Raw genomic sequence first — 109609 nt, 5'->3', positions numbered from 1 at the left:
CGAGCCCGCTCGTACTCGCCGTGACGAGTGCTGCGTTGTCGTCGAGTTCGAGATCCATAGCGGCTCGACACGCGCCCGGCCTATAGCTCCTGTTCTCGGGTCGTCCCGTCGTGGCGCACTCGCACCTCGCCCTCGCGGGTGACGCTCACCAGCAACGGTTCCCGGATCTCGCGACCACGCACCGCTCCACCGGCCCGCTCGCCGATGGCATTCAGCAGCTCCGGCGCGGTGTAGTTCACCTTCACGCCAGCCTCGTCACAGGCGTCGTAGATCTGCTGAGGAACGTCGTAGAGATCGGTCTCGGCGGCTACCGGAACACGAACCGGCGCTTCGAGCGCGTCGACGAACGCCACGGTCTCGCGGGCACGCGCGACGTTTTCCCGTGCACTCGACTCGATACCGGCGACGTTCGCCCGTGAGGTATCGAGACACTCGGCGATCGTTCGCTGTTTCAGCCCGCGCTCACGCAGCGCCAACACCGTCGTCTGGCGGCGCGTGAGTACGCTGGTCGCCGGATCGAACCCGATCCGCGATAAGACGTCGTCCGCCTCGTCGGCCATCGGACTGTCCAGTCCGGCCTACCCGCCCCAGAAGTTCTCGCGGCTGCCGAGCCGCTGGCGATGCTTCGGCCGCCCGCCCGTCTCCTCGTCCGCATCACTTTCGTCATCGACCTCGCCGTCGTCCTCGTCTGCCCCGTCTTCGGCTTCGCCCTCGTCGTCCATCGGCAGCCGTTCGAGTTCGTCCGCCCGCGCGTGGTTCGAGCGCACCTTCGTGATCTTCACCCGCGAGCGCGCGTCGGGCAGGACGCCGTCGACGAAGACGATGAACCCGTCCTCGGTGCGGCCGACACCCGCACCGCTCTCGTGCATGTCCTCGACGGTGACGACGAGCTCCTCGCCGACGGTGACGGGCTGGGATTTCAGTTCGCGGATGGGCTGGCTGTAGTGGTTACACCACTCCGCACCGCCTCGGTTGCCGTAGTGTTGACATCCCATTCCCGCGACCCGCTCGGAAAAACTGGGGCATTCGTCGGCGAGTGGACAGTCCGCCATGCGGCGCGTAGCGTGCCACCGGGCTAAACATTTACGGGACCACCTTTTGCTACGGTCGCTCACTTCGTTCGCTCCCTCGCAAAAGCTGGACCAAAAGCCAGCGTCACCCCCTCGCTTCGCTCGGGGGTTCCTCGGCCCGCTCACTCGCCTACGGCTCGTTCGCGGTCGGGCGACTGATGCGTTCCGCAACCACCCCGCAACCCGCACAACACCGCCTTCCGCCGAAGCCCTCACTCGCTCCCACCGGAAGAGCGCAGCTCTTCCGTGCTCTCGTTCGCTGCGCTCACGAGAACTCCAGTCGCTCGTTCGCCCTTCATCCTCCAGGACCGCCACCACATCCGCACAACAGCGGTCGCTGCACCGCTCCGTCCGCCTCAACCGAACAGTTCGGTGTAGATGAGCCAGATGTTGAGCACGACGATCAGCGCGATGATCACGCCGAGCACCGTCGTCGTGCTCGTCCAGTTCTTGAACGACCGCATCAGTCCCTCCTCGCGCGTGAACCACAGCAGCGGGATCAACACGAACGGGAGTTCGAAGCTCAGCGCGACCTGCGAGGCGACGAGCACGCTCGTGGGATCGAAGCCGGCGATGACGACCGCGAGACTCGGGAGCAGCGTCACCGAGCGCCGGAGCCAGACGTTGATCTGGAGGTCGAGAAAGCCGTCCATCACGGTCTGACCGGCCATCGTCGCCACGAGCGACGAGGAGAGCCCGGCGGCGATGAGCGCGATGCCGAAGACCGTGCTCGAACTCGCGCCGAAGACGTTCTGCAGCGTGATATAGGCGTCCTGAAGCGTGCTGATCCCCGTCCCCTGCAGGGCGGCGGCCGCGACGATCAACATCGCGGCGTTGACGAACATCGCCCCCGAGAGCGCGAACACCGTATCGACCGACTCGAACAGGAAGTGTCGCCGGTGGACCCCCTCGGTATCGCCCTCGGTTGCCATCAGTTCCGTCCGCCGATCCTGAACGATGTAGGGGTGGAGATAGATCGAGTGGGGCATCACCGTCGCGCCGAGGATGCCGATGGCGACGTATAGCGCGTCGGGCCCGGGAATCGACGGCACCAGCCCGCGCCCGATCTCAGCGGCCGTCGGCCGAGCGAGCAGCATCTCGAAGACGAATCCGAGCGCGATGATTCCCACGAGAGCCATGATGACGAACTCGACCCAGCGGTAGCCACGGTCGTGGACCGTCCGTACGCCGAGCAGCGCGAACGAGGCCGCACCCGCGAGCACCGCGCCCGCAGGCAGCGGGATCGAGAAGACGAGGCTGAACCCGATCGCCGCGCCGATGATCTCGGCCATGTCCGTCGCGATCATCGCCAGTTCGGCGGCGGCCCAGAGCAGCCAGACGACCCGAGAGGGCAGTCGCTCGCGACAGAGCTGGGCGATGCCTTTCCCGGTCGCGATGCCGAGTTTCGCCGCGATGATCTGGATGCCCATCGCCATCAGGCTGGCGAGCACGATGACCCACAGCAGCGCCGGCCCGTACTTCGCACCGCCGGAGATGTTCGTCGCCCAGTTGCCGGGATCCATGTACGCGACGCTGATCAGGAATCCCGGCCCGAGATAGGTGAGCAGTTCGCGGAACGAGACGCTCCGCAGCGAATCGACGACGCCGCTCACAGCCGACGCACCCGCTCGGAGTGAGAGATCCGATCGTGTTCGTTCCGGCCACGCCGGTCGCCGCCGATCCACCGATCACGCGCCGTCGATCCGCCTCCCCCGAACCGTACCCGCTGTGATCGTGGAGTCGTCACTGTGTTAGCCATATCTAACTAACTGTTTAGTACGAATTGGCATATACGCTTCGCCTCGTGACACCGGAGATATATGCGAGCCGCGGAAGTAGCGACCCACATGACACGGACCGACGTTCCCGATTGGGTGACGCTCACCGAGGGCGAAGACGTCCTCTGGCAGGGTCATCCGAGCCTCCGACTCGTCACCCCGTCGGCTGTCGTCGCCCTCGCGCTCGCGATCGCCGGGATCGCCCTCACGACCGTTCTCACCGACCCGTCGATCCGCTGGTTTCCCCTGCTTGGCATCCCGCTGGGGATCGTCATCGTCGCGTGGGCCTACGTCTCGCTCGTGAGCACGCAGTACGTCCTCACGAGTGAGGAGATCTACCGCAAGACCGGTGTTCTCAACCAGAGCGTCGCCCAGATACGCCTCGATCGCGTCCAGAACACGACGTTCAGCCAGTCGGTGACCGAACGACTGTTCTCCTATGGCGACATCACGATCTACACCGCCGGCTCGGACACGATGGACATCACTCTCTCGAACGTTCCAGAACCCGAGCGGGTGAATCAGCAACTCACGGAGGCGCTCGACGCCGCCAGCGGAGTGACGAGAACTCGTCCCTAGTGCAGAGTCGCGCCCTGGCCGACCCGTGAGCGATAGACGCGTGCCTCGATGCCAGCCTCGGCGAACGCGTCGAGCATCGCGCTGCCGACCGCCCGCCGATCGTTCGCCCGACAGGTCGCGAGTACCGCCGGACCGGCACCACTCACTGTGACGCCCGTGGCACCCGCCGCGAACGCGTCCTCGCGCACCGCCGCGTAGCCGTCGATCAGCGCCGCACGCGCGGGCGTCACGACCGAATCGTCCATCCCGCGCCCGACGAGCTCGGGATCGCCGCGACACATCCCGACCGCGAGGGTCGCGGCCTTCCCGACGGTCTCTACCTGCTCGTCCATCGTCACCTCCTCGGGCACCACCCGGCGCGCGTCGCGCGTCGAGACGACGGTCTCGGGCAGGCAGACCACGAGCGGGAGCGAGGTGCCGACGCGCGTGACACCCTCGTCGGTGGCGACGGTGAACCCACCCAGAATGGAGGGGGCGACGTTGTCGGCGTGGGCCGTCCCCGAGACGACTGCCTCGCCCTCCGCGGCGATCGGGACGAGCTCCTCGCGCGTGTGGCCACGATCGTAGAGTTCGTCGAGCGCGACCGCGGCGGCCGCGGCGCTTGCCGCCGACGAGCCGAGTCCCGAAGCCGGCCGGATGCCCTTGTCGATCTCGATGCGGGCCGGTGCGTCGAGCGCCGCCGCGACCGCCCCGACCGTGTTCTTCTCCGGGTCCTCCGGGATGTATTCGCTGCCGGTTCCCGTGACCTCGATCGTCGTCTCGTCGGCCTTCGCGACGCGGACGATATCGGCCGGGCGCGAGAGTGCGACGCCGAAGACGTCGAAGCCACTCCCGAGATTGGCGCTCGTCGCCGGGGCCCGGACGGTGAGCATGGCCCCGCTTGCGAGAGTGAAGGTAAAAGGCTAGCGACGACCGCGTTCCATCGCCCGATTCAGAGATAGCCGAGTCCATCGAGCTGTTCCTCGACGTCCGCAGCCGTGCGAACATGCACACGCTCGTCCGTCCGGTGAGCCGCTTTGAGCTCCGGCTCGGCCACGTCGCCGCCGGTCGGCGTCACCTGATCGATGGCCGCACGGACGTCGAGCACGGACTCGGTTGTCTCGGGGATTTCCTCCTCGGTCGAGCCGACGAACGCGTCGGGGGTGTGGTGGCCCTCGCGGATGCCGTGATCGGAGACACAGAGCAGTCGGTCGTCCCCGCCGAGCACCGCGCGCAGTTCGCGCGTCCAGTCGGCAGCCAGCCGGTACGTGCGCTCCTGCCAGCCCGGATCCACCGCACCGGCGATCGGCGCGAGATGGCCCACGGTGTCGACGAAGCCGAGCCAGACGAACAGCAGGTCGTACTCGCGCTGGAGCGCCGCCCGGACGATCCCCAGTTTGCGGGCCGCCTCGCCGGCCAGTCGCTCTTCGAGCCGCGGCACCGACGCCGCGAGCGCCGGACTCTCCGTTCCCCGCTCGCCCGCCGCGAGGAAACGCCCGAACTGCTCACCCCTGTCGAAGACGATGTCCAGGTCGTAGTCGCGCGGCACGCGGTAGTTCGGGATCGCGATCGGGCGGGCCGCACGACCGTCGAACACCGTCGGGATCCCGCGCTTTCGGTAGTGCTCCGCCGAGAGCAAGCCGAGCTCCGCGCCGCGACTGCCGAACCGCCGGTCGAACGCTGCACCGAGCCGCCGCGGGGCGAGATCGCGCACCCGTCGCCGGGCCGTTTCGAGCGCGGGGTGGGAGGGATCGTCGTCGGTGGCGGCGTGGACGCCGTGCTCGTCCGGTCGCCGACCGGTGATGATCGAGGGCCAGAGCTCGTAGGTGTGTGGTTTGCCGAGAACCGGGTTCTCGAACGTTTCGAGCGCCGAGTAGTGCGGTCCGAACGCCTCGGCGAGGTCGTACTCCTCGACCAGAGTGCGGTCGAGCCCGTCCCAGCCCAACACGACGGTCGTGCCATTCATGCACACGAATTCGTGCATCGGAATATCACTATTGTGCCTGCAGTGAGCGATTTCCGCAATGAGGGAGTGATCAGCGAGCGTGGTGCTTGACGAAACGAATTTAGAGAAGTGCGCTGGCCGAGATTTGAACTCGGGTTGTGACCATGGCAAGGTCACGTGATACCACTACACTACCAGCGCCCTGCACTCCATGGTCGGAGGGTCGAGTGTAAAAACGTTCCGAAGCGGTCGCGGCTGTAGTTCCTGTGAACTGTCGACACGGTTGCATGGAAACGCTATCCTTTTACCACCGAGTACGATAGGAGCGCTACAGTCTAGTGGCACGGCGCGAAAGCGTCGGCATGACACGTAGCGTACTCGTGCCGTCATCGCTCTGCCGGGAGGCCGCCGACAAACGCGAGGCGACCCACAAGGTCGGTCTCGTCGCTCGTGCGGCCACCGTCTTCCGGGTCGACCGCGTAACGGTCTTTCCGGACCTCGACGGCGACCGGCGATGGGGTGGCGGGTTCGTTTCCACGGTACTGGCGTACGCCGCAACGGCCCCCTACCTCCGAAAGGAGGCGTGGGGCACGCGGGACGAACTGGAGTACGCGGGTGTTCTGCCGCCGCTTCGCGCGGCCGCTCGGACCGGCTCCGAATCGAACGGTTCGGGGTCGTCAAGACAGGGAATCGTGACCGAGGTCGGCCCTGATGGGCGCGTTCGGGTCAATTGCGGACTGCAACACCCGATCTCGCTCGTCGCACCGCCGGAGATGGCGGTCGACGAGGGGGAGCGCGTGACCGTCAGGATCTCTTCGCGAGAGCCGGTCCGCGCGCGAATCACGGACGAATCCCCACCGGGGTTCGCCGTCGAGCGCGCGGACCTCTCGGCAGCGCTCGGCCGTGAGGACGCCGGGTTCCGGGTCGCAACGTCACGCCACGGTGAGGTGCTGACGACGGAGCGACTCGGAACGCTGGCCGGTCGTGCCGACGACGGGCTGACCGTCGCCTTCGGCGCGCCCGAGCGAGGGCTGCCGGCGATGCTCGACATCGACGCGGCGTCGGTGGCGAGCGATACACCCCACGCGGGGTTCGACTGCTGGCTCAACACGGTTCCGAAGCAGGGCAGCGAGGTCGTTCGCACCGAAGAAGCGGTGTTCGCGACGCTCGCGCCCCTGACGCTTCCACAGTGAGGTAGCACACACATGGTACAACCAACCAGACCACGCAAAGGCTCGCTCGGCTACGGGCCGCGAACGCGCGCACACAGCGAAGTGCCGCGCTTCGGCTCGTGGCCGGACGACGACGGACAGCCCGGGCTGCAGGGGTTCGCCGGCTACAAGGCCGGCATGAGCCACGTCGTGATGATCGACGACGCGGCCAACTCGCCACGTGAAGGGATGGAACAGACCGTCCCCGTCACGGTGGTCGAGACGCCCCCGATGCGCGCGGTCGCGCTCAGAGCCTACGAACAGACACCCTACGGACTCCGCCCGCTCACCGAGACGTGGACCGACGAGTTCCACGACGATCTCGACCGGGCGCTCGACGTTCCCGACGGCGAATCGGATCCCGGTGCCTTCGAGGAGGCAGTCGAGAACAACGAGATCGGCGAGATCCGTGCGATCACCCACACCGTGCCGGGCGAGATGGCGAACGTGCCGAAGAAGCGCCCGGACGTGATGGAGACGCGCGTCGGCGGCAGTGATCTCGACGAGCGCGTCGAGTTCGGCCTCGACCTCATCGCAGGCGGGGGCGAACACGAGCTGACCGAGGTGTTCCGGCCCGGCGAATACATGGACGCAGCGGGCGTCACGAAGGGCAAAGGGACGCAGGGCCCCGTCAAGCGCTGGGGCGTCCAGAAGCGCAAGGGCAAACACTTCCGGCAGGGGTACAAGCGGCGTATCGGCAACCTCGGCCCGTGGAACCCATCGCGCGTGCGCTCAACGGTCCCCCAGCAGGGACAGACGGGCTACCACCAGCGGACGGAGCTCAACAAGCGCCTCGTGAGCGTCGGCGACGGCGACGACGCCAGCGCCGAGGGCGGCTTCGTCGGCTACGGCGAGGTCGACGGCCCCTATTCGCTCGTCAAAGGCTCGCTTCCCGGTCCGGACCAGCGGCTTCTCAGGTTCCGACCGGCGATCCGACCCGGAGACCAGCCGCGCCTCGATCCCGAGGTGCGCTACGTCTCGACGGCATCGAACCAAGGACAATGACGACAGTATACGACACGGACGGTACGGAGGCCGGCGACGTGGAGCTCCCGGACGTCTTCGAGACGCCCCATCGCCCGGAGCTCATCGGTCAGGCGGTGCGCACCGCACAGGCCAACCGGGCACAGCCCTACGGTTCCGACGACTACGCGGGCATGCGAACGCCCGCCGAGTCGTTCGGTAGCGGTCGCGGCATGGCCCACGTCCCCCGATCGAACGGCCAGGGACGACGCGTCCCCCAGACCGTGGGCGGGCGACCGGCCCACCCACCGAAGGAGGAGAACGATCGCTCGCTGAAACTCAACGACAACGAGCGCAAGCTCGCGACCCGCAGCGCCATCGCGGCCACCAGCGATCGCGAGCGCGTGAGCGAACGCGGCCACGAGGTCGCGGCGTTCGACGGCGAGTTCCCGATCGTCGTGGACGACGAGTTCGAGGAGTTCGTGAAGACCCAGGACGTGGTCTCGCTGCTCGAAGCGCTCGGCGTCGACGAGGACATCGAGCGCGCCGAGGACAAGACCGTACGCGCCGGACGCGGGACGACCCGTGGCCGGAAGTACAAACGGCCGACCTCGATCCTGTTCGTCACGAGCGACGAACCGTCGCGAGCGGCCCGCAATCTCGCGGGTGCCGACGTCGCCACCGCGCGTGAGGTGAACACCGAGGATCTCGCGCCAGGGACGCAGTCGGGTCGACTGACGATCTGGACCGAGAGCGCCATCGAGGAGGTCGAAGACAGATGAGCGATGTGAAATATCCCTACGTGACCGAGAAGGCGATGAACGACATGGACTACCGCAACACGCTCCAGTTCATCGTCGCGAGCGACGCGGCGAAGCCGGGCATCCGCGAGGAGGTCGAGGAGCGCTTCGACGTCGCGATCACGAACGTGCGCACGCAGGTCACGCCACAGGGCGAGAAGAAAGCCACAGTGACATTGAGCGAGGACGACGACGCACAGGACGTCGCCTCGCGGATCGGGGTGTTCTGAGATGGGACGACGAATCCAGGGTCAACGACGCGGTCGCGGGACGCCGACGTTCCGCGCGCCCTCCCATCGGTACAAGGCGGAGCTCTCGCATCCCACCACCGAGGACGACGACGTGGTCGCGGGCACCGTGGTCGGGATCGAACACGATCCGGCCCGGAGTGCCCCGGTCGCAGCCGTCGAGTTCGAGGATGACGATCAGCGCCTCGTGCTCGCACCGGAGGGCATCGGCGTCGGTGAGGAGATCCAGGTCGGCGTTTCGGCCGAGATCAAGTCCGGCAACACGCTGCCGCTGGCGGAGATCCCGGAGGGCGTGCCGGTCTGCAACATCGAGAGCCAGCCGGGTGACGGTGGGAAGTTCGCCCGTTCGTCGGGCGTCAACGCCCAGCTGATCACTCACGATCGGCAGGCGGCGATCGTCGAGCTGCCAAGCGGCGAGACGAAGCGACTCAGCCCGCAGTGTCGGGCCACGATTGGTGTGGTCGCCGGTGGCGGTCGCACCGAGAAGCCGTTCGTGAAGGCGGGCAACAAACACCACAAGATGCGCGCACGGGGTTCGAAATACCCGCGCGTGCGTGGCGTGGCGATGAACGCCGTCGATCACCCGTTCGGCGGTGGCGGTCGTCAGCATCCCGGCCAGCCAAAGAGTGTCTCGCGGGACGCCCCGCCGGGACGGAAGGTCGGCGACATCGCCAGCAAGCGGACGGGGAGGAAATGAGATGAGTTCGGACTACAGAACCGGTCGCGAGGGCGAGTTCACCTACCGCGGCCATACGATCGAGGAGCTACAGGCAATGGACCTCGACGAGGTCGCCGAGCTGCTGCCGGCGCGCAAACGCCGCAGCATCGAGCGCGGCCTCTCGGTCGAGAAGGAGAAACTGCTCGCCAAAGCGCGCGAGAAGGGCAACGAGGAGACGGCGAACGACCCGATCCGGACGCATCTGCGCGACATGCCGGTGCTGCCGGAGTTCGTCGGGAAGACCTTCGCCGTCCACACCGGTCAGGAGTTCGAGCGCGTCAGGATCGAGCCGGAGATGCTCGGCCACTATCTGGGCGAGTTCCAGCTCACCCGGACGTCGGTCGAACACGGACAGGCGGGCATCGGCGCGACGCGCTCGTCGAAGTTCGTCCCGCTCAAATAATGGAGGCATAACGCAATGGGAATCAGTTACAGCGTGGACGCGGACCCGGAGAAAACGGCGAAAGCCATGCTCCGCGAGCGCCACATGAGCCACAAGCACAGCAAGGAAATCGCCCGAGAGATCAAGGAGATGAGCGTCGCCAACGCGCGCGACTATCTCGAAGCGGTCATCGCGGGCGATCAGTCGGTGCCCTTTCGCTCGCACAACACGGGCGTCGGTCACCGCAACGACATCGACGGCTGGGACGCCGGTCGCTATCCCGAGAAGGCCTCCAAGGCCTTCCTCGATCTGCTCGAAAACGTCGGCGCGAACGCCGAACATCAGGGCTTCGAGCCCGAATCGATGACGATCGATCACGTCGCCGCCCACAAGGTCGGCGAGGTGCAGGGTCGCAAACCCCGTGCGATGGGGCGGGCGACGGCGTGGAACACGCCCGAGGTCGACGTCGAGATGGTCGTCGCCGAACCCGAGGAGGGTGAGAGCTGATGGCGACCGAACAGCAGTTCATCGAGGACGGGATGCAGCGCACCCAGATCGACGAGTTCTTCGCCGACGAGCTGGCCCGCGCGGGCTACGGCGGGATGGATCTGGCCAAGACCCCGATGGGCACGCAGATCGTGCTCCGGGCGGAGAAACCGGGGATGGTGATCGGCAAGGGTGGGAAGAACATCCGGAAGATCACGAGCGAGCTCGAGGAGCGCTTCGATCTCGACGATCCCCAGATCGACGTCCAGGAGGTCGACGAGCCCGACCTCAACGCACAGATCGTCGCCGACCGGCTCGGCAACGCCCTCGAACGCGGCTGGTACTTCCGAAAGGCCGGCCACACGACGATCGACCGCATCATGGACGCGGGCGCACGTGGTGCCGAAATTACACTTAATGGTAAAGTGACCGGCGCACGCTCGCGCAACGAGAAGTTCAACCGGGGCTACATCAAGCACAACGGCGAGCCGTCCCAGGAGATCGTCGACCGTGGCGACGGCGTCGCGGTGATGAAACTCGGAACGATCGGCGTCACGGTGAAGATCATCCCGCCGAACGCCGACCTGCCCGACGACTTCCGCATCCACGAGGACGTCGACACGGAGTCGCTCGTCCCCGACGAGATCGAGGGCGACGAGGTCGAGGCGCTGCTCGGCGAGGCCGAGGAGCCGGCCGACGGCTCCGAGGAGTCGGACGCCGACGAGGAGTTCGAACTCACCGAGGACGAAGCGGGAGCCGAGGCCGCCGAGATCGAAGAAGAGGAGATCGTCGAAGAGGACGTCGAGGCCGAGACCGGTGCGGCCGAGACCGCGCCCGACGACGCCGAGATCGACGAGGAGCTCTCCGAGGAGACCGAGGCCGACGCCGAGGCGATCCTCGACGAGATGGAATCGACCGAGGCCGACGCCGGTGCGGGGCTGACGGCGATCGACGGCGTCGGCGACGCCAAAGCAGGAGCACTCGTCGAGGCCGGCTTCGAATCCGTCGCCGACATCCAGGACGCGAGCGAGGACGATCTCGCCGAGGCCGAGGGCGTCGGCGATGCCTTCGCCGAGCGCATCAAAGAGGGTGCGAGCGAGGTCGATCCCGCGGACGTGGAGGGTGAGAACTGATGGCAATCCTGCACAGCGCGGAGATCCGCGACATGACGCCGGCCGAACGCGAGGTCGAACAGGAGGAGCTCGAAACCGAGCTGCTCAACTCGCGAGCCGTTCAGGCCGCCGGCGGTGCGCCCGACAACCCGGGTCGGATCAAGGAGCTGCGGCGAACGATCGCCCGGCTGAAGACGATCCGGCGAGAGGAGGGCGACCTCGACGAGGAAGACGAGGAGGCGTCGTGATGGCGCTGACGGCCGAGACGGTCGCGCGACACGAGCTTCGCGGGCTGCAGACCCGGGTTGCCGCGGCGAGCAACGGCTCGCTGGTCGGCATCGAGGGGTCGGTCGTCTCCGAGAGCGAGAACACGCTCGTGGTCGAACAGGGCGAACGAACGAAACGAGTACCGAAAGCCGGGGCGACCTTCGAGTTCGCGTTCGAGGGCGAGTACGCGACGGTCGCGGGCGAGCGACTGGTCGCGCCGCCGGCCCGGCGGACGGAAACGACAGGTGATTCGAAATGGCGTTAGGACTCAACGTAACGGAACCGGAGACGACCTGCGACGACCCGAACTGTCCGTTCCACGGGACGCTGTCCGTGCGCGGCGGGACGGTCGACGGCATGGTCGCCTCCACGGAGATGGATCGATCGGTCGTCGTCGAGCGCGAGTACGACGTCGCAGTACCGAAATACGACCGACAGATGAAGCGACGGTCGCGCACGCCGGCACACGCGCCGGACTGCCTCGATCTCGAGGTCGGCGACGCGGTGCGCATCGCCGAGACGCGCCCGCTGTCGAAGACGAAAGCACACGTCGTCGTCTCGACGCTCGACACGACGCGTGATCTGGGGGCGAGCAGTCTCTCGGGGCCCTCGGATTCCGAAAGCGAGGTCGACCTGAGCGAGATCGGGGCCGACGAAGAGGAGGGCGAGAGCTGATGGAAGCGCTCTCGGCCGACGTCACGCAGGGGCTCGAAAAGGGCTCGCTCGTGACGTGTGCGGACAACACGGGCGCACGCGAACTGAAAGTCATCAGTGTCGCGGGCTACTCGGGCGTCAAGAGCCGGCATCCGAAGGCCGGCCTCGGCGACAAGATCACCGTATCGGTGACGAAGGGCACGCCGGAAATGCGCCGACAGGTGCTCGAAGCGGTCGTCATCCGTCAGCGCAAGCCGATCCGCCGCCCCGACGGCACGCGCGTCACGTTCGAGGACAACGCCGCCGTCGTGGTCGACGACAACGAGGATCCCCGTGGCACCGAGCTGCGGGGGCCGGTCGCCCGCGAGGTCGCCGAACGGTTCGGCTCGATCGCGAGCGCGGCGACGATGATCGTCTAGAACAACCATGAGCAAACAACCACACAAACAACGGACACGCGAGGAGCGCGCGCCGCTCCACGAGAAGCACAGACAGGTCCGTGCGACGCTCGCGGGCGATCTCCGCGAGGAGTACGGCCGCCGTAGCGCGCGAGTAAACGCGGGCGACACCGTCGAGGTCATGCGCGGCGACTTCGCCGGCGAAGAGGGTGAGGTCGTCACCGTCGATCTCCAGGACGCGGTCATCCACGTCGAGGACGTTACCCTCGAAACCGCCGACGGCGAGGACGTCCCACGGGCGCTCGACGCGAGCAACCTCCGGATCACGGAGCTCACGCTCGACGACGATCGCCGCGAGGCACGGCTGGAGGGCGACGATGAGTAAGCACCAGAAGCGGCTCTCGGTGCCGGATTCGTGGCCCGTCGAGCGCAAGACGGCGACGTTCACGGTGAAGGCCGCCGCCGGTCCGCACGGCGAGCAGGGCGTGCCGCTGCTGATCGTGCTCCGCGACGTGCTCGGCTACGTCGACAACCGAAAGGAGGCGCGCTACGCGCTGAACCAGGGCACCATCCTGATCAACGGCGACTCCCTCGACGACGAGGAGCGCCCGATCGGCATGTTCGACATCGTCGAGTTCACCGAGCGCGACGAGCACTACCGTGTGTTCCCCGACGAGGGCGGCCGGCTCGCGCTCTCGCCGATCGACGCCGCCGACGCCGACTCGAAGCTCGGCAAGATCGTCGGCAAGGGGCAGGTCCCCGGCGGCAACACTCAGCTCGCGCTGCACGACGGCCACACCCTCGAAATCGAGGACGGCGAGTACGCCGGCAGCGATTCGATCGTCATCGACCACGACGACGAGATCCTCGCGCACTTCCCCTACGAGGAGGGTGCGCTCGTGACGGCCGTGCGCGGCCAGCACGCCGGCGAGATCGGCGAGATCGAGGAGATCCAGGTCACGCCCGGCAGCTCGGCGAACAACGTCATCGTCATCCAGGAGGAGGGTGACGGCTTCGAGACGATCGCCGACTACGTCGTCGTCATCGACGAGAACTTCGTCGAAGAGGACGAGGACGAGACCGTCACGACGGCCGGCGAGGGCGCTGAAGCGGCCGAGGACCCGACCGACGGAGGTGACGACGAATGAGCGACGCCGCCGGCTTCCACGAGATGCGCGAGCCCGTCGTCGAGAAGATCGTCGTCCACATGGGCGTCGGCCAGGGCGGGCGCGAGCTCGCCGACGCCGAGGAGATCCTCGAAGCGGTGACGGGCCAGGAGAGCGTCCGGACGCGCGCGAAGGCGACCCGGCCGGAGTTCGGCATCCGCGAGGGTGATCCGATCGGCACGAAGGTGACGCTCCGCGGCGACGACGCCGAGGAGTTCCTGGCAACGGCGCTCGAACTCGCGACGATCGAACGGACGCAGTTCGACGAGACGGGGAACTTCAGCTTCGGCATCGCCGAGCATACGGAGTTCCCGAACCAGGAGTACGATCCGAACACCGGGATCTACGGGATGGACGTGACGGCGAACCTCGCCCGCCCGGGCGCACGCATCAAACGCCGCACCAAGGCCACCCGGTCGATCCCGGGTCGCCACCGCCTCGACATCGAGGACGCGATCAGCTATCTCGAAGAGAGCTACGACATGGAGGTACAATGAGCGAAAGCGACGTGGAGACTGGCGAACACGCGAGCAAACGCACGGGCCAGCTCGAAGCCTGCCAGCGCTGCGGGCGCAAGCAGGGGCTCGTCGGGAAGTACGACATCTGGCTCTGCCGACAGTGTTTCCGCGAGATCGCCCGCGGCATGGGGTTCGAGAAATACCAATGACCGACAACGATCCGCTCGCCGACGCGCTCTCCGGCATCGACAACGCCGAAGGCGTCGGCAAGCTCGACTTCACCGTGCAGCCCGCCTCGAACACGATCGGCTCCGTCCTGGAGGTCATCTACGACCGCGGCTACATCGACGGCTTCGAGTTCGTCGACGACGGCCGTGCCGGGACGTTCGAGGTCGAACTCAGAGGGAAGATCAACCGCTGTGGCGTCGTCAAGCCCCGGTATTCGGCCGGGGCCGACGAGTTCGAGAAATGGGAGAAGCGGTTCCTCCCGGCCCGCGACTACGGGACGCTCATCGTCACGACGAGCCACGGCGTGATGAGCCACTACGAGGCCAGGGAGGAAGGTCTCGGCGGGCAGGTGCTCGCATACGTATACTGATAATGACAGAACAACGACTCACGATTCCGGAGGGAACGAGCGCGGAGGCAGAGCGCTTCGACCTCACGATCTCCGGCGAGAACGGCAGCGTCACGCGACGGCTCTGGTATCCGAACGTCTCCGTCACCGTCGAGGACGACGCGGTGGTCCTCGCGAGCGACGCCGAGGACGCGAAGACGACGGCGACGATGAGCACGTTCGTCAGCCACATCCAGAACGCCTTTTACGGCGTCGACGAGGGCTGGACCTACGAGATGGACGTCTTCTACTCGCACTTCCCGATGCAGGTGCGCGTCGAGGACGGCGACGTCGTGATCCAGAACTTCCTCGGCGAGAAGGCACCGCGCCGGACGCCGATCCGCGGCGACACGGACGTCGAGGTCGACGACGAGCACGTCACGCTCTCGGGGCCGAACAAGGAGGACGTCGGCCAGACCGCCGCGGACATCGAACAGCTCACCCGCGTCAGCGGGAAGGACACACGGGTGTTCCAGGACGGCGTCTACATCAGCGGCAAACCGACCCGGGAGGTGAGCGCCGGTGGCCAGTAACGAACGCGAACTCACGGCCATCGACGGCGTCGGCGAGGAAACCGCTGACGAGCTGCGCGAGGCCGGCTACGAGACGATCGACGATCTCCGCGACGCCGACCAAGACGAACTGGGCGAGGTCGAGGGGATCGGTACCGCCCTCGCCGCGCGCATCGCGGCCGACGTCGGCGAGATCGACGTCGAGCAGTCGGACGAGGAGACGCCCGAAGAACTGACCGAGGTCAGCGGCGTCGGCGAGGAGAAGGCCGACGCGCTGCGCGAGGCCGACTTCGAATCGGTCGCCGACCTCGAACGCGCCGAGCAGTCCGCTCTCGCGGACGTCGAGGGGATCGGCAACGCGCTCGCTGCGCGGATCAAGGCCGACGTCGGCGGGCTCGAAGTCGACGAGGAGACCGACACCGAGGTCGAGGACGAGACGCCCGAGGAAGAGGCCGAGGACGTCGAGACCGAACTCCGTCCGCGGGGGCTGACCGAGAAGACACCCAACCTCGACGACGAGGAGCAGCGACTGCTCGGCGAGCGCCGGCGGCGGTCCCAGCCGCAGTTCAACCGGCAGGACCACCACAAGAAAAAGCGCGTGGCGACCTCGTGGCGACGCCCGCGCGGCCAGCTCTCGAAGCAGCGCCGCGGCGTCAAGGGCAAGGGCGCGAAAGTCGGGGCGGGCTACCGGACCGCGACGGACGTGCGCGGACGGCATCCGAGCGGGTTCGAAGAGGTCCGCGTCGAGAACACCGACGATCTGGAGGGTGTCGACGGCGACACCCACGCCGTGCGGATCGGCTCCACGGTCGGCGGTCGCAAGCGCGAACGCATCGAGGAACAGGCCGAAGACGACGGGATCCGGGTGCTCAACCCGACCTACGTCGAAGTGGAGGTGAACGAGAATGAGTGATCTGACCGCACAACGACGGCTCGCGGCGGACGTCCTCGACGTCGGGAAGAACCGCGTCTGGTTCGATCCCGAACAGCAAGAGGAGATCGCCGAGGCGATCACCCGCGAGGACATCCGTGAGCTCGTCACGGAGGGAACGGTCGACGCGAAGGCGGCGAAATCGAACTCGCGCGGCCGCGCACGCAAGCGCAACAGCCAGCGCGCCGCCGGTCATCGGAAGGGTCCCGGGAGTCGGAAGGGGACCGCCGGCGCGCGCGAGAACAGCAAGGACGCATGGGTCTCGCGGATCCGTGCGCAGCGCCGTCGGTTGAAGGAGCTGCGCGCGGAGGGCACCATCGACCGGACGCAGTACCGCACGCTGTACGACAAGGCGGGCGGCGGCGAGTTCGACAGCGTCGACAGGCTGGAGAGCTTCGCCGTGGACGAATTCGACATCGAACTGGAGGACGAATAATGGCAACAGGACCACGATACAACGTACCGATGCGCCGCCGGCGCGAGGTCCGGACGGACTACCATCAGCGGTTGCGCCTGTTGAAATCAGGCAAACCCCGACTGGTTGCCAGAAAGAGCAACCGCCACGTCAGGGCGCAGCTGGTGACCCCCAGTCCCGACGGTGACGAAACGCACGCGAGCGCGAGCTCGGCCGATCTCGACGAGTACGGCTGGGAGGCTCCCACGGGGAACCTGCCCAGTGCGTATCTCACGGGACTGCTGGCCGGGCTGCGCGCGCGAGATACCGAGATCGACGAGGCAGTGCTCGACATCGGGCTCAACGCCGCGACGCCGGGCAGCAAGCTGTTCGCGATCCAGGAAGGTGCCATCGACGCGGGGCTCGACGTCCCGCACAACGAATCGGTGTTCGCCGACTGGGAGCGCACGAGCGGCGAGCATATCGCCGACTACGCGGAGAGTCGCGACGAGCCGCTGTATTCGGATTCGTTCGACGCGACCGAGCTGCCCGACCACTTCGAGGAAGTCAGAACGACAATCATGGACGAATTCGATCACGAACTGGGAGGCGGCGATGAGTAATCGAGGCTGGGAGCCGCGCACGCGGCTCGGCAAACTGGTCGCCGAGGAGGAGATCACCTCGATGGACGAGGCGCTCAACTCGGGCCTCCCGCTGAAGGAGCCGGAGATCACCGATCAGCTGCTCTCGCTCGAGGACGACGTGCTCGACATCAACATGGTCCAGCGGATGACCGACTCCGGTCGGCGGGTGAAGTTCCGCTGTGTCGTCGCCATCGGCGACCGCAACGGCTACGTCGGCTACGCCGAGGGCCGCGACGACCAGGTCGGGTCGGCGATCCAGAAGGCCATCGAGATCGCGAAGCTCAACATGGTGCGCGTCTCGCGTGGCTGTGGCTCGTGGGAGTGTGGCTGCGGCCGGCCGCACACCGTTGCGCTGCGGACGGACGGAAAGGCCGGCAGCGTCGAGGTCGAGCTCCGACCGGCCCCCCGAGGGCTGGGTCTCGCGGCGGGAGCGACCGCCCGCTCGGTGCTCGAACTCGCCGGCATCGAGGACATCTGGACGAACTCCTCGGGCAAGACCCGGACGACGGTCAACTTCGCGAAGGCGACGTTCAACGCGCTCAAGGCAACCAGCGAGGCACGGGTGCCAGAGCGCGCCATCGAGCAGCGCGAGGTGATCGAGTGATGCAAGCGCTCGTCCAGCTGCGCGGCGAGGTGAACATGGAGAGCGGCGTTCGCGATACGCTCTCGATGCTCAACGTCCACAGCACGAACCACTGCGCGCTCGTCCCCGAGACCGACACCTACGAGGGGATGATAACGAAGGTCAACGACTACGTTGCCTTCGGCGAGCCGAGCCCCGGTGTGATCGCGACGCTGCTGCAGACGCGTGGCGAGCCCGCCGAGGGAACGGCCGAGATCGACGACGAGTGGGTGAGCGAGAACACCGACTACGACGACGTCTCGGCGCTCGCGGAGGGGCTGCTCGCCGAGGAGACGACGCTTCGCGAGGCGGGACTGACGCCCGCACTGCGACTCCNCTGCGACTCCCCCCGCCGCGGGGCGGTCACGACGGCGTGAAACACCCCGTGCCGGAGGACGGCGAGCTCGGCAGGCACAGTACGGAGGAAATCGACGCGCTGTTGACGGCGATGCGGTAATCGCCGTCGAGGACTACCAACGATGACAAGCAAAAAACGACGCCAGCGCGGTTCGCGCACCCACAGCGGCGGCTCGCACAAGAACCGCCGCGGGGCCGGCCATCGAGGCGGGCGCGGGCGCGCGGGGCGCGACGATCACGAGTTCCACAACTACGGACCGCTCGGCAAACACGGGTTCAGCCGCCCGGAAAAGGCGAAGGAGGAGATCCTCACCGTCGAGGTGCGCGAGCTCGACGAGGATGCCGCCCTCTACGCGGCCGACGGGGTCGCCGAGGAGACCGATGACGGCTACGAGCTCGACGCGCGCGACATCGTCGAGGACGGCCACGACGCCGACGCCGTGAAGGTGCTCGGCGGCGGCCAGGTCCGTCAGAGCCTCACGGTGACCGCCGATGCGTTCTCCGAGAGCGCACACGAGCTCATCGACGAGGCTGGCGGCGAGGCGAGCCTGAGCGAGCGCGGCGAGGAGCGACTGGCCGAACGCGAGGACGACGAGGACGAGGAAGCCGAAGAGGCTACAAACGCGGAGTCGGAATAGACCGAAAATGGGCTGGAAGGAGACCGCAGAACCCGTTCTGACGCGGATGCCCTCGGTCAGACAGCCCGAGGGCCACATCCCGTTCAGGCGGAAACTCGGCTGGACGCTCGGCGTACTCGTGCTGTATTTCTTCCTGACGAACGTCACCCTCTACGGGTTGGGCGGGCAGGGAGGCGACCTCTTCGGGCGCTTTCGCTCGATCCTCGCCGGGCAGGCCGGTTCGGTCCTCCAGCTCGGTATCGGTCCGATCGTCACCGCGAGCATCGTGTTACAGCTACTCGGCGGGGCGAACTTACTGGGACTGGATACGAACGATCCACGCGATCAGGTGCTCTATCAGGGGCTCCAGAAGTTCCTGGTGCTCGTGATGATCTGCATCACGGGACTGCCGATGGTGTTCGCCGGCAACTACCTGCCGGCGAGCCAGCAGGTAGCGGCGTCGCTCGGCATCGGTATCGGCGGCGTGAAGTGGCTGCTGTTCGCCCAGATCTTCGTCGGGGCGATCCTCGTGCTCTTCATGGACGAGGTCATCTCGAAATGGGGCGTCGGTTCAGGGATCGGCCTGTTCATCATCGCCGGCGTGAGCCAGAGCCTCATCGGTGGCTTCTTCGGCGGTGACGGGTTCTTCAGCAGCTGGCTCGACATCATCACCGGAGCGATCGAGGTCTCGCCGCTGACGAGCGAGGGCATCCAGACGCTGCTGTTCGGTCAGGGGGATCTCATCGCGCTGTTCACCACGCTCCTGATCTTCGTGGTGGTGGTCTACGCCGAGTCGGTGCGCGTCGAAATCCCGCTCTCTCATGCCAGAGTCAAGGGTGCACGCGGACGCTTCCCGGTGAAACTCATCTACGCGAGCGTCCTGCCGATGATCCTCGTGCGGGCGCTCCAGGCGAACATCCAGTTCCTCGGCCGGATCCTCAACTCACAGGTCGGGCTGCCCGCGTGGCTCGGCGTCTATTCGAGCGGGCAACCCGTCGGCGGGCTGTTCTACTATCTCGCACCGATCAACTCGCCGGAACAGTGGCTCGGCGCGAGTCAGGCCGCCTGGCAGGTCGCGCTGCGCATCGGCGTCGACCTCACCTTCATGGTCATCGGCGGTGCGATCTTCGCGATCTTCTGGGTCGAGACCGCCGACATGGGGCCGGAGGCGACCGCGAAGCAGATCCAGAACTCCGGCATGCAGATTCCAGGCTTCCGGCAGAACCCCGGCGTCATCGAGAAGGTGATGGAGCGGTATATCCCGCAGGTGACGGTCATCGGCGGGGCGCTGGTCGGCGTGCTCGCCGTCGGGGCGAACATGATGGGCACCATCGGCGCGGTCTCGGGGACGGGATTGCTGCTCACGGTGTCGATCACCTACAAGCTCTACGAGGAGATCGCCGAGGAGCAGCTGATGGAGATGCATCCGATGATGCGCCAGATGTTCGGCTGAGAGCGACTGCGGGGGGGATGCGATCGCGAGCGCCCGCCGTGGCTCCGTCGAACCGGCGGGTGACGATCGAGCGGCGAACTGTTGTACGCGAACTATCGGAATCACCACAGGCGGACGGTGAATCGAGACGCGAACGAACAGGCATATCACCGTCGTTCCCGCCGTTCCGACGGGACGACCTGCTCCAATGCTCCTGTCAAACATCGTCGTCGTCGCACTCGTCGCCATCGCCTTCGGCTCCGGGATCGGCATCGCGGCCATCGGTCCCGGCGGTGTCTTTCTGACGATCGCGCTCTATGCGCTGACGCCGCTGCCCTCGACGACGGTCGCCGGGACGGCCCAGCTGCTGTTCGTCGTGACCGGCCTCGTCGCCACGCTGGCGTACGCTCGCTCCGGCGAACTCGGGCGGGAGAACGCGTGGACGGCCGGATTGCTCTCGGGCGGGAGTGTCGTCGGGGCGCTGTTCGGCGCGTGGCTCAACGGCTTCGTTTCGCGGGGGTTGTTCGGCCTGCTGCTCGGCGTGCTCGCCGGCGGGACGGGGCTCCTCATTCTCTATCGCGAGCGACGCGCGCTCGATGTGATCGTTACCATCGACCCCACGACGCGGTCGGGTGCTGCCGGCTACGCCGTGCTCGGGGTCGTGCTCGGTGCGTGTAGCGGCCTGCTCGGCGTCGGCGGACCGGTCATCGCGGTGCCGGCGCTGATCGTCGTCGGCACGCCGATGTTGGCCGCCATCGCCGTCGCACAGGTGCAGTCGGTGTTCATCGGCTCGTTCGCGGCGCTTGGCTATCTCCTCCAGGACGCGGTCTCGCCCTCGCTCGCCGCGCTCGTCGGACTGCCGCTGCTGCTCGGCGTCGTCGCCGGGTGGCTGGTCGCACACCGCATCGAGCCCGACCGACTGAAAGCACTACTCGGGGTCGTTCTTCTGGTCGTGGCTCCCTCGCTCGCCCTGTAGATCGGTGCAGAGTCGGTGAACACGAACGTTCGGATTCCGTCGGTTTCGGCGAAGGACGCCCCGTGGTGTGGTATACAATGAAATACATACGGATATCGATTCGCAAGCAACGAACTTAGGGGATTGGCACGGCTAGTGTCGGTCGTCGTAGTGCTCCGCGGTTCGCGTTATCGACGTCGACAGTAACGAGTCGGTCGCGGGGCGAAACCGGGTTCCAGTATATACATGTCAGGCACTACATCATCGTATCGAGAACGACTTCGTGACACGGCATCGGGATTCTTCCAGCAGTACGGGCTCGCGTTCGTGATGGTCGCCAGCTACTTCGGCTCCGGATCGATCTTCATCGCCAGCTCTGCGGGCGTCCGCTTCGGCTATGCGCTGCTGTGGGCGGTCGTCGGCGCGGCGCTGCTCGGCTTCATGGCCCAGGACATGAGCGCACGGCTCGGCATCTTCGGCGAACCGCTGATGGTGTTCATCAGACGGAAAGTCGGCGGACGGCTGGCGACCGCGCTCGCACTTGTCCTGTCGAGCGGCTGTCTGCTGTGGGCGTTCGAGCTGACCGCTGCCGTCGGCAAGGGGCTCTCCCTGCTGCTCGGCGGCGCGATCGGCTGGATGCCGCTGGCCTTCCTCGCCGGGCTGGCCGCCGTCGGCGTCGGCGTGCTCAACTACGAGGGCATCGAGCAACTGATGACCGCCATGATGATCGGTCTCCTCGTCGTCTACCTCGCCGTTACCGGCACGACCGCGCCACCGCTGTCGACGGTCGTCGGCGGGTTCGTCCCGAGCGTCCCGAACGTCGGTGCGCTCACGCTCGTGGCGTCGATCCTCGGAACGACCGCACTCTGGCCGAACTTCTTCCTCGAATCGAATCTCGTCGACGAGAAGGGCTGGACCGGGATTTCGGATATCACACCGATGCGCCGCGATCTCTCCATCGGCTACGCCGTCGGCGGCGTGACGACGATCGCCATCCTCGTGCTCGCGGCGGCCGTGCTCCGACCGGCGGGCTACACCGAGCTCGAAACGTTCCTCACGCCGGGACTCGCGCTCGGCGAGGTGCTTGGCGAGTGGGCGCGTACCGTCTTCCTCGTCGGCGCGGTCGCGGCGGCGTTCAACAGCATCATCCCGATCATGTGGACGCCCTCGTATCTCATCCAGCACGCCCGCGGAAAGGAGACCGATTCGTCGAACCGGAGCTTCAAGCTCATCTACGGCGTGCTGGTCACGATCAGCGGTCTCTCGCCGCTGATCACGATGTTCTTCGGCCTCGGCATCATCGACATGATCCTGCTCTTTCCGGCCTACAACGCCATCGTCGGATTGCCGATCACGGCCGTCTTCCTCTTCTGGGCGGTCAACGATTCCGACATCATGGGCGAGCACCGCAACTCGCGGCTGCTCTCGGTGGTGAACGCGGCGCTGGTGTTGCTGGCGATCGTCTCCGCGGCGACGTCGCTGCCCGGTGTCGTCGATGCGCTCGTTTCCGGCGGACTCTGAGCAACTGTGTCCGATCGATGTCTGTCGGTCGAACACGGTGAAGTTCGTCACAAAGTGTGAACGCTCGACGCGAGCGGTGATGGGAGTGCGCTATTGCGCCCGTCTGGCGTCGAGTCGTGCGGCGAGCTGATCGGAGATATCCGTGAGATGGGCGGTGGCGAAGACCGCGACGAGGACGCCGCCGATGATGTCGTAGAACAGATCGAGCGCGGTGTCCTCGATCCCGTACTGGGTGAGCACCTGTGCGGTGCCGAAGGCGGCCGCGACCTCGGCGATCAGGAACTCCAGGAGCTCCCAGACGACGCCGAAAGCGACGATGAACAGGAGCAGATAGACGAACGTGAACGCCGGCGGCATGACGATATATTCGGTGTGTTCGTCGATCGCGCGCGTCGTCGCGTAGGCGACGCCCGCGACCAGCGAGGACGACAGCGCGTGCGTGACGTGATCGTACCACCAGATCGAGCTGTATGCGCTCGCGAAGTCGAGAAACGGGAGCGGGAGCGTGCCGACCGCGTGGAGGAACATCGCGGTCGTGATCCAGAGCACGATGCCGACGTCCATCGTGAGCGTGTAGCGCCGTTCGAGCACCGCCGGCAAGAATGTGACCGCGAGGGCGATGCCGGCGTTCGTGACCGTACCGACCGCCCCCGTGAGCGCGCCCGCGAGCACGACGGCCGCGAGAATCGCCTGCATCGCCCGCACGAGCCACGCCTGTTGGGTCGGCGAGATGCCGATACGACGGCGGATTTTCATACTGTCTCACCCGCCGGACGGCGTGCGGCGTTCGCGCGCAGCCGCCGCCGGAAATACCAGACGAACACGCCGGCGGCGATCAGCCCGGCGACGAGCGTCGTCAGGAAGAACACCATCAGCTCCGTGTTCGTCTCGAAGAAGGCCGTGCCGAGATACTCCGCCGACAGCCACGAGCCGAACGCCCAGATGCCGGCGACGCCGAGTGTGGCGATCGTCGCGAACCAGACCGCGAAGCCGGGCATCATTCGAACGGTGGTCGTCAACTGGAGGGTGACGACGACGAGCAACGCGAGCGTCGCGACCGCGATGCTGCGCACGAAACCGGCGACGAACGGCAACTCGGCGGCGCTCAGACCGAACGGAAGCACGGTGAGTGCCAGCAGCGGCCACGGGATCGTCCGCCGCCACGAACGCCCGACCCAGGCCGGCACGACGGTGACGACGACCGCGACGCCCGCGGCGGTGGCGGTCACCAGCTCGCCGGCGAGAACGTTCCCGACGGCCGACAGCGCCAGCACCGCCGCGAACAGCCACGCGATGGCGGCGTTCGTCCGCTCGTCCTCGATGAACCACTCCTCCGGCAGTCGCTGGCTCATCGCCCGTGCTCCGTCGCCACGGACGATCGCGGTCGGGGTCGGCCCCGTCGTCGACGCAGTGCGGGCGTCATCGCATCACTGTTCGTTTCGAAACGAGCGGGAAGGATAGATGTTGCGGGGCGATATCGCGTCCGAGCTACTCGGTCTGGGTCTTCTCGATGTTGGTCTTCTCGCCACGGTAGATGGCCGCACCGTCCTGGGCGACCATCTCGGCGAGCACGGCGCACTTGACGCGCATCGGGCTGATATCCACACCGAGAAGGTCGATAACGTCGTCACGGTCGAGCTCGTCGAGTTCGTCGAGAGTCATCCCCTGGAGTTCGCCGGTGAGCATGCTCGCGCTCGCCTGGCTGATCGCACAGCCGTCGCCGTGGAAGGACGCGTACTCGATCGTTTCGCCGTCGTCGGCGAGTTCGATATCGACGGTGATCTCGTCGCCACACATCGGGTTCTCGCCGACGTGGCTGAAGGTGGGATCGTCGAGTTCGCCGTAGTTGCGGGGGTTCTTGTAGTGGTCGAGGATCTGCTGGCGGTACATGTCCGAGCCCATGCTCATGATGGACGAAGTAGACGTGTGCGACCCAAAAGGATTCCGGGCAGCCGTCTCAGGCGCTGCGGCGCTCGCGAGCCTTCCGACGAAGGTTCTTGTAGCCGCACTTCCGACAGCTGTCCGCTCCGGCAGGGTTGCGGGCGTTACAGCGCATGCAGATCATCTTCTCGAGAATGCGCGCTTCCGCCTGGTCGAATCTGGCCATACCGCTCGCAACGGGTCGGCGGGGTTAAGCGTTTCCGAAACGGGCTACTCGGCGGCGAGATACTCCTCTTGGACGGCAATCACATCGCCCGAATCCGCACAGTCGGCGTAGCGCCGCAGCGGCTCGTCGTTGAGTTCGAGGAAGGTATGGCCCCAGCGGAACTTCGCGAGGAGTTCCTCGGCGTGGGAGCGCTCGCCGAGAACACAAAGCGCGCCCGCGAGCGCTTCGACGGTCGTCAGCTGAAACGGCGTGCCGTAGTTCACCGGGTTGGCCGCGACCAGGAAGGGGAGTGCCCGGTGTGGCCCGCCGAGCGAGAACTGCTCGGCCTCGGCTGTCTCCCACGAGCAATCGAGCGCGACGAGGCGTTCCGGGGCGATGTCACGGCGATCGGCCGGCGACAGCGCCTGCTCGGCGTGCGGGTTCAACACCACACCCGGGGGCGTTTCGCGGGCCGAACGATGGAGGGTAGCGAGATCGAAGCGGGCGAGCTTGCGGGCGGTGCATTTGTCCGGATCGTCGTCACCCTCGTAGCGGACGTGCAGCTCCACGACGGCGCTACGTAGTGAGAGAGGAAAGCTCGCTCGGCTCAGCGGATCGCGTCGTACTGCTCTTCGAGCCTGTCGGCGGCCTGGCCGAGCTGTTCGCGCTCGTACTCCGAGAGCGTCCAGTCGACGACTGCCGCGCCGTCGCTCGTGAGTTTGACGGGAACGCCGAGGCTCACGCCCTCGTGACCGTACTCGCCGTCGAGCGGGACCGAGGCCGGGAGCACCGTGCCCGTATCGCGGACGATCGACTCGACGATGTGGCCGACACCGGTCGCCGGTCCCCACTGAGTCGCGCCCTTGCGCTCGATGACGTTCATCGCGCTCTCCTGGAGGCCTTCCAGGATGTCCGCGCGCTCGTCGTCGCCGAACGAGCGGTCCTCGCCGTCGATGCGCACCTTGGAGAAGACGGGCACCTGTGCGTCGCCGTGCTCGCCGAGGATCGTCGCGTCCACGTTGTTGACCTGTGTGTCGAAACGGTCGGCGAGCACGTAGCGAAAGCGTGCCGAGTCGAGTCGGCCGCCGAAGCCGATGACGTGGCCCCTGGGTCTATCGCCCATCTCGTAGAGATGGCGGTTCAGCAGGTCCATCGGGTTCGAGGTCGTGACCGAGACGAACTCGTCGTTGTGCTCAGCCAGCGAGTCGCCGATCTCCTCCATGATCGGTGCGTTGTCCTCGCCGAGATCGAGCCGGCTCTGGCCGGGCTCGCGCGGGATGCCAGCGGTGATGACGACCACGTCCGAGCCGGCGGTGTCCTCGTAGGTTCCCTGCCGGACCGTCGTGTTCGTGTCGTAGGCCACGCCGTGGTTGACGTCGGCGGCCTGACCCACGGTCGTGTCCTCCTGATCGGGAATGTCCACGAAAACGATCTCGTCGGCGATGCCGCGCAACGCGATGTTGTAGCCCGCGGCCGCCCCCACCGTGCCCGCCGCACCAACCACGCTCACTTTGACCATGATACCTGAATGACTCGCGGAGCGGGCTAAAGCGCTTCGGAACCCCACTATTTTCCACGCAAGTTTACCCGGTTCGACGGTGTGACGATTCCGAACGGGAACCGTCCACCGCTGCCGATGCACCACAGAAGCCCCAGCACGAGGGTCGTCACCCGCAGTCACGGCGCTGCGAGCACACCCACAGTCCTTTTTGAAGCGCGATGCCTTGATCGGGTATGAGCGAGTTCGACAAGGAAGCCGAACGCGAGAAACTCCGCAAGCGCTTCGCCGAGGAGGACGAAAAACGCGAGACGACCGAGCAGATGAGCGAACTGCTCCTTCAGGGTGCGACGATGACCGACACTCACTGTGATCGCTGTGGGAGTCCGCTCTTTCGCTACGACGACCAGACGTTCTGTCCGACCTGTCAACAGTCCGCTGACGATGGCGGGGCGGACGACCGAGCAGCCACCACGGACGCGGCCGACGAGTCCACAGCCGCGAACGCGAGTAGCGGGCAACCCGCCAGCGAACAGCCGCGCACGCAGCCGAACCCGAGCGGGGATCAGGCCACACGAACCCCGGCCCAACAGCCGCAGAGTCCGGCACAACCGACGCAGAACCAGCAGACAGCGGCTCGAACGGATGGCACGAGTCGGGCGAGCGGACAGCAGTCAGAAACGACCGCTCGGCCCGCAAGCGGGGCAAGCGACCTCGGGGCGGCCGAGGCGTCGCTGTCGCGCACGCTCCGCGAACTGACGACCACGGCCGAGGAAACCGATGATCTCGGGCGGAGGCGCGAGCATCTCGCCGCCGCCCGCGAGGCCGCCGAGGCGCTCAACGCGGTGCGGACCGCTCGGAAGTAGTCAGACCGTCTCGTCCGGATCGATATCGAAATGCGGGCCATCGCGTGCGATGTCGAAGCCCATGAACGCGAACAAAACGGCCAGCGAGAGGGTGGCGACCGCATAAAGCAGTCCACCGTCAGCCCACGAGAACAGAACAGTGAGTAGATTGACGACCCCCATCATGACGAAGCCGAGTCCGAGGATCCGGTGCCAGCCGAACCGCCTCGTGAGGGGTGTCTCAAATCCCGCGAGGACGAACAGCACGCCAACGGCCAATAGCCCCGCGAAGCCGACCAGTCCCTCGGTCGAGCCGGAAAGTGAAAACCCGGAGAGAGCGAACAGGCCAGCCATCACTGCGACGATGGTGTAACCGAACCAGCGGAAGCCGCGGCGCATGGTGCCCGTACGAACGATTGGATCAATAAAAAGTGTATCGCCGCCGATCAGGGATCGTAGTCGCTGCCGACGACCTCGCGGATGCGCTCGGCGGTCACTTCGCCGACGCCCGACACCGTCTGTAGATCCGCCTCGTTGGCGATCATCACGCCCTCGACGGTGCCGAATTCTTCGAGGAGAGCGCGCGCCGTCACCGGTCCGATATCCGCGATCGAACTCACGACGTACTCCTGCTGTTCGGTGAGGGTTTTGGCCCCCTTCTCGCCGTGAACGCTCACCTCGCGGTCGGCCACCTCCTGCTCGCGGCCCGCGATCACGTGGAGGAGATCGGCCGTGTCGGACTCGTCGGTGGTCCGGAGCACGCTCGCGCCGAAATCCACCGCCAACGAGGCGAGTGCTCCCCGAATGGCGTTCGGGTGGACGTTGCGCTCGCCGTAGAGGTCGTCGCCCTCGATGAGCACCACAGGCCGGGCGTAGTGACGCGCCGCGTCGCCGACCTGCTCGAAGAGCGAGCGATCGCCGCCGGTGAGGGTGTCGAGGAAGTCGCTCACGGATTTGCGCTCGACGACCACTCGGTCGGAGAGCACGTAGTCGCCGACGGCGAGCGTTTCGAGACGCGTCTCGCAGTCCTCGCGCGTCGAGAGATCGCGGGCGATCGAGGCGTCGAGCTCGCGCTGGTCGACAACGATCTCGACACCCTCGTCGCCCGCCGCGGTCGCCACCACCCCCTCGTCGTCGGTTACGCCGTCGGCATCGATCTCGCCTTCCTCGTCAGCATCCGCTTCGCCGGTCGGATCTGATTCGGACGGCATGGCGAACGACGACAGCCCGGGCTGGCTATCGCCATCGGCCGTCGCATCGGCATCGGATGACGTAGCCCTATCGCCCTCGAACGCGTCGAGCCCCTGCTGGGCGAGATCGGACTCGATGCTGCCGGCGGCGTTTTTCAAACTGTCGAGCTCGCCGGTCATCCGGGACTGCTCGTGGCGGGATTTCCAGAAGTAGGCCTCGTCGCGGGTGTCCTCGGCGAGCAACACCATCACCCGGCCCTCGGTCTGCCGCCCCGTTCGGCCCTTGCGCTGGATCGAGCGGATGGCAGTGGGAACGGGTTCGTAGAACAGCACCAGATCGACCTCGGGCACGTCGAGCCCCTCCTCGGCGACCGACGTCGAGACCAGCACCTCGAACTCCCCGGCGCGAAACGCGTCGAGGGTCTCCTGCTGTTCGTTTTGGGTCATCCCGTCCGACCCCTCCTTGTCGCCCTGGCCGACGAACTTCCGGGTCTCGAAATGCGCACCCAAAAATTCGGTGAGGGTTTCGGCGGTATCTCTCGACTCGGTGAAGACGATGACGCGCTCGCCGCCCTCGATGCCGAGACACTGCGCGAGCAAAATTCGCGCCCGACGGAACTTCGGGTGGAGGTCGTCGTACGTCTCCGCCTGCTCCATCGCTTCCCTCACTTTGGCCTCGGAGACGAGCCGCTGGCTCGCCTTCGACGCACCCGACGAACGTGCGGCGTTGCGCTGGCGCTCGAAATACCGTCTGAGAGACTCGACGCTCTGAGTTTCGGCGAGCGTCACCGCCCGCCGAAGCTTCATCACCTCGGCGTGAATGCTCATCCCCTCGTAGCCCTCCGACTGATCGTTGTCGATGAGCTGCTGGAGCTCGCTCCGGATCCGGTTGAGGTCGCGCTGGGAGATGTCCGCGCTCGTCGTGTGCGAGACGCCGAGTTCCTTCAGTTTCTCCAGCCGTTCTTCGATCACCGCGACGAGTGAATCCCGGATGGCGAGGATCTCGTCTGGCAGTGTCACGCGTTCCCACTCGACGGACGTGTCGTGAGTGTAGTCGGCGACGTCGGCGTCCTCCTCGGTCATCACCGCGACGCTCGCCAGTCCGAGGTTCTCACAGACGGATTGAATCGCCTCCTCATCACCACCTGGCGAAGCGCTCATCCCCGTGACGAGCGGTTTCTCTGCATCTGCGTGATAGCGCTCGGCGATGTAGTTGTAGGCGTAGTTGCCCGACGCGCGATGGCACTCGTCGAACGTGAGATGAGTAGTAGTGGCGAGATCGATGCGACCGCCGATGAGGTCGTTCTCGACGACCTGTGGCGTGGCGATGACGATTCGCGCACGCTCGAACAGTTCCTCCCTGTCGTCGGGGCTGACTTCGCCGGTGAACACGACGATCTCGTCGTCGGGGATCGTGAGCGCGTCGCGATAGAACTCGGCGTGCTGGGTGACGAGCGGTTTCGTCGGGGCGAGTAGCAGCGACGTTCCACCCTGTTCGTGGAGGCGCGCGGCTGTTACGAGCAGGCTTACCGTCGTCTTTCCGAGTCCGGTCGGCAGACAGACGAGCGTGTGTCCGCTCGCGGCCTGGTCGGCGAGTTCGGCCTGATAGCGCCGGCGTTCGAGCACGCCCGGTTCGACGAGCGGGCGCTCGACGGACTCCTCACCGGTGGTCGCCATTGGGCCGTTCTACCGGGCCATCCCGAATAAGCGTTCGCAGATGCGGGTGAAAGTGAAATCGAGTTTCGGGGCGGTCGCTAGCCGGAAGCAAATGGGAGCCCGTGAGCGGTAAGCCGGAGTCCAATCGTGATGGCGACCGCCGCCGCGATCGGGATCGTGAGGTTGTCGTCGATGACGTAACCCCGGACGACGGGTTTGACGCCGTCGGCGAGCGTCGCGGCGAACGCGCCGCAGACCGCGGGAACGGGGGCGACGAACGGGAACGCGATGAGAAAACAGACCGCGAACGTGACCGCGATCACCGACAGCTCCTTCATGCTCTGGAGTTCGCCGGAGCCCAGCAGGCCGCTGAGCGGGTCGGCGATCGTCAGCATCAGGATTGCAGGGATGGCGATCGCGGGCTGGAAGACGAGCGCGACGGCGGTGCCGCTGAACGTGTAGAGCGCGTAGCCAGCGAGGTTGTCCTGTTCGTACTCGCGGGTGAGTTCGTCGTAGAGCCGCCAGTCGAGGCCGACGAACAGGCGCAGGGCTTCGAGACAGCAGACGACGACCGAGCCGGCGACGAGCAGCCAGCGGAACTGCTCGTAGCTGATGAGATCGAGGAGATACGCCGCCGGCAGCGCCGTGCCGCTGGCGTGGACGGCCCGGCGCTTGAGCTCGCCCATCAGTCGACGAGCGACTCGCCCGCCCGCAGCGCCGCGAGTCGGGCGGGCAGCTCGTCGATCGCGATACGCGTCTGAGTCGTGGAGTCACGCTCGCGCACCGTCGCCGTCCCCTCGTCGAGCGATTCGTAATCGACGGTGACGCAGTAGGGCGTCCCGACCTCGTCCTGGCGGCGGTAGCGCCGCCCGATGTTGCCCGAGTCGTCGTAGTTCACCGTGAAGCCGGCCGCGCGCAGGTCGGCGGCGATCTCGTGGGCGTGCTCGCCGAGCCCGTCCTTGTCCATCAGCGGGAACACGCCGACGAAGGTCGGTGCGAGGTCCGAGGGGAGGGCGAGATAGCTCCGTGACTCGCCCTCGACTTCGTCCTCACGGTAGCTGTGGACCAGAACGGTGTAGAGCACGCGCCCGATGCCGAACGAGGGCTCGATGACGTGGGGCGTGACGTGCTCGCCGGTGATGGTCTCTTCGCGGACCGCGAATCCGGTTTTCTCGGTCGGTAGTTCGTACTGTTCGCCGTCGAGTTCGACCGCAACCTCGTCACCGTCGAACGCCGACGGGTCCCGCTCGGCGAGCGCGGCGAGTTCCTCGGCCACGTCGCCGGCATCCGCACCGAACTCCGGCCCGAGATAGCTCATGTCGGGCTCGACCGAGGGGCGCTCGACGGTCTTCGGCTCGTCGTAGGGTCTGAACACCGAGAACGCCTCGTCGGAGTGGTCGTCGTGTTTCGAGAGGTCGTAGGCCCCGCGATCGGCGAAGCCGGTGATCTCGATCCAGTTGCCGTCGAGTTCGGCCTCGGCGTCCCAGCAGTCGCTGGCGTAGTGCGAGAGCTCGTCGGGTAGATGCTGGCGATAGCGGAACCGCTCCATGTCGACGCCGACCGCCTCGTACCATTCCCGTGCGATCGCGAGATAGTATGCGATCCACTCGCTTTCGACGACGCCCCTGTCGAGCGCCTCGATGACGGTCATGCGCTCGATACTTCCCTCACCCTCCTGTGCAGTCGCCGAATAGAGCGGCAGCGTGACGTCTTCGACGCGCTCGATGGGTGGCTCGTCGCTCTCGGGATCGACGAACTGTTCGAGTTCGGCCATCGTGAACTCACGCACCCGGATGAGCGAGCGCCGAGGGCTGATCTCGTTGCGGTAGCCGTGGCCGATCTGGGCGACGCCGAAGGGAAGCTGGTTGCGCGCGTACTCGGCCAGCCGGGGGAATTCGACGAAGATCCCTTGGGCCGTTTCGGGACGAAGATAGCCCGGCGAGGAGGAGCCCGGCCCGATCGTCGTCTCGAACATCAGGTTGAACGCCTCGACGGGCTCGTCGGCCAGCTCGGTCCCACACGACGGACAGGCGATCCCGTGATCGGCGATGAGTTCGGCGATGCGCTCGGTGCCGAGGCTCTCCGCCTCCTCGATATCGGTGTTGTCCTCGACGAGGTGGTCGGCGCGGTGGTTCGCACCGCACTCCGGACATTCGAGGATCATGTCGTCGAAGCCGTCCAGATGTCCGGAGGCCTCGAACACCGGCTCCGGCGTGACCGTCGGCGAGGAGATCTCCATGTTGTCCTCGCGGGTGACGAACCGCTCGCGCCAGCTCGCTTCGAGGTTGCGCTTCAGCGCCGCGCCCTCCGGCCCATAGGTGTAGAAGCCGCTCGCGCCGCCGTACGCCTCGTTTGCGGGGAAGAAGAAGCCGCGGCGTTTGGCGAGTTCCGCGAGCGTGTCGGCGTCCGCGCCGGTCGTCACATCAGCCATCGAGCGCCTCCAGGAGGTTGATATCCCGGACGATCCCGATGAGCTCGCTCCCGCCCACCAGCGGGATCTGCTCGATGTCGTTCGTGATCATCGCCCGCGCGGCCTCCTGTGCAGTTCGCGTGGTGCCGACGCTCACGACGTCGGCGGTCATGAACTCGCGCACCGGCTCGTGGGGGATCTCGACGTTTCGCGTCGGGAAGTAGCGGTTGCCGACGGCCTTGATCCCCTCCCACATCCAATCGTCGTCCTGATCGGCGATCGACTCGCCGGTCTCGGCCTCGCCCTCGACGACCCGAGCCACTTCGAGGACATCGGGCTCGGTGAGCATGCCACACATCTCGCCGTCGTCGTCGAGCACCACGGCGTAGGGCACGCCCGAATGCGAGAGTTCGCGCTCGGCGACCGTCAGCGGCGTATCGACGTAGACGGCGTTCGCAGTTCGAGAGGCGAGCTCGCCGACCTGCGTGTTGCCGGCAGCCTCGCCCTCGGCGATGGCTCGCACGACGTCGGTGACGGTGACGATCCCTTCCAAATAGCCGTCGACCACCGGGACGCGACGGGCGCGCTCTTCGACCATCGTCGCGGCGACCGCCTCGATGGCGGTCTCGGTGGTCGTCGTCGGTCCCTCCTCGACCAGCAGGGCGAGCTGGTCCTCGTCGGGATGTTCGATGAGCGTCTGTCGCGAGACCAGCCCCCGGAACTCCTCGTCGTCGCCCTCACCCTTGACGACGGGAACCGAGGAGAACGCTCGTTCCTGGAGGTATTCGAGCGCGTCGTCGCGCGTCCCGGGCAGCGAAACCGTAACGAGCGACTCGCGCGGCGTCATCGCGTCGGCGACGTTCATACGGGGTCACTGGCTTCCCACCTACAAAGTCCTTCCACTTCGCGGGCTACCGAACGGCGTCGTAATCGGTCGCCGGGAAGAACTTCTCGGGATCGTCGTGCTCGAACGAACCCAGCTGCGTGCCGTCGAGCGTCTGGAGATGCGTGTACATCGTCCCGGCGTCGCTCGCGGCTCCCATCAGCGGCCGCGAGCCACGGCGCTCGAACCCGCCGGCGACGAACACCGCCGTCTCGCTCTCGGGATCGGCGAGCAGCGTCACCAGGAACACCTGGCCGTGTGATTCGTTGCGAAAGACGTCGTAGCGCGGGAACTCGCCATCGTCGAACACATCGGAGAACTCCTCGGCGTAGTTGTCGGGGATCACGTAGACCAGTCCGAAGCGTTCCTCGTCGCCGCTCTCGGGCGCTTCGGTCGACGTGTGGCCGGCCGGGATGGTAAGCGTCTCCCAGCCGTCGGCCTCGTACTCGGCGGCGAGGGCGTCCATGTCGTCGAGCGTGGCCGCCCACGCCTCTTTCAGACCGTCGGAACGGGCGGCGATCCGGTCGCCCTGATCCGGGTTCTCGCTCGTTTCGGGCATACGCGCGCTGGGACTCGTGGCGTGTAAAGCCTGTCGGCGCGGTCTCAGGCGGCGATGCCGAAGCCCGCCTCCATCACGAACGAGGTCACCAACACGAGCACGCTCGCGACGAACAGCTTCGCCGACGCCGGCAGCCGGTCGTCGGGCGCGAGCCCGTAGCGCCCGAGCGGCGGCAGCCGCTGGACAGCCGCCTGAAAGCGCGTCTCCTCGCGCTCGTCGGCCGGGTCGTCGTCCTTCCACGGTGGCGTCGGTCGAAGCTGGAACGCCGAAATGCCGAAGACGAAGAAGCCGACGAAGAACAGGGCGAACTTCACGCCGACCAGCCCCCAGCCGAGCGGGACGCTCACGATCGCCGCGATCGCGACGAGCACGGCCACGAACGCGACGGCGTAGACCAGCGCGTCGAGCGCCTGGCGCAGTCGGAGCGCCTCCGGGTGCGGCCGGTCGGCGGCCATCACTGCTCGCCGAAGACGGTGTGGGTGAAGAACTCGGCCGGCTCCTCGTGTTCGTCCTTGTGACGGTGACAGAGGCTCGTCCGGCCGGCCGCGCTCACTTCGTGGTGAGCTGGGGTCTCCGTGTCGCACTCGCTGCCGAACTCCTCGCGCAGGAGATCGATCGCGCCCGCCTCGTCGTTGTCACGCAGGTGTTCTTCCACCGCGTCGAGCTGCTCCTGGATCGACGGCGGCACCGCGACATCGCCGAACAGCTCCTCATGCATCTCGTCGACGTCCGAAAATCGGGTGTCCATGCCGATCAGTGCGCGCGCACGCTCGGAGAGCGAGCGCTCGGCACGATCACGCTCGCGCAACACCTCACGGAACACCTCGATGCGTTCCCAGAGCTCGTCGTCCGTATCGCGATATTTCTCGGGCCTGATCTTCGCCGGACAGCGCGTGCTGAACGGACAGCCCGTCGGCGGATCGCGCGGGCTCGGCGGGGTTCCTCGCAGCGTGATGCGCTCCTTGTCGCTCTGGGGATCGGCTTCGGGGATCGCCGACAGCAGCGCGTGCGTGTAGGGGTTCGCCGGGTCCGCGAACAGCTCCTCGGCGGGGCCGACCTCCATGATGTTGCCGAGATACATCACCGCGACGCGATCACAGATGTGGCGCACCACCGAGAGATCGTGCGCGATGAACAGATAGGTGAGTCCGAACTCGTTTTGGAGCTCCTCCAGGAGGTTCAGGATCTTCGCCTGCACGGAGACGTCGAGCGCGCTCACGGGTTCGTCGAGCACGATGAATTCCGGCGAGAGCGCGAGCGCCCGTGCGATGCCGACGCGCTGGCGCTGGCCGCCGGAGAACTGGTGGGGATATCTGTAATAATGCTCCTCGCGCAGCCCGACGGTTTCGAGCAGTTCGCGCACGCGCTGGCGGCGTTCCCGTGGCGACTTCCAGTCGTGGACGTCGAGCGGTTCGCGGATGATCTCGCCGACGGTCATCCGGTCGTTGAGACTGGATTCGGGGTCCTGAAAGACGATCTGGGCGTTCCGCCGCCAGTTCTTCAGCTCGCTGCCAGACAGCTTCGTGACGTCGGTGCCGTCGAATTCGACCGTGCCGGCGGTCGCCGACTCCAGCTGGACGAGCGTCCGCCCGAGCGTGGTCTTCCCACAGCCGGATTCGCCGACCAGCCCGAGCGTCTCGCCGCGCTCGATGTGGAGCGTCACGTCGTCGACGGCTTTGACCGGTTCGTCCGAGAGCAGCCCACCGTCCTCGTAGTAGGTCTTCAGGTTCTCGACGTCGACCAGCGTCTCGCCGCTCGATACCTCCGTCTCGCGCTGAATCGTTTCACTCATTGAGTGCCTCCTCGCTGTCCTCGCCGCGCCGCCGATGGGTCTCGACGGCGCTTTCGCGCGACTGGTCGTCGGGGTAGAGCAGGCAGGCGGCGGTGTGGTCGCTCGCCCCCTCGTTCACCGGCACCGAGACCGGATGGACGCTCTCGCACTCGGCGAACGCCTCCGGACACCGCGGCGCGAACCGACAGTCGGTCGCGGGCTCGTTCGGCGTCGGCACGTCGCCCTCGATCGTTCGCAGCCGATCCTCGCCGGGATGGCGACCCGGGATCGATTCGAGCAACCCCTGCGTGTAGGGGTGTTTCGGGTTCGCGAACACCTCCTCGACGGGCGCGGTCTCGACGATCTCACCGGCGTACATCACGTTGAGCCGGTCGGCGATCTCGGCCATCACACCCATGTCGTGGGTGATGAAGACGATCGACAGCCCACGTTCCTCTTGAATGTCCGAGAGGAGTTCGAGGATCTGTGCCTGAATCGTCACGTCGAGCGCCGTCGTCGGCTCGTCGCAGATGAGCAGTTTCGGCTCGCAGGCCAGCGCCATCGCAATCACCGCGCGCTGGCGCATCCCGCCGGAGAACTGGTGGGGATACTCCGTGATGCGGCGTTTGGCGTCGGGGATCGAGACGGCTTCGAGCAGGTTGATCGCCTCCTCGGTCGCCGCCTGCCCCCGGAGCCCCTGATGGAGCCTGAGCGCCTCCTTGATCTGGTTGCCGACGGTGTAGACGGGGTTGAGCGAACTCAGCGGATCCTGGAAGATCATGGCGATACCGTTGCCACGGAGCGTTCTGAGCGCCGAATCCGGCACCCGGGTGACGTCGATGTAGCCATCGGCGGGCTCGTCGCCGTCCCACTCCTCGACGAACGCGAAGTCGTCTTCGTCGACGGCGTTGGCCCGCTCCGTGTCGGAGAGACCGGCGACGTCGGCCGTACGCTTCCGATTGGAGTCGACCAGTTGGGAGAGGACGTCGCGATCGCGGAAGTTGACCGCGCCGTCGAGGACGCGCCCCGGGGATTTGATCAACCCCATGATCGAGCGTGCCGTCACGCTCTTTCCCGACCCGCTCTCGCCGACGATGCCGACAGTCTCGCCCTCCCGAACGTCGAAGCTCACGCCGTCGACCGCACGGATCGTCTCCTTGTCGGTGAAGAAGGCCGTTCGGAGGTTCTCGACGGAGAGCACGGTCTCGCCCGCGGTGCGTTCGCGCGGGGACTGCATGCTCATGCGCCACCACCTCCGGCGACGGCGGCCTCGCCACCGGTCTCCTCGCCACCCTCGCTCTGCGGATCGAGCGCGTCGCGGATGCCGTCACCGAGCGCGTTGAACCCGACGACGATGAGCGTGATCATGATGCCCGGGATCAGCGAGATATGCCACGAGGCGGTCGCCACATAGGGCTGGCCGGCGGAGATCGCCCGCCCCCACTCGGGTGTCGGCGGCGTGATGCCGAGACCGAGATACGACAGTCCCGCGACGGCGATGATGATGCCGCCGAGCGTCAGCGATGCGTAGATCAGCAGGTAGCCGACGACGTAGGGGAACATGTGTTTTTGCATGATGACTCGTGGCTTCTGGCCGAAACTCTTTGCGGCGTCGATCCACTCCTGTTCGGAGATCTGGAGCGCCGGACCGCGGAGCGCCCGCCAGAAGAAGGGCCAGTACGTGACCGAGAAGATCGCTATCAGCAGTACCGCCCCGTTGTAGAGGTTCGCGATCCACGTGTTGCCGAAGACCGCGGAGGCAAGGATCAACACCAACAGGACGGGCAGCGACTGGATCGAGTCGCTAGTGATGACCGCCGCGAGATCGGCGAGACCCTTGTAGTAGGCCGTCAGCATGGCGAGCGCGGTGGCGATGAAGCCCGCGATCATCAGAGAGACGAGCCCGATCATCAGCGAGATACGCGCCCCCGCCGCCATGAACGTGAAGAGGTCCTTTCCATCTGTGAGCGTCCCGAACGGATGGAACCGTCCGTAGTCGTCGTAGCTCCACGGACCGACGTTCTCGCCGCCGGCCCCCTGCGAGGTCGAGCCGAGATTCGCGGTGCCGACGGTGACGTTCGAGACCGACTCGATCTCGTCGTCGTAGTATTTCGTGTAATGCGTGTAGGGACTCTGGATGTTCGCGTCGACGGTCGTCGGGCCGAGCGCCGGCGCGAACAGCGCCAACACGAAGAAAGCGAGCACGAGCACGAAGCCGAACTGACCCCATCGATGGGAGCGCAGCCGGTCGACGACGTCGTCCCGTGGCGTCCAGTCGGCGTACCGGTAGTGATCGCGGAACCAGCGGTAGCCGACCCAGAACCAGCCGAGCCAGACGAACGCGTAGGCGTAGATGAGGACGACCCGCAACAGCCACGCGTACGCCGGCTCCAGTCCGAGGAACGTCCCCATCCACTCGCCGCTCGCGGTCTGATAGCCCTGGTTCGGGATGAGACCGCGCGTGAGCAGCGTCGGGATCGACTCGGCGGCCTCACCGGCGCTCGCGAGCGCGGCCGCCCCCGGGTTCGATGGGAGCAGGCGGACCACCGTCAACGCGAGCTGGATGATGACGCCGATGAACGCGCCGAACTCGACGGCCAGCAGGACGATCGCACCGGCGAGCCACTGCAGCGCCGGACGCGGGTTCGCCGCGATGCGGTCTCGGAGCGGTACTTCTTCGTCGGATTGTGTCTCACTCATGGATTACTCGCTTTCGTAGCCGACGCGCGGGTCGATCAGCGTGTACAGCAGATCCTGGAGGATGTTCGTGAAGACGGTGATCAGGATGAAGATGAACATCAGCGCACCCAGCAGCGGGAGATCAGCGTTGAGCGCTGCCTGATAGAACAGATAGCCGATCCCGTTGATGGCGAACACCGTCTCGACGAGCACCGATCCACCGACCAGGAGGAATGCCTCACCGGTGATGATCGGTACCAGCGGGATCAGCGCATTGCGGAAGACGTGTTTCCAGATGAGGCTGCGCCCCGAAACACCCTTTGCGCGCGCCGTCTCGACGTAGTCGGAGTTGATCGTCTCCAGAATCGCGGTACGACCGATGCGCATCTCGTTGCCCATCGAGGCCGATCCGAGCACGATCGCCGCGGGCGCGATCTGTTTCAGCGCCGCGAGGAACGAGCCGTTCGCGCCGGTCGAAACCCACCAGTCGATCGGGTTCGTGATGGCTTCGAGCGGGGTCGAGAGGAATCGTAAGTTCGGTGGCGAGAGGATATCGGTCGTGACGAGCCAGTTCGACCAGTTGAAGCCGAAGAGGAGGTCCTGGGACTGGACGAGCACGCTCACGAGGAGGATCGCCAGCCAGAAGTTCGGCATCGCCCGCCAGACGATCCCGCCGAACGAGGCGAAGTAGTCCCCGCCCGTGTTCGGGTTGAGCCCGGCGTAGAAGCCGAGCGGGATGCCGATGAACAGCGCGATGACGACCGACCAGAAGCCGAGCCAGATCGTCCGGGGCGCGTAGCTCGCGACGAGGCTGTAGGCGTCCCGGCCGGGCTGGATCACCCACGACTGGCCGAGATCGAGGGTGAACATGTTGATCATGAAGTCGATATACTGCTGCCAGAGTGGCTGTGTCAAACCGAGCTGTTCACGGATCCGTTCGATCCCCTGCGGGTTGCCCATGCCGACGATCGCCGCCGCCGGGTCGATCGGTCCCAGACGGACGAGCATGAAGACGATCGTCGTCCCGAAGAGGATGACCGGGATCGAGAGCACGAGCCGCCGGAGGAAGTAGCTCCAGCGACTCATGGGGCAGTACTCACCGCGAAACTAGCTCTCATGCTGCACGTTCGTATGTGATGTGGATTCATTATAGTTTTCGGTTACGTTCGGACGGCTCTCGGCGCGATCGATCACCACCGAACATCGGAACTGCAAACCACACACCGTGAAGGGTGTGGTTACTGACGCTGCTTCGCGATCTTCACGTCGTTGTACATCTGGCGGCTGTCGCCCATCCCGCCGTACGGCGGAATGTCGACCCAGTTGTACGCGAAGCGTTCACCGAGACTGTGGTAGAGCGGCAGGAAGCCGACGTCCTCCCAGTTGGCCTCCTCCATGTTGACGTAGGCCTTGTTGCGGGCCTGCTGTGCCTGCTTCGTCGGTGCCTGGTTGTTCGAGACCGCCTCGTACGCCTTGGATGCCTGCTTTGCTGCGTCGCCGTTCTCCGGCTTCCAGTTGATGTACGACAGCGGCGCGTCGGAGGACGTGTCGGTCTGTGGCGGGTTGAGCAGCTGGAGGAAGTTGTCCGGGGCCGGCCAGTCGGCGATCCAGCCGAGCGTGTAGACCTCGAGTTTGCCGCTGCGACCGCGCTCGGTGAGGGTCGCGAACGGGGTCTGCTGGATCTGCATGTCGATGAACGCGCTCGACAGCTGATCGCGGAACAGCTTGCCGAGCGAGAGCCACGAGTCGTCCTGATACTGGGTCCACTGGACGGTGAAGCGGTTGTTCGGGCCGTAGCCCGCGTCCTTCATGACCTTCTGGGCCTTCTGGAGCTGGCTCTTGTTGTAGCCGTAGGGATAGTTCTGTTTGGCGTGTTTGTCGTAGGCCTTCGCACCGCCACCGGGATAGATCGATTTCGGCGTGTGGTGATAGGCGGGGACGCCGCGGCCCTTGAACACCTGTTTGGTCAACTGCTGCTGGTTCGCGGCGTAGGCGAAGGCCTGTCGTACCGGCTTCGGCACCTTCGCCATGTTGAATCCGACGTAGTAGGTGTTGATCTCGGGAACCGCGAGATACTGGAGCGTCGAACCGTTGCGGACCTTCCCGTAGGTACCGAACTCCCGCCCGAGGTCGTCGGGGCCGCGCTGGACGTTGACCTTGCTCGGGTCGTACTGGGAGGTCGGGATCTCGAAGACATCGGAGTTCTTGTTCATCGAGTAGTTGTATTTCGGCGATGCCTTCTCGATGATCTGCCAGTGAACGCCCGCGACGGAGGCCTTCCCGCCGTGGTAGTCGTCGAACCGTTCGACTTCGGCCGCGGTGCCCGAGTTCCACTCCTTGAGTTTGAACGGACCGGCACCGACCGGGTCGCTGGTGGAGAGCTTCTGCTGGGATACTTCGCCGTCGTAGCCCTCGATATCGCCGACGTACCCCTCGGGCAGCACGGCAAAGGAGTTGTAGGCCATCATCTCCTGGGCCGCGTGGAACGGGGCCGAGAGCGTGACTTCGAGGGTCTTCTCGTCCTTGGCGTTGAGTGCGAGCGAGCCGGGTTTGTACGTCTCCTCGCCGTCCTGCGTCGTCGTTTCGTGTTTGACACCGAGCGAATCGAGAATGAAGTACGCTCGTTTCGAGCTGGAGGAGGCCGCGAGTCGTTCCCAGGAGTAGACGACGTCCTGTGCCGTGACCGTATCGCCGTTGTGGAACGTCGCGTCCTTCAGCGTGAACGTGTAGGTCGTGTTGTCGTCGGAGAGCTCGAAACTCTTGGCGAGGCCCTTTTTCGGGTCGGCTTTCCCGTCCGGGTAGTTCATCAGCATGTCGTAGAGCTGCTGATTGACGTAGCCGCTGGCCTCGTCGGTCGCCTCGATCGGGTCGAACGTGGTGATAGTGCTGTTGATCCGCTGGAGCACCTTCGAGGGGTCGGCCTCGATGTTCTGTTGGGTCTGCTGGCTGCTCCCGTTGCCACCCGAGCCGTTGGCACCACCGCTCCCGTTACCACCGGAACCGTTGCCGCCGGAGTCGTTCCCTCCGCCGCCACCCGTACAGCCGGCGAGCGCGAGCGCCCCCGCCGCACCACCGGTCGTTTTCAGGAAACGACGTCGCGTCTGGCTGTTATCGTCTCTCATTCCAGTTAGTGAAGCTTTGCCGTATGCGCATAAGTTTTGTGTTAACGCTTCGCCCAACTTCGACGCCGTTGTTTTACATTATCGTCGTGATGTGAACGACGATGACGGGAACTGCCGTCCGGCAGTGTCGTTACCACAGTCCGGTGAATTTATATATCGTTGGTATGTACTCACATAGTATGACGCCAGATACGGCCGCTGTGGCGACAGCCGGCTCCGCGGAGGACGTCATGAGCTCGGTCGACGATGACGGTAGCGTCGAGCGGTTCGTCATCGCCGATATCTCGCGGGACGACGCCTGGCTTTCGCTCCCGCTCGCCGAGGCAGCCACGCTCGCCGACTGGCAGTAAACTTTTTTTTTTCAGTACGATACCGGCAGCGAGAGGGTTCCAGCGCGCTCGTCGTGGGTCGCATCGTAAAATCGGAGTTCGGAAATCGACCACTCGATCGGGTCGACGGTGCGCGAACGGAGCGCTTCGGCACGATCGACGCTCCCCCCACGGGCGAGGGTGATGTGCGGGACGTACGCCTCGCCTTCGAGGTCGGCGATCGCGCCGAAGGTATCGACGAGGCGCTCGTGGATCGCCACGAGTCCCGGACTCGCAACGGCGAGATAGACCACCGGCCCGGGACCACGAACGGGCTCCTCGAAGAGTTCGATACCCGTCACGCGCGCTTCGATCGATGTCGTCCCGTCGAGTACCCGCCGAACGCGCTCGGAGAGATGGGCGTAGTCCTCGGACTCGAAGCGCTTGCAGACCAGCGAGTGGCGCTCGCGCACGCGCTCGAACCCTGCAAGCCGGGGATGGAGTGTCGCCGCGAGGCGTTTCACTCGTCCGGGAGCCGGGACGTTGAGGCTGAACACGTTCGCGAGAGGGGAGCGAGCGGAATGACCGTGGTGGTCGGCGGTGCAAGCGTTGCCGAGCCGGAAGCATTTAATAGGGCGGCCATCCACAGGCTGCATATGACGCGGACACACGACGCCGGCTCGTTTTCGACCGCCGGCGCGTGGGCGCTCCGACCGCGACGACCGGGCCTTTAGGCCCGCATACACTTCTCTCCAACCGATCCGATACGCTCTCCAGCCTACCCGAAGGGTTCGCTGGACGAACCATCACTACCACACCAGATGACAGATACGACATCCACAGCCGATTCCGACCGCATCGCACTCGCCTTCTCCGGCGGGCTCGACACGACCGTTTGCGTCCCGATCCTCGAAGAGGAGTACGGCTTCGACGAGGTCGTCGGCGTCACCGTCGACGTCGGCCAGCCCGAGGCCGAGTTCGACGAGGCCGAGGCGACCGCCGCCGCGCTCGATCTCGAACATCACGTGATCGACGCGCGCGAGGCCTTCGCCGAGACGTGCCTCGACGCCGTCCGCGCGAACGCCACCTATCAGGGCTACCCCCTCGGGACGGCGCTCGCCAGACCCGTGATTGCCGAGGCGATCCTTGACACCGCCCTCGAAAACGACTGCTCGGCGCTCGCTCACGGCTGTACGGGCAAGGGCAACGACCAGCTCCGCTTCGAGACCGTGTGGCGCGCCTCCGATCTCGACGTGATCGCACCGGTGCGCGAGCTCGGACTCACCCGCGAGGCCGAGCAGGAGTACGCCGCCGTGCGTGATCTCCCTGTCGAGGGTGGCGACGGCGGCGCGTGGAGCATCGACACCAACCTCTGGAGCCGCTCGGTCGAGGGGTCGGACCTCGAAGAGCCCTCCTACGTCCCCCCGGAGGAGATCTACGACTGGACACAGCCTCCCGAGGGCGGAAGCGAACTGCTCGAAATCGAGTTCGCGGAGGGGCGTCCGGTTGCGCTCGACGGTGAGAAGACCGGTGCGATCGAGCTCATCGAACAGTTGAACGCGGTCGCTGGTGCACACGGTGTTGGACGCACCGATCTGATGGAAGACCGGATGCTCGGGCTCAAAGTCCGCGAGAACTACGAGCATCCCGCGGCAACGGTGCTCCTCAACGCGCACGAAGCCCTGGAGTCGCTCGTGCTCACCAAGGAGGAGCGCAGTTTCAAGACGCAGATCGATCACGAGTGGGCCGAGAAAGCCTACGAAGGACTGCTCGCCGCGCCGCTGGTCGACGCGCTCGACGGGTTCATCGACTCGACCCAAGAGCGCGTCACCGGCACCGTCACGATCAAACTCGAAGGTGGGCAGGCCAGACCCGTGGGCCGCGAGAGTCCCTACGGCGTGTATTCGGCCTCGGCAGCCTCGTTCAACACCGCCGACGTCGGCGGCGGGATCGAGCAGAACGACGCCACCGGCGTGGCGAAGTACCACGGCTTCCAGTCGCGGCTGGCCGGACAGGTCATCGACGAGGCCGAGACGCCCGAAGCAGCCGCCGACGGCGGCGTGAGCGACGAGAGCGGGGGCGACTGAGATGAGCGAGGAGGGAGGCGACGTGGTGCGCCGCGAGCGCTTCAGCGGCGGCCCCGCCCGTGGCTTTCTCTCCTCGATGGACGCGGACGAGCGGCTGTTCGCGGCCGATCTCGCGGTCGACCGTGCGCACGTCGTGATGCTCGCCGAGCAGGGGATCATCGACGACGAGAGCGCGAGCACGATCCTCGATGCGCTCGCCGACGTGGAGCAAACGGGCTACGACGCGCTCGACGGCGAGGACATCCACGCCGCCATCGAGACGGCAGTTATCGAGCGCACGGGGAAAGAGGGCGGGCGGATGCACACCGCACGAAGCCGCAACGACGAGGTAGCGACGTGCATCCGGTATCGCCTGCGCGAGGAGCTCCTCGATGCGATCGAGGCGACGCTCGTGCTTCGCGAGGCGCTGGTCGAGGAGGCGAGCGCGCATTCGGAAACGACGATGCCCGGCTACACGCACCGCCAGCCTGCCCAGCCCATCACCGTGGGCCATTTCCTCTCGTCGTATGCGCAAGCGCTCGGACGCGATACGGAGCGGTTGCGTGCGGCCTACGACCGGACGAACCGATCGCCGCTCGGCGCGGCGGCCTTCGCGGGCACGCCCTTCGACGTCGACCGCGAGCGCACCGCCGAGCTGCTCGGGTTCGATGCGGTTCTCGAGAACTCGATGGACGCGGTCTCGACGCGGGACTTCCTCGTCGAGGCGGCGAGCGCGCTGGCGACCCTCTCGGTGACGCTCTCTGGGCTCGCGACCGATCTCGTCGAGTTCGCGGCCGATGGGTACGTCGAGATCGACGACGACTACGCTTCGACCTCGTCGATCATGCCCCAGAAGAAGAACCCCGACACGCTCGAACTCGTCCGGGCGTCCGCCGGGACCGCGAGCGCCGGCCTCAATGGGTTGTTGACGACGCTCAAGGGGCTGCCTCGGGCGTACAATCGCGATCTCCAGGAGGCGACGCCCCACATCTGGAACGCCGTCGATGCGGTCGTCCCCGCAACGGAGGTCGCGGCGGGTGCGGTCGCGACCGCGTCCTGGAACGAATCCGAGCTGGCTTCGGCGGCGGGCGACGGGTTCGCGACCGCGACCGGCGTCGCCGATCTGCTCGCGATGCACGGCGTGCCGTTTCGGTCTGCCCACGAGATACTGGCGCAGGCTGCCGAGGAGGGTGCTGACTACGCGGCCGTCAGGGCGGCCGCCGAGGACGTACTCGACGACGCGCTCTCGGCGTACGTCGAGCGCGAGGCCGTCGAGGCGGCGCTCGATCCGGCGGCGAGCGTGGCGAGTCGTGATTCCGTCGGCGGTCCCGCACCCGGTGCGGTCGCGGCGGTGCTCGACGAGATGGAGGACGGGATCGAGGACGATCGGGAGCAGCTTGCCGAGCGTCGCGAGGCGCTCGTCGCTGCCGAGCGCGCACTCGAAGCGGAGGTGGGTGAGTTTGCCTGAGCGACCGCCCCCGCGAGGGGGAACATTTCACTTCGTCGATACCGACGAAACGCGCGAACCGCCCGATTTCGACGTCGAGAGCCGTTCATATCTTTTGTAAACTATCGAACAGGTCCGAAGGGTTTAAGCGGATTCCCGGGTGAGGTGGGGACACAATGGCGAACTGTCCCGAATGTGGGGCCGAACTGTCCCTGCACGACGACGTGGAGACCGGTGAGATCATCGACTGTGGCACCTGCGGCGGCGAGCTCGAAGTGGTCGCGACGGGTCCTGTCGAACTCGAAACCGCCCCCGAGCTCGAGGAAGACTGGGGGGAGTAAGCGTGAAGATAGGCGTCCTCTACTCGCGTATCAGGCAGGACGAGAAACTCCTGCTCGGCGAGCTCCGCGAGCGCGGCCACGAGGTCGTGAAAGTCGACGTGCGCGACCAGCGCTTCGGGCTCTCGGAGCCGCCGGCGGCGCTCGCCGACGTCGACATCGTCGTCGACCGCTGTCTGGCGACCAGCCGGAGCCGGTACGCGACGCAGTTCCTCGCGGCCTACGGGATCCCGGTGATCAACGATCCCGCGACCGCCGACATCTGTGCCGACAAGGCCAAGAACAGCCTCGCGCTCGCGGGAGCCGGGGTGCCCACCCCGCGTACGGAGGTCGCCTTCACCAAGGAGAGCGCGATGGAATGCATCGAGGAGTTCGGCTATCCCTGCGTCCTCAAACCCGTCATCGGCTCGTGGGGTCGCCTGATGGCGAAGATCGACTCCAGAAGCGCCGCCGAAGCGATTCTGGAACACAAGGCCACCCTGGGTCACTACGAGCACAAGGTGTTCTACATCCAGGAGTTCGTCGAGAAACCCGGACGTGACATCCGCGTGCTGGCGACCGACGGCGAGCCCGTGGCGGCGATGGTCCGGTCCTCGGATCACTGGCTCACGAACGCGGCGAAGGGTGCCGAAACCGAGTGCTTCGAACTCGACGATGAGGCACGCGATCTCGTCGCCCGCGCCAGCGAGGCAGTCGGCGGCGGACTCTTGGGTGTGGACCTGATGGAGACGGGCGATTCCTATACGGTCCACGAAGTGAATCACACGGTCGAGTTCAAGGCGCTCGACGGGGTCGCAGACGTCGACGTCCCCGGGAAGGTCGTCGACTGGCTCGAAACGAGGGCGAAGAGCGCCGAACCCGCCGAGGTCCCCGCATGACGGCGGCCACGAGGACGAACGAATGAGCCATACCGCCTCCGTCGTCGGCGCGAGCGGGTTCACCGGCGGCGAACTGCTGCGCCTGCTCACCAGCCACCCGGAGTTCACGGTCGCACAGGCGACCAGTCGTGAGTACGCGAACAAGACGATCGGTAGTGTGCATCCCAATCTCCGGGAGCTCGACGTGCGCTTCAGCGAGCCGACCGATCTCGATAGCGTCGACGTGCTGTTCGCCGCCACCCCGCATGGCGTGTCGATGGAGCATATCGACGCCTTCCAGGAAGCGGCCGACACGGTCGTCGATCTGAGCGCCGACTTCAGGCTGGATAGCGAGGCCGAATACGACGAGTGGTACGACGGCCACAGCCGGCCCGAGCTCCTGGAGGAATCGGTGTACGCGCTCCCCGAGCGCAACCGCGAAGAGTTGCCGGGTGCGTCGCTGATCGCGGCGGGTGGCTGCAACGCGACCGCCACCATTCTGGGACTCGCACCGCTGTTCGACGGCGGAATTTTGGACGGGAGCGAGCAGCTGGTGGTTGACGTCAAAGTCGGTTCCTCGGAAGGCGGTGCCGGAAGCTCGAAGGCGTCGTCGCACGCCGAGCGGTCGGGCGTCGTCAGACCGTACGCGCCGACGGGCCACCGCCACGAGGCCGAGATCCAGGCCGAGTTCGGCTGCGAGACGGCCTTCAGCGCCCACGCGGTCGACATGACCCGTGGTGCAGCGGCGACCTGTCACGTCTTTCCAGACGAACCGGTGACGACCGGCGATCTCTGGGGTGCCTTTCGCGAGACCTACGACGACGAACCGTTCGTCAGGCTCGTGGCCGGCGGCACGGGCGTCTATCGCTATCCCGAACCGAAGGCGGTGGCGGGCACCAACTACGCGGAGGTCGGGTTCGAGCTCGACCCCAGTAACAAACGCATCGTCGTCTTTTCGGCGATCGACAACATGATGAAGGGATCGGCAGGCCAGGCCGTCCATGCGGCGAACATTTCCTGCGGGTTCGAGGAGACAGCTGGACTCGGTTTTCAGGGGTTGCATCCCGTGGGAGCGCCCTGATGACAGTCGTCGTGAAAGTCGGCGGCGCGCGGGCGGTGAACCCGGCCGGGGCCGTCGCGGACGTGGCGGCGCTCGTCGACGAGGGCGAAGACTGTGTCGTCGTCCACGGCGGCTCGACGGCGGTCGACGAGACGCTCGACGAGCTCGGCGAGGAGCCGGAGTACGTCGAGACGCCACGCGGCGTCGTCGGGCGGTTCACCGACGAGCGCACGATGGAAGTCTTCGAGATGGTGCTGCCCGGAAAGCTGAACACGGACCTCACCGCGCAGTTGCGGGCGGACGGTGTGGACGCGCTCGGACTGTCGGGCGTCGACGGCGGACTGCTGACCGGGCCGCGGAAGTCCGCGGTGAAGGTCGTCGAGGACGGAAAGACGAAGATCCGCCGCGGCGAGCACTCCGGGAAGATCGAGTCGGTCAACGACGATCTGCTCGAATCGCTGCTCGCGGACGGCTACACGCCGGTCGTGACGGTCCCGATGGTGGCTGACGACCATACACCTGTGAACGCCGACGCCGACCGCGCGGCCGCGGCGGTCGCCGGCGCGCTCGACGCGACTCTGGTCGTGCTGACCGACGTGCCGGGTGTGCTCGACGACCCGGACGACCCGGCGACGCTCATCGAGCGGGCGGCGACACCTCAAGAACTCGAACGGGTCGAGTCGGTCGCCGAGGGGTTCATGGGCAAGAAGGTGATGGCGGCCAAGGAGGCGCTCGACGGCGGTGCGGCGTCGGTCGTCGTCGCCGACGCCAATTCCGAGAATCCGATCCGGTCGGCGCTCGACGGCGGTGGAACGCATCTTTCGCCGGGCGTACTCGGGGAGGTCGAGGCATGAGCGGCTTCGTCCACGCCGAGAAGCCGATCCGTCTCGAACGCGGCGAGGGCGTTCATCTCTACGGCGAGAGCGGCGACGAATATCTCGACTGCGGGGCGAGCTACGCCTGTGCGCCGCTCGGCCACACCCATTCGACAGTGACCGAGGCGATCCGCGGGCAACTGGAACGGCTGACGTTCGTGCAGGCCTCCTATCCCGTCGCAGCGCGCGAGCGGGCGAACGCGGCGCTCGAAGCCGCCGCGCCGGAGGGACTGGAAAACGTCTGGCTCTGCAATTCGGGGACCGAGGCGAACGAGGCGGCGCTGAAATTCGCCCGGAGCGCCACCGGCGACTCGAAGATCGTCGCCACGATGCAGGGCTTCCACGGGCGGACGATGGGCGCGCTCGCGACCACGTGGAAAAACGAGTATCGCGACCCCTACGAGCCGCTGATCGGCGACGTTGAGTTCGTTCCCTACGGTGACGAAGCGGCGCTCGCGGATGCGGTGGACGACGAGACGGCCGCGCTGATCCTGGAACCCGTCCAGGGTGAAGGTGGCATCAACCGCCCGCCCGAGGGCTATCTCGCGGCAGCGCGCGAACAGACCGAGCAGGCGGGCGCAGCCCTGATCCTCGACGAAGTGCAGACCGGGATGGGAAGAACAGGGGAACTGTGGGCCTGCGAGCACGAGGGCGTGACGCCCGACGTGCTCACGACGGCGAAGGGGCTGGCGAACGGCCTGCCCGCCGGCGCGGCGCTCTGTGCCGACTGGATCGCCGAGAGCCACGGCTCACACAACTCGACGTTTAGTGGGGGGCCGGTCGTGAGCGCCGCCATCGACGCCACTCTCTCGACGCTGGTCGAGGAGGAGATGCCCGCACACGCCGGGAACGTGGGCAACTATCTCGAAACCGAACTCCGGGCGGCGGTCGGCGATGACGTCCGCGAAATCCGGGGTATGGGGCTGATGGTCGGTATCGAGGTCAAGTGCGGGGCCAACCGCGTTCTCCGCGATCTCGCGCTCGATCACTCGATCCTGGCGCTGCCGGCCGGCCGGTCGGTCGTCAGGCTGCTCCCGCCGCTGGTGATGGACGAGACGGACGCCGATCGGGTCGTCGACGCGCTCGCGTCCGTGCTCGGAGGGGAGTCGTGAGCGAGAGCGTCGCAAGCGTTTCGGCGAGTCGGGCGCGCGACCTGCTCGTCTCGCTCGTCGAAACCCCGTCGCCGACCGGCGAGGAGCGCGCCTGTGCGGAGCGCCTCGTCGATTTCTTCGAAGCACACGGGCGCGCGGCGACGATCGACGCGGTCGGCAACGTCCGTGCACCGGCGGACGACGCCGTACTGCTGACCTCCCACATCGACACCGTGCCCGGCGAGATTCCGGTCCGTGTCGAAGCGGATGGCGGCGAAGAGGTCCTCTGGGGGCGCGGCAGCGTCGACGCGACCGGCCCGCTCGCAGCGATGGCGGTCGCGGCCGTGCGCACAGGGGTGAGCTTCGCGGGCGTCGTCGGCGAGGAGACCGATTCCGACGGCGCGCGCCATCTCGTTTCGACGCGCGAGCCACCCGGAGCGGTGGTCAACGGCGAGCCCTCGGGCTGGGATGGCGTCACTTTCGGCTATCGGGGGCTGCTCGCGGGCACCTACGTCGCCACGAGCGAGTCCGGCCACACCTCACGCCCCGAGAACAACGCCATCGAGGACGCAATGGAGTGGTGGGCACGAGTGAAGGCGACCGTCGACGAGGGCGAAGAGTGGACGCCGGTCTTCGAGCGCGTCACGCCGAAGGCCACCGCGATCGCGGGCGGTGTGAGCGACGACGGGCTCTCCGTCGAGGCGACGATGGACGTCCAGCTGCGCGTGCCGCCGAGCCTCACCGTCGACGAGGTGCGCGAGATGGCCGACGGTGAACTCGATACTGGGACCGTGCGCTGGCACGACAGCGTCGATCCCGTGATGGCGAGCCCAAGGACGCCGCTCGCGAGCGCGTTCCGCGCGGCGATCCGGGAGGCGGGCGGCGAACCGCGCAGCCTCCGCAAGACGGGCACCAGCGATATGAACATCTATCGTGCCTGGGACTGCCCGATGGTCACCTACGGCCCGGGCGATTCGGACTTCGATCACGCGCCCGACGAGCGCCTCCCGCTCGCCGAGTTCGACACGAGCGTCGAAGTGCTCTGTACCGTCGCCGAACGGATCACGGGGGATGCATGACTCGGCATTTCACCGATATCGACGATCTCTCGGCCGACGAGCTGACGACGGTGCTCGACACGGCGAGCGAGCTCAAATCACAGGTAGATCGCGGCGAGCGCGAGCCGCTGCTCGAACGCCAGACGCTTGGCATGGTCTTCGAGAAGCCGAGCGCGCGGACGCGCATCTCCTTCGAGACCGGGATGACCCAACTCGGCGGCCACGCCATCTTCCTCGGCCCGGAGGACATCGGGCTCGGCGAGCGCGAACCCCTGAAGGACACCGCGCGCACGCTCTCGGGCTTCGTCGACTGCGCGATGGTGCGGCTGTTCGAGCACGACGATCTCGAAGAGCTCGCCGCCCACGCCACGGTGCCGATCGTCAACGGACTGACCGACGACGCCCACCCCTGCCAGACGCTCGCTGACCTGCTCACGATCCGCGAGACGATCGGCTTCGACTCGCGGGTGACCTGGGTCGGCGACGGCAACAACGTCGCTCAATCGTTCGTGCTTGGCTGTGCGCTCGCCGGCATCGAGCTTACCGTGGCGACGCCCGAGGGGTACGGGATCGACGACGATGTACTGGAGCAAGCAGCGGAACTCGGCGCACGACCGACGACGACCGACGATCCCGAGCGGGCGGTCGCCGATGCCGACGCGATCTACACCGACGTCTGGGTGAGCATGGGCGAGACGAGTGGGGAGAAAAAGCGCACCGCCTTTCAAGAGAGCGGCTTCCAGCTGAACGAGCAGCTGCTCGCGGGAACCGACGCGCGCGTGCTGCACTGCCTGCCGGCCCACCGCGGCGAGGAGATCACCGACACGGTGATCGAGAGCGAGCGCTCGCTCGTCTGGCGACAGGCCGAAAATCGCCTGCACGCCCAGAAGGGGTTACTGAGCTTCTTGCTCGACGCGCGCTAGTTCCCGAGCAGCGGGACGATCGCGCCGACGGGCACGCCGTAGACGGCGTGGGCCGGGAGACTCCCGGGGAGCGCGAAATTCGGGAGCGGCGGCGCGCCGGCGAAGCCCACTGTTTGTAACCAGATCGGCATCACGAGCGCCGCGAGCACCGCCCAGAGGACGACCCCGTACACGAGGCCGGCGATCGTCGATCGGCCGATACCGTTCCCGATGCCCGTGGTGGCCGCGATCGCGGCGAACACCACGCCGAGGATCGCGCTGTGGGCCATGTGGACGATCCAGCCGGCGAGCCCGCCCTGAAGGCCGTACAGCGCCGGAATCGCCATCTCGATGACCGGCGGCATCAGCATGGTTATCAGCACGCCCATCGCCGCGCCGCCCGCCAGGCCGCCAACGACGCCCGCCTGCCAGTCGGCCAGTCGTGTACCGGTCGCCGCCGTCGTGTCGGTGCGAGTTTCTTGGCTCATGCGAACGACGGTAGTTTGCGCGCCGACATAGCCATGACCCGTGTTGGCGAACGGCGCGCATTGGCGCGAAGCGCGCACGACCGCGGGCGGATGTTTATCTTCCAGCTCACCGAACGGTCCCCATGATCGACTCCGATCCGGACCCGCAGCGGTTTCGCGATCTAATGGTCGACTCCGAGCCCGGGTTCGCGGAGGTGATGGTCTGCGTCTTCGACATCCAGCGCCACGAGACGCGGACCTATCGGACGCTGTGCGATCGCCCGGAGAGCACGGTCGCGGAGCTCGCCGAAGAGCTGGATCGTGATCGTTCGAACGTCAATCGCTCGCTGTCGACGCTGCGCGAGAAGGGCCTCGCCGACCGCGGTCGCCGACTGCTCGATGGCGGCGGTCACGTCTATCAGTACACCGCGACGCCGTTACCCGAGGCGAAAGAGCTGATGCACGACACGCTCGACGAGTGGACCGCCTACGTCCACTCGCGCATCGACGGGTTCGGGGACGAAGCGCTCGAATGAACGGGCGAGCTAGCCTGATTCGGGCGTGCGCTCGAACGCACCGGGCTGTTCCGGCCGGCTGCCGAGCGTGAGCGAGAGCGTTCGGCGCTCGCCGTTGCGCAACACCGTGACGTCGATCGTATCGCCCGGCGATGCCTGAAGCGCGAGATACGAGGAGAGCTGCTGGCGGCCGGCGATTTTCTCGCCGCCGAGACCGACGATGACGTCGCCCTGCCTGAGCGTGCCGTCCGACGGGCCGTCCTGACTGACCTGCGTGACGGCCACGCCACGCGGGCGATCGAGTCCCACACGATCGGCGAGATCAGGTGTGACGGTCTGCAGCCCGACGCCCATGTAGGCGTGCTCGTATGCGCCGTTCTCGATGAGCGACGGCACGACGCGCTCGACGAGCGCCGCCGAGACGGCAAAGGCGAGGTTTTCGCCGCCGCCGGAGCTGATGACGCCGATGACCCGGCCGTCGAGATCGACGAGCGGGCCGCCCGAGTTGCCCGGGTTGACCGGCGCGCCGGTCTGGATCGCGTCGGGGATCCGGTAGCCGTTCGGCGCGGGGATCAGGCGGTTGACGCCGCTGACCAGCCCCGACGTGACCGAGCCTTCCAACCCGAACGGGTTGCCGATGGCGACCGCCTCCGTGCCGATGGCGGGTTCGGATTCGACCAGCGAGAGCGGTTCGGCGTACTGGGGTGTGTTCCGTACGTCGACGACGGCGAGATCGCTCGACGGGTCCGTCCCGACGACCGACGCCGAGCGCCACTCACCCTTGGAGAACCGAACCTGGACGTCGCTCGCATCGCTGACGACGTGGGCGTTCGTGATGACGTGGTTCCCACGGAAGACGAATCCCGAACCCTGTCCACCCCGGCCCGATCGACTGGTGACGCTGATGAGGACGACCGAGCCGATGGTGTCGCGGTAGACTTGCGTGTACGGACTCGGAGAGGAGCGGCTGGCGTTCGTCGCGTTTCCCGACGGCGTCCCTGTCGTCGACGATCCGTTCGTCGTGTTCTCGCCGCCGAGGACGCCGGAACAGCCGGCGATCGAGGCGGCGAGCGTCGCCCCGAGCGCGCCGAGATATCGCCGACGCGTCGTCCGCTGGCTCATGCGTGGCGTTGTGGCCACGCGTGGGTAAGCACCACGCTTGTGGTGTGCGAACCAGCCGACTTTTGCCCACAGCCCCCGAGGCGCGCACATGTCCGACCTCAGCCTCGCCGCGGCCGCGCCCGACTGCGCCGACGACGGTGTCTGGCTCGCCTGCATCGAGTGTGGCGAACAGCTCGCCCCGTTCGACGAACCGACCTACCGCTGTCCCGACTGCGGCGGGCTGCTCGAAGCGCGCTACGAGCAGTATCCGACGTTCGAGGAGTTTTCGGGTCGCGGCGTCTGGCGCTACGACGCGGCGTTGCCCTTCGATCACGGTGTCTCGCTGCCCGAGGGTGACACGCCGCTGCACGAGGTCCCCCGGCTCGAAGCGGACGTCGGAGTACGGAGCCTGCGCATCAAACACGAGGGGATGAACCCGACGGGCAGCTTCAAGGATCGGGGGATGACCGTCGGGGTTCGCGTCGCCGAGGAGCTCGGCGTCTCGCGGCTGGCCTGTGCCTCGACGGGCAACACGAGCGCGGCGCTCGCGGCCTACGGCGGACGCGCCGGCCTGGAGACGCTCGTCTTGCTCCCGGCTGGCAAGGTCGCCGCCGGCAAGGTGGCCCAGGCCGCCCTCCACGGTGCACGCATCCTCGAAGTCGACGGCAACTTCGACGCCTGCCTCGACATCGTGAGCGAACTCGCCGACCGCGGCGAGGCCTACCTGCTCAACTCGCTCAATCCCTTCCGCCTGGAAGGCCAGAAGACGATCGGCTTCGAGATCCTCGAAACGTTTCGCGACGAGTACGGGCGGTTCCCGGACCGCATCGTCCTCCCGGTCGGCAACGCCGGCAACACGGCGGCACTCTACAAGGCCTTCCGCGAACTCGTCCGGGCGGGCGCGCTCGCCGAGGACGAGGTGCCGATGCTGACCGGCGTCCAGGCCGCGGGGGCCGCACCGATGGTCGAGGCCATCGAGGAGGGCTACGAGGACACCGAACGCTGGGAGGACGTCGAGACGCGCGCGACGGCCATCCGGATCGGCAACCCGGTCAACGCGCCGAAGGCCCTCCCCGGCATCCGGGCGACCGGCGGCACCGCGGTCGCGGTCGCCGACGACGCGATCACCGACGCCCAGCGCGCGCTCGCCGAGGAGGGCGTCGGCGTCGAACCCGCGAGCGCGGCCAGCGTCGCCGGCCTGCGCAAACTCCGCGAGGAGGGCGTCGTCGACGACGGTGAGGACGTGGTTTGCCTGACGACCGGCCACCTGCTGAAGGACCCCGACGCGGCCGCCGCCGCGGGGGCCGAGCCGGAACCGGTGGCGAACGACACCGAGGCGATCCTCGACCATCTGAGCGGCTAGGTACCGATGGCCGACCTCGTCTATCCGACGGTCGAAGACGTTCTCGCCATCCACGAGGCAGTCGTCGTGAGCGATCGCGAAACCGAAGCCGGCGTGCGCTCGCCCGAAACCGTCGAATCAGCGCTGATCTACGTTTCGGAGGGCTATTTCGGCGAAGCGCCCGACACGGTCCACGAAACGGCGGCACACCTCATGCGACTGCTCGCCGCCGAACACCCGTTCGTGGACGGGAACAAGCGCACGGCGTTGAATACGGCGGAGGTTATCTACGACATAAATGGCTACGAATTCGATCACGGAGACGACGTTCGTGCCATCCTCAAGCGTTTTGCGACGGACGAACGGAACGTCGACATGAGTGGTGTCATCGCGTATTGCCGCGAGCATGCTCATGAAGCCGAAGAGTAAATACCGGGGCCGACGTATCGACGAGCGAGAGGATGGCACAGACCACTCCATCGAGCTACCGGGACGAGCGTGCCGAACTCCGTGAACGGGTCCGGAACGCAGAATCCGAAGCCGAGCGACGCGAAGCAGTGCTGCGACTCGCCGAGATCAATCGCGAAATCCAAGCGGAAACCTACGAAAAACTCGCGCGCGAGTGAGCGCACACGCTCGAATCGCTCCCAACTGACTGCTCAGTTCTCTTCGTCGTCGAAGCCGTCGAGCAGCGACGCCTGTCCCGTGTGATCGTTGTCGTCGAACGATTCGACGCGGACGGGCACCTGCGTGTCGAGCAGGTTCGGCGGGGCGTCCGAAATCTGGAGCACGCTGTCGCCGAGGCGGACGAGCGCGGTTCCGTTCTCGTAGCCGGTGACGAACGCCCGGAACTCCGTGCCGGGATCGAAACTCGGCTTGTTCGTCCGGAATTCGAGTCCCTCGGTGAACGCGGCGAGACGGCTCATACGCGTGCCACCTCACCCGTCTCGCGGTCGGACGTGTATTCGAGCCCGAAGCCGGTCAGGGCGGCGACGATGAAGACGAAAAACAGCAGCCAGCCGTGGAAGACGAACGGCCAAACCTCCGCCGGGTTGACCAGCATCGACTGGGTGAACCAGCTGTACTGCTCGGGTAGTCCCAGCATGGCGGTGTAGCCCGCGAGCAGGCCGCCGCCCCACGGGAAGATGTAGCCGAGCGCCGAGGTGTTCGCGTCGAGGATGTTCGCGCGGCGGTAGCCGTTGATGTTGAACCGCTCGCCGATGCGGGCGATGTACGGCGCGATGGCGATCTCGGCGGCCGTGTTGATCGTGATCATCGCGTTGATCGCGGCGGTGCCGAGCACCATCGTCATCTCGGCCCGGCGGAGGCTCGTCGCGACCGATCCGAGCAGGAAGTCCTGCATCGCCTCGAAACCGCCGCCGCGGACGAGGATCTGCGCGCCGGCGACGATCAGGAGCGTGAGGACGATCAGCGGGAAGAAACCGACCGCACCGCTGTAGATGCTGCCGGCGACGCCCGTCTCCGAGCTCTGGACGAGTTCGATGAACGGGAGGCCCGAAAGCGACTGGGCGATGCCGGAGTTCTGCGGTGCCTGGAAGACAAGCATGTCGCTCACGCTCGCCAGGCCGGTGACGACGTTCAGGACTGCCGAGGTGATCAGTCCCCACGAGATCGCTTCGACGATGTGGCGACCGCGGATCGCGGTGCCGATGACGACCGCGACCGAAAGGAGATGGACGAGACCGAGCGGGTTGCTGTTCTCGGTGAGCAGGCCGCCGGCCTGCTGGGCGACGTCGACGCCGTCCATCAGGCTCCCGGCGACGATGTAGGCCGGGAGCGCGATGATCGCCGCGACGGCAGCGTACTTGAAGCGTGAGGAGACGACGCCGCCGATGTCCGAATCCTGTGTGACGGCGCTGACGATCGTCGTGTCGCTCACTGGCGCGAGGTTGTCGCCGAAGACCGCCCCCGAGAGGATCGCCGCGAACGTGAGCACCGGGTTCGCGCCGAGCAGCACGCCTGCCGGGAAGAACAGCGTCGTGAACGCGACGACCGTGCCGTAGCCGGTACCGATACCGGTCGCGAGCAGGCCCGCGAGGATGTAGGCCGCCGCCGGGAACAGCGTCGCACCGATGTCGAGGGCGGTCGCCGCCCAGATGAGGCCGTCGACGAACCCGCCGGCCTGGAGGGTGTCGGCGAACATGCCCGCCCACAGCCACGCGACGATGGCCGTCGCCGCCACGGGTTGAGTCATCCCCTCGAAGATCGTGTTCGCGTACTGCTTCCAGTCGCCCTTGGCGAAGAACATCCCGATGATGAGGGCGACGAGCATCCCCGCGACCAACCCCTGCGTGTCGCCGATCTGGAGGACGCCGCTCTGGAAGACCGCCCAGACGACGAAGATCGCGAGCGGGAGCGCGCTCAGCCAGCGCCCGCCGTAGAACTCGATGCTGCGCTCGTCGTCGCTGCTGTCGGCCAATCCCTCGTCGTACTCGTCGGTCGGATCGCCGGGGCTCCCCCCGTCAGTGCTCATACTTCAAGCACTACACAGAACGACCATTATATAGTTGTGGTCGAGAACTACTCCGTGCCGTTGAGCGCGATATAGGTCGTATCGATGACGCGCTCGTCGGCTTCGAGGCGGTCGCGCAGCTCGTCGGTGACGGGTTCGTCGAGGTTGTAGACCGACAGCGCCTCGCCGCCGATCGTCTCGCGGGCATTGAACATGCCCGCGATGTTGACGTCCGCATCGCCGAGGACCGTGCCGATGAAACCGATCAGACCGGGCGTGTCCTCGTTGCGCGCGACGAGCATGTGGCCCGACGGGATCGCGTCGACACGGAAGCCGTCGATACGGACGATGCGCGGATCCTCGCCGGCGAACAGCGTTCCGCAGACGCCGATCTCCGTGCCGCCGTTCTGGACCGTGACGGTCACGAGCGACTGGAAATCGGCGGCGGTGTGGGTCTTCGATTCGGTCACGTCGATGCCGCGCTCCTCGGCGATGCGCGGCGCGTTGACGGCGTTGACCTGCCATTCGAGCGGCTCGAACACACCCTGGAGCGCGCTCGCGGTCACGAGATCGACCTCCTCGCCAGCGATGTCACCGGCGTAGGTGACCTCGACGCCCTCGACACGCCCGTCGAGCAGTTGGGTGGCGATTTTCCCTGCTGTGGAGGCGATGTCGAGATACGGCTCGACGCGGGGGAACGCGCTCGCGTCCATCGAGGGCGCGTTGAGCGCGTTCATCACCGGCTCGCCGCGGATCGCCGAGAGCACCTGGTCGGCGATATCGGTGGCGACGTTCTTCTGGGCAGCGTGGGTGCTCGCACCGAGATGGGGCGTCACGATCACGTCGTCGACGCGCAGGAGCGGGCTGTCTTCGTCGAGCGGTTCGTCGGTGAAGACATCGATCGCCGCGCCGGCGAGCGTCCCGTCGTCGACGGCGGCCGCGAGCGCGCGTTCGTCGACGACGCCGCCGCGCGCGCAGTTGACGAGATAGCCGTCGCCGAGTCTGTTCAACTCCTCCTCACCGATGAGATCCTCCGTCTCGGGCGTCAGCGGCGTGTGCATCGTCAGAACGTCCGCGCGCACGAGGCAGTCGTCGAGTTCGACGAGCTCCGCTCCGAGGTTCGCGGCGCGCTCCTCGGAGATGTAGGGATCGTAGGCGACGAGCTCCATGCCGAGGCTGTCGAGTTTCTTCGCGACCTCCTGGCCGACGCGGCCGAAGCCGACGATGCCGAGCGTCGCGCCGTCGAGTTCCGTCCCCAGATAGTCGCCTTTGGCCCACTCGCCAGCCTTGAGGCGGGCGTGGGCCTGCGGGATCGAGCGCGCGGCGGCGAACGTCATCGCGACGGTGTGCTCGGCGGCCGCGCGGACGTTGCCCTCGGGGGCGTTGGCGACGATGACGCCCCGCTCGGTGGCAGCGTCGATGTCGATGTTGTCGACCCCGATGCCCGCCCGCCCGACGATCGCGAGATCGGGGGCGGCATCGAGCAACTCGGCCGTGACCTCGGTGCCCGAGCGGACGACGAGCGCGCTCGCGTCGGCGATCGCTTCGAGGAGGGCGTCACCTTCGGCGTCGTAGGCCGTTTCGACGGTGTGGCCGGCCTCGCGCAGGCGCGTGAGGCCCGGCTCGGCGATGGGGTCCGTGACGAGTACCTTCATGTCGAACCCTCCGACGCGGGAGGGTTAACCCTTTCCTCACTGGCACGTCTCGCCGGCCGATCGGGCGGCACGGATGCGAACGTTTTGAACCCGGCGGGCCGATGGGCGGGTATGAAACTGGTCGCGTTCGACTTCGACGGCACCCTCTCGGACTCGGAGATGAGCGTGCTGCTCGGCGAACAGTACGGCGTCGCCGAGGAGATGGCGACGATCACCGAGCGGGCGATGAACGACGAGATCGAGTACGCCGAGAGCCTCCGCGAACGCGTCTCGTTGCTGGAAGGCCTCCCGGTCGAGGGCGTCGAGGCGGGTGTCGAGAACGTCGTGCTGCGCTCCGGGGCGGCCGAGCTGATCCGGGACCTGAACGACGCCGGCGTCGTGACCGCGATCGTCACGGGCGGGTTCGGCCGCGGCGTCGAGAGCGTGCTCGCACGGTCGGAAACGCCCGTCGACGCGATCGTCGCCAACCAGCTCGAGTTCGAGGAACGACGCCTCACCGGCGAGGTCGCCGGCCCGCTCGTCGAGGGGACGAAAGACGATGCGCTCCGGGCGGTGGCGAACAACGCCGGCATCGACATCGAGGAGACGATCGCCGTCGGCGACGGCGCGAACGACCTGCCGATGCTCCGGACTGCGGGGTTCGCTATTGGCTACGAGCCGAAACCGGCGGTCGAACCGCACTGCGACGCCGTGGTCGAATCGATGGAAGAGTTGCAGGAACTGCTCGCCGAGCGGCTCGACTGACTCAATCGCCGAACAGGCTGGCGTGAACGGGTGCGAACGCCTCGCCCGACTCAGTACCGGTGTCGGTCACGGCGCGACCGGCGGTTCCGTGGGCGAGGAAGTCGGCGATCGGCGGACCGACGTTCTCCGGCTCGACCAGGAAGGCATCGTGGCCGTGATCGGAGTCGACGACGTGGTGGGCGACGTCGACGCCCGCGGTGCGACACGCCTCGGCGAGCGACTCGGACTGCTCGGTCGTGAAATGCCAGTCGCCGGTGAAGCTCATCACGAGTATCTCGCCGTCGAAGGCCCGGAGCGCGTCCGCATCCGAGGTGTGACCGGCGGCGAGGTCGTAGTCGTCCATTGCGCGCGTGAGATAGAGATAGCTGTTCGCGTCGAAACGATCGACGAACGTCCCGGCGTTGTAGTCGAGATACGACTCGACGTCGCGATAGGGGAAAAAGCCCGCTGCGGGGTCGACCGGGAAGTCGTCGCGGGCGGCGTCGCGGCCGGCAGCCCGACGGCCGAACTTCCGTGCCATCGAGTCCTTCGAGAGATACATCAAGTGCCCGAGCTGGCGCGCGAGTGCAAGGCCGTCGTCGGGTTCGGTCCCTCCATAGTAGTCGCCGCCCGCCCAGTTCGCGTCGGTCGTGATCGCGCGGCGGGCGATACCGTCGAGCGCGACGCACTGGGCGTCGAGGCGGGCGGCCGCAGCCACGGGGACTGCGCGCTCGACCCGGTCAGGGTAGCGCTTGATCCATTCGAGCACGTTCATCCCGCCGACGCTCCCCCCGACGACCGCCGCGAGCGTCGTGATCCCGAGATCGTCGAGCAGGCGGCGCTGGGCACGCGTCCAGTCGGCGACCGTGACCGGCGGGAAGTCGGTGCCGTAGGGTTCGCCGGTCTCGGGGTTCGTCGAAGCGGGTCCCGACGAGCCGTAGCAGGAACCGGGAATGTTCACACAGACGACGAACTGCTCGGTGGTATCGATGGCCTTGCCCGGACCGACGATGTCGTCCCACCACGCGCGGGCCTGGCCGTCCGTTTCGGTTGCCCAGTCGCCGCCCCTCCCACCACCGTCTCGCGGCGAGCCGCTCGACCGTTCCGTCGCGCTTCGCGCGACGCGTGCGACATGATGGCTCCCGGTGAGCGCGTGACAGACCAGTATGGCATTATCGCCGGTGAACTCGCCGTGGGTCTCGTAAGCGAGTTCGAGCTCCGGGATGGACTCGCCACACTCGAAGGTGAACTCGCCGAGGGAGCGAACGTCGCGCGTCGTCATTCGATCGCCGCCCCCAGATCGGCGACGATGTCCGCCGCGTCCTCGATCCCAACCGAGAGCCGCACGAGATCGGGTGTGACACCCGAGGCGCGCTGGTCGGCCTCCGAGAGCTGGGCATGGGTCGTGCTCGCCGGGTGGATCACGAGGGTCTTCGCATCGCCAACGTTCGCCAGGAAACTGGCGAGTTCGACGTCCTCGCAGAGGCGCTTGCCGGCCTCGTACCCCCCTGACAGCCCGAACGCGATCATCCCGCCGAACCCGCCGTCGAGATACTCGCGGGCGTTCACGTGTGTTTCGTGCTCTTCGATCCCTGGATAGGCGACCCACGCGACCGAGTCGTGGTCGTCGAGATACTCGGCCACTTGGAGGGCGTTCTCGGCGTGGCGCTCCATCCTGAGATGGAGGGTTTCGAGCCCCTGGAGGGTGAGCCAGGCGTCGAATGGCGACTGACTCCCGCCGAGGCTGCGGAGGCTGCGCTGGCGGGCGGCGGCGGTGAACGCGCGCTCGCCGAACTGCTCGGCGAAGTTCAGGCCGTGGAAGGCGGGGTTTGCGCCGCCGATCTCGGGGTATTTCTCGGGATGGTCGGCCCAGGGGAACGAGCCGCCGTCGACGAGCGCGCCGCCGATCGTCGTGCCCGCGCCGTGGAGCCACTTCGTGGTCGATTCCCAGACGAGGTCCGCGCCGTGATCGAGCGGACGACAGAGTGCTGGCGTGGCGAACGTGTTGTCCACGAGCAGCGGAACGCCGTGATCGTGGGCCACGTCGGCGATTTCCCCGATATCCGGCGTGACGAGCGAGGGGTTGCCGATCGTCTCACAGTGGACGTACGCCGTGTTCTCGTCGATCGCGTCAGCGTAGGCCGCGGGATCGAGCGTGTCGACGAACCGTGCTTCGATGCCGCGGCGGGCGGCGGTGTTCGAGAGATAGGCGTGCGTGCCGCCGTAGATAGAGGCGGCGCTCACCACGTTGTCGCCGGTCCCGGCGAGGACGAGCGTCGCGGCGTCGAGGGCGGCCATTCCCGATGCAGTGCAGAGCGCATCGGTGCCGTTTTCGAGGTCCGCCAGGCGGTTTTCGAGGGTTCGGACCGTGGGGTTCGAGATCCGCGAATAGACATCGCCCTCGGCGTCGAGCGCGTAGAGATCCGCGGCGCGATCGGCGTCCTCGAAGGCGTAGGAGGTCGTTTGGTAGAGCGGCGGTGCACGGGCACCGGTCGCCGCGTCCGCCGTCTGGCCGGCGTGGACGCAGCGCGTACCGAACCCGCGCCCCTCTGCGTCGGTCATGTACGTGGTGCATATATCGCGTCCCATCTATAACCACGAGTTACGGCAAATGTCGCCGTCGGCGATAACGGTCGATCGAGCAGCGCTGCATCTGCTGGGAACAGTCATATCCGTCGGCCGCGATAGGCTCCGGTAATGGACGACGATACCCCCGAAGAGGCGATCGAGCGCGGCATGGAAGCGTACTACGCGGGCGATGCCATCACGGAGCTGATCGAGGGCATCGACATCGATGCGCTCGCCGATGGCGCGGCGCTCGACGACGCCGTCGAGTACGAACGGCTCGGAAAGGTCCTCGGCGCACTCGTCGGACGGCTGGCCGCCAAGGGCGCGAGCAGCAGCGGACTGCTCGGCCGCGTCGTGAAGGAGTCGGCCGGCAGCGAGGTCGGCGGTCGCGTCGGCGAGGCGGCCGCGGTGGCGCTCGTCGAGAACGTCGATATCGACGCGCTCGCCGAACAGGTCAGGACGATCGGCGACAGCGAACGGCTCGGCGAGGGACTCGGCGACGCGGTCCGGGGAACGGAGATGGCGTTCGGACCGACGGATGAGACGGACGCCGACTGGACCGAGATCGACGTCGAGGACGCGGACGAAGAATAGAGACAGAATCAGAGTTCGGTGCGCGCGGCGTCGCGACCCGCCGCGGGATCGGCGTCGTAGCCGACGTCGGCGAGCGCTTCGCCGACCGTCTCGACGCCGCGGAGCACCTGCTCGTCGGTGAGCTGGCCCATGTTGCTCACCCGGAAGATCTCCCCGTCGAGATGGGCCTGACCGCCGCTGATCGAGACGTTTCGTTCGGCGACGGCGTCGAAGAACTCCTCAGGATTCTCGCGAACGGATTCGGGCAGTTCGATCGCCGTGACGGTGTTCGAGCGCTCGCTGGCGTCGTCGAGCGTCGGAAAGTCGTCGAGCCCCATCGCGGCGAAGCCGGCGCGGAAGGCGGCGGCCTGCCGGCGGTGACGGCCGATGCGTCTGTCCATCCCCTCGGCCTCGATCTCCTCGACGGCGACCGCGAGCGCCCGGAACAGCGGGACGGCGCTCGTGAACGGCGTCTGGTGATCGGCGGCTTTGCGGAGATGCCACTCCAGGTCGGCGTAGAAGGGCGCGCGCTCGCCATCCAGGTGTTCGACCGCACGGTCGGCCACGTACAGCGCGCTGATCCCCGGTGGCGCGGCGAGCGCCTTCTGGGAGTCCGTGATGGCGATGTCGACGTTCCAGTCGTCGATCCGGAAGACGTCGCCGCCGATCGAAGTGACGCCGTCGACGACGAACCGGGCGTCGTGCTCGGTCGCTATCTCGCCGATTTCGGCGACGGGGTTCAAGATGCCAGTGCTCGTCTCGTTGTGGACCATCGTCACCAGATCGGTGTCGTCGGTGACGTGCTCGGCGACCGTCTCGAGATCGAACGCCTCGCCCCACGTGACCTCGACCGGCGTCACACGGGCGTAGCGCTCGGCGATGCGCTTGAACCGCCGGCCGAACTTCCCGTTGACGAGCGCGACGACCTCGTTCTCGGCGTCCGTGAGGTTGGCGACGGCGGCCTCCATCCCCATCGTCGCCGTCCCGTTGAGAACCAGACCGGTGCCGCCGGCGCTGGTCGTCTCTTCCTGTGGGGTCGAGTGTTCGAAGACGTACTCCAGGCCGTCCTGGGCGCGCTCGTAGACCGCCTCGAACTCTGCCGAGCGGTGCGAGACCATCGGTGCGTCCATCGCCTCGCGGACCGCGTCGGTGATCGGCACCGGCCCGGGGTTCAGCAGGAGAAAGTCGTCGCTCATGGCCGTGTATCCGCCTCGGCTCACATAAGCCTCGGCGTTATCGCCGTACTTGCCACGAGAGCGGTGAGGCGGATCAGCGATTCGAAGAAGGTGGATCGTCAAGTGGCCGGCACAGCTACTCGGCCGTACGGATGGCTGATGTCGCAATCATCGGTGCCGGGATCGGCGGACTCTGCACAGCTATTGGACTACAGAACCGCGGCTTCGATCCAATCGTGTTCGAGAGGACGAACGAACTTCGCCCCGTTGGGTTCGGAATCGGAATCGGTCCGAACGGAATGCAAGCGCTCAACGAACTCGGTGTCGCCGATGCCGTTATCGAGCAGGGCGTCGTTCTGGATCGGATCGAGCTGCGAACCGAAGCAGGGCAGCTGCTCATGCCGATGGATTTTCGTGCCCCTGCAAACCGACTCGGGCTCGATCACGTCATGGTAGCGATCCACCGGGCGGATCTTCAGTCCATCCTCGTCGAACGACTCTCCAAAGAACGGCTGCGACTCGGGGTGGAATGTGAGGGAATCGACCCGGAGCAGCCCGCGGTCCAGTTCGCTGCTGGAAACGAAAAAACGGCAAACCTCGTTGTCGGTGCCGATGGTATCGACTCGACCGTTCGAGAGCACGTCCTCCCAGGCAATCAGCCACGATACGCTGGTGAAGTGGCCTATCGAGGCCTCGTTGATGTAACGGTTCTCGATGACATCACTCCAAAGGGAATGGAGTTTTGGGGTCGGGGGTTGCGTTTCGGCTATTTTCCGGTCAGTGACGAGCAGGTATACTGGTTTGCCTCGATCGTGGCGTCACGCCCCGGGACAGCACCCGAAGCCACCGCCAGTAAACTCGCCGAGCGATATCGGAAATTCGTCGATCCCATTCCAGACCTCATCGCCAGAACCAACGACGAGACGCTTCTCCGCACACCACTAACCGATCTGCCACGACTCACCTACTGGACCAGCGGCCGCGTTGCTCTCCTCGGTGATGCTGCGCATGCGATGACACCAAATCTCGCGCAAGGAAGTGCACAAGCGATGGAAGACGCTATCGTTCTCGCTGATTCCATAGCCACTCACGGAACCACCCGTCGTGCGCTCGCGGACTACGAAGCTCGTCGCAAAGAGCGAGCGGAATCCGTACGTCGCCAGTCACGAATCCAGGGTCGGCTGGCGCAGATCGACCATCCGACTGTGGCGAGGATTCGAAATACCGCACTCAGATATGTACCGTCCTCACTACTGCAGAAGCAAACGAAATCACTGATTGATATAGATTTCTGACTATTCTGTAGAGGAATGTATTTACTGAGCGCACGAACTGTGACCACAGATGACCAATGATCAATCGACCCGTAGAGCAAGGAGAAAGAAATGCGTCTGAACTGCGCCGAGGCGAACCACCTAAGCGGAGCCCCGGAATAGCTGGGGCAATGACCGCCTCGGACGCCGCGGACGCGGACAACCCCTATCTCCGCGATCCGCCAACGGAGTTCGACGACCTCGCAACGCTCGACGAGGAGCAGGCGCGCGAGCAGGCCGAGCAGCTGCGCGAGGCGATCCGCCGACACGACCATCGGTACTACATCGAGGCCGACCCGGGGATCCCCGATCGGACCTACGACGCGCTCTTCTCCCGGCTCGAATCGCTCGAAAACTCCTTCGACATCGCGAGCGAGACGAGCCCGACCCGGCGCATCGGCGGCGAACCGCTCGACGAACTCGTGACCGTGGACCACGTCGCGCCGATGCTCTCGATCGACTCCAGCGGTGATCCCGAGGAGGTCCGGGAGTTCGACGAACGCGTGCGTCGCGAACTCGGGGAGGGAGGCGGCCAGCAGTCGCTCGCGGAGTTCGAGGACGAGGGCGACGGGATCGAATACGTCTGCGAGCCGAAGTTCGACGGGCTCTCGATCGAGGTCGTCTACGAGGACGGCGTCTACGAGCGCGCCGCGACCCGCGGAGACGGCCGCGAGGGTGACGACGTGACACAGAACGTCCGCACCATCGGGTCGGTTCCACAGCGTCTCCGAGGAGAATATCCCGAGTATCTCGCCGTGCGCGGCGAGGTCTACATGCCGCGCGACGCTTTCGCCGAACACAACCGCGAGCGCGTCGAGCGCGGCGACGACCCGTTCGCGAACCCGAGAAACGCAGCCGCGGGCACGCTCCGCCAGCTCGACCCCGCCGTCACCGCCGAGCGCCCGCTCGCGTGCTTCTTTTTCGGCGTGCTCGAAACGAGCTACGCGTTCGCGAGCCACGAAGAGCAGTATCGGAAACTACCCGAGTGGGGTCTGCCCGTCAACGATCGGATGGACGTTGTCGGGAGCATCGAGGGCGCTATTGACTACCGCGATCGCCTTGGCGAGGCGCGCGAGGAGCTGAACTACGAGATCGACGGGACGGTGTTCAAGGTGAACGATCTCGCGGCCTGCGAGCGGCTCGGGACGACCGCGCGCGCCCCGCGCTGGGCCTACGCCTACAAGTTCCCCGCGCGGAGCGAAATCACACGAATCACCGACATTACCGTGCAGATCGGTCGAACGGGGCGAGTGACGCCGGTCGCGCTGCTCGATCCCGTCGAGGTCGGCGGCGTCGAGGTCTCGCGGGCGACGCTGCACAACCCCGGCGAAATCGAGGAGCTCGGCGTGAACACCGGCGATCGGGTGCGTCTCCAGCGCGCGGGCGACGTGATCCCGTACGTCGTCGAGGTCGTCGAGGACGGCGGCGAGGACACCTTCGAATTCCCCGATCGCTGTCCGATCTGTGACAGCGCGATCGAGCGCGACGGCCCGCTCGCGTTCTGTACGGGCGGGGTGGCCTGTCCCGCACAGCTCCAGCGCGCGCTGGAACACTACGCCAGCCGCGAAGGACTTGACATCGAGGGGCTGGGCGAGGAGCGCATCGATCAGTTGCTCGATGCTGAACTGGTCGAATCGATCCCCGATCTCTACGATCTCCGAGAGGCGGATCTCGCCCGTCTGGATGGGTGGGGCGAGAAGAGCGCGGCGAACCTCCGAACGGAGCTCGATGCAGCGAAAGAACCCCCGCTCCCGGAGTTCCTCACCGCGCTCGGCGTCCCCGAGGTGGGATCGACGACCGCCGAGAGCCTCGCCCGCGAGTTCGGAACGCTAGATGCGTTGATGGATGCGAGCGAGGACGAACTCCGCGAGGTGCCGGACATCGGCCCACGCGTCGCGAGCGAGATCCGGGAGTTCTTCGATAGCGAACGGAACCGGGAGACGGTCGCCGGCCTGCGCGAGCGCGGCGTCGAACCCGAGTCGATCGAGCACGAGCGTGGCGACGCACTCGTCGGCGAGACGTTCGTGTTCACGGGCGGGCTATCGGAGCTGACGCGTGAGGAGGCCGAGAGCCTCGTCGAACAGCACGGCGCGAGTAGCACAGGAAGCGTCTCGGGCAACACCGACTACCTGGTGGTCGGCGAGAACCCCGGACAGACGAAGCGCGACGACGCCGTACAGGAGGAGGTGCCCGAACTCACCGAAGAGGAGTTCGTGGCGCTGCTCGACGAACACGGGATCGAATTCTGACGGGAGCGAACCTTAGAGGTCGGTCCCCTCGAAGCGGAGATAGCCGAGCGCGAGCGGGACGACGATCCAAGCCGCGAGGATGACGAACCCGAACCAGTCCTGGAGGTAGAACGCGTCGGGGGTTTGACCTGTGACGGCGAGCGTCGTCGGGTTCTGGGGGAGCAGCGATCGTGCGGCGCTGCTGTAGGCGCTGCCGGGCGGGAGCGACTGGAGGAAGTAGTACCAGTCGCCGGGCGGCTGCTGGGGCAGACTGAGCCCGTTCACGAGGTAGACGACCGCGAGGAGCACCTGTTGCCAGAGGAACTCCAGAACGACGAGCAGTGAGATGCCACCGATGAGCGCGCGAAACGTCGAGGTCGTCGCCGACGAGATCGCGACGCCGATCGCGATGTAGGCCAGCCCGAGCAGGACGGTCACGAACGCGAACACGAGATAGTTCACCGGCGTGAAGCGACTCGACTGCCAGAAGATCACCGCCGCGCCGACGGCGAAGCCGACGAGGATCGGCACGACGAGCACGCTCGTGCGGCCGAGCGTCTTCCCGAGCACGACGTCGAGCCGGGAGTGGGGCAGCGAGAGCAGCAGCTTGATGCGCCCGCTCTCGCGCTCGCCGGCGACGGCCTTGTAGCCGAGCGCCAGCCCGATGATCGGCACGAGCAGGCCCGCGGGCGTCAGCAGCGAGAAGATGAGCACCAGCGCCGTCGGATCGCCGCCGCCCGGGGCCGGCTGGATGCGCGCGAAGAAATACGACGCACCCGCGACGAACAGCACGAACAAACCTGTCAGCCCGAGCAGCACTCGTGAACGGATCGCATCCTGAAAATCCTTGCGCGCGACCGCGAGCGTGCTCACGCGCGGACCTCCCGCTCGCCGGTGGTGTAGCTCGCGAAGACTTCCTCCAGCGAGGCTCCCGTCGTATCGAAATCGGCTACCGGCGCGCCGTTGTCTTCGAGCGTCGACAACACCGTGGTCTTCGCGCCGTCCACACAGTCGACGGTCAGTTGCTGTCCGTCCGCACGGACCGTCGAGACGCCGTCGAGCGCGCGGACCGCCGCCACCGCGTCGTCGGGCAGACGCTCGACGTCGACTGCGAGCGTCGTCTCGCCGCCGGCGGCGTCGCGCAGCCCCTCGACGGTGTCCTCGGCGACGAGTTCGCCGTCCCGAAGGATGCCGACCCGATCACAGACCGGTTCGACCTGACCGAGGACGTGACTGGAGAAGAACACCGTCGCGCCGCGATCGCGCTCGGCGCGGACGATATCGCGCATCTCGCGCGCGCCGTTCGGATCCAGTCCCGTCGAGGGTTCGTCGAGGATCAGCAGGTCCGGCTGGCCGACGAGCGCCATGCCGAGGACGAGGCGCTGGGCCATCCCCTTCGAGTAGCCGCCGGCCTTTCGGTCGAGCGCGTCGGCGATCCCCACTCGCTCGGCGATTTCCGATGGGCTGTCGGCGGCGTTTTTCGACCCGATGGCGAAATCGAGATGCTGACGGCCGGTCAGGCGGTCGTACGGCGAGAACCCCTCCGGGAGCACGCCGACGCGCTCGCGCACCTGCTGGCTCTCGGTGCGGGCGTCGAGATCGAGCACGCGCGCGCTCCCCGCCGTCGGCCGAACGAAGTCGAGCAGCACGTTGATCGTCGTCGATTTCCCCGCCCCGTTCGGCCCGAGAAAGCCGTAGATGTCGCCCTCCCGGACCGTCAGGTCGAGATCCGAAAGCGCCTCGACGGGATCGCTCGACCGTCCCGGGAGCCCGAGCCCGCCGTCGTAGCGCTTGGTCACTCCATCGAGTTCGATGGCTGCCATGTGGGGGTGTTTTCGACACCACGGTATGGGCTTTCCCCTTCGTCGCGCTCAACGACGGATCTGCACCGAATACGCCCGCCGGCTCCCGATTCACCGCCGTGAGAAACGACGATCGGGCGAGAAAAACGACGTGAAACCAACCGTTTCGGGCGTGAAACGGTTGGACATCCGAATGGAAATGGCCGTTTCGTGCAGTACGTGGCGCTCGAAAAGGGACCGTTGGCCGCGGACGACGATGATCGGCTCGCGAACCGGCCGTCACAGGACGGGGGTGGCGGACAGTCGTCAGCCAAACGTCAGACACGTGTTGTTCGAACATGAAGAAATGCGCGTGAATCGGCGTCTCAGCGGCTGTAACGGTCCGCAACAGTCGGAACAGGACGGGCTATTTATGTGGTCGAGGCTGCTGGTGTCGAGTGCAGAACGCATGACAAGCAAACCATTCGACGCGCTCGGGGAGCGGCTCCCCTCACGGCGCGTTCTGGCGGTCGGTCTCGTTGCCGCGCTGCTCGTCTTCGCCGGCTGTATGGGCGGCGGTGGCGGTAACAACAGTAGCGAAGGAACGACTGCGATGGACGGCGGTGCTGCCGAGGAAACTTCCATGATGGAAGACGGCGGCATGGCCGAAGAGACGACGATGATGGAGGACGGTGAGGAGACCATGATGGAGGACGGTGAAGAGACGACCATGATGGGCGACGAAGAGACCATGATGGAAGGTACCGACATGGGTACGGAGATGGAAGGTACCGAGATGATGGGCAACACGACGACCGAAGCCGCAGCCTAAATTCGGTCCCCAGCCCTCTCAAAACCGATATGCGGTCGGTGCTGCCGACCGTTCGTTTTTATCAACCACACTCGTCGATAGCGATATCGCCGTGCTGATGGCGCTGTGTCGATCCGACAGCCGATCGGAGAGACCGATTACGGCGGGATATGTGCAGCTGCCGACTGACCGACAGTATAATACCGAGCGCACGCAGAAGATAGGCGAAGGATGAGCGACGGCGCGCGTATCTTGGCAGGAGTGCTCTGTCTGGTGGTACTCGCCAGCGCCGCCGTCCCGGCCGTCGCGCAGTCGAACGACGGCATCGGCACGATCGAGGTGTCGGGCAGCGGCGTCATCACCAACGATCCTGCAAACGGCTCCACGTATCTCTGGAGCGACGAGTCGCTCAACGTCAGCGTCGGCTTCGCCGACCAACCGGACGCCCGCAACTACCGCGTCTGTCTCGGTGCCGATCGGAAGGGGACGACGCGAACGCTCGACTGTGGGCTCGAAGCGCTGCCGAACGGCACCAACGGCACCGCCGAGTTCACGAACGTCACGTGGCCGCAAAACGCCACCGGCGAGCAGAGACTCGCCGTCGAGCTCCAGAAGCTCTCGAACGCGAGCAACGCGACGGTGCTCGACCGCACGACCGTCTCCGTGACGGTGCTCCGTCGACAGGGTGACTTCGACGGCGACGGGTTGACCAACGCCCGCGAGGTCGAGGCGGGCTACAACGTCTCGAACCCGGACATGGATGCCGACGGACTGACCGACGGCGCGGAGGTCAACCAGTACGGCTCCGACCCGCAGGATCCCGACAGCGACGGTGACGGCATCCGCGACGGGATCGAAGTCCAGCGCGGCACCGATCCGACCGCGAGCGACACCGACGGCGACGGGCTCGACGACGATCTCGAAGCGATGCTCGGGACGAACCCGACCAACGACCTGACACCGATCTGGCTCGTCGTCGGCGCGATACTCGTCATCGCCGTCGTCGTGGCCGTCGGCGCGTTCGTCCGCCGCCGATGGCGCGAACGCGACGGCAGCCTGCTGCATCTGGGGTCGGACACCGACGAACCGGCAGCCGATTCGGAGGACGGCACGGATTCGCCCAGCGATGCGGAGCCCACAACCGAGATCGCCGATCCGATGCCGATGACCGACGAGGACCGCGTGCTGGCGCTGCTGCGCGACCATGGCGGGCGGATGAAACAGTCACAGATCGTCGAGCGAACCGAGTGGTCGAAGGCAAAGGTGAGCCGACTACTCTCGTCGATGAACGAGGACGGCAGCGTCGAGAAGCTCTCGATCGGGCGCGAGAACATCATCAGTCTCGACGGGCAGGGGCCAGAGGCCGCGCGCTCGCCACACGAGGAGAACCCGTCCGACTGATCGGCGATCTGACGTATCGTGATTACCGTCACGGAGCCGTGAACGCGGTCGGTGCGGGCGATGACGTTCTGATCGACAGTATCAAACGCCTCGCGTGCCTTCGGTAGTCGATGGACGCAGCGCACGTCCGCGAGCACGCCGGCGAGCTCCCACGCGAACCTGGCGTCTATCAGTTCCAGGAGGGCGAGACGACGCTCTACGTGGGGAAGGCCGTCGATATCCGCGAACGGGTGCGCTCGTACGCCGACCCGCGCTCGCGGCGCATCGCGAGGATGGTCGAACGCGCCGAGGAGATCGAATGTGCGGTGACGGACACCGAAACACAGGCGCTCCTGCTCGAAGCGAACCTGATCAAACGCCATCAGCCACGCTACAACGTCCGCCTGAAGGACGACAAGTCCTATCCACTCGTCCAGCTCACCGATCACGAGTTCCCGCGCATCGAGATCACGCGCGACCCCAACCCCGGGGCCGTGGCGTTCGGTCCCTACACCGAGCGCGGGCGCGTCGAGACCGTCGTGAAGGCGCTTCGGGAGACCTACGGCGTACGGGGCTGCTCCGATCACAAGTTCGCCGGGCGCGATCGGCCCTGTCTCGATCACGATCTCGGGCTCTGCACCGCACCGTGTACCGGCGAGATCGGGAGTGAGGAGTACATCGCCGACGTCGAGTCCGTCGAGCGCTTTTTCGAGGGGAGCCCGGGACTGCTCGCCGACCCGCTGCGCCGCGAGATGGAGCGCGCCACAGAGGAGCAGAATTTCGAGCGGGCCGCGAACCTGCGCGACAAGCTTCAGGTCGTGGAATCGTTCCACGAGGGCGGCGGCGAGGCCGTATCGGCCCAAACCAACGAGGAGTGGGTCGACGTGCTCGGTGCGGTCGTCGAGGGCGAGCGCGCGACGGTCGCCAGATTACACAGCGAGGGCGGCCAGCTCGTCGAGCGCGATCGCCACACGCTCTCGGTGCCCGACGACGGCGAGGAGGGTGTGGGGAGCGTTCTCGCCGCGTTCATCGTCCAGTATTACGCCGAGCGCTCGCTGCCCGACGCACTGTTGCTCTCCGAACGGTTCACCGACGACGAACTCGACGATTGGCTCGACGACGAGAGTGTTGCGGTGCGCGTTCCCGGCGCGGGGCGCGAAGCGACCCTCGTGGAGCTGGCGCTCAAAAACGCCCGCCGCGGGCGCGGAAAGGCCGACGGAACGGCGGCGCTCGCCGAACGTCTCGGCATCGGGCGCGCCAACAGGATCGAGGGGTTCGACGTGAGCCACGCGCAGGGCCGGGCCGCCGTCGGCAGCGACGTGACGTTCGTTGACGGCAGTCCCGAGAAATCCGACTACCGACGGAAGAAGCTGCAAGACGAGAACGACGACTACGCCAACATGCATGCGCTCGTGGCGTGGCGCGCGCGCCGAGCAGTCGAAGGGCAGGACGACAGATCGGAGCCCGATCTGCTGCTCATCGACGGCGGTGAAGGGCAGTTGAACGCCGCATGCGATGCGCTCTCCGAAGTCGGCTGGGACGTGCCGGCGATCGGGCTGGCGAAGGCCGAAGAGCGCGTCGTCACCCCCGATGGGAGTTTCGCGTGGCCCGACGACGCACCCGAGCGCCACCTGCTCCAGCGCGTGCGCGACGAATCCCATCGGTTCGCGGTCCAGTACCACCAGACCCTGCGCGACGAGGTGTCGACCGTTCTCGACGACGTTCCCGGTATCGGCCCGCAGACCAGAAAACGCCTGCTCCGGCGCTTTGGCAGCATCGATGGGGTGCGCGCGGCCTCGCCCGACGAACTCCAGTCGGTGTCGGGCGTCGGCGAGAAGACCGCCACGACGATCCAGGGGCGACTCTGAGTTCGCGACGTTACGGACTGTGGACGGTCACGTCACCGAAATTCTCGACCGTAGAGTCGACCGAGAGTGATGACGGCGATCCCGATACAGATCAGCCCGGCCAGAAAGCCGATCGTGGGTCCCAGGGTCACGCCGGCACCGATGAGTGCGACGAGAAAGACGAGCATGTCCAGCTGTGAGCGAGTCTCGAACGCGGACTCGGAGGGTGTGTCTTCGACTTCTAACGAAGATGGATCCATCATGGTTACAGAGTTGTTTTTCGTGATAAGTTAAACTTCTGCCTTCATCGAAACGATCATACAATCACCGATCGAATTCGTAGAGCGATCTTGAGAAGGTTCGAAACGGCCGAAAAGCTGTGTCTGCGGGAACTACCCGGTGCGCTCGTGGCGATCTTGATGCTGTTCCAGGGCACGCTCGCGGAGCGCGTGCTGGTGATCGTTCGCGCAGGCGAGGTCGGGCACCGGTCGTGTGCCGTGCGAACCGTCGACGGCGACGAACGTGAAAAACGAGGTCGTCGTCTCGCGGAGCTCGTCGGCCGCCGGGTGCTCGGCCGTGACGGTGACTTTCACGTCCATGCTCGTCCGCCCCGTCGCGAAGACGTAGCCCGAGAGCGTGACGATCTCGCCCTGTTCGATCGGTGCGAGGAACTCGACACCCTCCATCGCGGCGGTGACGGTCAGCCCGCCCGAGAACCGCCGCGAGGCGATCGCTGCGCAGATGTCCATCCAGTGGAGCACCCGCCCGCCGAGCGCGCGTCCCAGATTGTTGGTGTCGGTCGGCATCAGGATCTCGCTCGTCTCCGTGTACGATTCGCCGAGAGTCACTTCGCCGGCGTTCCGGTCGTCAACGCTCTCGTCGGCGATCGTGCGGTCGGCCGCGGCGTTCGCTTCGGCCACGCTCACCACTCCAGCGAGCCGCCAGTGCGGTACTCCGTCACCTGGGTCTCGAAGAAGTTCTTCTCCTTGTTGAGATCGGCGGCCTCCGAGAGCCACGGGAACGGGTTGTCGGTCCCGTACTCGGGGTCGAGATCGAGCTGGCCGAGCCGGCGGTCAGCGACGTACTCGACGTAGTCGGCGAACTGGTCGGGGCCCATCCCGAGGATCTCGTTGGGGCAGGCCTTGCGGGCGTAGCGACGTTCGAGATCGACGGCCTCGGTAACGAGCTCACGGACCTCCCGACCGAAGTCGGCGGTCCACGCGCCGGTTTCCGTACGGATGGCGTCGATGAGATCGACGCCGAATCCCAGATGGAGCGACTCGTCGCGCATGATGTACTCGAACTGCTGGCCGACGCCGGTCATCTTCCCCTGACGTTTGAGTCCGAGCATCATCGCGAAGCCGGCGTAGAAGAAGATCCCTTCCATGATGACGTAAAAGCCGATCAGATCGCGCATGAACGCTCGAACGTCCTCCTGACTCTGGATCTCGAAGTCGTCGCGGTCGATCACTCTGGTGAGATCGACCACGAACTCGTCCTTGTCCTCGATGGCAGGAATGCGGTCGTACATCCCGTAGAGGTAGTCCGGGTCGAAGCCCAGGCTGTCACAGCAGTAGATGAACGTGTCCGTGTGGACGGCCTCCTCGTAGGCCTGGCGGAGAAGATACTGGCGACACTCGGGGGCGGTGACGTGGTCGTAGACCGCGAGCACGATGTTGTTCGCGGTCAGCGATTCCGCGGTCGAGAAGAAGCCGAGGTTCCACTCGACGAGCTGGCGCTCGGCGTCGCTGAGTTCGCCCTCCGACCACTGTCGGACGTCCTCGCCCATCGGGATCTCCTCGGGCGTCCAGTTGTTCGCCACGCCGTCGCGGTAGTATTCGCGTGCCCATTCGTAGTCGATCGGCAGGATCTTGTTCGGGTCGTGTCCGTCTGCGTCGGTGGTATACGTGATCGGCATTACTGGCAAGCCTCGCAGGTCGGGTCCTCGACCGTCGGAAGGTCGGTTTCGTCGTCGCTGTCTCCGTCGTCAGTATCCTCGTCCTCGACATCGCGCGTCTGCGTCCGGCCGTACTCGGCCATGTCGATGGTGGATTTCTCGAACTGGCTCGCGCCCAACGTCCGGAGATAGTAGGTCGTCTTCAGGCCGAGTTCCCAGGCCGTTCGGTAGACGTCGTCGAGCAGCGAGCCGTCCGTCGAGGGGAAGAAGACGTTGACCGACTGGCTTTGATCGAGCCAAATCCCCCTGTGAGCGGCGAGTTCGAGCTGGTGGCGCGGGTCGATCTCGAACGCGCCGCGGTGGCGCTCACGGATCGCCTCGGGGATGGCGTCGATCTCCTGGATCGAGCCGTCGTGATATTTGATCCGATCGAGCATCTCCTCATCCCAGAGATCGTGCTCGTCGAGATCGGCGACGAGGCGGTCGTTGACGACCGTGAACTCACCGCTCATGTTCGACTTGACGTAGAGGTTGGAGTAGCGCGGCTCGATCGAGGGGGTGGTACCGGCGATCGTCGAGATCGTCGCCGTCGGTGCGATCGCCATCGTGTTCGAGTTGCGCATCCCGTGTTCGGCGACGTGCTCGCGAACTGGTTCCCAATCGAGACGTTCGGTCACGTCGATCGGGATCTCGCGGTCGCGTTCGGCCTCCAGCAGCGGGACGGTGTCCTGTGGGAAGAGATCGCGGTCCCACTTCGAACCCTCGTAGGAGTCGTAGGGGCCACGTTCCGCGGCGAGGCGCGAGGAGTTGAGGATGGCGTGATAGGAGTGGAACTCCGTGATGCGGTCGGCGAAGTCGATGGCCTCCGCGCTCGCCATCGGGATCTCCTGTTCGATCAGCGCCTCGTGGAATCCCATCATCCCGAGACCGATCGGTCGATGGCGGGTGTTCGAGCGCTCGGCGCGGTCGGTGGGGTAGAAGTTGAGATCCACCACGTTGTCGAGCATCCGCATCGCCGTCTCGATCGTGTCGGCGAGGCGTTCGCGGTCGATCCCGTCCGCGTCGACGTGGCGAGCGAGGTTTACCGAGCCGAGATTGCAGACCGCGGTCTCCTCGTCGGAGGTGTTGAGCGTGATCTCGGTACAGAGGTTCGAGGAGTTGACGACGCCCGCGTGATCCTGGGGCGAGCGGACGTTACAGGCGTCCTTGAACGTGAGCCAGGGATGGCCGGTCTCGAACAGGCGGGTGAGCATCGTCCGCCAGAGCTCCGTGGCGTCGCGGCGCTCGTACTGATCGATCTCGCCCTCGTCGGCCCGTCGTTCGTACTCCCGGTACCGTTGCTCGAATTCCTCGCCGTAGGTTCCGTGGAGATCGGGCGTCGCGTCGGGCGAGAACAGCGTCCATCGCTCGTCGTTCTCGACGCGCTTCATGAACAGGTCGGGCACCCACGCCGCGGTGTTCATCTCGTGGGTGCGCCGGCGCTCGTCGCCCGTGTTGCGCTTCAGATCCAGGAAGGCGGGGAAATCGAGATGCCACGGTTCGAGGTAGGCACACGCCGCGCCACGGCGCTTTCCCGATCGGTTGATCGCCGCGGTCACGTCGTTCGAGATGTTGAGGAAGGGTACCGTGCCCGTGGATTCGACGCCCGTCGAGGAGATTCGTGCGCCCGCCGCCCGGACGTTCGTCCAGTCGTTGCCGAGTCCGCCGGACCACTTCGAGAGCTTCGCGTGGGCCTTGTACGAATCGAAGATCCCCTCTAAGTCGTCGGGCACGGTCGTGAGATAGCACGAGGAGAGCTGCGGATGTGTCGTGCCCGCGTGGAACAGCGTCGGCGTCGAGAAGACAAAGCGGAGGGTGGAGAGCTGGTCGTAGAACTCCTTCGCGCGTGCGAGGCGCTCGTCTGCGGGTTCGGCGAGCGCGATACCCATCGCGACGCGCATCCAGAACGCCTGCGGGAGTTCGATCGGCTCGTCGTCGATGGTGAGGAAGTAGCGCTGGGCGAGCGTCGTCATCGCCATGTGTTCGAGTCGGTCGTCGCGCGCGGGATCGAGATGGTCGGCGAGTGCGTCGAGATCGAACTCGCCCATTCGCTCGTCGAGGAGATCCACTTCGATGCCACGCTCGATACCCGCACGGAATGTCTCGCGATAGCCCGTTTCGGGGACCCCCTCCGGACCGGGCTCTTCGCCGGTGACATCGCGGTAGTGCTGGTGGCGGAACACTGCGGCGGCGAGCCGTTTGTACCGCGGTTCGCGCTCGATGCGGGCGGTCAGCACCCCGATGAGTGCCTCGCGAGCCTCCGCGTCGGTCGCGCCCGCGTAGAGGTCGCGTTCGGTCGCGGTGACGACGTCCGCGGCAGCGCTCTCGGTGATGATCTCCTCCCCGTCCGGGCGCGCTCGATCGAGCGCCCGGCGAACGACGTCCGTCTGGGTGGCCTGTGCTCCTTCGCTCATGGTGTGGCTAGCTGTCGGCACATAGTTGTGACTCGCTGTCGATCGCTGTCCGGCGATTCCCGTCGGACGGAAACCGCGTCCGTACCGAACGGGCACGCGGAACTCGCATAAACCTTTCCAATGCTACTTTCAGTAATACAACTGAGATTGTTTTTGATCCCCGGCCGGTGATCGTCGTTGCGCCAAAGAGATATGCACACGGCAATCGAAGGTCGAACCAACGATGTCCGATCGGAAGGGCTACCGACTCGGCGTGGCGGTCGTCTTCCTGCTCGTCTTCGCCGTCTCGTCGGGTATCATGATCGTCGCGGGCTATGGCGTCGTTGCGATCGACACGCCGTTCCTCGCGAGCGCCGTCGTCGTCGCTCTACTCTCGCTGTACGGGTTTTACGAGATGCTGACTGGGTTCGTCGAGAACGGATCGACGGAGCGGACGACCGGTTAGAACTCGGCTTCCGGCGGTACGTCTTCTTCGGGTGGAACGCCACCCTTGCTTTCGAGCTCGAACTCGTCACGGAGTTCGCGGATGCGGTCACGGATGTCCGCCGCGAGCTCGAACTCCAGGTTGCCGGCAGCCTCGTCCATCCGGTCTTCGAGGTCGGTGACGAGCTCTCTGGCCCCTTCGGCCGAGTCGGGTTCGAGGGTGGCCGTCCCGCCGGTGTCGGTCTCCGATCCGGGGAGGTTCGTCTCGCCGACCTCCTTCTCGATCGTTCGTGGCTCGAAACCGTGCTCGGCGTTGTATTCCTGCTGGATCTCGCGGCGGCGCTGGGTCTCGTCGATCGCCGACTCCATCGAGTCGGTCACGTCGTCGGCGTAGAGCACGACCTCGCCGTTGACATTTCTCGCTGCGCGACCCATCGTCTGGACGAGCGTGGTCTCGGATCGGAGGAACCCCTCCTGGTCGGCGTCGAGGATCGCCACCAAGGATACTTCGGGAATATCGAGGCCCTCACGGAGCAGGTTGATGCCCACGAGTACGTCGAACTCGCCGAGTCGGAGCCCGCGAACGAGTTCGTGGCGTTCGAGCGTATCGGTCTCGTCGTGCATGTACTCGACGGCGATGCCGGCCTCTTCGAGGTACTCGGTGAGGTCCTCGGCCATCCGCTTGGTGAGCGTCGTGACGAGGATTCGCTCGTCGCGCTCGATGCGTCCGTCGATCCGTTCCAGGAGATTATCGATCTGGCCGTCCACGGGGGAGATCTCGACGGCGGGGTCGACGAGATGAGTGGGACGAACGATCTGCTCGACGATCTGTTCGGAATGCTCGCGCTCGTAGTCGGAGGGCGTCGCGCTGACGTAGAGGGTCTGGCCGGTCTTTTCAGCGAACTCGGGCTGGCGGAGCGGACGGTTGTCGTAGGCCGTTGGCAGGCGGAATCCGTTGCCCACGAGCGAGTCCTTGCGGGATTTGTCGCCCGCGAACTGGCCCCTGATCTGGGGCACGGTCTGATGGGATTCGTCGATGACAGTCAGAAAGTCGTCGGGGAAGTAGTCCAGGAGGGTGAACGGCGCGTCGCCCGAATCGCGATCGGAGAGATGCACCGAGTAGTTCTCGATCCCCGAGCAGTAGCCCGTCTCGCGCAGCATTTCGAGATCGAAGGTGGTGCGCTCCTCGATGCGCTGGGCGGCGACGAGATCGCCCTCGCGCTCGAAGTAGGAGACCCGTTCGTCCATCAGCTCCTCGATCTCCTCGATGGCCGTATCGAGGCGGTTCTCGGGGATCGAGTAGTGTTCCGCCGGGTGGACGAGGATGGCTGGCTCCTCGCTTTTGACCTCGCCCGCCAGTGGATCGAGTTTCGTGAGGCGGTCGATCTCGTCACCCCAGAACTCCACGCGGACGGCGTACCGCCCGTACATCGGGAAGATCTCGACCGTATCGCCCCGGACCCGAAACGTGCCCTGGGTGAAGTCGACGTCGTTGCGTTCGTAGTTCAGATCGACGAGCCCCTTGAGCAGTTCGTCGCGGTCGATCTCCTGACCGACTTCCAGTTCGAGGCTCATGTCGATGTAGTTTCGCGGGTCGCCGAGCCCGTAGATCGCGGAGACGGAGGCGACCACGATCACGTCGTCGCGAGTGAGCAGCGAGCGCGTCGCCGAGTGTCGCAGCCTGTCGATCTCGTCGTTGATCGAGGCGTCCTTGTCGATGTAGGTGTCGCTGGACTCGACGTAGGCCTCGGGCTGGTAGTAGTCGTAGTAGGAGACGAAATACTCGACGGCGTTGTCCGGGAAGAGATTACGGAACTCCTCGTAGAGCTGTGCCGCCAGCGTCTTGTTGTGCGCGATGACGAGGGTTGGTTTCTGGATCTCCTCGACGAGCCACGAGACGGTGTTGGTCTTGCCCGAGCCCGTGACACCGAGCAGGGTCTGGGCGTCCATCCCCTGCTCGAACCCCGCCGCGAGCTGTTCGATGGCTTCGGGCTGGTCGCCCGCGGGATCGAACGGTGCCTCGACGCGAAACGGGATCTCTTTTCCTGGGCGGTCCGGCTGGAGCGGGCCGGACTGGGTGTCGCTCATTATGGATTGAAGGGGCTGAAGCCACTTGACGCGCTCGCTCGGGGCGAATCAGTCATCCGTTCGACGTGTGGAGCGATCAGGGAGTTCCGACGTACCGATGACGACGATAGAGGTAGAACAGCGCAACAGGCATGGTAACGGCGTAAACGACGACGGTAAACAGCGCACCGAGATGGAGCAGCCCGACGAGACCGTACAGATACTGATTCGGTCGCCAATCGAAATCACCTCGGTTGACCGCACGAGCGTCCATGAACAGACTGATGGTGAATATCGGTGCACTCGTCCATGTTGCGACCACGAAAACGAACGTTCCGAGGAGAAAGAGGAGCGATTCGATGCCGTGAGGAACGAGCTGGCTTGGGTCAGTCCCGGGCACGACAGCGGTTGTCAATCTGACGCCTGCCCACCCGATCCAGACGAGCAGTAACAGTACGAGCGTCGCGGCGATTCCGTACCACCACCGCGAGGAAAACGATTCGGTCACGTCGCTACCGATCTCTGCGCAAAAAATAAGTGTTGCTACGGCTACCCGAGTCAGTTGTGCTGACCTTCGCCCTGCTTTGCGGCTCTTGGCTGCTCGCTGCTCCGCTATGAGGCGGGATTCGTGGTGCTTACTCCGCCTCGCCCTTCTCGATGGGCGAGCGGATGATGTTGCCCCACTCGGTCCAGGAGCCGTCGTAGTTCTGTACGTCGTCGAAGCCGAGGAGTTCGACGAGCGCGAACCACGCGATCGAGGAGCGCTCGCCGACCCGGCAGTAGGTGACGACCGACTGATCCTCGGTGATGCCCGCATCGGCGTAGAGCTCGCTGAGCTCGTCGGCGGTCTTGAAGGTGCCGTCGTCGTTGAGCACCGTGGCGGTCGGGACGTTGCTCGCACCCGGGATGTGGCCGCCGCGCTGGGCGGTCTCCTGGAGCCCCTCGGGCGCGATGATCTCGCCGCTGAATTCCTCGGGCGAGCGCACGTCGACCATCGGCAGCCCACCCTCGACGGCCTGCTCGACGTCCTGACGGTACGCGCGGATGCTCTCGAACGGACCGCGTGCAGAGTAGTCCTGACTCGGGAAATCGGGCTCCTCGTCGGTGAGCGGGTAGTCGTTCGCGACCCAGTAGTCCTTCCCGCCGTTCAGCACGCGGACGTCCTCGTGACCGTAGTATTTGAACTGCCAGTAGGCGAACAGCGCGAACCAGTTGGGAACGCGGCCGCCGCCGTAGAAGACGACTGTACTGTCCTCGGAGACGCCCGCCGCGCCCATCGTCTCCTCGAAGCTGTCCTTCGAGAGGATGTCGCGGGTCGTCCGGTCGGTGAAGTCCTCCTCCCAGTCGAGGAAGACCGCGCCGGGGGCGTGACCCTCCTCGTAGGCGGTGTACTCCGAATCGGCGGTCACAGTCGGATTGTTCACTTCGAGCAGTCGATAGTCGGGATCGTCGCTCTGGAACTCGTCGAGATGCTCGTCGACCCAGTCGGCCGAAACGAGCACGTCGTTCGCGTAGTCACTCATGGCCGCTTGCGACTACGATGCGGGGGCATATATTACCGATACATTCGGCAGGTTCCGCCACTACTGCGCACTTTGCGGAGTTTGTTGCCCCTTTCATCCGGGTTGGACTGGTTCCACGGAGCCGGAACGGGGGCGAGGGCGGCGTTGCTTCGACTGGAGACGAGAAAGGAGGACACCGTTGCTGGTATCGGCAGGAGGGAGGGGGAGGGAAGGGAAGGGATCGATCCAGCGATGTCGGGAACGACTCAGGGGACGACGCCGACGGTCAGCAGCGTCCCGAAGGTGCGATAGCGTTCGACCATCGCCTCGCGGGTCGCGAACTCGTCGGTCGGGAACTCGCTTTCGGCCGGGATCTCGGTCTCGCGGTCGGGGATGGTGTCCTGGGCGGCGACGTGAAAGCCCGCCGCGCGGAACGCGTCGCGGTACTCGTCCATGTCCCAGCGAGTCATCTCGACGGAGATGGAGTCCTGCCAGTCGTGGCTGTGGACGTTCTCCTCGTAGTAGTTGACAGCGCAGTAGAACGTGCCGCCCGGGCGGAGCGTGCGCCGGAGCTCGGCGAGTGCCTCGTGCGGATCGGTGGCGTAGTAGAACGCCTCCATCGAGAAGGCGTGATCGAAAGCGTCGTCGGCGAACGGGAGGTGATCGAAATCGCCGACGAGAAATCCGATGCTGTCCGAATCGGTGTACGAGCGCGCATTTTGGGCCATCTCGGGCGAGCCGTCGAGCCCACAGACGAGCGCGCCGGTCGTGTCGTTGATCGCGCGGCCGGCGTAGCCGCTGCCGGTGCCGAGATCGAGCACGCGATCGCCCGCCTCGACGGGCATGCGCGCGAGGGCGTGTTTGGCAGTATGCCAGTGGCGATCCTCCATCCCACGGTCGCGTCCTTCAGTAGCCCACGCGTCGAACTCCTCTCTGACGGTCATATCGGGGGAAGCGGTGCCGAGGTGAAAACCCGTTCGGGCCACCGGGCCAACCCCGCCCGAGCGCAGGCGTCTTGTTCGCCGGCGGCGAGCGGTCGACATGACGAGATGGAGACCCCACTTCCAGGTGGCTGACATCGCCCAGCAGGTCGTCGGCGGCTTCCTGCTCGCCGGGCCGTTCGTCGTCACCGAGGAGGTCTGGACGCTCGCGACGAACATGGAGACGCTCAACGCCGTGCTGACCGTCGCCGTCGTCCTCGCCATCGGCTACGGCGCACTCTACAAGGCCGACGACGAGCGCAACCCCGACGACGAGCGCGCCGTCGCCGGGGTGCCGGTACGGTTCGTTTCGCTGATGGCCGTCTCCTTCGGTTCGGTGGTGATTCTCGCGGTGGTGTTCGACGCGCCGGAGACGTTTCTCGGATCGATGGCACCGATGGAACGGTTCGTGACGACGCTGCGGGCGGTGTCGATCGGGGCGATGTTCAGCGTCGTCGGCGCGGCCACCGCCGACAGCGTCTTCTGACAGTCCGGCCGTCTGGCGTGTCGCAGGGATTAAGATGCCTGCCGCCGCGCTTCGGGCATGGATTATGCGCTCGCGGTCGAGGATACCCCCGAGACGATTTCTGGCGGAACCGGCGTCCTCTTGATACATCCGAGCACCGGCGAAACCGATCGGATCGACACCGACTTCCTCAACACCGACACCGACAACCTGCTCGTGATCTCGACGCGGACGACCGCCCGCGAGGTCGAACAGAAGCTCGAACACTACGACGTCGATCGCGAGAAGGCGACGATCCTCGACACGCTGAGCATCGAACGCGGCTACTCGCGACGCTCCGGCGAGGGCGTCCACTACGTCGCCGCACCGGACGACGTCGACGGCATCGTCGATACCGTCGCGGAGTTTCTGGAGGAGAACGACGGCAAGCTCCGCGTGAGCCTCGATTCGGTCACGGAGATGGCCTACTACGCCGACGAGGAACGCGCCCGCGAGACCGTCGCAGCACTGCTCGAACTGCTCGCCGAACACGACGCCGTCGGCCTGTTCCATCTCGCCGAGGAAGTCCACGAGGAATCGGTCGTCGAGGAGTACCGAGAGCTGTTCGATGGCATCATCTCGCTCGACGTCGACGGCGAGGTGCGCGGCGAGTTCTAATCGAGTTCGGCGAAGGTCTTTTCGGCCCACTCGATAGCGTAGTCGGGACCGTACTCGCGGTAGGCACGGGTGTCGAGCGCGCCGAAGGGAGTTGGGATGTCGAGGTCGTGTTTGACGGCGCTACAGGCGAGTTCGGCGGCCGCCGCGAAGGAGGTCTCGCCGGTGGCGATCTCGCTCGGCAGTTCCGTGAGTCGGGGCACGAGGCGCTCGCCCGCATCGACCCACGCGGCGTGGAGATCGGGGTGCTCGTCGTCCCAATCGGCGAAGACATCGCGGGTCGCACGACCGAGGTAGGCGCCGTAGAGTGCGGCGGCGAGCTGATAGGTGCCCGCCGGGGCGAGCGAGGTTGCTTCGTCGAGATCGCGGTAGCGCTCGCCGAAGAAGCCGAGGAACTGTTCGGGCTCGTCGAGCCCGATCTCGACGAGTGCTTCGGCGATCAGGAACTCGATGAACGGCTCGGGCGAGCCCGCCAGACGTGGTTTGACCAGTACTGTGGCCGGCACGGTCTGGGTGGTCCACGCGACACCGCCGTCGCCGGGCATACCGATCGTGAACGAGTCACTTGCGTAGTTCGCGAGGATCTCGGGCGCGTCGGCCGGCAGCCACTCGGCGGGGTAGGTGACTGGATCGAGCGACTCACAGAGCGGGCCAAGCGACTCGGCGACCGCCGGATCGAGCGTCTCGAAGTCCCGTTCGGTGTCGAGAACGAGTGCATCGGGGGCGTGCTCGTCGCGGACCGCCGCGAGATCGTCTGAGAGGGCTCGGCGGTCGAACATCTACGTGAGCGCGAGCGCGACGATGATCCCCACGGCGAGCAGCGCGGAGAGCCCGACCGTTCCCAGCACGATTTTGGTTGCCTGACTCATGGGGAGTTGCTTCTCGCGGCCCCCTGTTAAGTGCTTCAATTGTCGTGGCCCGCCGGACGGCTCGGTCGCCGATTTCCTCGTGGTCACTCGCCGTGCCAGGAACCGGGCACGTCGATCACGTACTGGCCGTCCTCCTGGAGGGCGATGATGAACTCCTCGCGGTTGTACAGCTCCATCAGATTGAGCTCGTACTGGCCGGGTTCGAGGATCTTGATGCTCTCGAACTGATCGTCGAGCTCCCGGCGGAGTGCCGCCATCTCCGCGTCATCCGCACCGTCGGTGTCGCTGGCATCGCTGTCGTCGGCGGGATCGGTGGGGTCGGCGGAAGGGTCCGTTTCGCCTGCGGAGAGGGTGGCGGAATCGTCGCTGGCAGCTATGTCGTCGGTTCCGGGGGCCGCACCCGCGGCGAGGTCGTCCGGCGACGCCACGTCGCTGCGGGCGTCCGCCTGTGCGCCGTCCTCGGTTTCGACTGCAGCGGGGGTGTCGGAGCCGTCGGGTGGCGATCCGTCGGACGATGCGTCGGCCGGCCCATCGGCGGCCGGCGGTGGCTGTGCGGCTGCTGGATCGTCGGGAGCGTGTTCCGTGGCTGCTGCGTCGGTGCTTTCGTCCGCCGACTGGGCGGCGCTCGCCTCGCGCGCGTCGGCCGCCGGTTCGAATTTGAACTTGTTGCCGCCACAGTCCGGACAGCCCGACAGCATCTCCTTCGAGCCGTCGGGGAACGTGTGGCCACACTCCGTACACTGATGGGGCATTAGCGGGACGTGGCCGCCGAGTGCAAAGAGGGCGTCGGCGGCGTTGCAGGGGAAACGACGGTCGATGCGGTCACGTGCGGGTGACGAGTGCCGAGATGAGCGTCTCGTCCTTGTGGAGCGTTTCGAGGCGGTTGGCCGGCCCGATGACGGTGAGTTTCGTCTCTGTCTCGCGGCCCATCAGCCGATCGAAGAACCCACCGCTCGACTTCGACGAGCCGGGATAGGTCTCGATCTCGATGCCGGTGAACTCGTCGGGGCTGATCTCGGTCATCGTCACCTCGATGAGCTTCGACTCCTCCTCGGGATCGAGCCCCTCCTCCAGGATGACGATGTTGCCGTCGTGGACGCTGTCGAGGATCAGACGGATCTTCTCCATGCTCGCGAGCTGGTCCATTCGCTCGCCGCTGATCATGTCCAACTGGACGCCGCTGCCGTCGGCGTCGCCGGCGCTGGAGTCGTCTGCTTCGGACATCAGCCGAAATACTCCGCGATTTTCTCGTAGACCTCGTCCATGTTCTCGCCCTCCAGCGCCGACAGCGGGACCGTCTCGTGCTGGGGGAAGGCGTTCGTGATGCGCTGGATGCTCGCGTCCTCGAGATCGATCTTGTTGGCGAAGATGAGGACGGGGAGATCCTGGCTCTCGATGATGCCGACAAGCATCGTATTTACTTGGGTGAAAGGGTCCTCGGCGGAGTCGAGCACGTAGATGACGCCGTCGACGTCCTCGCGCAGCCAGTGCATCGCCTCGGCGACGCCCTCGGTGGCCTCGCGCGAGCGGCGCACGGCGTCGTCCTTCTCCATGTCGTGTTCGATGAACTCCTCGTAGTCGACTTTGGTTGCGACGCCGGGCGTGTCGACGATATCGATGTTCACCGACTTGCCGTTGCGCTCGATCTCGATGTCCTCCTTCCGGCGAGCGCGGCGCGTCTCGTGGGGGATGTGACTCTCCGGCCCCACGGCGTCGCCGGTCCAATCGCGTGCGATGCGGTTCGCGAGCGTCGTCTTACCGGCGTTCGGCGGCCCGTAGATACCGATACGCCGCTGTTTCTGCCCGCTCGAAAAGAGGTTCGAGATGCTGTTTCTGAGTCCTGCGAGTAGTCCCATTATTCTCTCCCACCCGCCCGCCGGGCGAATCCGGGCGTACAACGATATCGCATACACTTAAACCCACGTCAGACACGTATCAGGCTTGTTGATTCGACCGAACGTCCGTCCTGTCCCGAGCTCGCCACAGTCCGATCGACGGTTGTCCTCGCCGTACCGATCGTCGATCAATCGTTCGCCGTGTCTTCCTCTACGTTCGAAGTATGGTATACTAGCACATTCTTTCGCACCCCCACCCCTTCGTTTCGAGTGGAACGGAGATGGGGCGGTGTGTGGCGAGGTGGGTTTCGTGGGATGAAGCAGCGAAAGAAGCCACGATGGGACGATGAACCATCTAGGATATGTCATGAACGGCCGAACGGTCGCCGAGATCACTAGAGGAGTAAAAGGGTGTCGTCTCTAGAGTGTTTTCTCTACCCCTCGGGTGCTGTTCTCAGCATCTTTACTTAATAGTTTCCCAATCTAGACGCTCCTCTCGTCCCCCACCCCCCCCTCTCAGCCGTTCCACCTGAAACGAAGGGGTGGGGGGGGGTGGTGAACTGGTATGACTATTATCATCACTGTCCTCGACGATCCGTTTCGTCTGATCGAATTGCAACCGTTGTTCGTTTCCGCCCCGCTGCCGCCCGAATCAACAAATTAATATATACCCAACCTCTGGTTCCGCTGCACGATTAACAGAGCAGACCAACGCACACCATCGTCCTATATCGACGTAGCTGCCTTCTCTCCGGGATATACGCCATCCTTTGCTGGTGTGCGGGCACTCCTCCATCCGAAAGGAAGGGGTCAGAACACGGGAACCGAACGGCAATGACAGGAAACGACCGACCATCCGACGACCGAACCGCCGACGATTCGTCGGCACCGCCAGATAGCGCTGATTCCGACGATATCACGAGTGCTGATGATCGCATCAGTGCTGACGATGACGTCGATGCCGACGACACCGTCGGTACCGATGACGCCGTCGATACTGACGACGGTGTCTCGACGGAGCCGACCACCGGCCGGGCAACCGTCTCGACCGATACCGACGGTGATGGCGATGTACCGAACAGTGACGACGCGACAGACGAGACAGACGCTACCGACACTACCGATACCGACGCACCCGCGGACGCGGACGAATCGCGAACCGACGCCGCACCGGGGCTGTTCGACGACCTCCTCAGCGGCGAACCGATCTTCGAGAACAAGGATGTCCTCAGACCCTCGTACACGCCCGAACGGCTCCCCCATCGCAACGAACAGATCAACAACATGGCGACGGTGCTCGTCGGCGCGCTCCGCGGCGAAACCCCATCGAACATCCTGATCTATGGGAAAACCGGCACGGGCAAGACCGCGAGCGCGAAGTTCGTCAGCAACGAACTCGAAACCACCTCACAGAAGTATACCGTCCCCTGCGAGGTCGAATACATCAACTGCGAGGTGACGGATACTCAGTATCGCGTGCTCGCCCAGCTCGCGAACACGTTCATCGACGCCAACGAACGACACATCGAGGAGCGACTCGCCGACCTCCGCGATCTCGCCGAGCGCGCCCGCTCCGATCCAGGGGTGCTCGACGATCCCGACGTCGTCGATCCTGACGATGCCGAACCCGACGCCACCGACTCCCCTGCCGTCGAGTTCGACTCCGTCGACGGGATCGAACGCCGGATCGAGCAGCTCGAAGCCGATCTCGACGAGTTCGAACCCGTGCCGATGACCGGTTGGCCGACCGATCGCGTCTACTCCACCTTCTTCGAGGCGGTCGATTACCACGAGCGCGTCGTCGTCATCATGCTCGACGAGATCGACAAGCTCGTCGAGAAGAGCGGCGACGACACGCTCTACAACCTCTCTCGGATGAACTCCGAACTGGAGAACTCGCGGGTCTCGATTCTCGGCATCTCGAACGATCTCAAGTTCACCGAGTTCCTCGATCCGCGGGTCAAATCCTCCCTCGGCGAGGAGGAGATCGTCTTCCCGCCGTACGACGCGACCCAGCTCCGGGACATCCTCTCGGCGCGTGCGGACATCGCCTTCGTCGAGAACGCTCTCTCGGAGGACGTCATCCCGCTCTGTGCTGCGTTCGCCGCTCAGGAACACGGCGATGCTCGGCGCGCGCTCGATCTCCTCCGCACTGCCGGCGAACTCGCCGAGCGCGGCCAGACCGAGCGCGTCGGCGAGGACCACGTCCGCGATGCCCAGGAGAAGATCGAGCTCGACAGGGTCGTGGAGGTCGTCCGCACTCTCCCCACCCAGTCGAAGGTCGTCCTCTTCGCCGTGATCCTGCTCGAACGCAACGGCGCACAGAACATCAACACCGGCGAGGTCTACAACATCTACCGCCGGCTCTGCGAGGAGATCGACGCCGACGTGCTGACCCAGCGCCGCGTCACCGATCTCATCTCCGAACTCGACATGCTCGGCATCGTCAACGCGGTCGTCGTCTCGAAGGGAAGATACGGTCGCACCAAGGAGATGAACCTCTCCGTCCCGATCGACGACACCGAAGCCGTCCTCACGAGCGACTCTCGACTCGGCGATATCGAGGACGTCCAACCGTTCGTCCAGGCACGCTTCGACAGCTAATTCGTCTTTTCAGCCACCGAGCGTACTGTTTTCAACTCCAATACCAGTTCCGACTCCGACGGCGGTGGAATTCACCTGCCAACTGGTGGCTCCGGCGGAACTCTCGGGTGCAGCGGCATTCGCGGCCGAGACGGAACCCGCAGGTGAAGCGAGATCACCGGTCCCGACCGTCCCGAACAGCAGCCGGATCTGACCGAGCCACGGGATCCTGAGCTCGGCGGTCCCGGTGACCCAGTCGGATTTGACGGGGCTGCTGATCGGTCCGTCGCCGGTGTCTACCTGATCGTAGAGCCCGTTGTTGTCGCCCTTGGTGACGAACCCGGCGTGGGGAGCCGGACAGTTCGCCAGCTCCTCGCAGCTGTCGGCCCCGCCGAGATACTCCTCGTTGGCCTCGTCGAACCAGTTCTCGCTGTCGTTCACCCAGAAGCGCGCGCGGTGGATGATCGGCGTCTTCTGCGTACTGCCGTCGGGCTGGTAGACGATGACGTCACCGTACTCGCTGAACTCCTTGTAGTCGGCGGCAGCGCCCGCCTGATAGGGCACGACACCGGTCCCGTTGTAGGCCGCCCCGCCGGGGAAGCGATGCTCCTCCATCAGGAAGACGAGATCGCCACGCTCCATGTGGGGCTCCATGCTCGGACTCTCGATGGCGACCATCGGTGGCCAGAGCCCGCTGATCGCGAACAGGAGGAGGCCGACGATCGCCACGACCGCGACGCTCGAAAGCACCTCGCGGACGAACGCAACCCACTCCTCGTCGGTGTTCATGAACCAGCGCACGCGCGCAAGCGGTCCCCCTCCGGCCGAATCACCCGTATTTGGATCGTCTCCACCGGAAACGCTCCCATCGTCACGGGCCCCGGTTTCGTCTCCAGGGTTCGCGCTGCTGTCGGTCGTTTCGTCCGTTCCGGAGTCGGGTTCCCGGTCGTCCCAGCGTCCGGGCCACCCCTCGTCACCGTCTCCGGAATCCATTGACACCCATACCGCCGGCGGTCGTTTCAACGTTTCCTTCCCACCTCCGCTATCCTTTTGGTTCCCGCCGTGAAATCCGTCTCCGTGCCGCGTTCGAGCTCCGTCCGCATCGTCACCGAACTCGCCAGCCGCGGCTACAACGCCGAGCGCGAGGCCGTCACGCTCATCGCCGGGGCGAACGATCCCGAGCGCGCCATCGAGCGCGTCATCGAGTCGGTCCCCGACGACGCGCTCACGCTCTCGGCCGAGCACGTCCGACGGAGCATCGACACGAACGACGCCACGACAGCGACTCACAACCCCTCTGTTTCGGGTGGAAACCACGACATGCAATCCGAAACCGAACCCACTGCTCCAGTCGAAACGAAGGGGTCGGGGGATGCCGATGGGGGAGCCACCGGCCGGTCGGAGCGCTCGGTCGATCCCGAGCTCCGATCGCTGGCCATCGCGGGCGACATCACGGGGCGGTCGACCGGGACGGGCGAGTACGCCGACTTCGTGCGGACCTTCCGCGATCGCTACGAACGGCTCTCGAAACTGCTTCGCTCGCGGATCAACCACCGTCCCACCGAGGCCGTCGAGGCGATGGCCGGCGGCAGCGACGCCGCCATCGTCGGGATGATCTCCGACATCCGCTCGACGGCCAACGGCCACTGGCTGGTCGAACTCGAGGACACCACCGGCACCTTCCCGTGTCTCATCATGAAGGATCGCGATCTCGCGAGCGTCGTCGACGAACTCCTGCTCGACGAGGTCATTGCGGTCGAGGGCACGCTTGCGGGCGACGGTGGCATCCTGTTCGTCGACGATCTCCACTTCCCTGACGTTCCGCGCACGTACACGCCCTCGACGGCCGACCGCCACGTCCGCGCGGCGCTCATCTCGGACGTCCACGTCGGCAGCCAGGAGTTCGCCGCCGACGCGTGGTCGGCGTTCGCCGACTGGCTCCACACCGAGGAGGCGAGTGCCGTCGAGTATCTCCTCGTCGCGGGCGACATGGTCGAGGGTGTGGGCGTCTATCCGAACCAGGACGAGGAGCTCGACATCGTCGACATCTACGAGCAGTACGAGCAGTTTGCGGAGTATCTCAAGGAGGTGCCCGGCGACATGGAGATCCTCCTGATCCCGGGCAACCACGACGCCGTCCGCCTCGCCGAGCCCCAGCCCGGGTTCGACGACGACCTCAGGGAGATCATGGACGTCCACGACGCGCGCATCTCGGGCAACCCCTCGACGGTGACGATCGAGGGCGTCTCGATCCTGATGTACCACGGCGTGAGCCTCGACGAGGTCATCGCCGAACTCCCGGAGGAGAAGGCCAGCTACGACGAGCCGCACAAACCGATGTACCAGCTCCTCAAGAAGCGTCACGTCGCCCCGCAGTACGGCGGTCACACGCGCATCGCACCCGAGGAACGCGATTATCTCGTGATGGAGGAGGTACCCGATATCTTCCACACCGGCCACGTCCACAAACTCGGCTACGGCAAGTACCACAACGTGCTCGCGCTCAACTCGGGCTGCTGGCAGGAACAGACGAGCTTCCAGCAGAGCGTCAACATCGATCCCGACGTGGGCTACGCACCGATCGTCGATCTCGACACGCTCGATCTGACGATCCAGAAGTTCTACTGAGCGGGCGTTTCCGTCTTACGGCCGACTCATTCATCCAGTCCGATGTAGCTACCCACCTCGGTGACGAGCTCGTCCACGAACCGATTCGTCACGCTTCCGATGACGTACTCGATCGTTTCGATTCGTGGTGAGACGATGGCCCACGGGTACGCATGATTCCGCTGTGGAAGGGTGCCGTGTGTCCAGTTTTGCTCGGTGATTTCGAGCGCGTGTGGCCGCGGTGTGGTCGAAACGGCGGTGGCGATCCATTGCTCGCCGGAAAACGGGTGCGTTTCGTCGTTCAAAACGACGAATGGGCGCTCCGTATCGGCTGCGCGCTTGAACGGGTCGGCCGCCCAGAGAACGTGACCGCGACCGATTCCGGCTGCGTCGTCCATCTCACTCCCCGTCCGATCGACTCTCGCCCGATTGATTCCCAACCGGCGTCGCGTTCGCCAGCCATGCCTCCCGGTCGAACGGCTCCTCGTCGTCGACGGCGAGCGTTTCCAGCAGATCGTGCAGCCCCTCAGCGGCCCGGAGCCGCTCTTGATCGTCGGTGATGGCCCAGTACCGCTCGCGATGGCGCACGAGATCCCGATTCTTCAACCGCGTGAGCGCGCTGCCGACGGCGTTCGGTGCGGCATCGATGGCGGCCGCGATCTCGCCGCGCGTGAACGCTTTGTCGTCGTTCGCAGCGAGATAGGTGATGACCCGCTCGCCGATCGACGGTTCGCCGAGACGGTCGTCGTGCTCGAACGCAGCGATATCGATGGGCATGCCTGTCGTGCGTACGGTACGGATCGGTATAGCTGTGCTGATCGTGCTACCATTGACTCGACTTCGTCTCCTGTTTCCGGTATCCCTCCCCTCGCCTTTCTCGGTCGGCACCACGCTCCATCGTCCGTCGAAATATTGTTCCATCCGAAACGGTCCAGCGTCTCTCCGTCCTTTCAGCACGACGAAAAAATCCACCGGACGGAAACGGCTCGACCCAACTGTCCTCGCTTCGCAGAGCGTGGCACTCGTTTACGCAACCCCTACGTTTCGAGTCGAAACTTCACCGTCGGTGCGCCGTCGAAGCGCGGCCCCGGGCCGACCTCCCGGAAGCCGGCGTCCGTCGCGGCGCGCCTGAGTTCCTCTCGCGACGCCTCGACGAGCAGTTCGGCGGCCATCCCCTCGCTCCGCGCGAACCGTGCCGGTTCGTCGAGCAGGCGCTCGACGGCTTCCGGCTGGCCGTCGAACTGGGTGACGTGGACCGCGTCGCGGCGGGCATCGAAACTCACGAACCCGACGAGATCGTCGTCTTCTGCCGCCACGCGCACGGTTCTGTCGTGAACCAGATTTCGCATCGTCTCCGCCGGCGCGTCGCCGAGCGCGGCCAGCCGTCCGGCGTCGGCTTCGACGGCATCGCGCACCTCCATGCCTCGCCGTCGGGATGCAGGCAGTTAAACCCTCGACCGGCCGATCGCGCCCGAAACGTCACGATGGAATGGATGAAAGCAGTTATCCCCGGGCGATACCAGCGCTACCCATGCACGTCACTCTCACGCGGCGGTATCGCCGATGGAGGCAGGGATGCGCGTCGTAGCGAAGTTCGGCGGGACGAGTCTCGGCAGCGGCGATCGGATCAACCGCGCCGCCGACTCGATCGCGGCTGCCGTCGAGGCCGGCCACGAGATCGCCGTCGTCGTCAGCGCGATGGGCTCGACGACCGACAGCCTCCTCGACGGGATCCAGTTCGACGTCGCCGAGAGCGACAAGGCCGAGATCGTCAGCATGGGCGAGCGCACCTCCGCCCGGATGGTCAAGGCCGCCCTCTCGGCGCGCGGCGTCGACGCCGCGTTCGTCGAACCCGGCGGCGAGCACTGGCCGGTCATCACCGATTCCCACGGCGAGGTCGACGTCGAGGAGACGACCCGCCGTGCACAGGCGCTCGCCGATCGCATGGGCGAGGTCGTCCCGGTCCTGACGGGCTTTCTCGCCGAGGATCACGCCGGCTCGGTCACCACTCTCGGCCGCGGTGGCAGCGATACGACCGCCGTCATGCTCGGCAACTACATGGACGCCGAGGAGGTCGTCATCGTCACCGACGTCGAGGGTGTGATGACCGGCGATCCCCGGGTCGTCGAAGGGGCCAGAAACGTCGGCGAGATCAGCGTCGACGAGCTCCGCAACCTCTCCTTCCGCGGGGCGGAGGTCATCGCGCCGAGCGCACTCAACTACAAGGAACCGGAACTCGGGGTCCGAGTCGTCCACTACCAGCACGGCGACCTGCTCCAGGGTGGGACCAGCATCGAGGGCACCTTCGAGACGCTCATCGACCTCCAGGAGACGCCACTGTCCTGTCTCACGGTCGCCGGGCGGGCGATCAGAAATCGGCCGGGCATTCTCGCGGCGCTCTCGGGCGCGCTCGGCGACGTCGGGATCAACATCGACGCGGCGGCGAGCGGTCTCGACTCGATCACGTTCTATCTCTACACCGAGGACGCGACGGAGGCCGAGACGGTGCTCCACGAGCGCGTCATCGACGAGGACGCCCTGTCGAGCGTGACCGTCGACGACGATTTCGCCGCGATCCGGGTCTCGGGCGGCGAGCTTCCGACTCAATCGGGCGTCGTTCAGGGGATGATCGAGACGCTCGCCGACGAGCACGTCACCGCCCACGACGTCATCACGAGCGCGACCTCGGTGGCGGTGTTCGTCGACTGGGACGACCGCGAGCGCGCGCTGTCGATCGTTCAGGACACCTTTTAGCGACCCTTCCGCAGCCGACTCCCGATCTGTTCCGGCAGTCCCGCCTCACTCACCGCGCGTTCGACGCACTCGATGTCGTACTCGACGCGATGCTCGTCGACGCTCATCCCATCGAGATCCAGGGTTGCGTAGGCCGCCCGCGGGTCGCCGTCGCGCGGCTGGCCGACGCCGCCCGGGTTCAGGACGATCCCGCCGTCGTAGGATTCGTGATGCTGGACGTGTGTGTGGCCGAGCACGAGCACGTCCTCGTCGCCGAGCATGTCCGCGGCGAACATGTCGGGATAGGTGTAGCGGTCCGGATCCTCGGGATGGCCGTGGACGATCTTCACTCGTCCGTCGAACTCCGTGCGCTCGTCGGGGAGCCCGGCGAGCCACGCCAGCTGCTCGTCGTTGAGCTGCTCGCGGGCGTACGCGACGCCGGCCCCGGCCATGCTGTTGAACGAGAAACTCGTTCCGGTCGCCACCGCGCGGTCGTGGTTGCCCATCACGGTCGGCACCCCGCGCTCGCGGAGTGCGTCGACGCACGCGCCGGGCCACGGGTTGTAGCCGACCACGTCGCCGGCACAGACCAGCGCGTCAACCGGCGGCATGTCGTCGAGAACGGCGTCGAGTGCGACCCGGTTTCCGTGAATATCCGCGATGACACCGACGATCATGCCCCGGTTACGACCCCGCCCGCCTTCAATCGCCGTTCTCGATGGCCGTCTCGAACCCCTCGTCCGTCCGCGCGACGCCGGCCGCACAGACCGCGTGCTCGAAATCGGCGTCGTAGACCGTGCTCGCGGCCCCGGCGGCGCTCTCGACCGCGATATCCGTCGCTTCCGGATCGTCCTTCTCGTAGGTCGCCACCAGCGTCGGCTCCGTCACTTGCTCCACGACGAGCCCGTCGCGTCGGACCGTCCCGACGAAACTTTCCGGGCCGACGACGCCGGCGATGCGCGGGGTGTCGTAGTCGTCCTTCTCGAAATCGAGTGCCAACAGGGAGAGCGCGATCGCGTCGCGGGCGGGATAGCCGAGCGCGAGTTTCTCGGCGATCGGATCGGTGTGCGAACCGTTGCCGACGACGACCCGATCGTCGACCGGTCGTACGCAGTTGTAGGAGACGTAGGGGTTATCCGTCTCGTCGGCCGCGTCGGTCGGCACCACGGTGAGGCGGTCGTCGCGCTCGATGATCTTCCGGTTCGGGAACGATCGCGAGGAGACGCGGTACGCGCCGGTCTCGGGGCCGATGACGAGGAATCGTCCGACGTACATGGCGACCCTCCTCCTCTCGGCAGCAAGTAACTGGCGGTCGTCGATCGAACGCGCAACGCTTAGGTGGGTCGGCGAGATAGGTAGGAGCACAGTCCCATGGGGTAGTGGCCAATCCTGAAGCCTTCTGGGGGCTTCGACCCAGGTTCGAATCCTGGTGGGACTACTCCTGTCTCGTTCGAGTGTTCCTTGCTTGTTTCATTCGTTCGAAAGCGGTGCGTTTTTATCGAATTCTTGCATACCTCCTCATGTACGTTCTATGACCGACCGGTTCGCGGTTCGTCCGGTGTTCAATCCTCTCCCGCTCTCCGCCTCGGGACGGGCCCGATAGCCGCAGCACTCGGGCTCGTTTCGCTGCCTCCTCGGTAGCCGTATTTTCTATCGACCACGCACGCATATGCCGATATCCACCGAGTCGCCGGTCAAACGCCGGCACTCGCACGACCGTGTACCGATACACGACCCACGATCGAACCGATCACGTCGATCGCCACAGCATCGACGAGCGGATTCCCTGTCCGCTCTCTCCGCTGCTGTTCCGACGGTTTTCGGGGGTGATCGCCAATGAGCGCCCTTGATCGAGTGTTGTGGCGCAACGCCGACTTCCGGCGCTTTTTCGCCGGGCAGTTCGTCACGAACGCCGGTGACAGCCTCTACACAGTGGCGATGCTCTGGCTTGCTTTCGAGCTGAGTGGCTCGACGTTGGTCACCGGCGCGCTGAACGCGATACTACTGTTGCCGTGGCTGTTGCAGGTGTTTGCCGGCCCGATCGTCGATCGTCTGCGGCTCGAACGCGTCCTCGTCGGGTCGCAGATAATTCAGGGCATCGTCGTACTGATCCTGCCGCTGGTGGCAGCGCTGAACTATCTGCACGTCGGCGTTTTGTTCGCTGTTGCGCCGATATTGATGCTCGCGTCGTTGCTGATGGCACCGATGGAGACGGCGCTGTTGCCTCGTATCGTCGACGACGAGCGCCTCCCTGGGGCGAACGCGGCGCTCTCGACCGTGACGCTCGGACTGGACATGGTGTTCGACGCACTCGGTGGTGGTTTCGTCGCCCTTTTCGGTGCGACGACGCTGTTTCTCGCCGACTCGGCCACGTTCGCCGGTGCCGCGTTGTTGTTCGCCGGCATCAGACTCGGCGTCGCTACACAAACTGACGAGCGCACGAAACCGAGAGCCGAAACAGTCGTCCCAACCGTCCGCTCGGTGCTGCGTTCGTACGTTTCGGATCTCCGGGACGGGGTCAGAATGCTCCGCGGGACGGTGTTCGTCGAACTGATACTGACGACCGCGGTGGCGAACTTCACGACCGGCGTCACACTGGCGATACTGCCGGCGTTTGGCGACGGTCTCGGCGGCCCTGCCGTCTACGGCCTGCTGCTAGGTGCGCTCGGAATCGGCCGACTTGTCGGCTCGCTCGTCGGTCCGTGGTTCGAGGGAGTTCCCTATGGAAGAGTGCTCCTCGTCCATGGGCTGGCTGCCTGCTGCTGGCTCGCTGCGGTTCTCGTATCGTCGCCGGCACTCACCGTCGTCCTGTTCGGTCTTGCATGGGTGCCCGTCGGGATCTCTGGCGTGCTCAGTTCGACGCTGAACCAGCGCGTGTTCCCGGCCGACCTGCTGGGTCGGATTTCGGCGACAAAGGGTACTGCTTCCGGGGCAACGCTTCCGCTCGGCTCACTCATCGGAGGAGCGATCGCCGAGATGTTGGGAACAACGACGACGATGGCGCTGGCCGCCAGCGGCTTCGGGTTCACGGCTGTCTACGTCCTCTTTCGCCCACGACTCCGACGACTTCCCGCTATCGGGACGGCTACACCGGACGACTTCGATGTCGAGGCTGAGGTGGAGTAGACCAGTAGGGAATCATCACCGTTTCACGCTCCTCTTGCTCGTGTTCTGTTCGGTTGTCCCCGGCTTCGACGCTTTTCGAAATCCGTCGTCAGTGTTTGACCGCCAGTTCACCGCCACACTCCGGGCAGTTCTCGGTTTCCTCGACGCTCTCGTAGCCACAGTCGAGACAGATGAACAGTTCGTCGCTCTCGTCTGGCGTCGGTTGGTCCTCGTGGCGTGTCATGCGTTCTCTCGGGGCGGAAAACGGATAAGAGCGCTGGCCAGGGTAAGATCGACCCTTACTCCGGCGGGATGTTGCCGGTGAGCACGTTCCGGATCGCGTGCAGGCCGGTCGCCGCGAGCACCACGAACAGGTTGAACAGCGCGTGCGGTACGACCGTCTTCGTCCGGCTCAATCGACTGCCACAGGCCGGACACGTCGTTTTGCCGGTGTCGAAGCGCTCCCCACAGACCGTACACTCCCGAACGTCGTGTTCGCGGTCGCTCTCGACGCCGACTTCGCCGTCGCCGAGCCCCGCCGCCTGCTTGATGCGTCGTGTGAGCGTCATCAGTCGTCGGACTCCGCGAGCGTTCGGTCGCCGCTCTCACGGGTCGTGCGCGCCGGATCGCTCTCCTCACCCGGTCGGAGTCGGACGCTCGTGACCTTGTACTCGGGCGTTCGCGCCGCCGCGTCGAGGTTCTCCTCGTCGGTGAGCGTGTTCACGGCCGATTCGGCGAAATGCATCGGGACGAACACGGTGTCCTGTCCGGGCCGTTCAGTGACTTGCGCTTTGACGCGAATCGTCCCGTGGCGTGATTCGACACGGACGTAGTCGCCGCTTTCGATGCCGGCGTTGGCGGCCGTCTCCGGGTTGATCTCGACGAAGTCCTCGCCGACGTAGGACATGATCCCCTCCTCGCGGTGGGTCATCGTGCCCGTGTGGTACTGGTAGAGCACGCGTCCGGTCGTCATCGTCAGCGGGAACTCGTCGTCCGAGATGTCGGCCGGCTCGTTCGGTCCCGTCGGAATGAGCGACGCTTTGCCGTCCGCGGTGTTGAACTCCTCCTCGTAGAGGCGCGTGGTGCCTGGATGGTTGTCGTTCCAGCAAGGCCACTGGAGTTCGTCGCCGTTTTCGAGCCGCTCGTGGCTGATTCCCCCATAGATCGGCGTCAGCTCGGCGATCTCGTCCATGATCTCGGAGGGCGACGCGAAGTCCCAGTCGTGGCCGAACCGCCTGGCGAGCGCCTGAAGGATCGCCCAATCCCCACGGCTGTTGCCCTTCGGTTCGATCGCTCGCTTCACCAGCTGGACGTGTCGACTCGAACTCGTGAACGTCCCGTTCGATTCGACGGCGGTCGTCGCCGGCAGGACGACGTCTGCGTGTTCGGCGGTCTCGGTGAGGAAGATGTCCTGCACCACGAGGAAGTCGAGATCGTCGAGGACCTCCTGGGCGTGATCGACGCCGGGCTCCGAGAGCGAGGCGTTCTCGCCCATGATGTACATCCCGCGGAGATCGCCCCGGTCGGCCGCGAGGAACTGTTCGGTCGTCCGCAACCCCTCCTCGCTCGGGATCTCGGTGTCGTACGCTTCCTCGAACTTCTCGCGGATCTCGTCGTCGGTGACGGGCTGGTATCCAGGGAAGTTGTTCGGCAGCGGGCCCATGTCCCCGCCGCCGCCCTGGACGTTGTTCTGCCCGCGGAACGGCGACAGTCCCGCGCCGGGCTTGCCGATGTTGCCGGTGACGAGTGCGAGGTTCGACATCGAGATGACGTTCTCCGTCCCGTTGGTGTGCTCGGTCAGCCCGAGCGTCCAGCAGAAACAACACGAGTCGGCGTCGGCGATGGTCTCCGCTGCCGACGCCAGCTCCTCCGGTGGCACTCCCGATACCCGCTCGACGTACTCGGGTGTGAACTGATCGAGATGCTCCTTCAGCTCGTCGAAGCCGTCGGTGCGCTCGTCGATGAACGCCTCGTCATGGAGATCGTTTGCGATGATGTACCGAGTGAGCCCGTTGATCCAGGCCGTATCGTAGCCCGGTTCGGTTCGGGTGTACTGGTCGGCGTACTCGGCGATCTGGACCTTCCGGGGATCGAACACCACCATATCGGCCCCGTCGGCGACGTTCTGTTTGATCCGTGTCGCCAGCACGGGGTGGGCTTCGGTCGTGTTCGATCCCGAGAGCAGGTAGCAGTCCGTGTTTTCGAGGTCCTCCACCCCCACCGAGGCCGCGCCGTAGCCGACGGTCTGTTTGAGCGCCGCGACCGTCGGCGCGTGACAGAGCCGATTGCAGTTGTCGACATTATTGGTGCCGATGACCTCGCGGGCGAACCGCTGCATCGCGTAGTTGTCCTCGTTCGTGGCCTTCGACGAGGAGATCAGCCCGAGCGCGTCCGGGCTATCTTCCTCGATGATCCCGCCGAGCCCGTCGACCACTCGCGAGAGCGCCTCGTCCCACGACGCCTCCCGAAACTCGCCGTCCTCCTTGACGAGCGGTTCGGTGAGGCGGTCGTCGCTGTTCACGTAGTTGTAACTAAATTTTCCCTTTACGCAGGTCGAGATGCCGTTGATCGGCGCTTTCTCGGGATCGGTGGGTCGCGCGCCGAGTACCTCCCCGTCCTTCGTGTGGAGATCGAACCGACAGCCCACGGCGCAGTAGCCACAGGTCGTGTCGGTCACGTCGACATCTTGAAGCCGGTAGTCAGACAGCGCGTCGGCCACGTCGAACAACCGTCCTTCGGTCATCGTGTTCAGCGCGACCGATTCGGTCGCGTGCTCGAACGCCTTGAACGGGGCCGTCTTCGTCACGTCCTTCTCGCTCGCCGCGCTGGCCTGGTCGCGTGCGCGCTGCATGAAGCCCGCGACGCCCTTCTTCTCGTTTTCGCCGTCGTTCCCGCCACTTTCGTGTTCATTCATCGTCGGCCTCCCCGTCGAGCGCGTCGTCCTCGTAGGTCTGATTCCCCTTCATCGGCGTCGCCGGGTTCGGCTGGCCGTCGTAATCCTCGCCGATGGTCTCGCCGATGGAGTTCTCCTGGGTGAATCCAGGGACCGGGATCGTCGCCGCGTCGGTGTAGTCCTGCTCGACGAGCGAGCCGGTCGGACAGACCGTCGCACAGTGGCCACAGGAGACACACGTCGAGTCCATCATCTCGTCGGCACCGTTCTGGAAGCCGATGCGCGTGTCCGGGCCGCTCCCCTCGATGCGCAGCACGCCCTCGACCTGCACGTCGTTGCAGGCCTCGACGCAGCGGTTACAGAGGATGCACTTGTTCCGGTCGATCTGGATGAACGGCGAGGACTCGTCGATCGGCTCGTACTCGTCGCGGTCGTCGAACACGCCGTATCGCGGCACTTCGACGTCGGCCTCGATCGCGGCGTCCTGAAGCTCACACCGTCCGTTCTTCCCGCAGGTCGTACACCGGAGGTTGTGGTCCGACAGTACGAGATCGAGATTCACCGATCGTGCCTCCTCGGCTTCTGTACTATCGGTCCGAACCGCCATGCCGTCCTCGGCGGGATGGCTACAGGAGGGAACCAGCCCGTGTTCGTCGGTCTCGACCATGCAGGTCCGACACTCGCTGCGTGGACCGATCCTGTCCGTGTCCTCGCGGTCGTAGTAGCATAGCGCCGACAGCTCCTCGTCGGCCCCTACCTCTCCGAGCGCGTCGATGATCGTCGCCTCCTCGCCGACGCTCACCTCTTCACCGTCGACGGTGAGGCTGCTCGTCTCGCGCGCGCCCACGTCGGGGTCGGTCGCGGTGCCCGTGTTGAAGTGTTCGGTCAGCGGCGGGTGCGGCCGCGGATCGTCGATCGACGGCACGCTCGGGAGCGATTCGGCTCGCCCTGTGTGGTCGGTGCTCATATCAGTTGGTCTCCATGCAGACGCCGCTCGGACAGCGTCCCTCGGCGTGGGCGGCGATCTCACGCTCGAACGTATCGATCGCCGTCGTCACCGGCCGCGGGGCGGCCTGTCCGAACTCGCAGGTGCTCGATTCCGCGACGACACGACTCAGCTCGCGCAGTTCGTTCGGTTGGAACTGGCCATCATAGACGTCGCGCAGCAGTTCGACGAGCTGTTTCGATCCCTCGCGACAGGGGACGCAGCGCCCGCAGTTTGCCTCGCGGGCGAACTTCGCACGTGCGCCGGCGAACTCCAGTGCACACGTCGCGCCGTCGAACAGCTCGACCCCACCCTCCGTACCGAGGCGCGCGCCGGTCAATGCAGGTGCGCTCGCGGGTACGTCGAGCGATCGCGTGATCCCGCCGAACCGACCGCCGACACAGGCCATCTTGTACTCCTCACCGTCGGCGACCGCCTCCGTCAACGCGGTGTCGGTGGCCAGCTCGACGGTCGCCGGCCCGGCCACGCCGTCGCCCGTCACGGTCAGGAGTCGAGTACCGGGGTCGGCGGCGCTCGTCTCGAACTCGTCCGGAGCGGCCACAAACGCCCTTATTTGTGCGAGCGTTCGCGGCGTGTGGACGACCGTCGGCCGGCCGTAGAGTCCGACTTCGCTCGGCCCCGGTGGGCGGAGGCGGGCTTCGAGACGGTCGGCCCCCTCCATCGCTTCGAGCGCCATCGTCATCTCGCCGGCGATATACCGATCCGGTCCGGCGACGACGTCGATCTCCGTCCCGCCCGCGTCGACGCTCTCGACGGCCTCACGGACCCGCCGTGCCGCGAGCTCGTCGTCCTCGTTCAGATAGACGACGACGTCGGTCGCCTCGACGGCCGCCGCGACCGCCAGCGCGCCGTCGAGAACCTCCGCGGGGCGACTTTCGAGCAGCAGTCGATCGCCGTCCACGGCGGGATCGCTCTCGTTGCCGTTGACGACGACCACCGCCTCGCCGTCGCTCTCGCGGGCGGTTTCCCAGCCCTCCGCGATCGATTCGTCGGTGTGGCCGTCGCCGCGCCCGCGTCCGAGCAGGCCCGCGCCGGCCACGCCCTCGCGGAGATCGTCAGGGTCGTCGCGCGCGCGTTCGGCGAGCGATTCGTCGAGCGCCGCCGGCGCGGCCCAGCCACAGCGCGCGAGCACGCGCCGCTGGCCAGCTGCCAGCGGTCCCGTCTCGGGCATCGGCACTCCCTCGTCGCTCTCGACGACCGCGTGTGCGTCGTCGGTCGGTAGCTCCCCGTCGTCGAGCGTTTCGACCAGTTCACGCGCACGGTCCGGTGAGACGTCCGCGTGGACGGCGGTTCGACCGTCGGCGGTGGCCAGCATTACCGGGGCGAGAGCCGCCGCGCCGGTCGGGCCGGTCTCGACGACGCGAACGTCGGCCGCCGCCTCGCGCGCCGCTTCGAGCACGGCGCTCGCGCGGTCGTACTCGGCAGAGCCGACGGCGACACGGATCGCCGGCGTCGTTGCTGCTTCGGTACCTACCATCGGACGAACTTTCACCGTGAGAACCAAAAGGGTTGTTCACAGCTACCGTACACGAGCCGCCTCGATCAGGCGTTCAGGACCTGCCGCAGCACGTCGGGCGCTTCGTCGAGTGCTCCGTCGAGCGCTTCGGTCTGTGGACCGCCGCCCTGCGCGAAATCCGCCGGTCCGCCGCCACCGCCGCCGACGCGGCCGGCGAGTTCGCCGACGACCTCGCCGGCGTCGATCGCCACCCCGTCGGGCACGGCGACGACGAACTGCGCGCCGTCGGTTCCGCTGGCGACGACCGCGACCTGTCCTCCTTCCGCGAGCGCGTTCGCCGTCGCGCGGAGCTCCTCGATGTCGCTGTCGATGCGCTGGATCACCGCACTCGTCTCGCCGACGGTGACCTCCTCGCCCTCGACGCCGCCGCTGGCCCGTGCCTCGGCGAGTTCGGATTCGAGCTCCTCGATGCGCTTGCCGCGCTCCTTCCACTCGGTGAAAAAGCGTGCGGCGGTCTCGGGCACCCCCGAGGGCGTGACGTCGAGCGTTGCGGCCGCCTCGGCGAGCGCGTCCGCGGTGTCCTGTGTTGCCTCGATGGCCGCCGGACCGGCCGCGAACGAGAGCCGCTCGACGCCGTCCTGGACGCGCTCGGTGTTGAGAACCTTGATCGCGCCGATGTCGCCGGTGCGCGAGACGTGCGTGCCGCCGCAGGCCTGGACGTCGTCGGCGACGTGGATCAGTCGGATGCGCTCGCCCGGCGGGATCCCGCCCTGATAGAGATCGAACCCGTACTCTTCCTCCGCGTCGTGGCGATCCGGCCACTCCGACCCCACCGAGACGTTGTCGGTGACGATCCCGTTGGCGACGCGCTCGATCTCGCGGACCTGCTCGCGGTCGATGCGGTCGTAGTGGCGCACGTCGATCCGCGAGCGATCCGTTCCCTTCTGCGCGCCGGCCTGTCTGATATGCTCGCCGAGCACCTGCCTCGCGGCGTGGATCACGATGTGGGTCGCGGTGTGGTTGCGCATCAGCTGGCGTCGTCGGCCGGCGTCGATCTGCCCACGGACGAACTCCCCCGTTCCGGGATCTCCGTCGGTGTGATGGACGACGACGTCGCCCTCGCGATGGACGTCCTCGACGTCGACGGTCGTGTCGTCGGTGCTCAGAGTGCCCGTGTCGGCCGGCTGGCCGCCGCCCTCGGGATAGAAGAGCGTCCGGTCGAGTACCACGTCGTAGCCCTCCTCGCGCTCGAACGTGTCGAGCACCATCGCCTCGAACGCCATGCGTGTCTGATCGTCGTAGTAGAGCAGCTCGGTCTCGGGCAGATCGGCGACGCGCTCGTCGGTCTGCTCCCCCGTGTTCTCGGCCATGTCCTCCTCCCCGTGACGGGCGGCCACGAGGCTGTAGAAGTCGTCGGGCACCGAGACGTCAGTCCCCTTCTCGCGGGCGATGTCGGCGACCATGTCGGGCTGGATCCCGTGGGAATCGTACAGCTCGATCAATTCTTCGGTCGGGATGGCCTCGTCGCGCTCGGCGTACTCCTCGGCGAGCTGGCGCACCCGCCGTCCGCCGCGTTCGAGCGTCTCGCGGTATTTTTCGAGTTCCGTCCGCACCATGTCGCGGATCGTGTCGCGGTTCTCGTAGTCGAGGCGCTCGGCCTGCATGTCGACCAGTTCGTCGAGCGGCGCGTCCACGCCAACCGTATCACAGAGCCGTTTCGTCCGCCGAAGCACCATTCTGGCGAGATAGCCCGTTCCGACGTTGGAGGGGACGATCTCGTCGCCGAGCATGTAGGCGAGCGTCCGGCAGTGATCGGCGATGGCATAGATCGCCTCCAGGGGTTCGAGCAGCTCGCGGAGTTCGGTGACGTCGACGTCGAGCTGCTCGGCGATCGTTCCGCGGGCGCGTTCCGCGTCCTCGGCCTCGTCGATGTCCATGTGGCCCGCGAGCGTCGCCGCGCGCGTGACGAGTTCCTCCTCCTCGTCGGTGTGGTCGATGCCGGCGTTCTCCTTCAAAAAGGAGATCATCTCGGGGTAGATCGCCTCGTAGACGGTGGGCGTCCCCTGCGAGACCCACGTCCAGCGTTCGAGCCCGTAGCCCGTATCGACGATGTACGTATCCATCTTCGAGTACGTGTTGCCGTCCTTCAGCTCGTACTCGCCGTCGGGGTCCTGTTCCATCGACATGAAGACGAGCGTCGCGAGCTCGACGCCGCGGTAGATGACCTCGATCGCCGGACCGGCGTTGCCGCCGCCGACCCAGGGGTCCTCGATGTAGGTGATCTCTTCGGGGTTCGCGCCCATCGCCTCGAAGAACTCGTCGCAGTATTCCACGGTTTGGTCCTTCCAGTAAACCTCACCCTCGTAGGCGTACTGGTCGGGATCGTCGAGCTCCTCGCGCGCGTTGAAGGCGTGATGGGCCATCATCTCGAAGGCCATCGTGTGTCGGCCCGTCTTGCCCACGTTGTCGATGTCCTGCATTCGGATGCAGGGCTGGGAGATCGTCAGCGGGTTCGCCGGCGGCGGCGTCGCGCCGCTCGTCACCAGCGGCTGGAAGTCGTACACGGAGGCTTGCGTCAACAGGACGTCGTCGCGCCAGCGGTTCGCCGCGACGGGATAGGGCTCGATGCGCTCGTGATCGTGCTCTTCGAAGAAGGAGAGAAACGCCTCGCGCATCTCCTCCAGACTTCGCTCCTCGTCGAGGCTCGGATTGCCGATGAACTCGTACTCCGCACAGGGTGGTTCGCCGCAGTTCTCGCGGTCCGCATCGCGCGTCCAGAAGAAATCACCGCAGTCGGGGCACTCCTTCCGGACGAACCCCTCCTCCTCGAAATACTGCAGTCGGTACTCCGCTTCGAGCGTACTCATGATATCCGCTCAAACCGCCGTTCGCCTAAAACAGTTGCGTCCCGTTCGGAACGGTCGATTCACGGTTCCGTCGGGCGGTTTCAGCGCTCCGATCCGGGCCGTTTCGATCGGCGATAACGCTAAATCGATGGCTCGTTGATGACAGGTATGTCGACAGTCGACTGGCGATCGCTCCCCGACCGACGGCCACTCGTCACGCTCTCGTCGGTCGTCGTGGCCTGCGTCCTCCTCGGCGCGGCCGGCGGGTTGATCACGGCCCCGCAGATCGAGACGTGGTACACGACGCTCGACAAGCCGGGATTCACCCCGCCGAACTGGCTCTTCGGCCCGGTCTGGACGGTGCTCTATGCGTTCCAGGGACTGGCCGCGTGGCTCGTCTGGCGTGCCGGCCTCGACGATCGCCAAGTGCGGGTCGCGCTCGCGCTGTTCACCGCTCAGTTCGTGCTCAACGTCGCGTGGTCGCCGGCGTTCTTCGGGCTCGAATCACCGATTCTGGGACTCGTCGTCATCGTCCCACTCTGGGTCATCATCGTCGCCACGATCGGTGCCGCGGCGCGCGTCGAACGCCGAGCGGCCGCGCTGCTGGTGCCGTATCTCGCCTGGGTCTCCTTTGCGACGGCGCTCAACTACGCCATCTGGACGCTGAACTGACGCTCACTCGCCCGCGTCACCGAGCGCGAGCGACGCGAGCAGCGCCTCCAGCTGGAGCCGTTCGTTCGCCCCCTGCGTGATGCGGTAGTCCGTTTCTCCCACTCGCTCGAGCAGTCGCACGGTCGCCTGATCATCGAGCTCGAACGACCACGCCGAGCGGTGGAGCTGGTCGATGACGTCGCCGCCGCCGAGCCCCCAGTCGGTGAGCAGGTCGTCGAGTTTCGCACGCGCCGCGGTGAAATCGCCCCCGATCGCGTGCTGGACCATCGTCTCGATCTCCTCGGGCCGTGCGGCGGCCGTGATAGCGTAGACCGCCTCTTCGTCGACCGTTTCTCCTGTGGTGGCGGCGGCCTGCAGCCCGTTGATCGCCTTGCGCATGTCGCCGTCGGCGGCGTAGACGAGGGCATCCACCCCGTCGTCGGTGATCTCGATACCCTCCTCGCCGGCGATCTGCTCGACGTACTCCGCGACCGCCGTCTCGGGCAGCGGGCCGAACCGGAAGACCGCACAGCGCGACTGGATCGGGTCGATGATCTGATTCGAGTAGTTACACGAGAGGATGAACCGGGTGTTGTTCGCGAACTGCTCCATCGTCCGGCGGAGCGCGGACTGGGCGTCGCTCGTCAGCGCGTCGGCCTCGTCGAGGAAGATGACCCGGTAGTCGTAGCCGCCGAAGCTCGTGCGTGCGAAGTTCTTGATGCGATCGCGGACGACGTCGATCCCGCGCTCGTCGCTCGCATTGAGTTCCAGGAAGTTGTCGCGCCAGTCGTCGCCGTAGATCTCGCGCGCGATGGCCATCGCCGAGGTCGTCTTCCCGACGCCGGCGGGCCCCGAAAAGAGCAGGTGTGGCAGGTCGTCCTGGGCGACGTAGCTCCGCAACCGCTCGGTGATGTCGTCCTGGCCGGCGACCTCGGCGAGCGCCGACGGGCGATATTTCTCGATCCAGATCTCGCCCCGGCCCCCCGATCCGCTGGTCTCGCTCATGGCGATGCGAGGGGTGGGCGGCTCTTAAGGCACCCGAGACCGTGACGAGCGCTCGAACCCGTCCGACAGCATCAAACCCGACCGCCGGCTCGTGTCGGTATGGTCACGGTCGATATCGTCGGCGGCGACACCCACGAACTCGCCGTCGAAGGGACCTACGGCGACCTGCTCGATGCGGTGGAACTGAGTCGCCACGAGGCGACGGTGCTCCGGGACGGCCGACCGGTCCCGGCCGACGCTGCGATCGACGCCGAGTCCGTGCGCGTGCTCAGACTGATCAGGGGCGGCTGAGCCGATGGAGATCCGTCCCGCCGATCCATCCGAACTCCCGCCGGTGATGAACGTCCTGGATGGGGCGTCGCTCGCGGTCGACGCCGACACCGTCCGCGAGCGCAGCCGGGCGGACGCGGTGTGGATCGCCGTCGCGGACGATCGATGTCTCGGTGCGTGCGTGCTTGACGGCCAGGAGATCGACGCCATTGCCGTCCGTCGGCGGCGACGCGGCCAGGGTATCGGGACACGACTGGTCGAACATGCCGCCGCAGCGACCGCTGGCGATCTCCGAGCCGAGTTCCACCGCCGCGTTCGTCCGTTCTACGGTTCACTCAAATTCACCATCGAACCGACCGACGAACCGGACCGGTTCCGTGGACGGTACGAGTAACGCGTTGACTGCTGACGATCCGCCGGCAGCGCCTGCTGCGCAATTCGATATACTGTATATCGCGATAGCGAACCACTTCTGAACGATCGGACGTCGATAGCCGGTGTTCACCGATGCCGAACCGTTCGTCGATCGGCTACTGAGACCGTGTGAAGCGAAATCTATCCCGCTCAGTGTGATCTCGTGTAGCGACCAGTCATCCGCGAGAGCCATCGAGTGCAACGAGAAGTGCGTTCGCGCGTGGGGTTATCCGATATTTGCGCCATTTGCCGTCCTTGCGGCGGCTCACGAGCCCGGCATCGGTAAGCTGAGAGAGCGCATGACTGATTGCGCTGTCACTGACGTCGAGAAGCGGTGAGAACTCACAGACACAGAGCTCTTCCTCGGCGACGTGAAGTGTCCGAACGATCCTGTAGCGCGTTTCGTTGGCAAGTGCCGACACCACGCTGACGTCTTCGTCGAGAGCAGGCCCGCCTGTGGCCGCATCTATATCTTCGAGCTCGGCCAGCCGTTTGGCTACCGCTTCATCATCACACCCGCCACGTTCGTCGGAGAGATATCGTTGTAGCCGTTCGGTCGATGACATGGTAATACTTGAACGCTTGGTGAATTAAGCGTTGCGTAGCTATCCACGCGATATCTCTACTGCGTCACACCAACGATTCGGGAATTTTTCATATGAATCCGGTCCGTGAACGCCGGGACGACTGTCCGACGGTGGCGCTCGATCCAACGAATCCGTTCGGTCGCAGTCGTTCTCCTCGAATATGGTCGTTGAGTGGATCCGAAACGACGAGGGGGGGGGGGGATATGCTCGTTTTCGCCAATACACCGGCTTGGCGTCCTCGAACGATCGCGTTCACCGATGGCGAGTCATCGGCGACTGATGAACTCTCTACTGACTCCTACAACCGCCGGCCAAAGGGTTTATACACATATGAGAAGTTGTTCAACTGAAGCAATGGAAAGAATCGAGATAGCTCCGAAACGAACCCGGCGTATCGCTTGTTCGATTGAACGACGACCACTACTCCGAAATGACTGAACTCACGCTGTACGAGGAAGCGATGTGTTGCTCCACTGGTGTCTGTGGACCGGACCCGGACGACGAACTCGTCGAGGTCAGCGCTGCCCTCGATCAACTCGAAGACGAGTTCGACGTCGACGTAACCCGCGCGAACATGCAACACAACATCGACCAGTTCCTCGAAACCCAGCGTATCTACGACTTGGTTCAGGAGAACGGCCCGTCGATCCTGCCGATCGTCGTCGTTGACGGCGACATCGTCATGAAGTCGGAGTATCCTTCCTACGACGAACTCGCAGCCGAACTGGATACTGCACGGAACGCCCCACAGGAAGCCTAAGCAATGAGCAAAACGACGCCAGCCGGAGAAATCGTCGAACCGAACAGTGAGGACACCGAGTTCGTTTTCTTCAGCGGCA

At 66.0% G+C, this 109609-nt stretch carries 122 protein-coding genes, 2 tRNA genes and 1 pseudogene (1 of these 125 cut by a window edge); 62 read left to right on the top strand and 63 right to left on the bottom strand.

The window, feature by feature from the left end:
• The 4 genes from C448_RS09005 to C448_RS08990 all read right to left on the bottom strand — a co-directional run.
• Positions 1-58, bottom strand: partial view of an SDR family oxidoreductase gene (locus C448_RS09005; RefSeq protein ID WP_004054050.1) — the 5' portion only. It extends 728 nt beyond the left edge of the window; the window shows 58 of its 786 coding nt (coding positions 1-58); the start codon lies at positions 56-58; the stop codon falls past the left edge of the window.
• A gap of 22 nt (positions 59-80) precedes the next feature.
• On the bottom strand, positions 81-560 hold the full coding sequence (locus C448_RS09000) for a Tfx family DNA-binding protein (protein WP_004054049.1): 480 nt from the start codon (positions 558-560) through the stop codon (positions 81-83).
• 18 nt (positions 561-578) lie between these two features.
• Complete coding sequence (locus C448_RS08995; protein ID WP_004054048.1) at positions 579-1052, bottom strand: TRAM domain-containing protein; 474 nt, start codon at positions 1050-1052, stop codon at positions 579-581.
• Between the two features lie 374 nt (positions 1053-1426).
• The gene (locus C448_RS08990) at positions 1427-2683 is read right to left on the bottom strand and encodes an Nramp family divalent metal transporter (protein ID WP_193363123.1); all 1257 of its coding nucleotides are present in this window, start codon (positions 2681-2683) and stop codon (positions 1427-1429) included.
• A 234-nt stretch (positions 2684-2917) separates the two neighbouring features.
• On the opposite strand from C448_RS08990, the gene C448_RS08985 reads away from it, so the two are divergent.
• Positions 2918-3427: a PH domain-containing protein gene (locus C448_RS08985; protein WP_004054046.1), complete on the top strand. Its 510-nt coding sequence runs from the start codon at positions 2918-2920 to the stop codon at positions 3425-3427.
• Here the strand turns inward: C448_RS08985 and C448_RS08980 are convergent.
• The 3 genes from C448_RS08980 to C448_RS08970 all read right to left on the bottom strand — a co-directional run bounded on the left by C448_RS08980 (position 3424) and on the right by C448_RS08970 (position 5552).
• Positions 3424-4299 carry a homoserine kinase gene (locus tag C448_RS08980; RefSeq protein ID WP_004054045.1) on the bottom strand — a complete coding sequence of 292 codons (876 nt, stop codon included), beginning with the start codon at positions 4297-4299 and terminating at the stop codon, positions 3424-3426. The two genes, C448_RS08985 and C448_RS08980, sit on opposite strands and share 4 nt — an antisense overlap.
• Positions 4300-4358: 59 nt before the next feature.
• The gene (locus C448_RS08975) at positions 4359-5372 is read right to left on the bottom strand and encodes an alkaline phosphatase family protein (protein ID WP_049916207.1); all 1014 of its coding nucleotides are present in this window, start codon (positions 5370-5372) and stop codon (positions 4359-4361) included.
• Between the two features lie 109 nt (positions 5373-5481).
• Positions 5482-5552, bottom strand: a tRNA-Gly gene (locus C448_RS08970).
• A gap of 161 nt (positions 5553-5713) precedes the next feature.
• Between C448_RS08970 and C448_RS08965 the strand changes: the two genes are divergently transcribed.
• The 27 genes and pseudogenes from C448_RS08965 (at position 5714) to C448_RS08835 (ending at position 22815) form a co-directional block, all read left to right on the top strand.
• Complete coding sequence (locus C448_RS08965) at positions 5714-6544, top strand: putative RNA uridine N3 methyltransferase (RefSeq protein WP_004054043.1); 831 nt, start codon at positions 5714-5716, stop codon at positions 6542-6544.
• Between the two features lie 12 nt (positions 6545-6556).
• Entirely contained in the window at positions 6557-7567 is a 1011-nt protein-coding gene (locus C448_RS08960; RefSeq protein ID WP_004054042.1) for a 50S ribosomal protein L3, read from the top strand.
• Entirely contained in the window at positions 7564-8307 is a 744-nt protein-coding gene (rpl4p, locus tag C448_RS08955; RefSeq protein ID WP_004054041.1) for a 50S ribosomal protein L4, read from the top strand. Before C448_RS08960 ends, rpl4p begins: the two co-directional genes overlap by 4 nt.
• Positions 8304-8555, top strand: coding sequence for a 50S ribosomal protein L23 (locus tag C448_RS08950; RefSeq protein WP_004054040.1), 252 nt, complete (start codon positions 8304-8306; stop codon positions 8553-8555). The genes rpl4p and C448_RS08950 overlap by 4 nt, the downstream gene beginning before the upstream one ends.
• 1 nt (position 8556) lies before the next feature.
• Positions 8557-9270, top strand: coding sequence for a 50S ribosomal protein L2 (locus C448_RS08945; RefSeq protein ID WP_004054039.1), 714 nt, complete (start codon positions 8557-8559; stop codon positions 9268-9270).
• A 1-nt stretch (position 9271) separates the two neighbouring features.
• The gene (locus C448_RS08940; RefSeq protein WP_004054038.1) at positions 9272-9694 is read left to right on the top strand and encodes a 30S ribosomal protein S19; all 423 of its coding nucleotides are present in this window, start codon (positions 9272-9274) and stop codon (positions 9692-9694) included.
• A gap of 15 nt (positions 9695-9709) precedes the next feature.
• Positions 9710-10180 (top strand): 50S ribosomal protein L22, encoded by a 471-nt coding sequence (locus tag C448_RS08935; protein WP_004054037.1) that lies wholly within the window; start codon positions 9710-9712, stop codon positions 10178-10180.
• Positions 10180-11292 (top strand): 30S ribosomal protein S3, encoded by a 1113-nt coding sequence (locus C448_RS08930; protein WP_004054036.1) that lies wholly within the window; start codon positions 10180-10182, stop codon positions 11290-11292. Before C448_RS08935 ends, C448_RS08930 begins: the two co-directional genes overlap by 1 nt.
• The gene (gene rpmC / locus C448_RS08925) at positions 11292-11519 is read left to right on the top strand and encodes a 50S ribosomal protein L29 (protein WP_004054035.1); all 228 of its coding nucleotides are present in this window, start codon (positions 11292-11294) and stop codon (positions 11517-11519) included. The genes C448_RS08930 and rpmC overlap by 1 nt, the downstream gene beginning before the upstream one ends.
• Positions 11519-11803, top strand: a complete 285-nt coding sequence (locus C448_RS08920; RefSeq protein WP_004054034.1) for a ribonuclease P protein component 1 — start codon at positions 11519-11521, stop codon at positions 11801-11803. Before rpmC ends, C448_RS08920 begins: the two co-directional genes overlap by 1 nt.
• Complete coding sequence (locus C448_RS08915) at positions 11794-12213, top strand: 30S ribosomal protein S17 (protein WP_004054033.1); 420 nt, start codon at positions 11794-11796, stop codon at positions 12211-12213. The genes C448_RS08920 and C448_RS08915 overlap by 10 nt, the downstream gene beginning before the upstream one ends.
• Positions 12213-12611 carry a 50S ribosomal protein L14 gene (locus tag C448_RS08910; protein WP_004054032.1) on the top strand — a complete coding sequence of 133 codons (399 nt, stop codon included), beginning with the start codon at positions 12213-12215 and terminating at the stop codon, positions 12609-12611. The genes C448_RS08915 and C448_RS08910 overlap by 1 nt, the downstream gene beginning before the upstream one ends.
• A gap of 7 nt (positions 12612-12618) precedes the next feature.
• Positions 12619-12975, top strand: a complete 357-nt coding sequence (gene rplX, locus C448_RS08905; protein ID WP_004054031.1) for a 50S ribosomal protein L24 — start codon at positions 12619-12621, stop codon at positions 12973-12975.
• Positions 12968-13738, top strand: a complete 771-nt coding sequence (locus tag C448_RS08900; protein ID WP_004054030.1) for a 30S ribosomal protein S4e — start codon at positions 12968-12970, stop codon at positions 13736-13738. Before rplX ends, C448_RS08900 begins: the two co-directional genes overlap by 8 nt.
• A complete protein-coding gene (locus C448_RS08895) occupies positions 13735-14253 on the top strand; it encodes a 50S ribosomal protein L5 (protein ID WP_004054029.1) in 519 nt (172 codons plus the stop codon). Before C448_RS08900 ends, C448_RS08895 begins: the two co-directional genes overlap by 4 nt.
• Positions 14250-14423: a 30S ribosomal protein S14 gene (locus C448_RS08890; protein WP_004054028.1), complete on the top strand. Its 174-nt coding sequence runs from the start codon at positions 14250-14252 to the stop codon at positions 14421-14423. The genes C448_RS08895 and C448_RS08890 overlap by 4 nt, the downstream gene beginning before the upstream one ends.
• Complete coding sequence (locus C448_RS08885; protein ID WP_004054027.1) at positions 14420-14812, top strand: 30S ribosomal protein S8; 393 nt, start codon at positions 14420-14422, stop codon at positions 14810-14812. Before C448_RS08890 ends, C448_RS08885 begins: the two co-directional genes overlap by 4 nt.
• A gap of 2 nt (positions 14813-14814) precedes the next feature.
• Complete coding sequence (locus C448_RS08880) at positions 14815-15363, top strand: 50S ribosomal protein L6 (protein WP_004054026.1); 549 nt, start codon at positions 14815-14817, stop codon at positions 15361-15363.
• Positions 15353-16255: a 50S ribosomal protein L32e gene (locus C448_RS08875; RefSeq protein WP_004054025.1), complete on the top strand. Its 903-nt coding sequence runs from the start codon at positions 15353-15355 to the stop codon at positions 16253-16255. The genes C448_RS08880 and C448_RS08875 overlap by 11 nt, the downstream gene beginning before the upstream one ends.
• Complete coding sequence (locus C448_RS08870) at positions 16248-16709, top strand: 50S ribosomal protein L19e (RefSeq protein WP_004054024.1); 462 nt, start codon at positions 16248-16250, stop codon at positions 16707-16709. Before C448_RS08875 ends, C448_RS08870 begins: the two co-directional genes overlap by 8 nt.
• Positions 16709-17290, top strand: a complete 582-nt coding sequence (locus C448_RS08865; RefSeq protein ID WP_049916201.1) for a 50S ribosomal protein L18 — start codon at positions 16709-16711, stop codon at positions 17288-17290. The genes C448_RS08870 and C448_RS08865 overlap by 1 nt, the downstream gene beginning before the upstream one ends.
• Positions 17283-17915: a 30S ribosomal protein S5 gene (locus C448_RS08860; RefSeq protein ID WP_004054022.1), complete on the top strand. Its 633-nt coding sequence runs from the start codon at positions 17283-17285 to the stop codon at positions 17913-17915. The genes C448_RS08865 and C448_RS08860 overlap by 8 nt, the downstream gene beginning before the upstream one ends.
• A pseudogene (gene rpmD / locus C448_RS08855) lies at positions 17915-18390 on the top strand (50S ribosomal protein L30). Before C448_RS08860 ends, rpmD begins: the two are co-directional and overlap by 1 nt.
• A gap of 22 nt (positions 18391-18412) precedes the next feature.
• Positions 18413-18928 carry an uL15m family ribosomal protein gene (locus C448_RS08850; RefSeq protein WP_004054019.1) on the top strand — a complete coding sequence of 172 codons (516 nt, stop codon included), beginning with the start codon at positions 18413-18415 and terminating at the stop codon, positions 18926-18928.
• 7 nt (positions 18929-18935) lie between these two features.
• On the top strand, positions 18936-20360 hold the full coding sequence (gene secY / locus C448_RS08845; protein ID WP_004054018.1) for a preprotein translocase subunit SecY: 1425 nt from the start codon (positions 18936-18938) through the stop codon (positions 20358-20360).
• Positions 20361-20547: 187 nt separating this feature from the next.
• Positions 20548-21315, top strand: coding sequence for a sulfite exporter TauE/SafE family protein (locus C448_RS08840; protein ID WP_004054017.1), 768 nt, complete (start codon positions 20548-20550; stop codon positions 21313-21315).
• Positions 21316-21540: 225 nt separating this feature from the next.
• The gene (locus tag C448_RS08835) at positions 21541-22815 is read left to right on the top strand and encodes an NRAMP family divalent metal transporter (RefSeq protein WP_004054016.1); all 1275 of its coding nucleotides are present in this window, start codon (positions 21541-21543) and stop codon (positions 22813-22815) included.
• A gap of 90 nt (positions 22816-22905) precedes the next feature.
• Here the strand turns inward: C448_RS08835 and C448_RS08830 are convergent, their stop codons facing one another.
• From C448_RS08830 to mdh, 6 genes are all read right to left on the bottom strand, one after another.
• Positions 22906-23571, bottom strand: a complete 666-nt coding sequence (locus tag C448_RS08830; RefSeq protein ID WP_004054015.1) for a hypothetical protein — start codon at positions 23569-23571, stop codon at positions 22906-22908.
• Positions 23568-24167, bottom strand: a complete 600-nt coding sequence (locus C448_RS08825; protein WP_004054014.1) for a hypothetical protein — start codon at positions 24165-24167, stop codon at positions 23568-23570. Before C448_RS08825 ends, C448_RS08830 begins: the two co-directional genes overlap by 4 nt.
• 136 nt (positions 24168-24303) lie before the next feature.
• Positions 24304-24723 (bottom strand): iron-sulfur cluster assembly scaffold protein, encoded by a 420-nt coding sequence (locus tag C448_RS08820; RefSeq protein ID WP_004054013.1) that lies wholly within the window; start codon positions 24721-24723, stop codon positions 24304-24306.
• Between the two features lie 49 nt (positions 24724-24772).
• Positions 24773-24922, bottom strand: a complete 150-nt coding sequence (locus tag C448_RS08815) for a 50S ribosomal protein L40e (protein ID WP_004054012.1) — start codon at positions 24920-24922, stop codon at positions 24773-24775.
• 44 nt (positions 24923-24966) lie between these two features.
• Positions 24967-25470 carry a DUF367 family protein gene (locus C448_RS08810; RefSeq protein ID WP_004054011.1) on the bottom strand — a complete coding sequence of 168 codons (504 nt, stop codon included), beginning with the start codon at positions 25468-25470 and terminating at the stop codon, positions 24967-24969.
• A 38-nt stretch (positions 25471-25508) separates the two neighbouring features.
• A complete protein-coding gene (mdh, locus tag C448_RS08805; RefSeq protein ID WP_004054010.1) occupies positions 25509-26420 on the bottom strand; it encodes a malate dehydrogenase in 912 nt (303 codons plus the stop codon).
• Positions 26421-26635: 215 nt separating this feature from the next.
• On the opposite strand from mdh, the gene C448_RS08800 reads away from it, so the two are divergent.
• Positions 26636-27265, top strand: a complete 630-nt coding sequence (locus tag C448_RS08800) for an Sjogren's syndrome/scleroderma autoantigen 1 family protein (RefSeq protein ID WP_004054009.1) — start codon at positions 26636-26638, stop codon at positions 27263-27265.
• Here the strand turns inward: C448_RS08800 and C448_RS08795 are convergent, their stop codons facing one another.
• From C448_RS08795 to C448_RS08740, 12 genes are all read right to left on the bottom strand, one after another.
• Positions 27266-27643, bottom strand: a complete 378-nt coding sequence (locus C448_RS08795) for a hypothetical protein (protein ID WP_004054008.1) — start codon at positions 27641-27643, stop codon at positions 27266-27268. It lies immediately after the preceding gene.
• Between the two features lie 47 nt (positions 27644-27690).
• Positions 27691-30111 carry a DEAD/DEAH box helicase gene (locus C448_RS08790; RefSeq protein ID WP_004054007.1) on the bottom strand — a complete coding sequence of 807 codons (2421 nt, stop codon included), beginning with the start codon at positions 30109-30111 and terminating at the stop codon, positions 27691-27693.
• Between the two features lie 77 nt (positions 30112-30188).
• Positions 30189-30776, bottom strand: coding sequence for a diacylglycerol/polyprenol kinase family protein (locus C448_RS08785; RefSeq protein ID WP_004054006.1), 588 nt, complete (start codon positions 30774-30776; stop codon positions 30189-30191).
• Positions 30776-32521: a glycine--tRNA ligase gene (gene glyS / locus C448_RS08780; RefSeq protein ID WP_004054005.1), complete on the bottom strand. Its 1746-nt coding sequence runs from the start codon at positions 32519-32521 to the stop codon at positions 30776-30778. Before glyS ends, C448_RS08785 begins: the two co-directional genes overlap by 1 nt.
• Entirely contained in the window at positions 32514-33365 is an 852-nt protein-coding gene (locus C448_RS08775; protein ID WP_004054003.1) for a CBS domain-containing protein, read from the bottom strand. Before C448_RS08775 ends, glyS begins: the two co-directional genes overlap by 8 nt.
• A gap of 46 nt (positions 33366-33411) precedes the next feature.
• On the bottom strand, positions 33412-33942 hold the full coding sequence (locus tag C448_RS08770; protein WP_004054001.1) for a DUF7529 family protein: 531 nt from the start codon (positions 33940-33942) through the stop codon (positions 33412-33414).
• A 44-nt stretch (positions 33943-33986) separates the two neighbouring features.
• A complete protein-coding gene (locus tag C448_RS08765) occupies positions 33987-34397 on the bottom strand; it encodes a DUF7555 family protein (protein ID WP_004053999.1) in 411 nt (136 codons plus the stop codon).
• On the bottom strand, positions 34397-35734 hold the full coding sequence (locus C448_RS08760; RefSeq protein WP_004053997.1) for an ABC transporter ATP-binding protein: 1338 nt from the start codon (positions 35732-35734) through the stop codon (positions 34397-34399). The genes C448_RS08765 and C448_RS08760 overlap by 1 nt, the downstream gene beginning before the upstream one ends.
• Positions 35727-36956 (bottom strand): ABC transporter ATP-binding protein, encoded by a 1230-nt coding sequence (locus tag C448_RS08755; RefSeq protein WP_004053995.1) that lies wholly within the window; start codon positions 36954-36956, stop codon positions 35727-35729. The genes C448_RS08760 and C448_RS08755 overlap by 8 nt, the downstream gene beginning before the upstream one ends.
• Positions 36953-38413 carry an ABC transporter permease gene (locus tag C448_RS08750; RefSeq protein ID WP_004053993.1) on the bottom strand — a complete coding sequence of 487 codons (1461 nt, stop codon included), beginning with the start codon at positions 38411-38413 and terminating at the stop codon, positions 36953-36955. The genes C448_RS08755 and C448_RS08750 overlap by 4 nt, the downstream gene beginning before the upstream one ends.
• 3 nt (positions 38414-38416) lie before the next feature.
• A complete protein-coding gene (locus C448_RS08745; RefSeq protein ID WP_004053991.1) occupies positions 38417-39478 on the bottom strand; it encodes an ABC transporter permease in 1062 nt (353 codons plus the stop codon).
• 152 nt (positions 39479-39630) lie between these two features.
• Positions 39631-41514 (bottom strand): ABC transporter substrate-binding protein, encoded by a 1884-nt coding sequence (locus C448_RS08740; protein ID WP_004053989.1) that lies wholly within the window; start codon positions 41512-41514, stop codon positions 39631-39633.
• 179 nt (positions 41515-41693) lie between these two features.
• Here C448_RS08740 and C448_RS16290 point away from each other — a divergent pair, with 179 nt between their 5' ends.
• Positions 41694-41864, top strand: a complete 171-nt coding sequence (locus C448_RS16290) for a DUF7556 family protein (RefSeq protein ID WP_004053988.1) — start codon at positions 41694-41696, stop codon at positions 41862-41864.
• 11 nt (positions 41865-41875) lie between these two features.
• Here C448_RS16290 and C448_RS08735 read toward each other — a convergent pair whose 3' ends face one another.
• Positions 41876-42379 carry a 2'-5' RNA ligase family protein gene (locus C448_RS08735; RefSeq protein ID WP_049916200.1) on the bottom strand — a complete coding sequence of 168 codons (504 nt, stop codon included), beginning with the start codon at positions 42377-42379 and terminating at the stop codon, positions 41876-41878.
• A gap of 264 nt (positions 42380-42643) precedes the next feature.
• Between C448_RS08735 and C448_RS08730 the strand changes: the two genes are divergently transcribed.
• The 9 genes from C448_RS08730 (at position 42644) to argF (ending at position 51537) form a co-directional block, all read left to right on the top strand.
• Complete coding sequence (locus tag C448_RS08730; RefSeq protein ID WP_004053984.1) at positions 42644-43909, top strand: argininosuccinate synthase; 1266 nt, start codon at positions 42644-42646, stop codon at positions 43907-43909.
• A gap of 1 nt (position 43910) precedes the next feature.
• Positions 43911-45356 (top strand): argininosuccinate lyase, encoded by a 1446-nt coding sequence (gene argH / locus C448_RS08725; RefSeq protein ID WP_004053982.1) that lies wholly within the window; start codon positions 43911-43913, stop codon positions 45354-45356.
• Positions 45357-45511: 155 nt separating this feature from the next.
• Complete coding sequence (gene lysW, locus C448_RS08720) at positions 45512-45676, top strand: lysine biosynthesis protein LysW (RefSeq protein WP_004053979.1); 165 nt, start codon at positions 45512-45514, stop codon at positions 45674-45676.
• A gap of 2 nt (positions 45677-45678) precedes the next feature.
• The gene (gene lysX, locus C448_RS08715) at positions 45679-46551 is read left to right on the top strand and encodes a lysine biosynthesis protein LysX (RefSeq protein WP_004053976.1); all 873 of its coding nucleotides are present in this window, start codon (positions 45679-45681) and stop codon (positions 46549-46551) included.
• Between the two features lie 22 nt (positions 46552-46573).
• Entirely contained in the window at positions 46574-47611 is a 1038-nt protein-coding gene (gene argC / locus C448_RS08710) for an N-acetyl-gamma-glutamyl-phosphate reductase (protein WP_004053974.1), read from the top strand.
• Positions 47611-48444 (top strand): acetylglutamate/acetylaminoadipate kinase, encoded by an 834-nt coding sequence (locus C448_RS08705; RefSeq protein WP_004053972.1) that lies wholly within the window; start codon positions 47611-47613, stop codon positions 48442-48444. Before argC ends, C448_RS08705 begins: the two co-directional genes overlap by 1 nt.
• The gene (locus tag C448_RS08700; RefSeq protein WP_004053970.1) at positions 48441-49577 is read left to right on the top strand and encodes an aspartate aminotransferase family protein; all 1137 of its coding nucleotides are present in this window, start codon (positions 48441-48443) and stop codon (positions 49575-49577) included. Before C448_RS08705 ends, C448_RS08700 begins: the two co-directional genes overlap by 4 nt.
• Positions 49574-50635 carry a [LysW]-lysine hydrolase gene (locus C448_RS08695; RefSeq protein ID WP_004053969.1) on the top strand — a complete coding sequence of 354 codons (1062 nt, stop codon included), beginning with the start codon at positions 49574-49576 and terminating at the stop codon, positions 50633-50635. The genes C448_RS08700 and C448_RS08695 overlap by 4 nt, the downstream gene beginning before the upstream one ends.
• The gene (gene argF, locus C448_RS08690) at positions 50632-51537 is read left to right on the top strand and encodes an ornithine carbamoyltransferase (RefSeq protein ID WP_004053968.1); all 906 of its coding nucleotides are present in this window, start codon (positions 50632-50634) and stop codon (positions 51535-51537) included. The genes C448_RS08695 and argF overlap by 4 nt, the downstream gene beginning before the upstream one ends.
• On the opposite strand, the gene C448_RS08685 is transcribed toward argF, so the two are convergent.
• Positions 51534-52004 carry a hypothetical protein gene (locus C448_RS08685; protein WP_004053967.1) on the bottom strand — a complete coding sequence of 157 codons (471 nt, stop codon included), beginning with the start codon at positions 52002-52004 and terminating at the stop codon, positions 51534-51536. The genes argF and C448_RS08685 overlap by 4 nt on opposite strands.
• A gap of 122 nt (positions 52005-52126) precedes the next feature.
• Here C448_RS08685 and C448_RS08680 point away from each other — a divergent pair, with 122 nt between their 5' ends.
• Positions 52127-52519 (top strand): helix-turn-helix domain-containing protein, encoded by a 393-nt coding sequence (locus tag C448_RS08680; protein WP_004053966.1) that lies wholly within the window; start codon positions 52127-52129, stop codon positions 52517-52519.
• 9 nt (positions 52520-52528) lie between these two features.
• Here C448_RS08680 and C448_RS08675 read toward each other — a convergent pair whose 3' ends face one another.
• Positions 52529-53620, bottom strand: coding sequence for a S1C family serine protease (locus C448_RS08675; RefSeq protein ID WP_004053965.1), 1092 nt, complete (start codon positions 53618-53620; stop codon positions 52529-52531).
• Between the two features lie 88 nt (positions 53621-53708).
• Here C448_RS08675 and thrC point away from each other — a divergent pair, with 88 nt between their 5' ends.
• From thrC to C448_RS16170, 3 genes are read left to right on the top strand one after another with little or no spacing between them, the layout of a single operon-like run.
• Positions 53709-54962 (top strand): threonine synthase, encoded by a 1254-nt coding sequence (gene thrC / locus C448_RS08670; RefSeq protein ID WP_004053964.1) that lies wholly within the window; start codon positions 53709-53711, stop codon positions 54960-54962.
• Positions 54963-54968: 6 nt separating this feature from the next.
• On the top strand, positions 54969-55370 hold the full coding sequence (locus C448_RS08665) for a type II toxin-antitoxin system death-on-curing family toxin (RefSeq protein ID WP_004053962.1): 402 nt from the start codon (positions 54969-54971) through the stop codon (positions 55368-55370).
• 32 nt (positions 55371-55402) lie between these two features.
• A complete protein-coding gene (locus C448_RS16170; protein WP_160162787.1) occupies positions 55403-55567 on the top strand; it encodes a hypothetical protein in 165 nt (54 codons plus the stop codon).
• A gap of 33 nt (positions 55568-55600) precedes the next feature.
• Here the strand turns inward: C448_RS16170 and C448_RS08660 are convergent, their stop codons facing one another.
• From C448_RS08660 to serA, 3 genes are read right to left on the bottom strand one after another with little or no spacing between them, the layout of a single operon-like run.
• A complete protein-coding gene (locus C448_RS08660) occupies positions 55601-55867 on the bottom strand; it encodes a DUF7513 family protein (protein WP_004053960.1) in 267 nt (88 codons plus the stop codon).
• On the bottom strand, positions 55864-57435 hold the full coding sequence (locus C448_RS08655) for a Na+/H+ antiporter NhaC family protein (protein WP_004053958.1): 1572 nt from the start codon (positions 57433-57435) through the stop codon (positions 55864-55866). The genes C448_RS08660 and C448_RS08655 overlap by 4 nt, the downstream gene beginning before the upstream one ends.
• A gap of 47 nt (positions 57436-57482) precedes the next feature.
• Positions 57483-59069, bottom strand: a complete 1587-nt coding sequence (serA, locus tag C448_RS08650; protein WP_004053957.1) for a phosphoglycerate dehydrogenase — start codon at positions 59067-59069, stop codon at positions 57483-57485.
• A gap of 111 nt (positions 59070-59180) precedes the next feature.
• Here serA and serB point away from each other — a divergent pair, with 111 nt between their 5' ends.
• Complete coding sequence (serB, locus tag C448_RS08645; protein WP_004053955.1) at positions 59181-59813, top strand: phosphoserine phosphatase SerB; 633 nt, start codon at positions 59181-59183, stop codon at positions 59811-59813.
• A 1-nt stretch (position 59814) separates the two neighbouring features.
• Here the strand turns inward: serB and metX are convergent, their stop codons facing one another.
• Positions 59815-61074, bottom strand: coding sequence for a homoserine O-acetyltransferase MetX (gene metX, locus C448_RS08640; protein WP_004053953.1), 1260 nt, complete (start codon positions 61072-61074; stop codon positions 59815-59817).
• A complete protein-coding gene (locus tag C448_RS08635; RefSeq protein WP_004053951.1) occupies positions 61071-62354 on the bottom strand; it encodes an O-acetylhomoserine aminocarboxypropyltransferase/cysteine synthase family protein in 1284 nt (427 codons plus the stop codon). Before C448_RS08635 ends, metX begins: the two co-directional genes overlap by 4 nt.
• A 135-nt stretch (positions 62355-62489) precedes the next feature.
• Here C448_RS08635 and C448_RS08630 point away from each other — a divergent pair, with 135 nt between their 5' ends.
• Positions 62490-62954 carry a hypothetical protein gene (locus tag C448_RS08630; RefSeq protein WP_004053949.1) on the top strand — a complete coding sequence of 155 codons (465 nt, stop codon included), beginning with the start codon at positions 62490-62492 and terminating at the stop codon, positions 62952-62954.
• Between the two features lie 8 nt (positions 62955-62962).
• Here the strand turns inward: C448_RS08630 and C448_RS08625 are convergent, their stop codons facing one another.
• Positions 62963-64129: a pyridoxal-phosphate-dependent aminotransferase family protein gene (locus tag C448_RS08625; protein ID WP_004053946.1), complete on the bottom strand. Its 1167-nt coding sequence runs from the start codon at positions 64127-64129 to the stop codon at positions 62963-62965.
• A 131-nt stretch (positions 64130-64260) separates the two neighbouring features.
• Here C448_RS08625 and C448_RS15550 point away from each other — a divergent pair, with 131 nt between their 5' ends.
• Both C448_RS15550 and ligA read left to right on the top strand, forming a co-directional pair.
• Complete coding sequence (locus C448_RS15550; protein ID WP_004053945.1) at positions 64261-65403, top strand: FAD-dependent monooxygenase; 1143 nt, start codon at positions 64261-64263, stop codon at positions 65401-65403.
• 149 nt (positions 65404-65552) lie between these two features.
• Positions 65553-67670 carry an NAD-dependent DNA ligase LigA gene (gene ligA / locus C448_RS08615; RefSeq protein ID WP_004053943.1) on the top strand — a complete coding sequence of 706 codons (2118 nt, stop codon included), beginning with the start codon at positions 65553-65555 and terminating at the stop codon, positions 67668-67670.
• A gap of 12 nt (positions 67671-67682) precedes the next feature.
• Here ligA and C448_RS08610 read toward each other — a convergent pair whose 3' ends face one another.
• Both C448_RS08610 and C448_RS08605 read right to left on the bottom strand, forming a co-directional pair.
• Positions 67683-68522, bottom strand: a complete 840-nt coding sequence (locus tag C448_RS08610) for an ABC transporter permease (protein WP_004053941.1) — start codon at positions 68520-68522, stop codon at positions 67683-67685.
• Positions 68519-69472, bottom strand: a complete 954-nt coding sequence (locus tag C448_RS08605; RefSeq protein WP_004053939.1) for an ABC transporter ATP-binding protein — start codon at positions 69470-69472, stop codon at positions 68519-68521. Before C448_RS08605 ends, C448_RS08610 begins: the two co-directional genes overlap by 4 nt.
• A 427-nt stretch (positions 69473-69899) precedes the next feature.
• On the opposite strand from C448_RS08605, the gene C448_RS08600 reads away from it, so the two are divergent.
• The 3 genes from C448_RS08600 (at position 69900) to C448_RS08590 (ending at position 73489) form a co-directional block, all read left to right on the top strand.
• On the top strand, positions 69900-70262 hold the full coding sequence (locus tag C448_RS08600; protein ID WP_004053938.1) for a hypothetical protein: 363 nt from the start codon (positions 69900-69902) through the stop codon (positions 70260-70262).
• A 210-nt stretch (positions 70263-70472) separates the two neighbouring features.
• Positions 70473-71642, top strand: a complete 1170-nt coding sequence (locus C448_RS08595; RefSeq protein WP_004053937.1) for a helix-turn-helix transcriptional regulator — start codon at positions 70473-70475, stop codon at positions 71640-71642.
• Between the two features lie 110 nt (positions 71643-71752).
• Positions 71753-73489, top strand: coding sequence for an excinuclease ABC subunit C (locus C448_RS08590; RefSeq protein WP_004053936.1), 1737 nt, complete (start codon positions 71753-71755; stop codon positions 73487-73489).
• A gap of 32 nt (positions 73490-73521) precedes the next feature.
• Here C448_RS08590 and C448_RS08585 read toward each other — a convergent pair whose 3' ends face one another.
• The 4 genes from C448_RS08585 to C448_RS08570 form a co-directional block, all read right to left on the bottom strand.
• On the bottom strand, positions 73522-73731 hold the full coding sequence (locus tag C448_RS08585; protein WP_004053934.1) for a hypothetical protein: 210 nt from the start codon (positions 73729-73731) through the stop codon (positions 73522-73524).
• A 129-nt stretch (positions 73732-73860) separates the two neighbouring features.
• Positions 73861-74274, bottom strand: coding sequence for an acyl-CoA thioesterase (locus tag C448_RS08580; protein ID WP_394294947.1), 414 nt, complete (start codon positions 74272-74274; stop codon positions 73861-73863).
• Between the two features lie 116 nt (positions 74275-74390).
• Entirely contained in the window at positions 74391-75386 is a 996-nt protein-coding gene (locus C448_RS08575) for a ribonucleotide-diphosphate reductase subunit beta (protein ID WP_004053930.1), read from the bottom strand.
• Positions 75386-77818: a ribonucleoside-diphosphate reductase subunit alpha gene (locus tag C448_RS08570; RefSeq protein WP_004053928.1), complete on the bottom strand. Its 2433-nt coding sequence runs from the start codon at positions 77816-77818 to the stop codon at positions 75386-75388. The genes C448_RS08575 and C448_RS08570 overlap by 1 nt, the downstream gene beginning before the upstream one ends.
• A 223-nt stretch (positions 77819-78041) precedes the next feature.
• Between C448_RS08570 and C448_RS08565 the strand changes: the two genes are divergently transcribed.
• On the top strand, positions 78042-78263 hold the full coding sequence (locus C448_RS08565) for a hypothetical protein (RefSeq protein ID WP_004053926.1): 222 nt from the start codon (positions 78042-78044) through the stop codon (positions 78261-78263).
• Here C448_RS08565 and uvrB read toward each other — a convergent pair.
• From uvrB to C448_RS08545, 4 genes are all read right to left on the bottom strand, one after another.
• Positions 78260-80329, bottom strand: a complete 2070-nt coding sequence (uvrB, locus tag C448_RS08560) for an excinuclease ABC subunit UvrB (protein WP_004053925.1) — start codon at positions 80327-80329, stop codon at positions 78260-78262. The genes C448_RS08565 and uvrB overlap by 4 nt on opposite strands.
• 76 nt (positions 80330-80405) lie before the next feature.
• Complete coding sequence (locus C448_RS08555; protein WP_004053923.1) at positions 80406-80816, bottom strand: hypothetical protein; 411 nt, start codon at positions 80814-80816, stop codon at positions 80406-80408.
• A 127-nt stretch (positions 80817-80943) separates the two neighbouring features.
• Entirely contained in the window at positions 80944-81831 is an 888-nt protein-coding gene (locus C448_RS08550; RefSeq protein ID WP_004053921.1) for a sulfurtransferase, read from the bottom strand.
• A 245-nt stretch (positions 81832-82076) separates the two neighbouring features.
• Entirely contained in the window at positions 82077-82754 is a 678-nt protein-coding gene (locus C448_RS08545; protein ID WP_004053919.1) for a class I SAM-dependent methyltransferase, read from the bottom strand.
• 97 nt (positions 82755-82851) lie between these two features.
• On the opposite strand from C448_RS08545, the gene C448_RS08540 reads away from it, so the two are divergent.
• Both C448_RS08540 and C448_RS08535 read left to right on the top strand, forming a co-directional pair.
• The gene (locus tag C448_RS08540; protein ID WP_049916197.1) at positions 82852-83277 is read left to right on the top strand and encodes a DUF2391 family protein; all 426 of its coding nucleotides are present in this window, start codon (positions 82852-82854) and stop codon (positions 83275-83277) included.
• Positions 83278-83334: 57 nt separating this feature from the next.
• A complete protein-coding gene (locus C448_RS08535) occupies positions 83335-83913 on the top strand; it encodes a DUF7090 family protein (RefSeq protein WP_004053915.1) in 579 nt (192 codons plus the stop codon).
• On the opposite strand, the gene C448_RS08530 is transcribed toward C448_RS08535, so the two are convergent.
• From C448_RS08530 to C448_RS08515, 5 genes are all read right to left on the bottom strand, one after another.
• Positions 83910-84689: a DUF7089 family protein gene (locus C448_RS08530; protein WP_004053913.1), complete on the bottom strand. Its 780-nt coding sequence runs from the start codon at positions 84687-84689 to the stop codon at positions 83910-83912. The two genes, C448_RS08535 and C448_RS08530, sit on opposite strands and share 4 nt — an antisense overlap.
• Complete coding sequence (locus C448_RS17225) at positions 84690-84779, bottom strand: hypothetical protein (RefSeq protein WP_440707803.1); 90 nt, start codon at positions 84777-84779, stop codon at positions 84690-84692.
• Positions 84780-84862: 83 nt separating this feature from the next.
• Positions 84863-85531 (bottom strand): OapC/ArvC family zinc-ribbon domain-containing protein, encoded by a 669-nt coding sequence (locus tag C448_RS08525; protein WP_004053911.1) that lies wholly within the window; start codon positions 85529-85531, stop codon positions 84863-84865.
• Positions 85532-85601: 70 nt separating this feature from the next.
• A complete protein-coding gene (locus C448_RS08520; RefSeq protein ID WP_004053909.1) occupies positions 85602-86003 on the bottom strand; it encodes a DUF2073 domain-containing protein in 402 nt (133 codons plus the stop codon).
• Positions 86003-86635 (bottom strand): Era-like GTP-binding protein, encoded by a 633-nt coding sequence (locus C448_RS08515; protein WP_004053908.1) that lies wholly within the window; start codon positions 86633-86635, stop codon positions 86003-86005. The genes C448_RS08520 and C448_RS08515 overlap by 1 nt, the downstream gene beginning before the upstream one ends.
• Positions 86636-87448: 813 nt before the next feature.
• On the opposite strand from C448_RS08515, the gene C448_RS08510 reads away from it, so the two are divergent.
• A complete protein-coding gene (locus C448_RS08510; protein ID WP_004053905.1) occupies positions 87449-89218 on the top strand; it encodes a Cdc6/Cdc18 family protein in 1770 nt (589 codons plus the stop codon).
• A gap of 9 nt (positions 89219-89227) precedes the next feature.
• On the opposite strand, the gene C448_RS08505 is transcribed toward C448_RS08510, so the two are convergent.
• Positions 89228-90190, bottom strand: a complete 963-nt coding sequence (locus C448_RS08505) for a S24/S26 family peptidase (RefSeq protein WP_004053894.1) — start codon at positions 90188-90190, stop codon at positions 89228-89230.
• 84 nt (positions 90191-90274) lie between these two features.
• Here C448_RS08505 and C448_RS08500 point away from each other — a divergent pair, with 84 nt between their 5' ends.
• Positions 90275-91825, top strand: a complete 1551-nt coding sequence (locus C448_RS08500; protein ID WP_004053892.1) for a DNA-directed DNA polymerase II small subunit — start codon at positions 90275-90277, stop codon at positions 91823-91825.
• 26 nt (positions 91826-91851) lie between these two features.
• Here C448_RS08500 and C448_RS08495 read toward each other — a convergent pair whose 3' ends face one another.
• From C448_RS08495 to C448_RS08485, 3 genes are all read right to left on the bottom strand, one after another.
• Complete coding sequence (locus C448_RS08495; protein ID WP_004053890.1) at positions 91852-92202, bottom strand: hypothetical protein; 351 nt, start codon at positions 92200-92202, stop codon at positions 91852-91854.
• A 1-nt stretch (position 92203) separates the two neighbouring features.
• Positions 92204-92581 (bottom strand): hypothetical protein, encoded by a 378-nt coding sequence (locus tag C448_RS08490; protein WP_004053888.1) that lies wholly within the window; start codon positions 92579-92581, stop codon positions 92204-92206.
• A 260-nt stretch (positions 92582-92841) separates the two neighbouring features.
• Positions 92842-93225 (bottom strand): hypothetical protein, encoded by a 384-nt coding sequence (locus C448_RS08485; RefSeq protein ID WP_004053886.1) that lies wholly within the window; start codon positions 93223-93225, stop codon positions 92842-92844.
• A gap of 154 nt (positions 93226-93379) precedes the next feature.
• Here C448_RS08485 and C448_RS08480 point away from each other — a divergent pair, with 154 nt between their 5' ends.
• Complete coding sequence (locus C448_RS08480; RefSeq protein ID WP_004053885.1) at positions 93380-94558, top strand: aspartate kinase; 1179 nt, start codon at positions 93380-93382, stop codon at positions 94556-94558.
• Here the strand turns inward: C448_RS08480 and C448_RS08475 are convergent.
• Positions 94555-95214, bottom strand: coding sequence for a metallophosphoesterase family protein (locus C448_RS08475; RefSeq protein WP_004053884.1), 660 nt, complete (start codon positions 95212-95214; stop codon positions 94555-94557). The two genes, C448_RS08480 and C448_RS08475, sit on opposite strands and share 4 nt — an antisense overlap.
• Positions 95215-95239: 25 nt before the next feature.
• On the bottom strand, positions 95240-95812 hold the full coding sequence (locus tag C448_RS08470) for an IMP cyclohydrolase (protein ID WP_004053883.1): 573 nt from the start codon (positions 95810-95812) through the stop codon (positions 95240-95242).
• Positions 95813-95902: 90 nt separating this feature from the next.
• On the opposite strand from C448_RS08470, the gene C448_RS08465 reads away from it, so the two are divergent.
• Positions 95903-95975: transfer RNA gene (locus C448_RS08465), tRNA-Gln, on the top strand.
• Between the two features lie 398 nt (positions 95976-96373).
• On the top strand, positions 96374-97663 hold the full coding sequence (locus tag C448_RS08460) for an MFS transporter (protein WP_049916195.1): 1290 nt from the start codon (positions 96374-96376) through the stop codon (positions 97661-97663).
• 88 nt (positions 97664-97751) lie between these two features.
• Here the strand turns inward: C448_RS08460 and C448_RS16920 are convergent, their stop codons facing one another.
• The 6 genes from C448_RS16920 to alaS form a co-directional block, all read right to left on the bottom strand.
• Entirely contained in the window at positions 97752-97886 is a 135-nt protein-coding gene (locus C448_RS16920) for a hypothetical protein (protein WP_004053881.1), read from the bottom strand.
• A gap of 55 nt (positions 97887-97941) precedes the next feature.
• Positions 97942-98211 carry a hypothetical protein gene (locus C448_RS08455; protein WP_004053880.1) on the bottom strand — a complete coding sequence of 90 codons (270 nt, stop codon included), beginning with the start codon at positions 98209-98211 and terminating at the stop codon, positions 97942-97944.
• Positions 98211-100556, bottom strand: coding sequence for a formate dehydrogenase subunit alpha (fdhF, locus tag C448_RS08450; RefSeq protein ID WP_004053878.1), 2346 nt, complete (start codon positions 100554-100556; stop codon positions 98211-98213). The genes C448_RS08455 and fdhF overlap by 1 nt, the downstream gene beginning before the upstream one ends.
• Positions 100549-101502, bottom strand: coding sequence for a 2Fe-2S iron-sulfur cluster-binding protein (locus tag C448_RS17075; protein ID WP_004053876.1), 954 nt, complete (start codon positions 101500-101502; stop codon positions 100549-100551). Before C448_RS17075 ends, fdhF begins: the two co-directional genes overlap by 8 nt.
• A 1-nt stretch (position 101503) precedes the next feature.
• Positions 101504-103018 carry an NADH-ubiquinone oxidoreductase-F iron-sulfur binding region domain-containing protein gene (locus tag C448_RS08440; protein WP_004053874.1) on the bottom strand — a complete coding sequence of 505 codons (1515 nt, stop codon included), beginning with the start codon at positions 103016-103018 and terminating at the stop codon, positions 101504-101506.
• 65 nt (positions 103019-103083) lie between these two features.
• On the bottom strand, positions 103084-105864 hold the full coding sequence (gene alaS / locus C448_RS08435) for an alanine--tRNA ligase (RefSeq protein WP_004053872.1): 2781 nt from the start codon (positions 105862-105864) through the stop codon (positions 103084-103086).
• 147 nt (positions 105865-106011) lie between these two features.
• Here alaS and C448_RS08430 point away from each other — a divergent pair, with 147 nt between their 5' ends.
• Positions 106012-106515, top strand: a complete 504-nt coding sequence (locus C448_RS08430; RefSeq protein ID WP_004053870.1) for a TspO/MBR family protein — start codon at positions 106012-106014, stop codon at positions 106513-106515.
• Between the two features lie 3 nt (positions 106516-106518).
• Here the strand turns inward: C448_RS08430 and C448_RS08425 are convergent, their stop codons facing one another.
• Positions 106519-107499: a replication factor C small subunit gene (locus C448_RS08425; protein WP_004053869.1), complete on the bottom strand. Its 981-nt coding sequence runs from the start codon at positions 107497-107499 to the stop codon at positions 106519-106521.
• A gap of 99 nt (positions 107500-107598) precedes the next feature.
• On the opposite strand from C448_RS08425, the gene samp2 reads away from it, so the two are divergent.
• Positions 107599-107790 (top strand): ubiquitin-like small modifier protein SAMP2, encoded by a 192-nt coding sequence (gene samp2 / locus C448_RS08420; RefSeq protein WP_004053866.1) that lies wholly within the window; start codon positions 107599-107601, stop codon positions 107788-107790.
• A gap of 4 nt (positions 107791-107794) precedes the next feature.
• Complete coding sequence (locus C448_RS08415) at positions 107795-108163, top strand: GNAT family N-acetyltransferase (protein ID WP_004053865.1); 369 nt, start codon at positions 107795-107797, stop codon at positions 108161-108163.
• Positions 108164-108359: 196 nt separating this feature from the next.
• Here the strand turns inward: C448_RS08415 and C448_RS08410 are convergent, their stop codons facing one another.
• Complete coding sequence (locus tag C448_RS08410; RefSeq protein ID WP_004053863.1) at positions 108360-108749, bottom strand: ArsR/SmtB family transcription factor; 390 nt, start codon at positions 108747-108749, stop codon at positions 108360-108362.
• Between the two features lie 451 nt (positions 108750-109200).
• On the opposite strand from C448_RS08410, the gene arsD reads away from it, so the two are divergent.
• Positions 109201-109530 (top strand): arsenite efflux transporter metallochaperone ArsD, encoded by a 330-nt coding sequence (gene arsD, locus C448_RS08405; protein ID WP_049916203.1) that lies wholly within the window; start codon positions 109201-109203, stop codon positions 109528-109530.
• The last annotated feature ends 79 nt before the right edge of the window (positions 109531-109609 follow it).

It is taken from the genome of Halococcus morrhuae DSM 1307 (assembly GCF_000336695.1).
Lineage (GTDB): Archaea > Halobacteriota > Halobacteria > Halobacteriales > Halococcaceae > Halococcus > Halococcus morrhuae.
The sequence above is the reverse complement of the archived record's forward strand: the minus strand, read 5'-3'. Positions and strand labels throughout refer to the sequence as shown.

Excerpts from the sequence above, each read along its gene's own strand:
- C448_RS09000 (WP_004054049.1), bottom strand. The coding sequence starts at position 560 with ATGGCCGACGAGGCGGACGACGTCTTATCGCGGATCGGGTTCGATCCG.
- C448_RS08995 (WP_004054048.1), bottom strand. The coding sequence starts at position 1,052 with ATGGCGGACTGTCCACTCGCCGACGAATGCCCCAGTTTTTCCGAGCGG.
- C448_RS08985 (WP_004054046.1), top strand. The coding sequence starts at position 2,918 with ATGACACGGACCGACGTTCCCGATTGGGTGACGCTCACCGAGGGCGAA.
- C448_RS08980 (WP_004054045.1), bottom strand. The coding sequence starts at position 4,299 with ATGCTCACCGTCCGGGCCCCGGCGACGAGCGCCAATCTCGGGAGTGGC.
- C448_RS08975 (WP_049916207.1), bottom strand. The coding sequence starts at position 5,372 with ATGAATGGCACGACCGTCGTGTTGGGCTGGGACGGGCTCGACCGCACT.
- C448_RS08965 (WP_004054043.1), top strand. The coding sequence starts at position 5,714 with ATGACACGTAGCGTACTCGTGCCGTCATCGCTCTGCCGGGAGGCCGCC.
- C448_RS08960 (WP_004054042.1), top strand. The coding sequence starts at position 6,557 with ATGGTACAACCAACCAGACCACGCAAAGGCTCGCTCGGCTACGGGCCG.
- rpl4p (WP_004054041.1), top strand. The coding sequence starts at position 7,564 with ATGACGACAGTATACGACACGGACGGTACGGAGGCCGGCGACGTGGAG.
- C448_RS08950 (WP_004054040.1), top strand. The coding sequence starts at position 8,304 with ATGAGCGATGTGAAATATCCCTACGTGACCGAGAAGGCGATGAACGAC.
- C448_RS08945 (WP_004054039.1), top strand. The coding sequence starts at position 8,557 with ATGGGACGACGAATCCAGGGTCAACGACGCGGTCGCGGGACGCCGACG.
- C448_RS08940 (WP_004054038.1), top strand. The coding sequence starts at position 9,272 with ATGAGTTCGGACTACAGAACCGGTCGCGAGGGCGAGTTCACCTACCGC.
- C448_RS08935 (WP_004054037.1), top strand. The coding sequence starts at position 9,710 with ATGGGAATCAGTTACAGCGTGGACGCGGACCCGGAGAAAACGGCGAAA.
- C448_RS08930 (WP_004054036.1), top strand. The coding sequence starts at position 10,180 with ATGGCGACCGAACAGCAGTTCATCGAGGACGGGATGCAGCGCACCCAG.
- rpmC (WP_004054035.1), top strand. The coding sequence starts at position 11,292 with ATGGCAATCCTGCACAGCGCGGAGATCCGCGACATGACGCCGGCCGAA.
- C448_RS08920 (WP_004054034.1), top strand. The coding sequence starts at position 11,519 with ATGGCGCTGACGGCCGAGACGGTCGCGCGACACGAGCTTCGCGGGCTG.
- C448_RS08915 (WP_004054033.1), top strand. The coding sequence starts at position 11,794 with ATGGCGTTAGGACTCAACGTAACGGAACCGGAGACGACCTGCGACGAC.
- C448_RS08910 (WP_004054032.1), top strand. The coding sequence starts at position 12,213 with ATGGAAGCGCTCTCGGCCGACGTCACGCAGGGGCTCGAAAAGGGCTCG.
- rplX (WP_004054031.1), top strand. The coding sequence starts at position 12,619 with ATGAGCAAACAACCACACAAACAACGGACACGCGAGGAGCGCGCGCCG.
- C448_RS08900 (WP_004054030.1), top strand. The coding sequence starts at position 12,968 with ATGAGTAAGCACCAGAAGCGGCTCTCGGTGCCGGATTCGTGGCCCGTC.
- C448_RS08895 (WP_004054029.1), top strand. The coding sequence starts at position 13,735 with ATGAGCGACGCCGCCGGCTTCCACGAGATGCGCGAGCCCGTCGTCGAG.
- C448_RS08890 (WP_004054028.1), top strand. The coding sequence starts at position 14,250 with ATGAGCGAAAGCGACGTGGAGACTGGCGAACACGCGAGCAAACGCACG.
- C448_RS08885 (WP_004054027.1), top strand. The coding sequence starts at position 14,420 with ATGACCGACAACGATCCGCTCGCCGACGCGCTCTCCGGCATCGACAAC.
- C448_RS08880 (WP_004054026.1), top strand. The coding sequence starts at position 14,815 with ATGACAGAACAACGACTCACGATTCCGGAGGGAACGAGCGCGGAGGCA.
- C448_RS08870 (WP_004054024.1), top strand. The coding sequence starts at position 16,248 with ATGAGTGATCTGACCGCACAACGACGGCTCGCGGCGGACGTCCTCGAC.
- C448_RS08865 (WP_049916201.1), top strand. The coding sequence starts at position 16,709 with ATGGCAACAGGACCACGATACAACGTACCGATGCGCCGCCGGCGCGAG.
- C448_RS08860 (WP_004054022.1), top strand. The coding sequence starts at position 17,283 with ATGAGTAATCGAGGCTGGGAGCCGCGCACGCGGCTCGGCAAACTGGTC.
- C448_RS08850 (WP_004054019.1), top strand. The coding sequence starts at position 18,413 with ATGACAAGCAAAAAACGACGCCAGCGCGGTTCGCGCACCCACAGCGGC.
- secY (WP_004054018.1), top strand. The coding sequence starts at position 18,936 with ATGGGCTGGAAGGAGACCGCAGAACCCGTTCTGACGCGGATGCCCTCG.
- C448_RS08840 (WP_004054017.1), top strand. The coding sequence starts at position 20,548 with ATGCTCCTGTCAAACATCGTCGTCGTCGCACTCGTCGCCATCGCCTTC.
- C448_RS08835 (WP_004054016.1), top strand. The coding sequence starts at position 21,541 with ATGTCAGGCACTACATCATCGTATCGAGAACGACTTCGTGACACGGCA.
- C448_RS08830 (WP_004054015.1), bottom strand. The coding sequence starts at position 23,571 with ATGAAAATCCGCCGTCGTATCGGCATCTCGCCGACCCAACAGGCGTGG.
- C448_RS08825 (WP_004054014.1), bottom strand. The coding sequence starts at position 24,167 with ATGAGCCAGCGACTGCCGGAGGAGTGGTTCATCGAGGACGAGCGGACG.
- C448_RS08820 (WP_004054013.1), bottom strand. The coding sequence starts at position 24,723 with ATGAGCATGGGCTCGGACATGTACCGCCAGCAGATCCTCGACCACTAC.
- C448_RS08815 (WP_004054012.1), bottom strand. The coding sequence starts at position 24,922 with ATGGCCAGATTCGACCAGGCGGAAGCGCGCATTCTCGAGAAGATGATC.
- mdh (WP_004054010.1), bottom strand. The coding sequence starts at position 26,420 with ATGGTCAAAGTGAGCGTGGTTGGTGCGGCGGGCACGGTGGGGGCGGCC.
- C448_RS08800 (WP_004054009.1), top strand. The coding sequence starts at position 26,636 with ATGAGCGAGTTCGACAAGGAAGCCGAACGCGAGAAACTCCGCAAGCGC.
- C448_RS08795 (WP_004054008.1), bottom strand. The coding sequence starts at position 27,643 with ATGCGCCGCGGCTTCCGCTGGTTCGGTTACACCATCGTCGCAGTGATG.
- C448_RS08790 (WP_004054007.1), bottom strand. The coding sequence starts at position 30,111 with ATGGCGACCACCGGTGAGGAGTCCGTCGAGCGCCCGCTCGTCGAACCG.
- C448_RS08785 (WP_004054006.1), bottom strand. The coding sequence starts at position 30,776 with ATGGGCGAGCTCAAGCGCCGGGCCGTCCACGCCAGCGGCACGGCGCTG.
- glyS (WP_004054005.1), bottom strand. The coding sequence starts at position 32,521 with ATGGCTGATGTGACGACCGGCGCGGACGCCGACACGCTCGCGGAACTC.
- C448_RS08775 (WP_004054003.1), bottom strand. The coding sequence starts at position 33,365 with ATGAACGTCGCCGACGCGATGACGCCGCGCGAGTCGCTCGTTACGGTT.
- C448_RS08770 (WP_004054001.1), bottom strand. The coding sequence starts at position 33,942 with ATGCCCGAAACGAGCGAGAACCCGGATCAGGGCGACCGGATCGCCGCC.
- C448_RS08765 (WP_004053999.1), bottom strand. The coding sequence starts at position 34,397 with ATGGCCGCCGACCGGCCGCACCCGGAGGCGCTCCGACTGCGCCAGGCG.
- C448_RS08760 (WP_004053997.1), bottom strand. The coding sequence starts at position 35,734 with ATGAGTGAAACGATTCAGCGCGAGACGGAGGTATCGAGCGGCGAGACG.
- C448_RS08755 (WP_004053995.1), bottom strand. The coding sequence starts at position 36,956 with ATGAGCATGCAGTCCCCGCGCGAACGCACCGCGGGCGAGACCGTGCTC.
- C448_RS08750 (WP_004053993.1), bottom strand. The coding sequence starts at position 38,413 with ATGAGTGAGACACAATCCGACGAAGAAGTACCGCTCCGAGACCGCATC.
- C448_RS08745 (WP_004053991.1), bottom strand. The coding sequence starts at position 39,478 with ATGAGTCGCTGGAGCTACTTCCTCCGGCGGCTCGTGCTCTCGATCCCG.
- C448_RS08740 (WP_004053989.1), bottom strand. The coding sequence starts at position 41,514 with ATGAGAGACGATAACAGCCAGACGCGACGTCGTTTCCTGAAAACGACC.
- C448_RS16290 (WP_004053988.1), top strand. The coding sequence starts at position 41,694 with ATGACGCCAGATACGGCCGCTGTGGCGACAGCCGGCTCCGCGGAGGAC.
- C448_RS08730 (WP_004053984.1), top strand. The coding sequence starts at position 42,644 with ATGACAGATACGACATCCACAGCCGATTCCGACCGCATCGCACTCGCC.
- argH (WP_004053982.1), top strand. The coding sequence starts at position 43,911 with ATGAGCGAGGAGGGAGGCGACGTGGTGCGCCGCGAGCGCTTCAGCGGC.
- lysW (WP_004053979.1), top strand. The coding sequence starts at position 45,512 with ATGGCGAACTGTCCCGAATGTGGGGCCGAACTGTCCCTGCACGACGAC.
- argC (WP_004053974.1), top strand. The coding sequence starts at position 46,574 with ATGAGCCATACCGCCTCCGTCGTCGGCGCGAGCGGGTTCACCGGCGGC.
- C448_RS08705 (WP_004053972.1), top strand. The coding sequence starts at position 47,611 with ATGACAGTCGTCGTGAAAGTCGGCGGCGCGCGGGCGGTGAACCCGGCC.
- C448_RS08700 (WP_004053970.1), top strand. The coding sequence starts at position 48,441 with ATGAGCGGCTTCGTCCACGCCGAGAAGCCGATCCGTCTCGAACGCGGC.
- argF (WP_004053968.1), top strand. The coding sequence starts at position 50,632 with ATGACTCGGCATTTCACCGATATCGACGATCTCTCGGCCGACGAGCTG.
- C448_RS08685 (WP_004053967.1), bottom strand. The coding sequence starts at position 52,004 with ATGAGCCAAGAAACTCGCACCGACACGACGGCGGCGACCGGTACACGA.
- C448_RS08680 (WP_004053966.1), top strand. The coding sequence starts at position 52,127 with ATGATCGACTCCGATCCGGACCCGCAGCGGTTTCGCGATCTAATGGTC.
- C448_RS08675 (WP_004053965.1), bottom strand. The coding sequence starts at position 53,620 with ATGAGCCAGCGGACGACGCGTCGGCGATATCTCGGCGCGCTCGGGGCG.
- thrC (WP_004053964.1), top strand. The coding sequence starts at position 53,709 with ATGTCCGACCTCAGCCTCGCCGCGGCCGCGCCCGACTGCGCCGACGAC.
- C448_RS08665 (WP_004053962.1), top strand. The coding sequence starts at position 54,969 with ATGGCCGACCTCGTCTATCCGACGGTCGAAGACGTTCTCGCCATCCAC.
- C448_RS16170 (WP_160162787.1), top strand. The coding sequence starts at position 55,403 with ATGGCACAGACCACTCCATCGAGCTACCGGGACGAGCGTGCCGAACTC.
- C448_RS08660 (WP_004053960.1), bottom strand. The coding sequence starts at position 55,867 with ATGAGCCGTCTCGCCGCGTTCACCGAGGGACTCGAATTCCGGACGAAC.
- C448_RS08655 (WP_004053958.1), bottom strand. The coding sequence starts at position 57,435 with ATGAGCACTGACGGGGGGAGCCCCGGCGATCCGACCGACGAGTACGAC.
- serA (WP_004053957.1), bottom strand. The coding sequence starts at position 59,069 with ATGAAGGTACTCGTCACGGACCCCATCGCCGAGCCGGGCCTCACGCGC.
- serB (WP_004053955.1), top strand. The coding sequence starts at position 59,181 with ATGAAACTGGTCGCGTTCGACTTCGACGGCACCCTCTCGGACTCGGAG.
- metX (WP_004053953.1), bottom strand. The coding sequence starts at position 61,074 with ATGACGACGCGCGACGTTCGCTCCCTCGGCGAGTTCACCTTCGAGTGT.
- C448_RS08635 (WP_004053951.1), bottom strand. The coding sequence starts at position 62,354 with ATGACCGACGCAGAGGGGCGCGGGTTCGGTACGCGCTGCGTCCACGCC.
- C448_RS08630 (WP_004053949.1), top strand. The coding sequence starts at position 62,490 with ATGGACGACGATACCCCCGAAGAGGCGATCGAGCGCGGCATGGAAGCG.
- C448_RS08625 (WP_004053946.1), bottom strand. The coding sequence starts at position 64,129 with ATGAGCGACGACTTTCTCCTGCTGAACCCCGGGCCGGTGCCGATCACC.
- C448_RS15550 (WP_004053945.1), top strand. The coding sequence starts at position 64,261 with ATGGCTGATGTCGCAATCATCGGTGCCGGGATCGGCGGACTCTGCACA.
- ligA (WP_004053943.1), top strand. The coding sequence starts at position 65,553 with ATGACCGCCTCGGACGCCGCGGACGCGGACAACCCCTATCTCCGCGAT.
- C448_RS08605 (WP_004053939.1), bottom strand. The coding sequence starts at position 69,472 with ATGGCAGCCATCGAACTCGATGGAGTGACCAAGCGCTACGACGGCGGG.
- C448_RS08600 (WP_004053938.1), top strand. The coding sequence starts at position 69,900 with ATGACAAGCAAACCATTCGACGCGCTCGGGGAGCGGCTCCCCTCACGG.
- C448_RS08595 (WP_004053937.1), top strand. The coding sequence starts at position 70,473 with ATGAGCGACGGCGCGCGTATCTTGGCAGGAGTGCTCTGTCTGGTGGTA.
- C448_RS08590 (WP_004053936.1), top strand. The coding sequence starts at position 71,753 with ATGGACGCAGCGCACGTCCGCGAGCACGCCGGCGAGCTCCCACGCGAA.
- C448_RS08585 (WP_004053934.1), bottom strand. The coding sequence starts at position 73,731 with ATGATGGATCCATCTTCGTTAGAAGTCGAAGACACACCCTCCGAGTCC.
- C448_RS08580 (WP_394294947.1), bottom strand. The coding sequence starts at position 74,274 with ATGCCGACCGACACCAACAATCTGGGACGCGCGCTCGGCGGGCGGGTG.
- C448_RS08575 (WP_004053930.1), bottom strand. The coding sequence starts at position 75,386 with ATGCCGATCACGTATACCACCGACGCAGACGGACACGACCCGAACAAG.
- C448_RS08570 (WP_004053928.1), bottom strand. The coding sequence starts at position 77,818 with ATGAGCGAAGGAGCACAGGCCACCCAGACGGACGTCGTTCGCCGGGCG.
- C448_RS08565 (WP_004053926.1), top strand. The coding sequence starts at position 78,042 with ATGTCCGATCGGAAGGGCTACCGACTCGGCGTGGCGGTCGTCTTCCTG.
- uvrB (WP_004053925.1), bottom strand. The coding sequence starts at position 80,329 with ATGAGCGACACCCAGTCCGGCCCGCTCCAGCCGGACCGCCCAGGAAAA.
- C448_RS08550 (WP_004053921.1), bottom strand. The coding sequence starts at position 81,831 with ATGAGTGACTACGCGAACGACGTGCTCGTTTCGGCCGACTGGGTCGAC.
- C448_RS08545 (WP_004053919.1), bottom strand. The coding sequence starts at position 82,754 with ATGACCGTCAGAGAGGAGTTCGACGCGTGGGCTACTGAAGGACGCGAC.
- C448_RS08540 (WP_049916197.1), top strand. The coding sequence starts at position 82,852 with ATGACGAGATGGAGACCCCACTTCCAGGTGGCTGACATCGCCCAGCAG.
- C448_RS08535 (WP_004053915.1), top strand. The coding sequence starts at position 83,335 with ATGGATTATGCGCTCGCGGTCGAGGATACCCCCGAGACGATTTCTGGC.
- C448_RS08530 (WP_004053913.1), bottom strand. The coding sequence starts at position 84,689 with ATGTTCGACCGCCGAGCCCTCTCAGACGATCTCGCGGCGGTCCGCGAC.
- C448_RS17225 (WP_440707803.1), bottom strand. The coding sequence starts at position 84,779 with ATGAGTCAGGCAACCAAAATCGTGCTGGGAACGGTCGGGCTCTCCGCG.
- C448_RS08525 (WP_004053911.1), bottom strand. The coding sequence starts at position 85,531 with ATGCCCCATCAGTGTACGGAGTGTGGCCACACGTTCCCCGACGGCTCG.
- C448_RS08520 (WP_004053909.1), bottom strand. The coding sequence starts at position 86,003 with ATGTCCGAAGCAGACGACTCCAGCGCCGGCGACGCCGACGGCAGCGGC.
- C448_RS08515 (WP_004053908.1), bottom strand. The coding sequence starts at position 86,635 with ATGGGACTACTCGCAGGACTCAGAAACAGCATCTCGAACCTCTTTTCG.
- C448_RS08510 (WP_004053905.1), top strand. The coding sequence starts at position 87,449 with ATGACAGGAAACGACCGACCATCCGACGACCGAACCGCCGACGATTCG.
- C448_RS08505 (WP_004053894.1), bottom strand. The coding sequence starts at position 90,190 with ATGGATTCCGGAGACGGTGACGAGGGGTGGCCCGGACGCTGGGACGAC.
- C448_RS08495 (WP_004053890.1), bottom strand. The coding sequence starts at position 92,202 with ATGGACGACGCAGCCGGAATCGGTCGCGGTCACGTTCTCTGGGCGGCC.
- C448_RS08490 (WP_004053888.1), bottom strand. The coding sequence starts at position 92,581 with ATGCCCATCGATATCGCTGCGTTCGAGCACGACGACCGTCTCGGCGAA.
- C448_RS08485 (WP_004053886.1), bottom strand. The coding sequence starts at position 93,225 with ATGGAGGTGCGCGATGCCGTCGAAGCCGACGCCGGACGGCTGGCCGCG.
- C448_RS08480 (WP_004053885.1), top strand. The coding sequence starts at position 93,380 with ATGCGCGTCGTAGCGAAGTTCGGCGGGACGAGTCTCGGCAGCGGCGAT.
- C448_RS08475 (WP_004053884.1), bottom strand. The coding sequence starts at position 95,214 with ATGATCGTCGGTGTCATCGCGGATATTCACGGAAACCGGGTCGCACTC.
- C448_RS08470 (WP_004053883.1), bottom strand. The coding sequence starts at position 95,812 with ATGTACGTCGGACGATTCCTCGTCATCGGCCCCGAGACCGGCGCGTAC.
- C448_RS08460 (WP_049916195.1), top strand. The coding sequence starts at position 96,374 with ATGAGCGCCCTTGATCGAGTGTTGTGGCGCAACGCCGACTTCCGGCGC.
- C448_RS16920 (WP_004053881.1), bottom strand. The coding sequence starts at position 97,886 with ATGACACGCCACGAGGACCAACCGACGCCAGACGAGAGCGACGAACTG.
- C448_RS08455 (WP_004053880.1), bottom strand. The coding sequence starts at position 98,211 with ATGACGCTCACACGACGCATCAAGCAGGCGGCGGGGCTCGGCGACGGC.
- fdhF (WP_004053878.1), bottom strand. The coding sequence starts at position 100,556 with ATGAATGAACACGAAAGTGGCGGGAACGACGGCGAAAACGAGAAGAAG.
- C448_RS17075 (WP_004053876.1), bottom strand. The coding sequence starts at position 101,502 with ATGAGCACCGACCACACAGGGCGAGCCGAATCGCTCCCGAGCGTGCCG.
- C448_RS08440 (WP_004053874.1), bottom strand. The coding sequence starts at position 103,018 with ATGGTAGGTACCGAAGCAGCAACGACGCCGGCGATCCGTGTCGCCGTC.
- alaS (WP_004053872.1), bottom strand. The coding sequence starts at position 105,864 with ATGAGTACGCTCGAAGCGGAGTACCGACTGCAGTATTTCGAGGAGGAG.
- C448_RS08430 (WP_004053870.1), top strand. The coding sequence starts at position 106,012 with ATGTCGACAGTCGACTGGCGATCGCTCCCCGACCGACGGCCACTCGTC.
- C448_RS08425 (WP_004053869.1), bottom strand. The coding sequence starts at position 107,499 with ATGAGCGAGACCAGCGGATCGGGGGGCCGGGGCGAGATCTGGATCGAG.
- samp2 (WP_004053866.1), top strand. The coding sequence starts at position 107,599 with ATGGTCACGGTCGATATCGTCGGCGGCGACACCCACGAACTCGCCGTC.
- C448_RS08415 (WP_004053865.1), top strand. The coding sequence starts at position 107,795 with ATGGAGATCCGTCCCGCCGATCCATCCGAACTCCCGCCGGTGATGAAC.
- C448_RS08410 (WP_004053863.1), bottom strand. The coding sequence starts at position 108,749 with ATGTCATCGACCGAACGGCTACAACGATATCTCTCCGACGAACGTGGC.
- arsD (WP_049916203.1), top strand. The coding sequence starts at position 109,201 with ATGACTGAACTCACGCTGTACGAGGAAGCGATGTGTTGCTCCACTGGT.